This is a genomic window from Streptomyces sp. NPDC090025 (assembly GCF_044748125.1).
Taxonomy (GTDB): Bacteria; Actinomycetota; Actinomycetes; order Streptomycetales; family Streptomycetaceae; genus Streptomyces.
Genome location: NZ_JBIVFL010000002.1, coordinates 115344 through 216242, shown reverse-complemented (window position 1 = coordinate 216242; position 100899 = coordinate 115344). Strand labels below are relative to the sequence as shown.

Annotated in this window: 72 protein-coding genes, 1 pseudogene and 1 riboswitch (1 of these 74 cut by a window edge); of the genes and pseudogenes, 27 read left to right on the top strand and 46 right to left on the bottom strand. The window is 71.4% G+C overall.

Going from position 1 to position 100899, the window contains the following annotated elements; all coding sequences use genetic code 11:
* Positions 1 to 155: 155 nt before the first annotated feature.
* The 3 genes from ACIPXM_RS06950 to ACIPXM_RS06940 all read right to left on the bottom strand — a co-directional run bounded on the left by ACIPXM_RS06950 (position 156) and on the right by ACIPXM_RS06940 (position 3962).
* Entirely contained in the window at positions 156 to 2123 is a 1968-nt protein-coding gene (locus ACIPXM_RS06950; RefSeq protein ID WP_401652810.1) for an AMP-binding protein, read from the bottom strand.
* Complete coding sequence (locus tag ACIPXM_RS06945; protein ID WP_401652808.1) at positions 2120 to 2914, bottom strand: class I SAM-dependent methyltransferase; 795 nt, start codon at positions 2912 to 2914, stop codon at positions 2120 to 2122. The genes ACIPXM_RS06950 and ACIPXM_RS06945 overlap by 4 nt, the downstream gene beginning before the upstream one ends.
* A 97-nt stretch (positions 2915 to 3011) precedes the next feature.
* Complete coding sequence (locus ACIPXM_RS06940; protein ID WP_401652806.1) at positions 3012 to 3962, bottom strand: helix-turn-helix domain-containing protein; 951 nt, start codon at positions 3960 to 3962, stop codon at positions 3012 to 3014.
* A 470-nt stretch (positions 3963 to 4432) separates the two neighbouring features.
* Here ACIPXM_RS06940 and ACIPXM_RS06935 point away from each other — a divergent pair, with 470 nt between their 5' ends.
* The gene (locus tag ACIPXM_RS06935; protein ID WP_401652804.1) at positions 4433 to 5389 is read left to right on the top strand and encodes a pyridoxamine 5'-phosphate oxidase family protein; all 957 of its coding nucleotides are present in this window, start codon (positions 4433 to 4435) and stop codon (positions 5387 to 5389) included.
* An 82-nt stretch (positions 5390 to 5471) separates the two neighbouring features.
* Here ACIPXM_RS06935 and ACIPXM_RS06930 read toward each other — a convergent pair.
* Both ACIPXM_RS06930 and ACIPXM_RS06925 read right to left on the bottom strand, forming a co-directional pair.
* A pseudogene (locus ACIPXM_RS06930) lies at positions 5472 to 6141 on the bottom strand (response regulator).
* Positions 6142 to 7458, bottom strand: a complete 1317-nt coding sequence (locus ACIPXM_RS06925) for a sensor histidine kinase (RefSeq protein WP_401652802.1) — start codon at positions 7456 to 7458, stop codon at positions 6142 to 6144.
* A gap of 314 nt (positions 7459 to 7772) precedes the next feature.
* Between ACIPXM_RS06925 and ACIPXM_RS06920 the strand changes: the two genes are divergently transcribed.
* The 3 genes from ACIPXM_RS06920 (at position 7773) to ACIPXM_RS06910 (ending at position 12255) form a co-directional block, all read left to right on the top strand.
* Positions 7773 to 9299 carry an alpha/beta hydrolase gene (locus ACIPXM_RS06920; RefSeq protein ID WP_401652800.1) on the top strand — a complete coding sequence of 509 codons (1527 nt, stop codon included), beginning with the start codon at positions 7773 to 7775 and terminating at the stop codon, positions 9297 to 9299.
* Between the two features lie 139 nt (positions 9300 to 9438).
* On the top strand, positions 9439 to 11304 hold the full coding sequence (locus tag ACIPXM_RS06915) for a serine/threonine-protein kinase (protein WP_401652798.1): 1866 nt from the start codon (positions 9439 to 9441) through the stop codon (positions 11302 to 11304).
* 90 nt (positions 11305 to 11394) lie between these two features.
* Positions 11395 to 12255, top strand: coding sequence for an NAD(P)H-binding protein (locus tag ACIPXM_RS06910; RefSeq protein ID WP_401652796.1), 861 nt, complete (start codon positions 11395 to 11397; stop codon positions 12253 to 12255).
* Between the two features lie 92 nt (positions 12256 to 12347).
* On the opposite strand, the gene ACIPXM_RS06905 is transcribed toward ACIPXM_RS06910, so the two are convergent.
* From ACIPXM_RS06905 to ACIPXM_RS06890, 4 genes are all read right to left on the bottom strand, one after another.
* Entirely contained in the window at positions 12348 to 13580 is a 1233-nt protein-coding gene (locus ACIPXM_RS06905; protein ID WP_401652794.1) for a TIGR02679 family protein, read from the bottom strand.
* Positions 13577 to 17626, bottom strand: a complete 4050-nt coding sequence (locus ACIPXM_RS06900; protein ID WP_401652792.1) for a TIGR02680 family protein — start codon at positions 17624 to 17626, stop codon at positions 13577 to 13579. The genes ACIPXM_RS06905 and ACIPXM_RS06900 overlap by 4 nt, the downstream gene beginning before the upstream one ends.
* 83 nt (positions 17627 to 17709) lie before the next feature.
* Positions 17710 to 18957 (bottom strand): TIGR02678 family protein, encoded by a 1248-nt coding sequence (locus ACIPXM_RS06895; protein WP_401652790.1) that lies wholly within the window; start codon positions 18955 to 18957, stop codon positions 17710 to 17712.
* Complete coding sequence (locus ACIPXM_RS06890; protein WP_401652788.1) at positions 18954 to 20516, bottom strand: TIGR02677 family protein; 1563 nt, start codon at positions 20514 to 20516, stop codon at positions 18954 to 18956. The genes ACIPXM_RS06895 and ACIPXM_RS06890 overlap by 4 nt, the downstream gene beginning before the upstream one ends.
* A 262-nt stretch (positions 20517 to 20778) precedes the next feature.
* On the opposite strand from ACIPXM_RS06890, the gene pglW reads away from it, so the two are divergent.
* Positions 20779 to 25425, top strand: a complete 4647-nt coding sequence (pglW, locus tag ACIPXM_RS06885) for a BREX system serine/threonine kinase PglW (RefSeq protein ID WP_401652787.1) — start codon at positions 20779 to 20781, stop codon at positions 25423 to 25425.
* The gene (pglX, locus tag ACIPXM_RS06880; RefSeq protein ID WP_401652785.1) at positions 25422 to 29027 is read left to right on the top strand and encodes a BREX-2 system adenine-specific DNA-methyltransferase PglX; all 3606 of its coding nucleotides are present in this window, start codon (positions 25422 to 25424) and stop codon (positions 29025 to 29027) included. Before pglW ends, pglX begins: the two co-directional genes overlap by 4 nt.
* Before the next feature lie 69 nt (positions 29028 to 29096).
* On the opposite strand, the gene ACIPXM_RS06875 is transcribed toward pglX, so the two are convergent.
* Both ACIPXM_RS06875 and ACIPXM_RS06870 read right to left on the bottom strand, forming a co-directional pair.
* Positions 29097 to 29306: a DUF397 domain-containing protein gene (locus ACIPXM_RS06875; protein WP_401652783.1), complete on the bottom strand. Its 210-nt coding sequence runs from the start codon at positions 29304 to 29306 to the stop codon at positions 29097 to 29099.
* Positions 29288 to 30130 (bottom strand): helix-turn-helix domain-containing protein, encoded by an 843-nt coding sequence (locus tag ACIPXM_RS06870; RefSeq protein WP_401652781.1) that lies wholly within the window; start codon positions 30128 to 30130, stop codon positions 29288 to 29290. Before ACIPXM_RS06870 ends, ACIPXM_RS06875 begins: the two co-directional genes overlap by 19 nt.
* A gap of 208 nt (positions 30131 to 30338) precedes the next feature.
* Here ACIPXM_RS06870 and ACIPXM_RS06865 point away from each other — a divergent pair, with 208 nt between their 5' ends.
* The 4 genes from ACIPXM_RS06865 (at position 30339) to pglZ (ending at position 37802) form a co-directional block, all read left to right on the top strand.
* A complete protein-coding gene (locus ACIPXM_RS06865) occupies positions 30339 to 30569 on the top strand; it encodes a hypothetical protein (protein ID WP_376595282.1) in 231 nt (76 codons plus the stop codon).
* A complete protein-coding gene (locus ACIPXM_RS06860; RefSeq protein WP_401652780.1) occupies positions 30566 to 30808 on the top strand; it encodes a hypothetical protein in 243 nt (80 codons plus the stop codon). The genes ACIPXM_RS06865 and ACIPXM_RS06860 overlap by 4 nt, the downstream gene beginning before the upstream one ends.
* 206 nt (positions 30809 to 31014) lie before the next feature.
* Entirely contained in the window at positions 31015 to 34911 is a 3897-nt protein-coding gene (locus ACIPXM_RS06855; protein ID WP_401652778.1) for a phage resistance protein, read from the top strand.
* Positions 34908 to 37802, top strand: coding sequence for a BREX-2 system phosphatase PglZ (pglZ, locus tag ACIPXM_RS06850; protein WP_401652776.1), 2895 nt, complete (start codon positions 34908 to 34910; stop codon positions 37800 to 37802). The genes ACIPXM_RS06855 and pglZ overlap by 4 nt, the downstream gene beginning before the upstream one ends.
* Positions 37803 to 37811: 9 nt before the next feature.
* Here pglZ and ACIPXM_RS06845 read toward each other — a convergent pair whose 3' ends face one another.
* Both ACIPXM_RS06845 and ACIPXM_RS06840 read right to left on the bottom strand, forming a co-directional pair.
* On the bottom strand, positions 37812 to 38858 hold the full coding sequence (locus ACIPXM_RS06845) for a CBS domain-containing protein (protein ID WP_401652774.1): 1047 nt from the start codon (positions 38856 to 38858) through the stop codon (positions 37812 to 37814).
* Positions 38855 to 40678 (bottom strand): DUF262 domain-containing protein, encoded by a 1824-nt coding sequence (locus ACIPXM_RS06840; protein ID WP_401652772.1) that lies wholly within the window; start codon positions 40676 to 40678, stop codon positions 38855 to 38857. The genes ACIPXM_RS06845 and ACIPXM_RS06840 overlap by 4 nt, the downstream gene beginning before the upstream one ends.
* A gap of 149 nt (positions 40679 to 40827) precedes the next feature.
* Here ACIPXM_RS06840 and brxD point away from each other — a divergent pair, with 149 nt between their 5' ends.
* The 4 genes from brxD to ACIPXM_RS06820 all read left to right on the top strand — a co-directional run bounded on the left by brxD (position 40828) and on the right by ACIPXM_RS06820 (position 46531).
* The gene (brxD, locus tag ACIPXM_RS06835; protein ID WP_401652770.1) at positions 40828 to 42162 is read left to right on the top strand and encodes a BREX system ATP-binding protein BrxD; all 1335 of its coding nucleotides are present in this window, start codon (positions 40828 to 40830) and stop codon (positions 42160 to 42162) included.
* A complete protein-coding gene (locus ACIPXM_RS06830) occupies positions 42162 to 44369 on the top strand; it encodes a DEAD/DEAH box helicase (protein ID WP_401652768.1) in 2208 nt (735 codons plus the stop codon). The genes brxD and ACIPXM_RS06830 overlap by 1 nt, the downstream gene beginning before the upstream one ends.
* A 146-nt stretch (positions 44370 to 44515) precedes the next feature.
* Positions 44516 to 46387 carry a DNA/RNA helicase domain-containing protein gene (locus ACIPXM_RS06825; RefSeq protein ID WP_401653652.1) on the top strand — a complete coding sequence of 624 codons (1872 nt, stop codon included), beginning with the start codon at positions 44516 to 44518 and terminating at the stop codon, positions 46385 to 46387.
* Between the two features lie 48 nt (positions 46388 to 46435).
* Positions 46436 to 46531: a DUF6408 family protein gene (locus ACIPXM_RS06820; RefSeq protein WP_401653650.1), complete on the top strand. Its 96-nt coding sequence runs from the start codon at positions 46436 to 46438 to the stop codon at positions 46529 to 46531.
* Between the two features lie 52 nt (positions 46532 to 46583).
* On the opposite strand, the gene ACIPXM_RS06815 is transcribed toward ACIPXM_RS06820, so the two are convergent.
* The 3 genes from ACIPXM_RS06815 to ACIPXM_RS06805 form a co-directional block, all read right to left on the bottom strand.
* Positions 46584 to 48692 carry a DUF2075 domain-containing protein gene (locus ACIPXM_RS06815; protein WP_401653648.1) on the bottom strand — a complete coding sequence of 703 codons (2109 nt, stop codon included), beginning with the start codon at positions 48690 to 48692 and terminating at the stop codon, positions 46584 to 46586.
* 455 nt (positions 48693 to 49147) lie between these two features.
* Positions 49148 to 50467: a class I SAM-dependent RNA methyltransferase gene (locus tag ACIPXM_RS06810; RefSeq protein ID WP_401652767.1), complete on the bottom strand. Its 1320-nt coding sequence runs from the start codon at positions 50465 to 50467 to the stop codon at positions 49148 to 49150.
* A 184-nt stretch (positions 50468 to 50651) separates the two neighbouring features.
* Complete coding sequence (locus ACIPXM_RS06805) at positions 50652 to 52706, bottom strand: APC family permease (RefSeq protein ID WP_401652765.1); 2055 nt, start codon at positions 52704 to 52706, stop codon at positions 50652 to 50654.
* 276 nt (positions 52707 to 52982) lie between these two features.
* On the opposite strand from ACIPXM_RS06805, the gene ACIPXM_RS06800 reads away from it, so the two are divergent.
* Both ACIPXM_RS06800 and ACIPXM_RS06795 read left to right on the top strand, forming a co-directional pair.
* Entirely contained in the window at positions 52983 to 53651 is a 669-nt protein-coding gene (locus ACIPXM_RS06800; RefSeq protein WP_399830857.1) for a potassium channel family protein, read from the top strand.
* Positions 53651 to 54328, top strand: coding sequence for a potassium channel family protein (locus tag ACIPXM_RS06795; protein WP_401652763.1), 678 nt, complete (start codon positions 53651 to 53653; stop codon positions 54326 to 54328). Before ACIPXM_RS06800 ends, ACIPXM_RS06795 begins: the two co-directional genes overlap by 1 nt.
* 100 nt (positions 54329 to 54428) lie before the next feature.
* Here ACIPXM_RS06795 and ACIPXM_RS06790 read toward each other — a convergent pair whose 3' ends face one another.
* From ACIPXM_RS06790 to ACIPXM_RS06755, 8 genes are all read right to left on the bottom strand, one after another.
* Positions 54429 to 55193: a DUF3159 domain-containing protein gene (locus tag ACIPXM_RS06790; RefSeq protein WP_401652761.1), complete on the bottom strand. Its 765-nt coding sequence runs from the start codon at positions 55191 to 55193 to the stop codon at positions 54429 to 54431.
* 4 nt (positions 55194 to 55197) lie between these two features.
* Positions 55198 to 55596: an OB-fold nucleic acid binding domain-containing protein gene (locus ACIPXM_RS06785; protein ID WP_401652760.1), complete on the bottom strand. Its 399-nt coding sequence runs from the start codon at positions 55594 to 55596 to the stop codon at positions 55198 to 55200.
* A gap of 115 nt (positions 55597 to 55711) precedes the next feature.
* Positions 55712 to 56395 carry a response regulator gene (locus ACIPXM_RS06780; protein ID WP_401652758.1) on the bottom strand — a complete coding sequence of 228 codons (684 nt, stop codon included), beginning with the start codon at positions 56393 to 56395 and terminating at the stop codon, positions 55712 to 55714.
* Between the two features lie 181 nt (positions 56396 to 56576).
* Positions 56577 to 59135: an ATP-binding protein gene (locus ACIPXM_RS06775; RefSeq protein ID WP_401652756.1), complete on the bottom strand. Its 2559-nt coding sequence runs from the start codon at positions 59133 to 59135 to the stop codon at positions 56577 to 56579.
* A gap of 176 nt (positions 59136 to 59311) precedes the next feature.
* A complete protein-coding gene (locus tag ACIPXM_RS06770; RefSeq protein WP_401652754.1) occupies positions 59312 to 60040 on the bottom strand; it encodes an ABC transporter ATP-binding protein in 729 nt (242 codons plus the stop codon).
* A gap of 197 nt (positions 60041 to 60237) precedes the next feature.
* Positions 60238 to 61008, bottom strand: coding sequence for a DUF3710 domain-containing protein (locus ACIPXM_RS06765; RefSeq protein WP_401652752.1), 771 nt, complete (start codon positions 61006 to 61008; stop codon positions 60238 to 60240).
* A gap of 1 nt (position 61009) precedes the next feature.
* Positions 61010 to 61534 carry a dUTP diphosphatase gene (gene dut / locus ACIPXM_RS06760; RefSeq protein ID WP_401652750.1) on the bottom strand — a complete coding sequence of 175 codons (525 nt, stop codon included), beginning with the start codon at positions 61532 to 61534 and terminating at the stop codon, positions 61010 to 61012.
* Positions 61534 to 62118: a PaaI family thioesterase gene (locus ACIPXM_RS06755; protein WP_401652748.1), complete on the bottom strand. Its 585-nt coding sequence runs from the start codon at positions 62116 to 62118 to the stop codon at positions 61534 to 61536. Before ACIPXM_RS06755 ends, dut begins: the two co-directional genes overlap by 1 nt.
* A gap of 57 nt (positions 62119 to 62175) precedes the next feature.
* Between ACIPXM_RS06755 and ACIPXM_RS06750 the strand changes: the two genes are divergently transcribed.
* The gene (locus ACIPXM_RS06750; protein WP_401652746.1) at positions 62176 to 62652 is read left to right on the top strand and encodes a DUF3093 domain-containing protein; all 477 of its coding nucleotides are present in this window, start codon (positions 62176 to 62178) and stop codon (positions 62650 to 62652) included.
* 42 nt (positions 62653 to 62694) lie between these two features.
* Here the strand turns inward: ACIPXM_RS06750 and ACIPXM_RS06745 are convergent, their stop codons facing one another.
* The 4 genes from ACIPXM_RS06745 to ACIPXM_RS06730 form a co-directional block, all read right to left on the bottom strand.
* Positions 62695 to 63810: a hypothetical protein gene (locus ACIPXM_RS06745; RefSeq protein ID WP_401652744.1), complete on the bottom strand. Its 1116-nt coding sequence runs from the start codon at positions 63808 to 63810 to the stop codon at positions 62695 to 62697.
* A 12-nt stretch (positions 63811 to 63822) separates the two neighbouring features.
* Positions 63823 to 64119 (bottom strand): DUF4193 domain-containing protein, encoded by a 297-nt coding sequence (locus ACIPXM_RS06740; protein WP_003955561.1) that lies wholly within the window; start codon positions 64117 to 64119, stop codon positions 63823 to 63825.
* Between the two features lie 397 nt (positions 64120 to 64516).
* Positions 64517 to 65752 (bottom strand): sensor histidine kinase, encoded by a 1236-nt coding sequence (locus ACIPXM_RS06735; RefSeq protein WP_401652742.1) that lies wholly within the window; start codon positions 65750 to 65752, stop codon positions 64517 to 64519.
* 4 nt (positions 65753 to 65756) lie between these two features.
* A complete protein-coding gene (locus tag ACIPXM_RS06730; RefSeq protein ID WP_401652740.1) occupies positions 65757 to 66410 on the bottom strand; it encodes a response regulator transcription factor in 654 nt (217 codons plus the stop codon).
* Between the two features lie 450 nt (positions 66411 to 66860).
* On the opposite strand from ACIPXM_RS06730, the gene ACIPXM_RS06725 reads away from it, so the two are divergent.
* Positions 66861 to 67034, top strand: coding sequence for a hypothetical protein (locus ACIPXM_RS06725; protein ID WP_401652738.1), 174 nt, complete (start codon positions 66861 to 66863; stop codon positions 67032 to 67034).
* A gap of 84 nt (positions 67035 to 67118) precedes the next feature.
* Here the strand turns inward: ACIPXM_RS06725 and ACIPXM_RS06720 are convergent, their stop codons facing one another.
* Both ACIPXM_RS06720 and ACIPXM_RS06715 read right to left on the bottom strand, forming a co-directional pair.
* Positions 67119 to 68009, bottom strand: coding sequence for an inositol monophosphatase family protein (locus ACIPXM_RS06720; RefSeq protein ID WP_401652736.1), 891 nt, complete (start codon positions 68007 to 68009; stop codon positions 67119 to 67121).
* Between the two features lie 13 nt (positions 68010 to 68022).
* On the bottom strand, positions 68023 to 69150 hold the full coding sequence (locus ACIPXM_RS06715) for a ferrochelatase (RefSeq protein WP_401652734.1): 1128 nt from the start codon (positions 69148 to 69150) through the stop codon (positions 68023 to 68025).
* A gap of 194 nt (positions 69151 to 69344) precedes the next feature.
* On the opposite strand from ACIPXM_RS06715, the gene ACIPXM_RS06710 reads away from it, so the two are divergent.
* Positions 69345 to 70628, top strand: coding sequence for an MFS transporter (locus ACIPXM_RS06710; RefSeq protein WP_401652732.1), 1284 nt, complete (start codon positions 69345 to 69347; stop codon positions 70626 to 70628).
* Between the two features lie 28 nt (positions 70629 to 70656).
* A complete protein-coding gene (locus ACIPXM_RS06705; RefSeq protein ID WP_401652730.1) occupies positions 70657 to 71907 on the top strand; it encodes a D-arabinono-1,4-lactone oxidase in 1251 nt (416 codons plus the stop codon).
* A 31-nt stretch (positions 71908 to 71938) separates the two neighbouring features.
* Here the strand turns inward: ACIPXM_RS06705 and ACIPXM_RS06700 are convergent, their stop codons facing one another.
* Complete coding sequence (locus ACIPXM_RS06700) at positions 71939 to 72808, bottom strand: hypothetical protein (protein ID WP_401652728.1); 870 nt, start codon at positions 72806 to 72808, stop codon at positions 71939 to 71941.
* A gap of 453 nt (positions 72809 to 73261) precedes the next feature.
* Between ACIPXM_RS06700 and sepH the strand changes: the two genes are divergently transcribed.
* Positions 73262 to 74323, top strand: coding sequence for a septation protein SepH (gene sepH, locus ACIPXM_RS06695; protein WP_401652726.1), 1062 nt, complete (start codon positions 73262 to 73264; stop codon positions 74321 to 74323).
* Positions 74324 to 74429: 106 nt separating this feature from the next.
* Here sepH and ACIPXM_RS06690 read toward each other — a convergent pair whose 3' ends face one another.
* Positions 74430 to 75266, bottom strand: a complete 837-nt coding sequence (locus ACIPXM_RS06690; protein ID WP_401652724.1) for a sulfurtransferase — start codon at positions 75264 to 75266, stop codon at positions 74430 to 74432.
* A 237-nt stretch (positions 75267 to 75503) separates the two neighbouring features.
* On the opposite strand from ACIPXM_RS06690, the gene ACIPXM_RS06685 reads away from it, so the two are divergent.
* The gene (locus ACIPXM_RS06685; RefSeq protein WP_401652722.1) at positions 75504 to 76283 is read left to right on the top strand and encodes a VOC family protein; all 780 of its coding nucleotides are present in this window, start codon (positions 75504 to 75506) and stop codon (positions 76281 to 76283) included.
* Between the two features lie 31 nt (positions 76284 to 76314).
* Here the strand turns inward: ACIPXM_RS06685 and ACIPXM_RS06680 are convergent, their stop codons facing one another.
* From ACIPXM_RS06680 to ACIPXM_RS06665, 4 genes are all read right to left on the bottom strand, one after another.
* Positions 76315 to 77613, bottom strand: coding sequence for a polysialyltransferase family glycosyltransferase (locus tag ACIPXM_RS06680; RefSeq protein ID WP_401652720.1), 1299 nt, complete (start codon positions 77611 to 77613; stop codon positions 76315 to 76317).
* A 3-nt stretch (positions 77614 to 77616) separates the two neighbouring features.
* Positions 77617 to 78582, bottom strand: a complete 966-nt coding sequence (locus tag ACIPXM_RS06675; protein WP_401652718.1) for a glycosyltransferase family 2 protein — start codon at positions 78580 to 78582, stop codon at positions 77617 to 77619.
* A 97-nt stretch (positions 78583 to 78679) separates the two neighbouring features.
* Positions 78680 to 81460, bottom strand: a complete 2781-nt coding sequence (locus tag ACIPXM_RS06670) for a YfhO family protein (protein WP_401652717.1) — start codon at positions 81458 to 81460, stop codon at positions 78680 to 78682.
* 135 nt (positions 81461 to 81595) lie between these two features.
* The gene (locus tag ACIPXM_RS06665; protein WP_401652715.1) at positions 81596 to 82579 is read right to left on the bottom strand and encodes an MBL fold metallo-hydrolase; all 984 of its coding nucleotides are present in this window, start codon (positions 82577 to 82579) and stop codon (positions 81596 to 81598) included.
* 156 nt (positions 82580 to 82735) lie between these two features.
* Between ACIPXM_RS06665 and ACIPXM_RS06660 the strand changes: the two genes are divergently transcribed.
* On the top strand, positions 82736 to 83416 hold the full coding sequence (locus ACIPXM_RS06660; protein WP_401652714.1) for a TetR/AcrR family transcriptional regulator: 681 nt from the start codon (positions 82736 to 82738) through the stop codon (positions 83414 to 83416).
* Between the two features lie 97 nt (positions 83417 to 83513).
* Here ACIPXM_RS06660 and ACIPXM_RS06655 read toward each other — a convergent pair whose 3' ends face one another.
* A complete protein-coding gene (locus ACIPXM_RS06655) occupies positions 83514 to 84716 on the bottom strand; it encodes a hypothetical protein (RefSeq protein ID WP_401652712.1) in 1203 nt (400 codons plus the stop codon).
* A gap of 509 nt (positions 84717 to 85225) precedes the next feature.
* Here ACIPXM_RS06655 and ACIPXM_RS06650 point away from each other — a divergent pair.
* Entirely contained in the window at positions 85226 to 86221 is a 996-nt protein-coding gene (locus tag ACIPXM_RS06650; protein ID WP_401652710.1) for a GlxA family transcriptional regulator, read from the top strand.
* Between the two features lie 31 nt (positions 86222 to 86252).
* On the opposite strand, the gene ACIPXM_RS06645 is transcribed toward ACIPXM_RS06650, so the two are convergent.
* The 4 genes from ACIPXM_RS06645 to ACIPXM_RS06630 all read right to left on the bottom strand — a co-directional run bounded on the left by ACIPXM_RS06645 (position 86253) and on the right by ACIPXM_RS06630 (position 91866).
* Entirely contained in the window at positions 86253 to 86900 is a 648-nt protein-coding gene (locus tag ACIPXM_RS06645) for a thymidine kinase (protein WP_362479078.1), read from the bottom strand.
* 108 nt (positions 86901 to 87008) lie between these two features.
* Complete coding sequence (locus ACIPXM_RS06640; RefSeq protein WP_401652708.1) at positions 87009 to 88214, bottom strand: alkaline phosphatase family protein; 1206 nt, start codon at positions 88212 to 88214, stop codon at positions 87009 to 87011.
* Positions 88214 to 88807 (bottom strand): DUF5998 family protein, encoded by a 594-nt coding sequence (locus ACIPXM_RS06635; RefSeq protein ID WP_401652707.1) that lies wholly within the window; start codon positions 88805 to 88807, stop codon positions 88214 to 88216. The genes ACIPXM_RS06640 and ACIPXM_RS06635 overlap by 1 nt, the downstream gene beginning before the upstream one ends.
* Before the next feature lie 80 nt (positions 88808 to 88887).
* Entirely contained in the window at positions 88888 to 91866 is a 2979-nt protein-coding gene (locus ACIPXM_RS06630) for a GNAT family N-acetyltransferase (protein WP_401652705.1), read from the bottom strand.
* A gap of 174 nt (positions 91867 to 92040) precedes the next feature.
* Between ACIPXM_RS06630 and ACIPXM_RS06625 the strand changes: the two genes are divergently transcribed.
* On the top strand, positions 92041 to 92322 hold the full coding sequence (locus ACIPXM_RS06625) for an HPr family phosphocarrier protein (protein WP_401652703.1): 282 nt from the start codon (positions 92041 to 92043) through the stop codon (positions 92320 to 92322).
* A 217-nt stretch (positions 92323 to 92539) separates the two neighbouring features.
* On the opposite strand, the gene ACIPXM_RS06620 is transcribed toward ACIPXM_RS06625, so the two are convergent.
* The 4 genes from ACIPXM_RS06620 to ACIPXM_RS06605 form a co-directional block, all read right to left on the bottom strand.
* Positions 92540 to 93241 (bottom strand): GntR family transcriptional regulator, encoded by a 702-nt coding sequence (locus ACIPXM_RS06620; protein ID WP_401652701.1) that lies wholly within the window; start codon positions 93239 to 93241, stop codon positions 92540 to 92542.
* Positions 93242 to 93390: 149 nt separating this feature from the next.
* Entirely contained in the window at positions 93391 to 94161 is a 771-nt protein-coding gene (locus tag ACIPXM_RS06615) for a M23 family metallopeptidase (protein ID WP_401652699.1), read from the bottom strand.
* A gap of 12 nt (positions 94162 to 94173) precedes the next feature.
* Positions 94174 to 94336: riboswitch (cyclic di-AMP (ydaO/yuaA leader) on the bottom strand.
* A gap of 224 nt (positions 94337 to 94560) precedes the next feature.
* Positions 94561 to 95928, bottom strand: coding sequence for a M16 family metallopeptidase (locus ACIPXM_RS06610; RefSeq protein ID WP_401652698.1), 1368 nt, complete (start codon positions 95926 to 95928; stop codon positions 94561 to 94563).
* 26 nt (positions 95929 to 95954) lie between these two features.
* A complete protein-coding gene (locus ACIPXM_RS06605) occupies positions 95955 to 97301 on the bottom strand; it encodes a M16 family metallopeptidase (RefSeq protein WP_401652696.1) in 1347 nt (448 codons plus the stop codon).
* Between the two features lie 185 nt (positions 97302 to 97486).
* Here ACIPXM_RS06605 and ACIPXM_RS06600 point away from each other — a divergent pair, with 185 nt between their 5' ends.
* Positions 97487 to 99946, top strand: a complete 2460-nt coding sequence (locus ACIPXM_RS06600; protein ID WP_401652694.1) for a DNA topoisomerase (ATP-hydrolyzing) subunit A — start codon at positions 97487 to 97489, stop codon at positions 99944 to 99946.
* A gap of 81 nt (positions 99947 to 100027) precedes the next feature.
* Here the strand turns inward: ACIPXM_RS06600 and ACIPXM_RS06595 are convergent, their stop codons facing one another.
* On the bottom strand, positions 100028 to 100726 hold the full coding sequence (locus tag ACIPXM_RS06595; RefSeq protein ID WP_401652692.1) for a TetR/AcrR family transcriptional regulator: 699 nt from the start codon (positions 100724 to 100726) through the stop codon (positions 100028 to 100030).
* A 95-nt stretch (positions 100727 to 100821) separates the two neighbouring features.
* Between ACIPXM_RS06595 and ACIPXM_RS06590 the strand changes: the two genes are divergently transcribed.
* A protein-coding gene (locus ACIPXM_RS06590; RefSeq protein WP_401652690.1) for an FAD-dependent oxidoreductase crosses the window boundary here: on the top strand, positions 100822 to 100899 show its 5' end (the start). 1473 nt of this gene lie beyond the right edge of the window; 78 of the gene's 1551 nt are visible here — the first part of the coding sequence; the start codon lies at positions 100822 to 100824; its stop codon lies beyond the right edge, outside the window.

The following is a 100899-nucleotide window of genomic DNA, read 5'->3' as shown; positions in this document are numbered from 1 at the left end:
GGGCCCGGCCCGGGGGCCCCCCCCGGGGGTGGTGGCGGGGGGCGGGGCGCGGCCGGGGGGCGGGGGGGGCCCCGGCCCCCCCGGGGGGGGGCCCGGGGGGGGGGGGCCCCGCCCCCCCCCCCCGCCCCCACCGCCCGTGCGCCCACGACCTGGGGTCAGGAACGCGCCCCAGCTCCTTGGGCCGCCGCCCGCCGTTCCTGGAACCACTCCCCCAGTCGCGCCCGGCGGAGCTTGCCGATGCCGGTCTTCGGCACGTCCTCCTTGGAGACCACGACGACGTGCACCCGGTCGACGCCGAACGCCTCCGTCACCCGGCGGCGCACCCGCTCCACCGCCTCGGACTCGGACTCGGACTCGGACTCGGTCGCGCCGTCGCGCGGGTGGAAGAAGACGGCGAGCTCCTCGGCCGGCCCGTCCGAGCCGTCCGCACCCGGCGTCCCGGCCGTGGTCGCGGTCACGGTCACGGCGCAGGCGACGGTGTACGAGGGGGCGACACAGTCGAGTTCCTCCACCCGGGCCTCGATCTCGTGGCCGTGGTAGGTGACGCCGCCGAGCTGGATGACGTCGTCGGCGCGGCCGGTCACGGTGAGGATGCCGTCCTTGACGTAGGCCAGGTCGCCGGACTTGAACCAGCCGTCGGCGGTGAACGACTGCCGGTTCTGCTCGTCGTTGCGGTAGTAGCCGCCGGTCACGCTGGCGCCGGTGACCTGGAGCTGCCCGGTGACGCCGGGCGGCACCAGCTCGCCCTGCGCGTCGACCACCCGCAGGGCCGTGCCGGGCTGCGGCCGGCCGACCGGGACGTACCGCTCGTCCCCGGCGTTGACGGCGGAGAACTCGCAGTCGGCCACCCCGGCGGACGTCTCCGACATGCCCCAGCCCGGGTACATGGCGTCCGAAGGCAGCCCGAAGGGCGCGAGGACCTCAAGGAACCGGCGGACGACACCGCTGCGGACGGCCTCGCCGCCGTTCATGATGTACCGCACGCAGGAGAGGTCCCAGGACCGGCCCGCGCACCGGTCCGCCTGGTCGTTGATGAGCCCGAAGGCGAAGTTCGGCGCCCAGGTGGTGTCCGAGCGGTGCCGGTCCATCGCGGCGAGCCAGCGCAGCGGGTCCTCCAGGATCCACGCGAACCGGGCGTGCACCTGGTGACAGCCGAGGTACACGTCCCGTACGTGGAACATGACCAGGCCGCCCACATGGTCCATGGGCATCCAGTTGAACGTGCGGGTGCGGTCGCTCAGCCCGTTCGACCGGACGGTGGCCGCGGTGCGGCTCAGCACATTGCGATGGGTGAGCACCACGGCCTTGGGCACCCCGGTGCTGCCCGAGGTGAGCAGCCGTACCGCCGGTTCGTCGGTGGCGGCGTGGTGCCGGTTCCGGTCGGGGGCGTACGTGAGGAGGTCGCGGGTGGTGCCGACCCAGGCGTCCCGCCAGCGCGGGTCGGCGGTGGCCGCCGGGTCCAGCTCCTGTCCGGCGCCGGTCACGACCCGGGGCGCGCCGTAGCCGGTCCACACCCGCAGCAGCAGGCCGGGCGCCGCCGCGCGCTGTTCGGCGGTGGCACCGGCGTTGACCGGCATCGGGACGAAGCCGCCGAGGACGCAGGCCCAGAAGGCGGTGAGCAGCTCGGGGTCGTCGGCGACCTGGAGGACGACGGTCTCGCCGGGCCGGACGCCCGCGGCGCGCAGGCCCGCGAGCATCCGGCAGGCGTCGTCGAGCAGCCGCTGGTACGACCTGCCGTGCTCGGAGCCCTGCTCGGAGCCCTGCTCGGAGCCCTGCTCGGAGCCGTACTCGGAGCCGTGCTTGGAGCCGTGCTCGGCACCGTCGGCGGAGCTGTCGGCGGGGCCGTCGGGGGCGATGAAGCGGAGGCGCTCCTCGGCGCCGTGGCGGGCCGCGGCCCGGACGAGCGCGGAGCCGAGGTCGGGAACCTCGGCGACCACGGCGGGTCCGCCGTCGAGGTAGGAGATGTCCTGGAAGTTCCGGGAGCTCCGGAAGTCCCGGAGGTTCCGGAGGTCCCAGAGGTTCCGGGCGTCGGGGGCGGTGCGGGTGCCCTCGGTGTCGCGACCGCCCTCGAAGTCGGGGACGCCGGGGGCGTCGGGGGTGTCGGGGGTGTCGGGGGTCGTCATGCGTGATCAGCCTCCTCGGCGGCGGTCGCCACGATCACCAGCGGGCCGCGCCCGTGGAAGGGGACCGGCTCCTTGCGGAAGCCGCCGTACTCCGCCCGGACGCGCAGCCCGGCCTCGGTGAGCAGTTCGCGCACCTCGGGTCCGGTGAGGACGGCCTGGTCGTAGAAGTTGTCGTAGAGGGCCACCCGGCCGTCGCGCTCGCGGACGAGCAGGGTCTCCTCGCTCCGCCAATTCGCCGCGTGCGGGTTGACCGACTGGCGGGCGAGGCGGGTGATGAGTATGCCGTCGGGACCGCGGTGATGGGCCACCGTATGCGGCTGGAAACCCTCCACGAAGTTCAGCAAATGCCCGAACTCCAGGACAACATGACCGCCGGGGAGCAGCAACTCCCGCATCTTGCGCAAGAGTTGGCGCAAGTCGGCGCGCGGCAGATAGTTCAGCGTCATGAAGACGCTGTAGACGAGGTCGAAGCGCTCGTCGGTGGTGAAGGTCTCGGCCCGCTCGTGCGCGTAGCCGACGCCGGTACCGTCGGTACCGCCGGGCATGCGCGCACCGGTGGCCGCGGCCGTGTCGCGGGCGTATCGGATGAAGCGCTCGCTCTGGTCGATCCCGAGGCCGGAGAAGCCGCGCGCGCCGAGTTCCCTGAGGTTGGTTCCGGTCCCGCAGCCGATATCCAGAACACGGCCGCCGGCCGGTACCAGGGCGGACAGGAATTCGGTTTCCGCGTGGATGTCGCGGAAATCGCCACGCATGATCTCGTAGTACTTTCCGGGGAAATCAAAGCTGGTCAATGCATTACCCTTCCCTTAGTGTGCGAAAAATACCTGGACGAACCAGACCGACCGAGTGGGAGTCGACGGGACCACTCGGCGAGGCCATTCGACGATGTCATTCAGCGAGGGCGAGTCCGCGGATCTTGCGGAACTCGCGGGGCGTGACCCCGTACCGGTCCCGGAAGAGACGGCTGAAATGCGAGGCGCCGAAGAATCCGGACCTTTCGCCGATGGCCGCGATGGACAGGTGGTCGAAACGCGAGTCGGCCAGCTCGGAACGACAGCGGGCCAGCCTTTCGTCCCTGATCCAGCGGGCCGGACTCGTATCGCGCTCATGGAATATCTTCTGGAGATAGCGGAGCGAGACGTTGTGCCGCTGCGCCACGACCGAGGGGCTGAGCCCGGGGTCGGCGAGCCGTTCCCGTATGTACGCCTGGACGCTGAGCATCAGCGTCGGCCGGCCGATGCCCGACTCCTCGGCCATCGAGCGCAGCCGCTCCGCGAAGAGCGCCGCCGCGAACCCTGCCATGCTGCCGCCCAGCAGGTCGATGCCGGTGTCGACGGATTCGCCGTGCTGCTCGAGACCGACCAGGAGGTTGGACAGGAGCGCCCCGAGCCCGTGCGACCCGGGCCACACCCGGGCGGTGAGCATCGTGGTGTCCTTGGCCGTGAGCCCCATCAGGCGGCGCGGCACCATGAGGGTCACGACCCGGAAGCGTTCCGGCATGATGACCTTGTAGGGGCGGGAGCTGTCGTAGCAGACGAGCTGCGCCCCGCGGGCCGTCGCGTGTTTTCCGTCCTGGAACACTAATAACTCGCCGACGAGTGGTCGACAGATGCTCAGATATGCCTCCTTGTGTGTTTCCAGGAGCCTTTCGGGTCTGATCATTTCACGCGGACCGCCCTCGACGAGAAGCGTGCGCACTTCACCGAATCGATTGCTCACGATCGTTCCGTGCGGCTCTTCGTCGTGGTCTCGGACGATCTGCACACAGTCACGGGACTGCCCGGTCGCGTTGAATCGGATAATGGGCTGTCTTTCGACCCGAACACCGACACGCGTCATCGATCAAACCCCCGTCCGCCGAGGACTCGGGGGATTTTCCGCACAATGCCGCCGCACCTCACGGCAGCCGTCCCCATGGTGGGTCCGTTTTCCCCCTGCATCCGATAGCCGACATTGGAACATACCCGGATGCTGGTTTCTATGGACCACTCAAGCCCCCGGACGTCTCTCGGGACGCGCGAGGACAAGCCCTTACGCCCGGCGCTTGCTGCGCGGATGCGTCGGGCGACCACCCCGGCGCCCCTCACGATCGGGCCTCGGAAAGGACGCAACTCCGTCACGGTTGGTGCGCGATTCGTCAATCGACAGGCCCGGAGCGGTGGTTGAGGCGGGGTGGACGCCGGACGGGCGGGGCCCGACGCTGTTCTCGGGCGCCGGACGGCGTGTCCGGCACGGCAAGCGGCACGGGGTTGGCAGGACAGTCGGCAGCGCGGTCGGCAGGGCGGTCGACGCGGCGGAGGGGACGAGTCATGACGGGGTCGCCGTACCACGAGGGCGAGCAGGCCGTGCAGCGGCGGGCGGGGGAAGGACATCCGGGCTGGGGCACCCCCATGTTCCGCGATGTGATCGAGCCGCCGTTCGCCCACTTCCTGGCGGGTCAGCGGATGCTCTTCCTGGGCGGCCAGGACGCGACGGGCGCGCTGTGGGCGTCGATGGTCACCGGGGACGCCGGGTTCGTGTCGCCGCTCGACCCGCACACCCTGCTGATCGCCGCCGCCCCGGTGCCCGGCGATCCGCTGGAGCACGCCTTCGACACGGGCGGGCCGGTCGGCATGGTGGCGGTGGAGCCGCGGACGACCCGCCGGGTCCGGCTCAACGGGGTCGCGCTGCGCGAGGCGGAGGGGCTGTACTTCCGGGCCGGACAGGTCCTGGGCAACTGCCCCAAGTACATCCAGCGCCGCACCCTCCTGGACCCCTCCCCCGCCACCGCCACCGCCGGCGACACCCGCCCCGCACCGGGCCGCGCCGAGACCGGCGACACCCTCAGCGCGGCCCAGCGGCACTGGATCGCGACGGCGGACACCTTCTTCATCGCCAGCCACTCCCCCGCCCACGGCGCCGACGCCTCCCACCGCGGCGGCACCCCCGGCTTCGTCACGGCGGGCCCGCGCCGCGTCTCCTGGCCGGACTACGTGGGCAACTCCTTCTACATGACGCTGGGCAACCTCCACCTCAACCCCGCCTGCGGCCTGCTCTTCCTGGACTGGGAGGCGGGCCACACCCTCCAGCTCACCGGCCGGGCGAGCGTGGACTGGGACCCGCGCCGCGCGGCGGCCTTCCCGGGCGCGCTGAAGTTCGTGGACTTCGACGTAGAGCGGGTGGTCGAGATCCGCCATGCCTCGCCGCTCCGCTGGGAGCTGACGGCGCCGTCGGTCTTCAACCCGCCGACGGAGTGGCCGAGTCGGGGTGCGCGGCAGCCGGGGTGAGTCGAGCCGGGCCGGGCCGGCTCGGCTCGGCTCGGCGCCAGGCTTCTGAACCGGCCGTCCATGGTCAAGCGGCCGCGGCCCCTCACTCCTCCGCGTCGCGGACCAGGAGCGCGATCTGCACCCGGTTCTCGACCTCGAGCTTGGCGAACAGGCTCCCGGTGTGCGCCTTGACCGTCGCGACTCCGATCCCCAGCCGCTCGGCGATCTCCGGGTTGCCGAGACCGTCCGCGATGGCCCGGGCGGTGTCGCGTTCCCGTTCCGTCAGCACGGTCAGGCGTTCCCGCGCGGCGTCGCGGGACGCGCGGCGGGCCTCGGTGGAGCGCGGCCCGGTGGCCGCGGCGATCACGCGGGCGGTGGCCGCGGGGGACAGTACGGGGTTCCCCGCCGCGACGGCGCGCACCGCGTCGAGGATCCGGGCCGGAGGACTGTCCTTGAGGACGAAGCCGAGGGCTCCGGCGCGCAGCGCGCCGAGCACCAGGTCGTCGGAGTCGAAGGTGGTGAGCATCAGGACCCGGGAGCGCACCGGCCCCATGAGGAGCTCCCTCGTCGCGCTGACTCCGTCACGGCCGGGCATCCGGATGGACGACGTCCGGCCGGTGTTGGGCCACCGCGGTGAGCGCGGAGTCCCCGTCGGCGGCTTCCGCGACGACGGTCAGGTCCGGCTCGCCGTCGATGACAAGTCGCAGTGCCAGGCGCACCAGTTGTTCGTCGTCGACGATGAGCACCCGTACCGGCTCTCGCTCCCCCACCACTCAACTCTCCTCACTGGCAATGACGTTCGGCCAGGGCAGCCGCGCGGTGAGGACGTATCCACCCTCGGGTGTCGGGTGATGGCGGAGTTCCCCGCCGACGAGGGTGACGCGTTCGGTGAGTCCGAGCAGGCCGAACCCTGATGCCGGAGGCCGAGCGGCCGACGCCGTGGCAGTCGACGCCGTGGCGGTCGACGCCGGTGAGGTGTCGACCCGCACGCGCAGTCCACAGCCGGTCGTTCCCTCGACGATGACGCGTACGGGGGCGCCCGGGGCGTGCTTGACGGCGTTGGTCAGCCCCTCCTGGACCACCCGGTAGCAGGTACCTCCGACGAGATCCGGCGGTCGCCCCGCCACCATCGTGGTGAACGTGACGTCGAGTCCGGACGCGCGGGCGTCGGCCACCAGGTCCGGGACGCGGTCGAACAAGGGCTGAATCGCCTCCGGTTGACCCCGACCCGGATCCGAATCCGAATCCGGGTCCGGGTCCCTCAGGCCACCCGGGTCACCCGACTCCCCCGGATCGCCCGGATCGCCCGGTTCGGCGCGAAGCACCCCGAGCACGTCCCGCAGTTCCTCAAGCGCCTGCCGGGAGCCGTCGGCGATGCCACGGATCAAGGTGCGGTTCTCCGCCGGGGTGAGGTCCCCCCGGTGGTCCAGCGCTCCGGCCTGGAGGGCCACCAGGGAGATCCGGTGCGCGAGCACGTCGTGCATGTCCCGGGCGATACGGTTCCGTTCAAGGGCCCGCACCCGCGCCGCGTGTGCGGCCCGTTCCCGTTCCGCGCTCTCCGCCCGCTCCCGCAGCGACCGCACCTCGACGCGCCGGGCGCCGACGACCGCGCCCATCGCCACGCCGACGGCCACCGCGGTGCCCGCGCTCAGTGCCGTGAGGGCGAGTGTGCGCCACATCGAGCCGGGCGGACCCGTGACCGGGTAGATCAAGAAGGTGAAGGGCGAGGCGGCGACGAGGGCGAGCGCGGCGACCGCGGTCCACGCCGGACGGCGCCGGGCGGAGACCGAGCACAGGGCCAGCAGCGCGGCGCCGGTGGCGAGTGCCGACGCGCTCGACGCGACGGCGACCGCCACCGCGACGGCGAGCGGGAACCGGCGCCGCCACAGAAGCGCCGTCAGAGCGCCGAGAGCCACCAGCGGATCCCCGGTGACGAACCACGCGCACGAGCCGGTCGCGCACCCCGGAGGCAGCGCCGCCCCGGTGGCGAGCCAGAACGGGATGCCAAGCGCCGCGGCCGCCACCAGCCGCCAGCTCCGCTGCCGGCTCTGCCGCCACCCCCGGGGCCGTGGCACGACGTCCTCGTCCATCCGGCCATTGTGGCGAACCGGCGCGGTCGGTGCGGCGGACGTGGGCGGGTTCCCGCCTCCGCCCCTGGTCGTACGGCACCTTCGACTCCGGTCGAAGACGACTGGAGCCGCCGGACCGATGTGCCGATGACAGCGGGTGAACAGACTCGTGTACGTCAGCCCGTCAGCCCGTCACCCGGTCAGTCCATCAGCGCGCCAGCCCGCCAGCGCCGACCCATCCACCCGCCAGGCCGTCCGCCCGCCCCCGGGCCGCTCCGGCGCGCGACCCCGTCCACCCCGAATCCACCCCGACGGACCCCCAGAGAGGACCCCAGATGCGACGCAAGATCCTTTCCCTCGCCCTCGCCGCCACCGCCGCCACGACCCTCACAGCGGTCGCGACGGTCGTCACGCCGAGCGCGTCGAGCGCGTCGAGCGCGTCGACGGCGGCGACCCGGACCGCCCCGGCAGCGACGACACCGGACTCCCTGCGCTGGACCCCCTGTCCGCCACAGGCAGCCGGTTCGCGGAGCTCCGTCGCGTCCCGACTGGAGTGCGCGACGCTCGGCGTCCCGCTGGACCATCGCGATCCGGGCGGCCGGCAGATCGAGATCGCGGTCTCCCGGCTGGCGAGCGAGAACCCTGCGAAACGCCGTGGTGTGCTGCTGACGAACCCGGGCGGTCCCGGCGCCTCCGGGCTCGACTACCCGGCCCAGCTCGCTGCCGCCGGGCTGCCGAAGGACGTCCTCGACGCGTACGACGTGATCGGCTTCGACCCGCGCGGGGTCGGCCGCAGCACACCGGTGACCTGCGATCTGACACCGCAGCAGCAGGCCCGCGGCAACTTCCCGCCGTACGCGCACACCGCCGCCGACGTCGCCCGGGAGGCACCGAACGCGCGGGCCGTCGCCGAACGGTGCGCCGCCTCCCGGACCGCGTGGATGCTGCCGTACATCACCACCGCGAACACCGCGCGCGACATGGACCGGCTCCGGGCGGCCCTGGGCGAGACGAGGATCTCGTACCTCGGCGCCTCCTACGGCAGTTATCTCGGCGCGGTCTACACGACGTTGTTCCCCCGGCAGAGCGATCGCGTCGTGCTCGACAGCAACATGGGCCCCGGTGGCTACGACCTGGCGGCCTTCCGGCTGCTCGGACGCGGCATGGAGGACCGGTTCCCGGACTTCGCGGCGTACGCGGCGGCGCACCCCGAGTACCAACTGGGCAGCACACCGCGCCAGGTGACCGCGAAGTTCTTCGAGCTCGCGAAGCGGCTGGACGCGGAGCCGGTCGGCGGCATCGACGGGACGCTGTTCCGCGGGGTGACGTTCGACCGCCTGTACGTCGAGGGCCTGCTGCCCCAACTGGCCAAGGACTGGCAGGCGTTGGACAAGGGCGAACCGCTGCCCGCGCCGCCGTCGATCCCGGAGAACTTCCTGGCCGCTCATTTCTATCTGAGCTGCGGTGACTCCCGCTGGCCCGGCGCGGTCGCGGACTACCAGCGCAATGCCGCCGCCGACCGGCTGAAGTACCCGCTCCTGGGCGGGATCACCGGCAACATCAAGCCCTGCGCGTACTGGCCGGACAGCCGGGTCGAGCCGCCGGTGCGGATCGGCGACCGAGGCCCGTCGAACGTCCTGATGGTGCAGAACGAACGCGACCCGGGCACTCCCCTGGTCGGCGCACTGAAGCTCCGGCGGGCGCTCGGCGACCGGGCCACGCTGGTCACCGTCGACCAAGGCGGGCACGGCGTCTACCCGTTCGGCCGCAACACGTGCGCGAAGAGCACGGTGACCGCGTTCCTGGCCGACGGGCGGCGCCCGGCCCACGACCGCGCGTGCGCGGCGGAGTCGCACAGGTGACGGGCACGGACGCCCTCCCCGACTCGGACTCGGACTCGGACTCGGACTCGAACTCCGACTCGGGCTCGGCCGAAAGCGAGCGTTCCGGATCAGGAACCAGCCACATGTCCGGTACGGCGATGAGCCATGCTCAACCCGCTTGTCCTTCCCTCAGTATCGTCCTCGCATGAACCTGTTGAGCCCGGACGATCCACCGGCGCTGGGGCCCTACCGCCTCCTCGGGGTGCTCGGAGAAGGAGGTATGGGCCGCGTGTACCTCGCGCGGTCCGCAGGGGGGCGGACCGTCGCCGTGAAGGTCGTACGGGCCGAGTTCGCCGGACAGGACGACTTCCTGCGGCGGTTCGCGCGGGAGGTCGACGCCGCACGGCGGGTGCGCAGCCCCTGGACCGCGCCGGTCCTGGACTTCGACATAAGCGCAGCGACGCCCTGGGTCGCGACCGGCTATGTACCGGGTCCCGACCTGCGGGCCGTGGTCGCCGACGACCACGGCCCGCTGCCGGAACACACCCTGCTCACCCTGGCGAACCGGCTCGCGCTCGCGCTGGAGGCCGTGCACGGGGCCGGTCTGGTGCACCGGGACCTGAAGCCGTCCAACGTCCTGATCACCGTCGACGGCCCCCGGCTGATCGACTTCGGCATCGCCCGCGCCCCGGGCGCCGTGTCCGACGACGCCTTCCGCACCCGCACCGGCATCGTCGTCGGCTCGCCCGCCTTCATGTCCCCCGAACAGGCGCGGGGCCTCGAAGTCGGCCCGCCGAGCGACGTGTTCAGCCTCGGTTCCGTCCTCGCGTACGCGGCGACCGGACGGCCCCCGTTCGGCGGCCACGCCATGGGGGCGCACGCGCAGCTGCTCCGGGTGATCGAGGAGGAACCGGACCTGGCGGGCGTGCCGGACGGCCTGCTCCCGCTCGTACGCCAGTGCCTGGAGAAGGAGCCCGGACGTCGGCCCGCACCGCACGAGGTCGTGGCCCGCACCGCCGCCGGGGAGGAGGTGCGGCCGTGGCTGCCGGGCGTGGTGCTCGAACAACTGGGAAGGCACGCGGCGCAGTTGCTGGACCTGGACGCGCAGGAACGGGCACCGGACGTACCCGATGCGCCCGTGCCCACGCGACCGGACGTTCCGGCGGTGGCCCTGGCAGAGGAGCCGACCGACGCGCGGCCGGACACCCCGCCCGCGCAGCGAGTTTCCCGGCGATCCCGACCACTCCTCGCCGCGATGGCCGTCGTCGGGGTGCTGGCCCTCACCGTCGGCGGGGTGGTGGCAGCGAACGCCTGGCGTGAGAGGGCCACGGACGCGGGTGGGAGCGGCGGGAAGGACGGAAGCGCGGGGAAACCGGTGACCGTACCCGACGCCTTCCTCGGGGCGTGGGAGGGCGTGCCGCTGAGCGACACGCGCGTCCGTGTCGAGTTCAAGAAGGACGAGCAGGGCCGCACGGTCGCCAGGTCGTTCTTCCTCACCGGCGCCTCGCTCTGCGTGGTGAACAAGGAACCGAGGAAGGCGTCCACGGGCTCGGTCGCCCTGGGGGACGCCCGGAGCGAGAACCCCTTCGCCAGCGGCTCCTGCGCCTTCCTGCCGTCGTACACACTGAAGACCCGCAAGGACGGAAGGCTCGACTTCGCCACCGACGACGGGACGTACAAGGCCGTTCTCTTCAAGGCCAGGGCGGGCGATGCTCCGGTGCCCGAGAAGTACCTGGGGCAGTGGGTGCCCAAGGGCGCGGAGAAGAACCCGACGGCCCAGGTCACCCTCGCGCAGGCGAAGACCGGGGACGTCTTCGTGACGGGCTGGGACAAGTCCGCGGGGAAGCACTGCGCCTGGAAGGAGATCCTGGTGTTCGTGAGCGACACCGGGCTCGTCTCACGGCCGGTGCAGCGACGCGGCTCGACGGATCCCTGCGGTCTGGCGCCCACCGGTGCCCGCGAGTACGTCCTCTCCGGCTCCGGCGTCCTGACGCTGGGGCACGGTGCGCGGACGTGGGAGTTCGTCCGCCGACCCGACAGGTGACGCACCCATGTCCTTCGGGGCGCTCGCCACACCCGATCGGCCCCGGGTCGTGAGGGATTTTCCTCGCGGCCGGGACCGTTGACTACTGCCATGACCGATCAGATGCCCGCTGCCACGAGCAACGACACCGTCCTCGTCCTCGGCGCCACCGGCAAGACCGGCCGACGCGTCGCCGCCCGCCTGCGCCTGCGCGGCACCCCGGTGCGCGCCGCCTCCCGCTCCGGCCGGACCCGGTTCGACTGGTCCGACCCCGGCGGCTGGGACGCGGCCCTGCGGGGCGTCGCCGCCGTGTACGTGGTGCCGCCGCCGGTGCCCGGCCCGATGCACGAGTTCGTCGTACGGGCCGGGGCCGCCGGTGTCCGGCACCTGGTGCTGCTGTCCGGGCGCGGCGCCGACTCCTGGGGCGATTCGACGTTCGGCCTGGAGATGCGCTCGGCCGAGGAGGCCGTGCGCGGCTCGGCGCTTGGCTGGACCATCCTGCGGTCGTCGAACTTCGACCAGAACTTCGACGAGGACCTCTTCCACGCCCCGCTGGTCGCGGGCGAGCTGGCCCTTCCGGCCGGTGCGGTCCCCGAACCGTTCATCGACGTCGAGGACGTGGCCGACGTGGCGGACACGGTCCTCGCCGACCCCGCACCCCACACGGGCCTGATCCACGAACTGACCGGCCCCCGCGCCCTGACCTTCGCCGAGGCCGTCGACCTGATCGCCCGCGCATCCGGGCGCCCCCTCACCTACCGGCAGATCTCACCGGCCGACTACGTCGGCACCCTGACCGCGACGGGCTGGCCCGAGCCCGCCGCCCGCCACGTCGCCGAGATGTTCACCCTCCTGGACAGCGGCCTGCTCGCCGAGCCCACGCCCACCGTCGCCACCCTCCTCGGCCGCCCACCCCGCACCTTCGAGGAGTACGCACTCCGAACCGCGGCGAACGGAACCTGGCACCGCTGAACCCGCCCGCAGCCCGCCGTCGACCGTCGGCATGAGGCTGAAGCGGCTACTTCGCCGGCTCCAGAATCGCCACGCATTCCACATGGCGCGTCCTACCCGAGGTCCGCCAGCAACGAGTCCAGAACAGCCTCCTCCTCTATCCGCACGCCGTGTTCAGCGAGCGCAGCCGTCAGATCCGGATCCCAGGGCGACAGGGCCGCCGTCCCGGTCAAAGGCGAGGGAGCAGGGCTTCCAGCGGCTACCGCCGCACGGTATTCGTCGGCCGTGTAGCGCCACGGCTGCCACGGCACGTGCCGGTGCAGCGTTGTGGCGATGCGCAGGCCGCCCCAGTCGAAGTCGCCGTGGTAGCGGAGGGCGACACCGCGCTCGTGGAGGTGTGCCAGGAGGGTCAGGGCGGCAGCCGAGGGCTGGCCCTGGAGGCAGACCAGCGGGAGGGCGTCCGGGCCGTAGGTGTCGGCCGCGGCCGACAGAACGGCGGGATTCTCACAGACGTGGACCACCGACGGCGCGGTCCGGGGCGGACGGAGGGCGAGCTGGCGAAGGGTGAGCACGCACGGTTCCCCCACATCGGCCATCCAGTCCAGAGCGGGGGTCCCACGGAGATTGAGGGTGAGGACCGTGGAGGAGACGTCGTCACGGAGCAGGCCGGCGGAGGCCCAGGCGGCCCGCCGCCAGGCAGCGCCCGCCCCGTCCGGATGTCCGGTGAGGGCACGGATGCCGGAGAGGCAGAGCGTCGCCTGGGGTGTCCCGTCGTCCAGTGCGTGAGCGCTGCCCAGGATGTCCGCGGCGAACACGGACAGGGAGCGCGGCGGCTCGGCCGGCAGCTCCCGCAGGACGCGAGCCACCTGTTCGAGCAGCGGTCGGGCGGCCTCGAGCGTACGGGCGAGACGCCGCACAAGGCCGTCCTCGCGTACCCGGCCGGCCCATTCCGCGAGGGTCGGAACCTCACCGGCGAGCGCGGTGAGCGGAGCATAGGCCTCGTCCCAGACCTGGTCCTCGGTCCGGCGGGCCTCTTCGAGAGGGACGACGGGCCCGATGAGTGTCGTCACGGCCGCCCTCAGGCCCTCAGGGCTGATTCCCGATCTGACCAGTACGGCGTCCACGGCGTCGAGCCGGACCGTCAGTGCCCTGCCGCCACCCGGAGACCGGCCCAGCAGCCGCTCGGCCGCGGCCCGTTGGGCCGGGGTCGGCGCGGCCAGGGAAACGGGTCCAGTGAGGGACTGTCCGCGCTCAAGGCGGCGTCGTACGCGCTCCAGCAGCCAGGCCAGATCGGGCCCGCCGAGGAGGCGGCGCAATCGGGCTTCGTCGATCGGAGTCCCGTTCACGTCCACAGGGGCTCCGGGTCCGGCATGCGCACCGGGTCCTCGTGACGGGTACGAGCCGTGCCGTCCCATTCCCAGCGGGTGACCAGAACGGCGGCCACCTCGTCGACGCGGGACAACTGAGCGATGGCGATGCCCGGTACCTGCGGATAGCAGGCCCATTCCCGTTCGCTGGTCATGACCACGTCCAGGTCGAAGGCGTGCAGGAGGCCGAGGCACTTGGCGCGCGAGTCGTCGTCGACGCCTGCGAAGGCCTCGTCCAGGGTGACGAGTCGTGGCGCGTACGGGCTGGCCGCGCTCGCGTAGTGCGAGGAGGCCGCGGCGAACAGGGGTACGGAGACCGCCAGGACGCGTTCGCCGCCGGAAGCGGGACCGGTGGCGGGTACCCAGCGACCGTGCTGCTGCCGCTCGACGGCGAACTCGTGCCAGGAGCGGTAGTCGAGGGCCGCCGTGAGGTGTTCCAGCCAGCTGCCGGCCGCGTCCTCGGTCTGCTGACGGGCGATCTGCGTCTGCAGGAACTCCCCCACCGCGGCCCGGTCCTCGGGAGCCCAGGCGTCGGCGGTCTGGAGCAGTCGTCCACGGGCCTGGGCGAGGCCGACAGGCGCCTTGCGGGAGGCCCGCCACACCAGGCGCAGGGTCATGCCGGTGGAGGTGGGACGGTCCTCCAGTTCGGCGTTCATGGCGAGGACTTGCCGCTCGGCGGTGGTGATCAGTTCCTGAAGGGTGCCCGCGACCTCGGTGATGAGGTGGGTTTCGAGGATCTGGCGTTCGTTCGCGGAGAGGATGCGGGTGAGTTCGCCGACCTCGACCGCCAGTGCATCGGCGAGTTCGGGTACGGCGCGCTCGCGGCCCTGGTAGACGATGTCGACGATCATCCCGTCCTCGACCATCCGGACCGAGGCGGTATGGCCGTGCCGGGACAGCGCGTCCTGCAGGGTTTTGAGCTCTTCGCTCAGACGCCGCTGTACGCGCTCCCAAGCACCGTCCGAGTCATCCGTCGTCGACAGCTCCGCTTCGAGGGAACGGGCGAGGGCGATGGCCGGAGTGGCCGCCCACGGGCCGTCTGCGGTTCCCGGCACGGCGAGTTCGGGAAGCGCGACCGTGATCAGCCCGGTGGCGGTGAAGCGCTGGAGGGCGGCGACGGCCTCGGAGCGCGCGGAGGCAGCCTCGGTGATGGCCTTCTCCAGCTGTTCGATCCGGCCTTCGGTCCGATTGGCCTGCCGGTCCGCCTCCGTGCGGCGGTCCTGGGCCAACCGCTGGTCGACGGCGCAGCCGCGCAATGCCTCCGCGGTCTCCGCCAGCCGCCGTTCCAGCTCGGCCACGGCCGCACCCACGGTCGAGCGCAGCGTGGTGAGTCGCTCGTCCGCGGCTGCCGCCTCGCGCGCGGCATCCTCTGCACGCAGGACGAGTTCGGCGGTGCGCTCGCCTGCCCGGCCGGCTTCCTCATGCTCCTCCTGCGTCTGCCGTGCCGCTTCGGTTCGCTCGCGCAGGGCGGGCCAGAGCGCGGCCACGACGGCCGCGAGATCGACGAGGGCCTGCCGTACGACAGCCAGCGCCGCCCGGTCCGGGGGCAGCCCGAGGTCAGCGGCGGCCTCCTGGAGCTCGGCGCTCGCCAGCTCCGATTGCTCGGCTGCGGCCTGCGCTTCGGCGGCCCGTGCTTCACGACGGGACCTGGCCCGGCGCGCGGTGTCGGCGGCAGCCGCCGCGCGGGCGTGCGCCCGGGTCAGCGGCCCGTCGTCGGGCACCGCGGCCAGTTCGACGTCGAGCATACGGCGACGGGTATCCAGAGCCTGCGCGTGCACGCCCTCGGATGCCACCTCCCCCTGGAGAAGGGAGAGTTCGGCGCGCAGGGTGGTGATACGGGTGCGCCGCGCGGCTTCCCGGGCGCCCTCGCCGATGTACTCGGCCGCAGGCTTGGCCCACCGGCCGATGAGGACGCCTACGCGGTAGCGTCCGTCCGGAGCGGCCCACGTGTCGCCCGCCGACCCGGTCTCGGTGTCCCCGCCGACCGCGCCCAGGCCGATCGCCGAGAGCAGCCGGCCCACCGTCTCCTCGCCCACGTCGGACGCCTGGGCATCACCGCGGTCAACGGCCGGGCGCAACACGTCGGCGAGCGACGGCCCGTCGACCGGAGCCGTACCCGCGTCGAGGAGTACGTCATGGCCGTCCGCCGCCGCCAGAGCCGCGCCGTCGGGGCGCACCCACGCGTCCAGCAGCCCCGCCGCCTCCAGGGCCGCCTCCAGACCGGCGCGCTCCCGGTCCGTGACGTCGTCGCGGAAGTCGATCAGCCGCCACAGTGGGGCGCCGGGTGCCTGATCCCGCAGACCGGGGTCCCGGGTGTACGGGGCCAGCGGTCCACGGCGGCCGCCCGCCTCCAGCTCGGCGAGCTCCTGTTCCGCGTCTTGGGAACGGGCCGCCAGTACTGCTCTGCGCTGCGCTGATTGCGCCGTCTGGTCGGCGAGTAGCGTTGCCGTGGCGCTGTGTGCGTCCGATCCGTGCCGGCGTGCCGGGTAGGGCCCGTCCTGGTGCCGGGTCCACTCCTGGAGCTCGTCCAGCAGTCCGACCGGATCGGCGTAAACGAGCTCTTCGCACCGGCCCGCGTGCTCACGCACGGCATCCACCAAGGCCCGGCCCTCGGCCGCCACGGTCTCGTCGGCCGCGTCTTGTTCCTCGGCGGCGTGGGCCAGGTCGGATTCCGTCTCGTCGAGCCGCAGTGCGGCGGCCCGGCGCTCGGCCACCGCGTCCTCCGCCCGGTCCGCGAGCTCCTCGACGTGCGCGAGGGCGCGGTGCCGTCGGTCGGTCGCCTCGGTCACGGCGGCGCGCAGTTCGGCCACCGTCAGCCCCTCGTCCCCGGGCAGGTCCAGCCGTGCTGTCTCTGCAGTCTCGCGCGCGAGGCGCAGTGTGTCCTTGACCAGGTTCCCGGCGGTCTGAAGCCGGTTCTCCGCCGCCGCGAGGCGACCGAGTGCCCGGGTGTGCAGCAGCGCGGCCTCCTCCTGGTCGGCGCGGGCACGTGCGCTGTCCTGCCCGCACCGCTCCAACGCCTTCGCGGCCCGCTCCAATTCACGTGCGCTGCGCATCTCCGGACCCTCGCGCAGGGCCGCGTCGACGGCCTCCAGCCGGGTCTGCGTCTCGGTGAGCGCGGCGATCCGCTCGTCGGCCGCCGCCCGCTCCTCCTCCGCCGCGGACTTCTCCGCCTGTGCCTCGGCAAGGTCGCGCAGCAGTTGCTCGTACTTCGAGTGCTCGCTGCGCGGAAGGCGTGCGCGGCGGCGGGAGGCGATGCGTGCGTAGCGCCGGTAGTGGTCGAGGAACGCGGAAGCCGCGCGCTCGGCCGCGCCGGCGGCCCGTAGTTCCTCCTTCTCCTCGTCCAGGGAGCGGAATGCCTCGGCCACATCCGCGATGACGGCCTGGTCCATGGGCGGGAGCGCTTCGGTGAGGGCGCGGGAGAGGGCGGCTTCGTTGGGGCGTTTGGACAGTTGGGGCTGGCGCAGCTGGATGAGCAGGTCCACGAGGGCGCCGTAGCGCTGTTCCCCCAGCCCGAAGAGCGCCTCGTCGACGGCTCGGCGATAGGTCTTGGCCTGGTCGTAGACCATCCCGTGGCCCGCGACCGCCTCGATGAGCCGGTCCCGGGACAACACCGTGCCGGTGGTGTCGAGGAGGCTGAGCGCCTCCTCCGGCCTCTTCCGCTCCGCTCCGGCCGGCGCGTGGTCGATCCGCTGGGTGGTCACCGCCCACCAGTGCCGGGCGATACCGCGCCCGCTGACGGCCTTGAGCCCGCAGGCGAGCGTACGGAACTGCTCCTCACCGCTCACTTCGTCGCGGCGGCCGAACTCCACCCAGGTGTAGCCGAGCCGTTCGGAGCGCGGGTGCTCTCCGCCGAGCAGCAGGTTCCACTCCATCCTCTTCCCGGCGTCTCCGTCGGGTTCCACCCGGCGCGCGCTCAGGTCCCCGTCGAGGAGGAAGGGCAGGGTCAGGGCGAGCACCTTGGACTTGCCGGTGCCGTTGTTTCCCCGCAGCAGCAGCCGCCCGTCGCGGAAGTGGAATTCCTCCACGTCGTAATGGAAGAGATCGACAAGACCGATCCGCAGGGGCTGCCAGCGGGCGCGCGCGGGGGCCGGGAGTACGGCACGGGGGGTCAACGCTGGTGGGCCTTTCGCTGTCCGGGCACCTGAGCGGTGCCGACTGTGCGGGGTTCGAGTACGACGGTCTCGCCGACCGCGTACCGGGCGAGCGCCGGGCGTGGCATCACCCCATCAGGGGTACGGGAGACCAGACCGAGAGCGGCGAGCCGGCTGACGGCCTGCTCCACGAGCTCTCCCTCGGCTCCCGGTTCACGGGCCGACTTGGCCCAGAAGCCTCCGTGCTCGCCGGCCAGTCCGACGACGCGACGCTCGAGGTCTGCCGTGGAGACGACCGCACCTTCGGCTCCCGTGAGGTACTCGGCGAGCAACAGGGTGACGTGACCGTGAGTGCCGGATTCCGGCATACGGACGTCGGTGAGGTCGTCGTCGGGGTCGACCATGGCGATGCCTTCGGCCCTGACCTCGGCCACCAGGCCCGTCATTTCGGTGATGCGAGCGGTGAGGAACCCGCGCTGGCGGGTGAGATAGCCCAGCTCGGCGTCGGTCAGTTCGTCGTAGTAGAGCACGGGGTCGTCCAGCAGTCGGCGGGTCAGCGAGCGGCGCATCGCGCGGAACCGGAGCTCGTCACTGTCGAGGGCCGTTTCGGCGGTGAGCCCGACGAGTCGCTCGTCCAACGTGGCGGCTCGGATGGTGGACGGGCCGCGGCGGGTCGCGAGCAGCCCGGCGAGCACCCTCCGTTCGACGTCGTACAGGACGTCTCCGGCGCCGCTGACGTACGCCTCTTCGTCGCCGGCGACGCGCCGTAGTACTCCGAGGCTGAGCAGAAGGCGTACGACGGCGGCGAGGTCGAGGCGCTCGTCGCGGCGGTCCAGGGTGAACTGGATGCCCGTCGCGGCCAGCTGCGGATCAGCGGCGTCGAGGACGACCTCATCGGCGAGGCGGCCGAGCGCGATCTGCGCCTCGCCGCGTTCGAGGGCGGCGAGGGCGAGGCAGAGCAGGACGTACCTGCGGCGGGTGAAGGGGGCGGCGCTGCGTGTGGCCTCGCGGGCGGGGTGGGTGGCGTCGGCGAGGTGGGCCGGGATCTTGCCCAGCCGGGCGGTCTCGGCGTCGACCTGGAGGGACCAGCCGGTGTTGCGGTCGAACCACTCGCGCAGGTCGGAGGCGTGTCGCCGGACGAGACGGAACTCGTCGGCGTACGCGCCACCGGCGAGCAGCAGAGGCTGCTTCAGCAGAGTCCGGGCGGCCTTGCGCAGTTCCGCGGCATGCTGCCCGTCCAGCACCTCGGCGTGCGGAGTGCTCACGGTCCGTCGTCTCCTTCCGCCAGATCGATGATCTCGATGGTGTGGTCAGGGCCGCGGAAGATGCCGCCCGGCGTGCGGACCTCGGCCGCGGAGCCGTCGGCCAAGGCAGTGAGCCGGATCTCCATGGACCCGTCGTTGCTGGTGGCCACCGTGTGCGTCATGCCGGGCCGCCAGGTGGCCAGGGCGTCCCCGAGCAGCTGGAGGAAGAGCCGGAAGCTGACGGGGTCGAGCTCGCCGAGCCCGGAAAGCCGGGTGATGCCGTCGGTGACCAGCCGGGCCCGCGCGGCCGCGATCTCCGCAGCCTGTTTGACGGCCACCTCGGCGAGCCTGCGGCGCGCTTCCTGCCGGTCCTCCACCTTGCGGGGCTTGCCGCGCCGCTCGTAGCTGCCGGTACGGCGCAGCTGCGGGCTGATGCGCAGCGGCTCGGCGTCGGCCCATGAGGTGGATGCGGGATCGGGCCGTGCGACGCGGGCGGCCAGCGTCTCGGCGTCCACCGTGAGATGCCGGGCCGGGTACAGCCCGAAGGCGGTGCGCCACAGCCGGTGCCGGGCGTCGTCGTCGGGGGCCTCGGCGAACCAGCGGGCGAGCGTACGGAAGTCGGCGGACCGGTCGGACCGACCGGCTCGGCGCTCGTTCAGCGACCGCACGACGGCCAGCAGCTGGGGTACGGCCCCGAGCGCCCGGCCGCGCAGCAGCCGGGCCTGCGACTCCCGGCCGTCCCGGCTGAGGAACCAGGCCGCCAGCCCGGTCCACCGGTCGGCCCACCGCTGGTACGCGGCCTGCTCGGCGTACCTGGCTTCCTGCGGCGTGGCGTCGGCGGCCTCGCGGGCGGCGGCAGCGCGCAGCAGGAGGTCGATCCTCCCGCCCTCCTCCAGCTCCAGGATCAGCCGGGCGATGCGGCCGCCGAGGGTGATGAGGTCCTGGATGAACCGCTCCAGGTACTGGATGAGCTGGTCCTTGTAGGCGAGGAAGACCTCCTCCCCCACGTCGTGGAGGTCGATGGTCCGCTGCAGGGAGCCCATGAAGGCCCGGGCGTTGTCGGCCAGCGCCCCGAACCGGCTGGCGAGCCCGTCCAGAGCGAGATGCGTCTTGGCCGGATCCGGCTCCTCCTCGGCTGCCAGTACGAGGAGGGCGCGGAGCTGGGTGACGATGTCGTGCAGTGCGACGGCCTGGAGCGCACCCCGTCGACCGAGCGCCTCGTCGTAGGCGGACAGGGCCTCCTCGGCCGCTTCGCCCTCCCGGGTGAGCTGGTAGATGAACCGCTTCCGGTAGAAGTCCTCGACGGCGGTGACCCGCCCGGTGTCCGGGTCGGCGCGCAGGTTCCCCCACTCGACCAGCTTGTCCAGCGCGCCGACGACGCCTTCCAGCTCACTGGGCCGCACGGCGGCGGGCAGCCCGGCGTACGCGTCCTCGGGGCGCAGGTGTACGGCGAACCGCTCCTTGGCGACGAGGAAGGCGCGCATGACCGAGCGGTAGAGCAGGACGTTCGGGGCGGTGAGATGCGCGAAGGGCCCGTACCCGTCCGGCGGGCCCTCCGCCAGGGGAGAAGTCATGTCCATCGCCTGCCATCCTTCCGGACCGTTCTCCGTGATCGGCAGAGACTTAAGTACTTGACCGATTCACACCGACCTTGATCGCGTCTGCTTCTCTCGCTCCTGCCCTGTACCCGCGGCATCCGCAAGCCCTTGTCGCGCTGCCCGCTTCGTCTCAGGCACCCTGGACATCAGGGCCCCCCGTTAGGATCTCCGGGGAGCTTTGTCCACCGCCGGACGGCCGAGCCGGTCAGCTCTTCAGCACACAGCGACCAAGCGGAGGCGGCACATGCGGGAAGGCCGGTGGACCACGGTCACCGAGTCCGAGTACGACCACGAGCACCGCGGCCTCGAGGCCATCCGCACGAAGCTGCCGGATGCCGACCCCTGGCGAGCCTGGTCGAACTTCACCTTCACCGCGAACACCGGGCACGTCCGCGAGATCGATCTCCTCGTGGTAGCCCCTGGCGGGGTCTGCATGATCGAGCTGAAGAACTGGCACGGCTCCGTGACCAGCGAGAACGGCACCTGGGTCCAGACCGCGCCCAACGGTCGTCGCGTCCTGCACGGCAACCCGCTGCACCTCGTCAACAGGAAGGCCAAGGAGCTCGCCGGGCTGCTCGGCCAGAACGGCAAGCGCGTCTGGGTCGCCGAAGCGGTCTGCTTCACGGACAACGGCCTGCGCATCCGACTGCCGGCCCATGACCAGAACGGCGTCTACACCGTTTCCGAACTGGTCGCGATGCTGCAGCAGCCCCCACGCGACGAGCGCCGACGCATCACCGCCGTCGACTCCCGCGAGATCAAGGCCGCCCTCGAGCGGGTCGGTGTCCGCCCCAGCGATGCCAAGTACAAGGTCGGCCCGTACGAGCTGAAGCGGAAGGCATTCGACTCCGGCGAGACGTGGGCCGATTACCTCGCCGAGCACACCGAGCTGCCCGAGGTCGCCCGCGTCCGCATCTACCTGCGCGAACGCGGTTCGGACACCTCGATCCGGCAGTCCGTGGAGAACGCCGCCCGGCGCGAGGCCGCGGTCCTGCGCCGCTTCCGCCACCCCGGAGTCGTCCAGCTCAAGCAGTACGACCCGTCCGGGCACTCCTCCGGCCCTGCCCTGATCTTCGACTACCACCCGCAGACCCTGCGTCTGGACGAGTACCTCCTCCAGTACGGGGAGAAGCTCGACATCCTCGGCCGCATGGCGCTCGTCCGCCAGCTCGCCGAGACGATGCGCTCCGCGCACTCCAGTCGCATCCACCACCGGGCGCTGGCCGCCCGCTCCGTCCACGTGCTGCCGCGAAACCGGGGCCGCGAGGGTCAGGCCGTCGGCGAGGACGCAGCCTGGCTCTCCCCGCACCTGCAGATCTCCGACTGGCAGATCGCCACCCAGCGCAGCGGCACGGGCGGCTCCGGAGAGGGGATGACCCGGTTCGCGCCGACCGCGCTGTCCGCGATGCACCTGGCGGAGGGCTCCGACCCGTACCTCGCGCCCGAGCTCACCGCCCTCAACGCCGATCCGGTCTACCTTGACGTCTACGGCCTCGGCGTCCTCACCTACCTCCTCGTGACGGGCAAGGCACCGGCCGCGAGCCAGGCGGAGCTGCTCACGCGCCTCGAAGCCGGTGAGGGACTGCGTCCCAGCTCGTTGGTCGACGGCCTTTCCGAGGACATCGACGACCTGGTCCAGGCGGCCACCGCCTACCGGCCCGGCCAGCGCCTCTCCAGCATCGACGAGTTCCTCGAGATGCTGGAACTCGTCGAGGACTCCCTCACGGCCCCCGCCGCGCCCCCGGTCCCGGAAGCCCCCGAGAAGGACCCGCTCGAAGCCGTCGCCGGCGATGTTCTGGGGGGCCGCTGGCAGGTCCGCCGCCGCCTGGGCACCGGCTCGACCAGCCGCGCCTACCTCGTGTACGACCAGGACCACGTGGCGCGCAAGACGCGCCCGCTCGCCGTCCTCAAGGTGGCGCTCTCCGACAGCCGGGGCGAGATCCTCGCCCACGAGGCCGAGGTCATGGGGCGCCTGCGCGCCGACTCCCGCGTCATCCGGCTCGTGGAGCCGGAACCGCTGAAGATCGCCGACCGCACCGTCCTCGTCCTGGAGTACGTGGGCGACGAGCGGGAGGAGACCGGCGAGGGCGAGGAATCCGGGACCCCCCGTACCCGCCGCCGCGAGGAGACGGTCGCCCGCCAGCTGCGCGAGAGCGGACGGCTCCAGATCGACCAGCTGGAGGCGTACGGCGACTACCTCTTCGGCGCCGTGGACTTCCTGGAGGGCGAGAGCGTCTGGCACCGCGACATCAAGCCGGACAACATCGCCATCCGCATCCGCCCGAACCGCACCCGCGAGCTCGTCCTCATCGACTTCTCCCTGGCCGGATACCCGGCGAAGGACTACGAGGCCGGGACCGAGGGCTACCTCGACCCGTTCATCGGGACGCTGACCCGGACCGCCTACGACTCACACGCCGAGCGGTACGCGGTCGCGGTCACCCTGCACCAGATGGCCTCGGGCGAGCTGCCCAGATGGGGCGACGGCTCGGTACTGCCCCGGATGACCGACCCGAAGAAGCACCCACACCCGATCATCGCGAAGGACGCCTTCGAGCCCGGGGTGCGCGACGGCCTGGTCGCCTTCTTCGAGAAGGCCCTCCACCGGGACGCCGCCCAGCGATTCCCCGAGCTGAAGCCGATGCGGGACGCCTGGAAGAAGATCTTCCTGGACGCCACCCAGACCATCCCCTCCAGCCACCGCTCCCGCCACCCGGAGCCCTCCGAGACTCCGTCCCTCGACACCGACCAGGCCACCATCGCGGACGCCGAGCCGCTCACCGCGGAGCAGCAGCGCGAGCAGCTGGCGGCGGAGGTCACCCGCGACACCCACCTGTCGGCCGCCGGCCTCACCCCTGCCGCCGAGGCGTTCCTGTACGGGCTGGGCGTCACGACGGTCGGGGAGCTCCTCGACTACAGCCGGCGCAAGCTCCTCAACGCACCCGGTCTGGGTGCGAAGACCCGCGGCGAGGTCCAGCGTCGCCAGCGCGAGTGGGGCGACCGGCTGCGCGAGACTCCGATCTCGCCCCTCACCCCGAGGGGCCGGGCCGAGGCCAAGGAGGAACTGGCCCAGCTGTCCGCCACCGAGTCGGCGCTGCTCGGCACCCTGGCCATGAGGGACGGCGCGAGCGGCCTCACCGGCTCCGCGCTGCGGACGGTCAGTCTGGACACGCTGGCCACGATCTTCGTCCCGGAGCTCAACAACAACCGTTCGAACCACAACAAGGTCGAGACGGTACGCCTGCTCCTGCGCCTGCCCGACGCACAGGGCGAGCTCCCCGACATCGGCGTCTGGCCCAAGCAGAAGGACGTCGCGGACGCGCTCGGCCTGTCGGCCGGCCGAATCCCGCAGCTCCTCAAGGAGGAGCGCAAGCGCTGGAAGAAGCACCCGGCGGTGCAGGCCCTGCGCGGCGAGATCATCGATCTTCTCTCCGACCTGGGCCGGGTCGCCTCGGCCGCCGAGATCGCCGACGCCCTCGCCGTGCGGCGCGGTACGCAGCTGTCCGAGCGCGAGCAGCGGCGCGCGCTGGCACTGGCCGCCGTACGGGCCGTGGTGGAGGTGGAGCAACTGGATCCTGAGGAAGCCGAGTTCCAGCACCAGCCCAACCGCAAGGCCACCGAGGAGGCGCTGGGCGCGGGTCTGCTCGCCCTCGACGTCCGCAAGGTCGACGCCCCGGACACCCCGACGGCGCCGGGCCTGCTCGACTACGCGACCCGCCTGGGGAAGACGGCCGACCGCCTGGCCAAGCTCGAAACCCTGCCGACGGCGACCACGGTACTGACCGAGCTCGGCTCCCTCACCCCGCCGCCGGGTTCGGTGGAGTGGGACGAACGCCGCCTGGTGGAGCTGGCAGCCGCCGCTTCCCTCAACGCGGCGGCGACCCCTCGCCTGGAGATCTACCGGCGCGACCTGCCGCTGGTACGCGCCCTGCGGCTGACCCAGGCCGGTCTGGTCCGGCTCATTCCCGGTGTACCGGAGTCCCGCCAGCCGGGCGTGACGGGCGAGGACATCCACGAGCGCGTCCGCGCCCGCTTCCCCGAGCTGGTCCTTCCCGACGCCCGCGGCGGCTACTCCCACGACCTCCCGACGGCCGGCCCCCTGACGAAGGCCCTGCGGGACGCGGGCTTCGACCTCACTCTGTCCACCCGCGAGGACACCAAGACCCTGCGCTACCTCCCGACGCGGATGGACAGCGCGTCCAGCTACCTGACCACGGGTGCGTGGCGGCAGGCCACGGACGTGGGTGCGGTGACGCGGTACGCGGACGACCCCGCGCTGGCGGGTGCGGTCCGCGCGCAGGAACGCCTTGTCGCCTCGGCCCGCCGCGACGGCTACCGAGTCCTGACCGTGCACCACCACCGCCCGGAGGAAGCGGTACGGGCGCTGGGCGCGGCACCCATCGGCGCCCAGGCCGTATCGGTGACGGCACTCTTCCTGGAGGCGATGCACGCGCTGGCCCCGGAGGGGTCGAAGCCGACGTGGGAGACCCTGCTGAAGGCGGACGTGGCGGAGGCGGGCTCGCGGGGCGCGGTGAAGTTCGCGGAGTACGCGCGGACGGCGTGGGGTGCGGTGGAGCCGCAGGTCCGCAGCCTCCTTGACCCCTCCGCCGGCTCCGGCCCGGTCCTCCTGACGGAGGCAGCGGTCTTCGCCCGCTACGACGCGATGGGTGTGCTGGACCGCCTGGCGGAAGCGGCCCGCCAGGGCGGCCGGGGCCTGTGGCTACTGGTACCGCAGGGCGACCCGTCCAGGGAGCCGAAGCTGAGCCAGGTAGCGGTGGCGTACCAGGCGGGCCTGGGCGAATGGATCGAACTTCCGGACTCGTGGGTCAAGGACGCGAGGACGAGCAGCAGGACAGCAGTGACGGACGGAACCGAAGGAGACACCAAGTGATCGACCGCAAGGCCCTGTTGAACGACCTGAAGCAGCAGGTCAAAGCGGTCGAGACGGACCTCGGCAAGCAGGTCAAGGCCGTGGCCGAAGTGGGCACCCGCCTGCGCACCGAGTACGACCAGGCCCGCAAGCTCGGTCGTACGGCGGCGACGTGGAACTCCTGGCTGGACGAGCGTGTCACCCAGGTCGCGGTGGCCTGGGTCCTGGGCACGGTCTTCGTCCGCTTCTGCGAGGACAACGAACTGATCCCGGAGCCGTACCTGACGGCACCGGACGCGGACCGCCGCGACCTGGCCCTGGCCCGGTACGAGGAGTACGTGGCGAAGGACTCGGACCCGACGTTCCGCGGCTGGCTGGAGCGCGCGTTCGAGGAGCTGGGGGCTGGCCAGGCGGGCCGGTTGTTGTTCGACCGCAAGCACAACCCGCTGTTCCAGATCCCGCTGTCGCACGATGGGGCGCGGGAACTGATCGCGTTCTGGCGCGAGCGAGATGAAGCGGGTGTGCTGGTCCACGACTTCACGGACAAGCTGAACGAGGACGGCACGGAGGGCTGGGACACCCGGTTCTTGGGCGACCTGTACCAGGACCTGAGTGAGGCTGCGCGTAAGACGTACGCGCTGCTCCAGACCCCGGAGTTCGTGGAGGAGTTCATCCTCGACCGGACGATGGACCCGGCGGTGCGGGAGTTCGGCTATGAGGGCCTGAAGATGATCGACCCGACGTGTGGGTCGGGGCACTTTGTGTTGGGCGCGTTCCGGCGGTTGGTTCGGCTGTGGGGTGAGGGGCAGCCTGGTAAGGACGTGCACGAGCGGGTGCGGGCGGCGCTGGATTCGGTGCATGGGGTGGACCTGAACCCGTTCGCGGTGGCTGTGGCTCGATTTCGGCTCCTAGTCTCCGCAATGGCGGCGAGTGGCGTTCGGACAATTCCGGAAGCCGCGAAATATGAATGGCCGGTACACCTGGCAGTCGGTGACTCTCTGATCAAGCACCGACATCAGCAGGGCAACCTATTCGAGGAAGTCGAATCCGAAGGTACGGACGAGCTCGCCGAGTTCAAGTACGTCACCGAGGACGTACACGAGCACCCTGAAATCCTTCACCAGGGGCGTTACCACGTGGTCGTGGGAAACCCGCCATACATCACGGTGAAAGACAAGAAGCTTAACGACCTGTACCGAGACCTGTATGACGCTTGCACAGGAACATATGCCCTATCAGTGCCATTTGCGCAAAGATTCTTCGAGCTGGCCAAGGCAGGAGACCCGGAGAGCGGGATCGGCTACGGAATGGTGGGCCAGATCACAGCAAATTCCTTCATGAAACGAGAATTTGGAAAGCGACTCATCGAGACATACTTCGGCCACGAGGTAGAGCTATCCGAGGTCATCGATACGTCGGCTGCATACATTCCCGGGCATGGCACGCCGACGATCATCCTTGTGGGTAAGCGGCGTGGCGGCACTGGCCGCTCAGAAACCATTCGCACCGTCCGAAGCGTCCGAGGCGAGCCTGCAGAACCGGATCACGGTGAGGATGGGCTGGTCTGGAATGCAATCGTTGAGCAGGTCGACTCTCCAGGCTCAGTCAGCGAATGGGTTTCTGTGGATAACTTGGATCGCGTCCGGTATTTCGCCAACCAGCCCTGGATTCTGGCCGACGGCGGCCTTGAGCTCAACGAGCAAATTGCAGCATCCAGTGTCCATTCACTGGCCAGCGTGACCGACGTCATCGGCCGAACGACACACACTGGCTTGGACCCGGCTTACTTCATGCCAGCGTCAGCAGCATCATCGAAAGGCATTTCCGTTCACTGTGTTCCAGCGGTTCTGGGCGATGGGGTCCGCGATTACTCGCTCGAGGCACCGGAATCCACCTATCTCCCTTACGACAGCCAAGGGGACCCCCGCGATCCCAGCCAAGGCGAGCTCGTCTTTCTCTGGCCCAACAGAACCGCCCTGCGCCAGAGAATTGATTTCGGCCACACGCCTGAACAGCGTGGACTACGCTGGTTTGACCACAGCATGTTTTTCCCGAAACGCTATCGCACTCGCCTCTCCATCCCCTTCGCATTCGTAGCCACGCACAATCATTTTGTGCTGGATCGAGGCGGAAAGGTGTTCAACCGTTCCGCTCCTGTAATCAAGCTGCGCGACGGGGCAAGCGAGGAGGAACATCTGCAGCTGTTGGGAATTCTCAACAGCTCCACTGCTGGATTCTGGCTCAAAATGGTCAGCCACGACAAGGGTAGCCAGTCAGGGACAGGCGGTTTCATGCATGACGAGTGGGAGAGATTCTACGAGTTCACCGGCACCAAGCTCCAAGAGTTCCCCCTACCCTCCACTTACCCCACCTCTCTTGCGACCACCCTCGACTCTCTAGCCCAGCAGCTCTCCGCCACCAGCCCCTCTGCACTTGCCACGCACAGCACACCTACTGCCTCCAACCTCCGGGAAGCCAGGACCCGCTGGGAGTCCATCCGTTCCCGCATGATCACTGTTCAGGAAGACTTGGATTGGCAGGTCTACTACCTGTACGGCCTGCACTCGGAGGACTTGCGCGCACCTGATTGTGCTGAACTAACGGAAGTTGCCCTCGGCGAGCGCGCTTTCGAGATCGTTCTTGCCCGTGAGGTTTCAGCTGGAACCAGCGAAACGGTCTGGTTCGACCGCCACAACTCCAGCCCGAACACCGAGATCCCTTCCACCTGGCCTGCCCCCTACCGTGAGGTCGTCCAAAGACGAATCGAGGCCATCGAGTCGAACCGCGCCATCGGCATGGTTGAGCGGCCGGAGTACAAGCGCCGCTGGGCCACCGACGGGTGGGACGCGCTCCAGACGAAGGCGCTCCGGTCTTGGCTCCTTGACCGAATCGAAGGCCACGACCATTGGTTCGACGAGAACGGAATGCCCGTCCTCGTCAGTCTCTCGCGGCTCACCGATGTGCTGTCCCGTGACGAAGAATTCGTCTCGGTCACCAAGATCTACGCGCCCCGCAAGGAACTGTCCGCTGTCGTCGCCGAGCTGCTGGCCGACGAGCACGTGCCCTTTCTCCCCGCCCTGCGCTACAAGCCCTCCGGGCTGACGAAGCGCGAGGACTGGGAGCATGTCTGGGCCCTCCAGCGGCAGGAGGACGCCGCCTCGGATGAGCCGGCCAAGCGAAAGATCCGAGAAACGATCCCAGTCCCACCTAAGTACGCGTCGGCGGACTTCCTGCGGCCCTCCTACTGGAAAGCACGCGGAAGGCTGGACGTGCCCAAGGAGCGGTTCATCTCGTATGGGCAGACCAACACCCCCACGCCCGACCTCTACGGCTGGGCCGGTTGGGACCACCGGGAGCAGGCGTACGCCCTCGACGCGTACATCGCCTCCCACGAGGCGCTGACCTCCGAGGAACTGACCCCGTTCCTTGCCGGGCTGCTGGAACTCCAGCCCTGGCTTGAGCAGTGGCACGACGAGTTCGACGTTAACTTCGGCGCCTCACCAGCCGCGTTCTTCCGGGGCGACCGGCAGATGGTGCAGGGCGAACACGGCCTGACCGACGACGACCTGCGCGCCTGGCGCCCGGCCGCCGCCCCCCGAGGACGAAGCACGACCAAGAAGTAGGGGCACCGAGAACGCCGACGGCCTCCGAGAACCAAGGGTTCTCGGAGGCCGTCGGCTTGTGGACGCCTATCAGCGGGACAGTTGGTGGCCCTTGACGGCGGTGACGAAGGCCGACCAGCCACCCGCCGGAAACACGAGCACCGGACCGTAGAGGTCCTTGCTGTCCCGCACGGGGACGATGGCAGTGAGGTCGTCGCAGACCTCGACGCACGCGCCGCCGTCCTGATTGCTGTAGCTGCTCTTGCGCCAGGTCGCGGCGGTCAGGTCGATGGATCGCACGGCACTTCCTCCAACATGCGCAGGACGAATTTCCGCGACTCGGCCGGAGAAAGCGCCAGGTCACGCGTCGCATCGTACGCACGTTGCATGCGCTCCACCGCGGCGTTCTCCTCGATGAGTTCGCCTCCATAGCCGTGCTCAGTGTATGCCACCGTACGCCCGTCCGGCAGGCGCAGAAACCAGACGTCGGTCGTCGACAAACCGTGCAACCCGGCGCTCTGCAGGAGCACCTGAACTGTCACGTTCGGCCGCTCAGCCACCTCAGCCAGGTACGAAAGCTGTTCCCTCCACGCCTTCGCATCCCGAAGGGCCGTACGCAACGCCGCCTCCGACAGGATCGTCCGGAATGGCGGCGCTCCCTCCCCCTCCAGCAGTTCCCGCCGCCCAAGTCGCGCTTCCACCTGCTGCGTCAGCCCGTCCCCCGTGAACCCACCCGCAGCCAGCAACTCCGCCGCGTACCCCCGCGTCTGCAACAACCCCGGCAACACACTCACCGCAAAGTGCCACAGGCTCACCGCCTCGGCCTCCAGCGTCATGTACCGCCGGTACCGCTCCTTGAACTGCGTCTTGTCCCCGCGCGCCAGCTCCCACAACACCAGCAGCATCCCCGACGTCCCGTAGTGCTGGTCCAGCGCCTGCACCACCTCCGGCCCGCCCAGGGTCTCGCCCTTCTCCATCTTCCCGAAGAGCGACCAGTCCCACCCCAGCCGATCCCCCAGCTGCCGCAGGCTCGCCCCGCTCCCCGCGCGCAGCTGTCGCAGCTCCTCCGTGAAGCGCTGCCGCGGCTCCTGGCTCCGACCCGTCACCACCCGACGTGGCGGCATCGCGGCTCCTCCCCTGATCTCCGTTGATCTCCGTGGATCTCCGTGGAAGGTGTGGAACTACCGCTGTGGGCCGAGGAACCCGACCCCGTCCACAGTCTCGCCAGCCTCCGGCGGGATCCATGCTCGTAGTGCCCGGGCTACGCACCGTAATCCACACCACACCCTCCGGTCCGGGAAATCAGCGCACCCCCAGCCGAAGGAGTTCGCCATGCCCACCTCCCGCCCCACCACCCCCAACCAGCGCAAGATCAAGGAAGCCCTGGACGCCCGCGACGCCCTCGCCGCCGCTCTCACCCGGGCCGGCATCCAGCTGCCCGCCATGGACGTCCGTACCCCCTGGGCCGACGAGTCCCGCTACGCCCTCGTCCACCTCGGGATCTGCTCGGCGCCCGTGGCGCACGCCCTCGCGGAAGTGATCACGAAGGGCGCCTCCCGGTGACGGCCGAACCCCACCCCTGCCGCCCCGCCATCGGTGAGACCGTCCGCGACACCCACCACAACCGCCTCGGCATCGTCACCGGCCGCCTCGGTCCGTATCTCCGGCTCCGCCCTCTCACCGGCGGCCGGGAATGGGACGCGGCCCCGGAAGACACCGAGCCCCTCAGCTCACCCGAAGCCCTCCGCGCCCGTCTCGCGGAGGTGAACGCCCGGAGCCGCAAGCCCCGCCCGAGCGGTTGAGCCGGCTGCCCGCCGGCGCGGCCCGTCGTTGTCAGTGCCGGGTGCCATCCTGATGCGTGGGAGCTTTCCCGGTCCCTGGGAGATTTCCGGCCATCAGCCCCGTAACCAGCGATGATGTCGGACAATGTCCCGAGGAACTTGTCCCGGTACCGGCACGGACAGCGACAGCGACGGCGACAGCCGTCAGAAGGTGAGCGAGACGCGCGATGGCTCAGCAGCCGCCCCTCCTCCGCGATGTGATCAACATCAAGGAGTCGATCTCCACGTCCGACTTCGTCCTTCAGCTCTCCGAGGCCACCACCCCCGAGGGTGCCGAGCTCGCGCTCAAGGACTACGTCGTCACGGAACGGCTGCTGGAGAACTTCGACGAGGCCCTCGGCCTCATCAAGGCATCTCTCGACGGGCACACCTCCAAGGCCGCGTACCTCCACGGTTCCTTCGGTTCCGGTAAGTCGCACTTCATGGCCGTGCTGCACGCCCTGCTCAGCGGCAGCCCGGCCGCCCACGGCCGCTCCGACTTCGACGCCGTCCTGACCAAGCACGAGTGGCTGACCACCGACGGCAAGAAGTTCCTGCTCGTGCCGTACCACATGCTCGGCGCGAAGGCCCTGGAGCAGCGGGTCCTCGGCACGTACGTGAGCCACGTCAAGAAGCTCCACCCCGAGGCGCCGACCCCCCGGGTCTACCGCACCGACTCCCTCTTCGCCGACATCCATGCCATGCGCGAGCGGATGGGCGACGAGGCCGTCTTCAAGGGGCTCGGCGCGGTCGGCGGGGAGGCGGACGAGGACGACGAGTGGGGCGAGTCCTTCGCCTGGACCCCGGCCCTCCTCGACACCGCGCTCGCCGCCGAGGAGGTCCACGAGGCCGGGTACGCACTCAACCTCGTCACCCCCTCCACCCCCGTGGAGCTGCGCGCCCGCCTGGTCCAGGACGCCAGCACCAACCTCCTGCCCGGCTTCACCCAGAACGCGCACGAGAACGAGCACGGCTTCATCTCGCTCGACGCCGGCCTGTCCGTCATCGCCGAGCACGCGAAGTCCCTCGGGTACGACGGCCTGATCCTCTTCCTCGACGAGCTGATCCTGTGGCTGGCCACCCTCATCCACGACCAGAAGTTCGTGGGCCGCGAGGCCGGCAAGATCACCAACTTCGTGGAGGGCGCCGACGCCCGCCGGGCCATCCCGATCGTGTCCTTCATCGCCCGCCAGCGCGACCTGCGCGAGCTGGTCGGCGAGGAGCTGTCCGGGGCAGCCGAGTCCTCCATCCAGGACACCCTCAACCAGGCGTCCGGCCGGTTCGACAAGATCACCCTGGAGGACCGCAACCTCCCCCAGGTCGCCCACGCCCGCCTCCTCCAGCCCAAGGACACCGAGGCCGCCGCGCTCATCACGGCCGAGTTCGAGAAGACCCGTAAGGTCCGCCAGGAGGTGTGGGACACCCTCCTCGGCTCCGACCGCGGGGCCGACGGCGTCGGCGCCGACGAGGAGAGCTTCCGGCTCACCTACCCCTTCTCGCCCGCCTTCATGGACACCCTCGTCCACGTCTCCTCCGCGCTTCAGCGCAACCGCACCGGCATGAAGCTGATGGGCCAGCTCCTCGCCGACCACCGCCACGAGCTGCGCCTGGGCGACCTCATCCCGGTCGGCGACCTGTATCCGCTGATCACGGCGGGCGGCGACAAGCCGTTCACCGACAGCCTCAAGGTCGTCTTCGAGGCGGCGGACAAGCTGTACCGGACCAAGCTGCGCCCGTTCCTCCTCGCCACGTACAACGTGTCGGAGGAGGACATCGAGCAGTACACCCACCGCCCCGACAGCATCACCGACGCGGCCCTGCGCGGCCGGGTGAAGACCTTCGTCGGTGACAACCGGATCATCGGCACCCTCCTGCTCTCCGCGCTCGCTCCGAGCGTGCCGGCCCTCGCCGACCTGACGATCCGCAGGCTGTCCGCGCTCAACTACGGCTCGGTCGTCGCCCCGATCCCCGGCCGCGAGTACGGCATCCTGAAGAACAAGGTCGCCGACTGGGCCGGCCGGTTCCCGGAGATCAAGGAGACCGGCACCGACACCAACCCGGGCGTCCGCCTGGAGCTCTCCGGCGTCGACGTCGACTCGGTCATCGCGAACGCCAACGTCAACAACAACCCGGGCAACCGCCTCGCCCTCGCCAAGCGACTGCTCGCCGAGGAACTCGACGTCAGCCACGGCCAGTTGGTCGAAGAGCTGCAGTTCGTCTGGCGCGGTACGAACCGCTCCGTCGAGGTCATCTTCGGGAACATGGCGGACGAGGACGAGCTGCCCGACCACGACCTGATGCCCCGCGAGGACGGCCTTTGGCGCATCGCCGTCGACCTCCCCTTCGACGACGGCGAGTACGGCCCCGTCGAGGACGCCAACCGCATCCGGCGCCTGCGCGAGAAGCAGCAGGGCGAGCGGTCGCGCACCGTCGCCTGGCTGCCCACCCACCTCTCCAGCCAGCGGTACGGGGACTTCTGCCGCCTCGTCGTCATCGACAAGGCCCTCGCCGACGACCAGCGCTTCGACAGCCAGTACGCCGGCCATCTGAACGCCGACAACCGCGCCCGCGCCAAGGGGCTCCTGGAGACCCAGCGCGAGTCCCTGCTCAAGACCGTGAAGGCGGCCTTCAAGCAGGCGTACGGACTCGCGGAGAAGAAGCCCACGGACGTGGAGCTGGGCTTCGGCGACCACCTGGAATCGCTGCGCGAGGTCGATGGGCTCACCCTCTCCTTCGGCCAGTCGCTGCGCGACGGCATCCGACACATCGCGGGCAAGCTGCTGGCGACGCAGTTCCCGGACCACCCGGACTTCGACCCCGACCAGACCGGCACGGTCGTCAAGGCCGCCGACGCCAAGAAGGTCTTCACGCACGTCCGTGCCGCGGCCGAGGCGCGCGACGGCCGCACCGAGGTTCCGGCCGGCGACCGGGCGCTGATGAAGCGGATCGCGGGGCCGCTGCGTCTCGGGCAGCAGAAGGAGGCGTACTTCGAGCTGTCCCCGTACTGGGCCGACCACTTCCGCCAGCTTGCCCGCGAGAACGGCGCCACGGGCGATCTCACCCTGATCACGCTCACCGACTGGACCGACAAGCCGGCACCGCGCGGGCTGCCGGACTTCCTCGGGCGGCTCGTCGTGGCGGCCTTCGCCGAGATGGACGACCGGGTCTGGGTGCGCGAAGGCATGCCGCTCGACCCTGCTCCCGAGCTGGCGCAGATCAAGGACCGCGACGCCCTGCGCAGCCAGCCGCTGCCCTCCACCGAGGACTGGGAGTCCGCCAGGCAGCGCTTCGCGGCAGTCTTCGGGCAGCCGGCGCCCACCCTGCTGCGCGGACGCATCGTCAACCAGTTCGCCCGGCAGATCACCGAGCAGGCCCGCGGATTCCAGGAGGCCGCTGCCGAGCTGGCCGAGCGGCTGGCCGAGCACGCCGGTTTCCTGCACCTCGACCAGACCGCCGAGACCGGGCGCCTCGCACTCGCCCGGCGGGCCGTGGAGCTGCTCAAGGCCCTGACCGGCACGGCCGGCCAGGGAGCGGCCGGAGCGAAGAAGACGGTGGAGGCCCTCGCCCGGTTCGACCTCGGCGCGATGACCGCCGAACAGTACGGGACCTCCATCAAGCAGGCCCGGAAGGTGGCCGAAACGCTCGCCGCAACCTCCTGGAGCACTCTGGAGCTGGCCACGGCCGAGGGCCCCGAGGGCGAGGCGCTCCTCGACTCCCTGCGCAATGTCGCCCGCAGCGACCAGCAACGGACGGACAAGCTGGAGGAAGCCCTCGCCCGCACCCAGCGCGAGGTGCTGGCGCTGCTCAAGCGGAACCGCGCGGTCTCCCCGCCGCCGGTTGCTCCGAGCCCCGGCCCTCAGGGCCCCGCCGATGTTCCGCTGGACACGAAGACCAGCGATCCGCGGATCCCCTACGAAGGGTCTCCGACCGAGCCGTCCACCCCTGCGCGGAAGCACCGCACCAGCGGGGTGCGTACGACGACGGCCTCGCACGCGGTGGCCGAGCTCCAGGCGGAGCTGGCCGAGCTGGCCGCCGCCGAGCCCGGCGTCACCGTGGAGATCACGTGGCGGGTGGTCGGCCGATGAGCGTCACCTCCCCCGCCGTCGCCGTACGCCTGAACCTCGCGACCGTCACCCAGTACCTGTCGTCCCAGAGCTCCCTCACCGCGTCCCTGAACGGCAACGGCCGGCGTCGTGCCGTGCTGTTGCGCTCGGCTCCGCAGTGGGAGGGCCCAGCTCAGCCTGCCTGGGGCGACGGGTTGACGGCTCGCATCGCAGCCGCGCCCTCACCACTGGCCGTGCACGAGCTGCTGCTGGGCCATCTCGACGGCACGGTGCCCGGACCGGCCGTACTCGTCGTTCTCACCGACCGCGAGCAGAACGAGCTGGATCCCGCCATCCTGGCGCGCGCGCACAAGAAGCGCGTCGACACCGTCGACAGCTGGGACGTGGTCCGCGACGCGTTCCGCGCCCAGCAGGTCGATCCGCGTCTCAAGGATGCCAACTGGGCCGCTGAGGCACTGTTGGACGCCACCCCGCCGAAGGGCGGCTGGCCGCCCGTCGCCGGCGGCATGCTCTCCCGGCGCACCGCCCTCACCTCCCTCGCCCTGCGCAGGTTGCGGCTGGGCCGGTACGACAGCGAGGCGGAGTCCTCGGGCCGGGCCCCGGCGGGCGACACCCTGGACCCGCAGACGTTGTTCGGCTGGTCCCTGACCTCCGGCGGACCCGAACTCCTGCTGGAGCTCCGCCGTCCGGAGCGGGAGGGGCTGTCCGCGTTCCTCGGCGAGGAGGACCAGGCGGGTCACGCCGGACGGGCGCTCCTCGCGCTGGTCGAGGCTGATCACGGCCCGGACGCGGTGGCCTTCGGGCTCGTCTGCGCCTCGCTGTGGGTGCACTGCGAGCCGGACGCCGCCGTCTACCGGGCTCGTGGGCGGGCCGAACGGTGGTTGGGCGAGCAGCCCCTCGCTCAGGGGGAGGAGCTCGACCTCGTCGTGTCGCGGTTCGGAATCGCCGCCGAGGAGTACGTCGCCGCGCTGCTGACCTCCGCGTCCCGCACCGGCGGCGACGCGGAGGCGGTGCGTGAGGCCCGTCGACTCAGTGACACCGTCCTGGACCGGGCCTCCGTTCTGGTCCGCCAGTTCGGCGCGGAGGACGCCGCCAAGGCCAGTGCGCTGCTGGCCGCGGGCCTCGAAGCGCGGTTCGCGGCAGTGGGTCGGGCTCTGTCTGCCGGGGAGCCCAAGGCCGTCGCGGACGCCGTACACATGCTGGGCGAGCACAGTCAGGCCGACGGGCCGGAGGCACGGGCCCGGGTGGAACGGGCCCGGATGGGTCGGCGGCTGGCCCAGTGGTTGGCCGGTGACCCGGCCGTCACCTCGGACACGGTGGCCGATGCCCTGCAACGGCACATCACCGAAACCGGGTGGGTGGACCGGGCGCTCGAGCACATCGAGGCGGGCGGCGACCCGGACCCCGTCCTGAAATCGGCGTACGACACGCTCGGCCGTCAGGTGCGCCGCAAGCGCCACGAGATCGACGGTGACTTCGCTCGTACCTTGGCCGGATGGACCGCTGCCGGTACCCGACCCGGCACGATGCTGACCGTGGAGACCTTCCTCGACCGCGTGGTGAAGCCGGTCGTACGGGGCGGGTCCGACCGCCGCGTGCTCCTGCTGGTCCTGGACGGGATGAGCGCCGCGATCGCCAGTGAGCTGGGCGAGGAACTGCGGGCCTCATGGGCCGAGTTCGATCCGCTGGACGAAGGTGCACCCCGTCGTCGCGCGATGGCCGCGGCTCTGCCCACGCTGACGGCCGTCTGCCGGACGTCCCTGTTCGCGGGCCGACTGCTGAAGGGCACACAGGCGGAGGAGAAGAAGCTGTTCCCGGCCCACGCCTTCTGGGGTGGGGAACCTGCCGCGGTCTTCCACAAGGACGATCTGCGCGCCGACGGCTCAGGGGACACGTTCGGTCCGGCACTCACGGAGGCCCTCGCTGACGGGCGCACGCACGTCGCGGTCGTACTGAACACCATCGACGACCGGCTCGCGAAGGAGCAGAAGCTCGGTGACGGGGCCTGGCACCTCGACGAGATAGGGCGGCTTCGTGATCTGCTGCGGGTTGCCGCGGCTCAGGGCATGGCGGTGATCCTCACCAGCGACCATGGCCATGTCGTGGACCGGCGCGGGATCAAGGTGGATGCCAGTGCCCCGGACTCCGCCCGCCACCGCTCCCCCGGCGGCCCCCTGGGAGACACGGAAGTGGCCCTGTCGGGACCCCGCGTGGTCTGGCCCGAGCCGGGCGGCTCGATCGTCGCCCTCTGGGACGCCGACTCCCGCTACACCTCGCTCAAGGCCGGCTACCACGGCGGCGCGGCGCTGCGTGAGTTCACCATCCCCGTACTCGCTTTCCTGCCGTTCGGCGCCACTCCGCCCGGCGGCTGGCGAGAGCTGGGTGATCAGCGTCCGGCATGGTGGTTGCTCGACGGGCACATCCCCCTCCAGAACGCTGTTCCGGTCTCGGCGTCGGCTGCTGCCCGTCCTGAGAAGCAGAACCGGCACAAGCCGACGAAGGCGCAGGCCGAACTGGCCCAGACGCACGATTCCCTCTTCGACGTCGCTCTGGTTCCGGCGGCCGAACACGAGGGCGCCCTGGTCACACCCGTGCTGGTCGCGCCGGACGATGCGCTGATCACGGCACTGCTCGCGTCCGAGGCGTTCCAGGACCAGGTCGGGCTACTGGCCCGCAAGCCGCCCCTGGACAAGCTGGAGAAGGCGATCCGGGCACTCCTTGAGGCCGGAGGCACTCTGCCCGTGACGGCCGTGGCACAGCGCGTCGACTACCCGGCCACCCGCGCGGACGGCTTCGCCGCGGTGCTGCGGCAGCTCCTCAACTACGACGGAGTGCAGGTCCTGCAGACCCTGCCGGACGGACGGACACTCCGTCTCGACAGGAGTCTGCTGCAGCTGCAGTTCGGGGTGTGAAGCGGTGGCTCAGCCGACGTAGTCCCGCAGCAGGGTCGTGAAGGCCGTCAGCTCCCGCATCGACTCGAGGGGCAAAGGCTCCGCATCGAAATGGGCGATGCGGTTCCGCACGTCCTTCACACGCTGCAGATGACGGACGAACTGGCCGCGGTCCAGGGATTCGCACTGGAGCGCGGCCCAGTTGAGGTCCGCCTGTTGCGCCATGGTCTGCTTCTTCTGCTCCCCGTCGAGGAGATAGACGTAGTCGGCGAACATCAGATCCTCGACCCTTCCGGAGCGGTGCTCGGCCTTCTTGTTCGTCTGAACCGCCTTGATCGCTTCTTCGGTGAGCTTGGCACCCAGCCACCGGCGCAGGAGCGATTCGATCTCGCCGAGCAGGAAGAACGGGCGCGCGGCGCTCTCGAAGCGGTGGACCACATGGGCCTGGGTCACGATGCCGGACAGGCTTCCGTCCTCGCCTCGGACCAGAAGGTAGCCGTGCTCCGAGAGCATGGGCAGGCACGCGAAGAACTCCTGCCGCGCGTCCGCCACCGGCAGCGACTCCTGCTGCATGGCGTTCTCCAGGCTGCTCTCCTTGCCCACCTCGTACATGAGGGCCAGGGAACGCCAGGTGATCACTCCGTGCAGGGTCGTCATGCCCGTCGTGACGGGGATCTGGGCGTACCCGCGTTGACGCATCAGGTACGTCGCTTGAGAGAGCTCCGAAGTGATGGACACGCATCGCACTCCGCCGCGCGCGGAGGGCAGGTCACCGATCCGGAGTCGCTGCGGCAGCGCGGCCGACGGAAGCGGATCCCTCTCTGCATCGTCCGCGTCGTCGGGCTCGGGCGTGACCTGCGCGGCAGTGGCGAAGGCAACGATCTGGACCCGCTCGCCCGGAGCGCAGTTGGCGAAGTCCGGCAGAGTGGCGAGCCCGGCGTCGGTCAGTGCTTGCGCGATGTCGTGCACGTTCCACGGCCGGCGCACCCGCACGTCGAACAGGTCCAGCAGTTCCCGGAGGGGGATCTCTGTGCCCTTGAGCGCGAGAAGGTCTTCGGTGCTCGGCTTCCGGCTCACTTGACCGCCTTGCCGTCGGTCATGTCGCGCAGGATCGTCCGCTTGCCCATGGCTGCGTACACCATGTCCTCGAGCTGCTTGGCCCGTGCCGTGTAGAACGCCTCGTAGTCGTTCGTCCTCAGGAAGTACGGATCGATCAGATGCGTCGCGATCACGTCGTCGAACCACTCTCGGCGCATGTCGGAGGCAGCGGCGAGTGAGTCGAGATAGGTACCGGGTGCGCCGGTGAGGGCCTGGGCCGCGCGCAGAGACAGCGGTGTCTTGTTGACGATGGAGTTGGCTGGGGAGGTCTTGGCCCCGTCGTACTGCCGGCGCACCCAGGCGCGGGGGAAGATGTGCCGGACGTCTACGCCGTACTCGTCCATCAGGCTGGGCTTCAGCGGCGTCTCCGTGTAGTGCCAGTCCACAGCGCCCTGTTTGATGAGCAGTGCATAGATTCCCTTGTAGGCGGCACTGTTCCGGGTGGTGAGCGTGTCCAGCCGCTCCGGGAAGAAGTAGGCGTCGGTGACGGTCTCCGGGGCGGGCCCCTCACGCCGGACCCAGGCCACCAGCTGCTCGACGTCCCGCGTGAAGCGGGTCTCGGTGGAGCCGCCGTACATCTCACCGAGTACGCCGCACCAGTACCACTGCGTGATCATGTCTTCCGCACCGAGCGTGTCGGTCGCCTCCCCGAGGATGGCCCTGACCGCGGCGAGCGGCACCAGCTGGGTGCGGTAGGGCAGCTCGGCAGCGCGCACGATGCACTGCCTCTCGAGGAAGGCACCCGCCCAAGCGAACGCCTTGGCGAGCCGCGGAGCGAGCGACTCGAAGTCGGCCAGGGGGAGCTCAAGGAGGTCACGGCGTTTGCAGGAGACGCCGGTGCCCTGCCCGTCCTGCTTCCGGGACCACGTACGCACCAGTGCCACGGCCTGCAGGAAGTCGCTGCTGCTCAGTCCGTCGTCGATGCCCGCCTCGAGCCGTCCGAACACGGGATGCCGGCCGGCCAGATCCTCCTTGATCGCCCGCCAGACCTGCGGCAGCTGGTAGTAGTCGCCGGTCCGCTCGCGGTAGGCCCGGTCTCCGGCGTAGGTCGCCGTCAGGAGCTCGAAGACGTTGAGGGGCACACCCCCCGTGTTGACTCGCTCGAAGACGGCGCACACGGCATCCATGGAAGTCGAGGCGGCCAGTTTGATCATGGGCACCTGGAAGGAACGCACGGGCTCGAGGACCTGCTCCTCGAAGCGGCTCCACCGGTCGAAATGGCCGTCGTCCATTCCCTCGTACGCTCGCCGCCAGGCATTCACCTTCGCGGTGTCGAAGACGATGCTGAGGGGGAAGAGTCCCGCAGCGCACTCGCCTTCGGCGGTGGTCAGGTCATGAACGACGTTCCGGGCGAAATTGGACCGCTGGACCTTGTCCTCCGGCACGGACACGATGGCCTCGTCGCGATCCGCGGGCGAGCCGATGGCGTTCTTGATGTCCACGTAGTACCAGCGCCTGACAGAATTGCCACGCGCATCAGTGGTCTCGACGGGACTGTCCTGGAACAGAGCTTGGAACAGTGAAGTGAGACGCTGCTGTCCGTCGAGGAGCAGCAGGCCAGGTGCCACGTCCTCCGCCACCTGGGCGCCGGTGAGGGCTCGGGCGCGGAAGGGTGAGTCGCCCCCTGTCTCCAGCGTCATCACCACGCCCAGGGGGTAGTCGAGCGTCACCGTCGCGACAATGGCGCGAATTCGATCGTCGTCCCACTTCCAGTCCCGCTGGAAGTCCGGGAGTTGAAGAGACCCTGACGCCACATCTGCCAGGAGCGTCTTGAGTTTCACATTGTCGAGTCCGGCCACGTGCCTGTTCCCCACCCTTGCAGTGCTGCGCTTTCTTCACGCGAGCGGCGATTAGACCAATCACATGACATGGAGGTCAATGAGATCGGCCGCACCAGTAGTCGACTTCGGCCAACCCCCCGGCGCCACTGGAATGGGACACTGGTCACGTGAGTACCGCTGCTTCCTCCCGTCCCTCCCCGGCCAGTGCGGCGCGTCGCCGTGCGGTGATCGACGCCCTGCGTCGCGGCGCCGTCCCCGAAAGCGGGCTCGACCTCCTGGCCACCGGCCTGGACCGGTTCGAGGCAGCACTCGATGCCGAGCTCGACACGGTCGCCTCCGGTTCGTCGGTGTTCAAGGCCGTCCGAGGTGAGTACGGGTCGGGCAAGACCTTCTTCACCCGGTGGCTGGGTGAACGGGCCAAGCGGAGGGGCTTCGCGTTGGCGGAGATCCAGATCTCCGAGACGGAGACCCCCCTCCACAAGCTCGAGACCGTCTACCGGCGCCTCACCGAGCGGCTGGCCACCGCAAGCTTCCCCCCGAGCGCACTCCGGCCGGTCGTGGACGCGTGGTTCTACACGCTGGAAGAGGACGCCCTCGCGGACGGCGCTGAGGAGGAAGCTCTCCCGCAGGCGGTGGAGAAGCTTCTGACAGCACGATTGACCGAGGTGTCCCGGCATGCACCGTCGTTCGCCACGGCACTGCGCGGCTACAAGTCAGCGCTCGCCGGGGGTGACGAGGCGACAGCAGCAGCCGTCCTGGCGTGGCTGGGCGGCCAGCCCCACGTGGCAGCGGCCGCCCGACGCTCCGCCGGAGTCCGTGGCGACCTCGATCACTTCGGGGCCTTCGGCTTCCTGCAAGGGCTCCTGACCGTACTGCGCGACTCCGGGCACAACGGCCTGTTCGTCGTCCTGGACGAGGTCGAGACCCTCCAGCGCGTGCGTTCGGATGCGCGGGACAAGGCGTTGAACGCCCTTCGACAGCTCATCGACGAGGTGCACTCCGGTCGGTTCCCCGGACTCTATCTGCTGATCACCGGAACACCGGCGTTCTACGACGGTCAGCAGGGGGTTCAGCGGCTCGCCCCTCTCGCCCAGCGCCTCGCCACCGATTTCACCACGGACCCGCGCTTCGACAACCCACGTGCGGTGCAGGTGCGGCTGCCGGGCTTCACACAGGAGTCGCTGGTCGGCCTGGGAGTGACCATTCGAGACCTCTACACGGAAGGTGCCGCTTCGCCGGAACGCGTGAAGTCACTCGTCGACGACGCGTACGTCGCCGACCTCGCCCGCGCGGTGGGCGGTGCCCTCGGGGGGAAGGCAGGTGTGGCGCCGCGACTGTTCCTCAAGAAGCTGGTCGGTGACGTCCTTGACCGTGTCGACCAGTTCGAGGACTTCGACCCCCGTCAACACTACCGACTGACCGTGACGAGCAACGAGCTCACGGACGTGGAGCGCAATCACGCGGCATCCGGCTCGGCCGACGACATCGACCTGGACGTGTGATGACTGGAGACGACGCGGGTGGGTCCGCCCATGCCGACGCCCACCGAGTAGGCACAGACCCCGTCGACCGACTCGACCCCGTCATCCTCCACCATGTCGTGAACACGCTCGGCTGGCCCGACCTCCGGCCTCTGCAACGGGCCTCGATCGACCCACTCATGGACGGCGAGGACGCCGTGCTGCTCGCGCCCACCGCGGGCGGCAAAACCGAGGCAGCATGCCTGCCCATCCTGTCTGCCATGTCCCACGAGCACTGGTCCGGAACGTCCGTTCTCTACCTGTGCCCGCTCAAAGCACTCCTCAACAACCTGGTCGTCCGCGTCGACTCCTACGCCCAGTGGCTCGGCCGCCGAGCCGAGCTGTGGCACGGAGACACCAAGGAGTCTCAGCGCCGGCGCATCCGTACGGACACCCCCGACATCCTCCTCACCACCCCTGAGTCCCTCGAGGCCATGCTCATCGGGGTCAAGACCGACCACGCGCACCTCCTGGGCGGTGTCCGAGCAGTCGTGGTGGACGAGGTGCACGCGTTCGCGGGCGACGACCGAGGCTGGCATCTGCTCGCGGTTCTGGAACGTCTGGAGCAGGTCACGGGACACCCCATCCAGCGGATCGGCCTCTCTGCAACCGTCGGGAACCCTCAACAGCTCCTCACCTGGCTCCAAGGTTCCGGTGCAGGCAAACGCCCGGGACGGGTCGTAGCCCCCGACCTCACCCTCACCCCGGCTGCCGCCCCAACTGCCGCCCCCACGACCGGGAACCTCCGGCCGCCCGGCGAGGTGGAACTGGACTACGTAGGGTCGCTCGACAACGCGTCCAAGCTGATCGCCGCCTTGCACCGCGGAGAGAAGCGGCTGGTGTTCTGCGAGTCCAGACGACAGGTGGAGGAGCTCGGAGCCGCCCTGCGCGCGCGCGAAGTGACGGTGTTCCTCTCGCACGCCTCGCTCTCGGCCGAAGAAAGAGCCCGGTCGGAACAGGCCTTCGCGGAGGCGCGGGACTGCGTCATCGTCTCCACCTCCACACTGGAACTGGGCATCGACGTCGGCGACCTGGACCGCGTCATCCAGATCGACTCGCCCCGCACCGTGGCATCCTTCCTCCAGCGCATCGGCCGTACCGGAAGGCGCTCGGGAACCACTCGCAACTGTCTCTTCCTCGCCACCGGGAAGGACACCCTGCTGCAAGCCGCCGGCCTCCTGCTGCTCTGGGGCCGGGGCTGGGTCGAACCGGTAACACCGCCTCCAGAACCTCGCCACCTCGTGGCGCAGCAGCTGCTCGCCGCCACGCTCCAGCAGCACCGCATCGGTGACCAGACCTGGCAAGCGATGTGGAACGGGCTGGCTCCGTTCGACCGGTCAGCGGCTCCCATCCTGCGACACCTGGTGAACGAAGGGTTCCTCGATGAGGACGCGAGCATGCTCTTCATCGGTCCCGAGGCGGAGCGGCGCTTCGGCCGGCGTCACTTCATCGAATTGACCGCTTCCTTCACCGCTCCCCCGCAGTTCACGGTTCTGTCCGGGCGTACCGAGATCGGGCAGACGGACCCTTCCGTGCTGACGGAGGAGCGGCCTGGCCCGCGCCGATTGCTGCTCGGCGGACGCAGCTGGCAAGTGACGTTCATCGACTGGGCGCGCAAGCGGGCCTTTGTCGAGCCGACCGATGGTGGCGGCGTCGCCAAATGGACGGGCGGGTCGCTCGCCGGTCTCTCGTACGCCTTGACCCGCTCGATGCGCGAGGTACTTCTCGGAGCAGACCCCCTGGTTTCTCTCACCCGCCGGGCCGAGGCGTGCCTGACCGAGTGGCGTGAGGAGGATGCTCCACAGATCACGGACGCTGACGGCTCCCTGATCACCAGGCTGGGAACGGATGTGCGTTGGTGGACGTGGGCCGGCTACCGAGCGAACGCGACACTGGCCGCCACCCTTCCCTCGATCAGTGACCCCGTCCAACGACCGACGGACTGCTACGTGCGGCTGAGGGAAGACCTGACACCCGACATGTGGCGAATGGCGCGTGCGGATGCCGATGGCGGGAACGCGCTGGTGTTGCCTGATGTCGATCACCGAGCCGTCCACGGACTGAAGTTCTCAGCAGCGCTCCCCCAGCGTCTCGCGGTGGCCACCGTTGCCGCGCGACTGGCCGACTTCGACGGCGCGCAAGCGGCCTTGCGCGACACCGTACGGTTCCACACCGCGTCCACCGATTGAAGCTTGAGGCCAGGCCCTTGATCCACTGTCTGTTCTAGAATGGCCACGACAGACTCAGCGGCCCGACAGGCTTCCGCTCCGCATCCGTGGAACCAGGACATGCCCCCACCCGCACGAGCTACTTCGTGCTGCCTGGGGGCATTCTCTTGCTGTTCCGTGAGTCTGCGGCGTCACTGGCCACCCGCACCCACGTCGAGGGCCGGTTGGCGCGGCTCCTGACGGAGAACTTCCTGCACCAGCACCGTCACAGGCCCCAGCCGGCGGAGGTTCGGGCTTGGGAGCGCAGCATCCCGGCACTCACCAATGTGCTCGTGGAAGCTGGGCTCGGCGAGGTCGAGATGCTGCTGGAATACGGGCTGCCACTGACCAGCAAGCGCGCTGACGTGATACTGGCCGGCGTCCATCCGTCCACCGGCGAGGCGTCGTACGTGGTGGTCGAACTGAAGCAGTGGAGTGAGGCCCACCCCGAGCCGGAGGATCCGCTGCTCTGCCGTATCGACGCCTACGACCATCCGATCCTCAACCCGATCGAGCAGGTCCGCGGCTACTGCGACTACCTGGTCTCGTTCAACGGGGCCCTGGAGAACGATCCGAAGTCGATCGTCGGCGTGGCATACCTGCACAACGCGACGGAGTCCAAAGTGGCGGGCCTGCGCCATGTCGCAGAAGACGATCGCGGCCGGATGTTCACCGGCGATCAGCGCGGCGCCTTCCTGAGCTACCTGCGTTCGCGCCTGGCGGCGAAGCCCGGTGCAGATGCAGCCGATGCCTTGCTGCAGGCCAAGGTCCGGCCGTCGAGGCAGCTGATGGCCGTCGCTGCCGAAGAAGTACGCGACCGGGAACAGTTCGTCCTGCTCGATGAACAGCGGCTCGCCTACGAGACGGTCATGGCAGCAGTGCGGCGGGCGCGGCAGGCCGATCGCAAACAGGTCGTCGTGGTGACCGGGGGCCCCGGCTCCGGCAAGAGCGTGATCGCCCTGTCTCTCTTGGGAGACCTCTACCGGCGCGGGGTGCCCGCCTTGCACGCCACCGGCTCGCAATCGTTCACCAAGACGATGCGCAAGATCGCCGGCACCCGCAAGCCCGAAGTGCAGCGGCTCTTCCGCTATTTCAACAGCTTCATGGAGGCTGAGCCCAACGATCTCGACGTCCTTGTCTGTGACGAGGCGCACCGCTTGCGCAAGACCTCCGCCAACCGCTACACGAAGGCGACACTCCGCACGGGCCGACCACAGGTGGCGGAACTGATGGCGGCGGCTCGGGTCCCGGTCTTCCTGCTGGACCAGCACCAAGTGGTCCGACCGGGCGAGATGGGGACGGAGGAGCAGATTCGGGAAGCAGCCGCCGCATTGGGGCTCGCATGCACCGTGGTGAAGTTGGACAGTCAGTTCCGATGTGGTGGCAGCGACGCGTACATGCAGTGGGTCGTCGACCTTCTGGGGCTCGAAGGTCAAGATCCCACCGTGTGGGAGCCGGACGACAAGGTGCATTTGATGACCGTCGACACCCCGCAGGAGCTCGAAGACTTCCTGACCGCTCAACGGGCGCAGGGCTACGGCGCCCGCATGTCCGCGGGCTACTGCTGGAAGTGGACGACGAAGATCACTTCCAGTATGAAGGCGCTGCCCACCGACGTGGTCATCGGTGACTGGGCGAGGCCGTGGAACCTCTACGGTGACCGAGCCCTGCTCGGCGCACCGCCGGCGCCGCTGTGGGCCACCGCCCCCGAGGGGTTCGGGCAGGTCGGATGCGTGTACACCGCGCAGGGCTTCGAGTACGACTGGTCGGGTGTCATCATGGGCCCGGACCTGGTGTGGCGGACCGACCGCTGGGTGGTGGACCGCACAGCGTCGAAGGATCCCTCGTTCACGAAGGCGACGTCGGACGACGACGTGGATCGCCTCGTGCGCAATACCTACAAGGTGCTTCTCACCCGGGGCATGATCGGGACGGTCGTCTACTCGACGGATCCCGAGACCCGCGAGAAGCTCCGCACGCTGATCCCTCCGACGCCTTGAGCACCAACCGCCTTCGAGGCGCCGCGGAAATCAGGGTGCTCTCGGCCGCTGGAGCACTGCGAAATCCTGATCGACATCGCTGTCGGAGTCGTCTCCAGCCTTCTGATGACGGCGCTGACCGCGGTGGCAGACCTGCTCTTCTGAGCAGGTTCGTGGCGGGCCCGGAGAGCCCGCCACTCCACGTTCTGTTCAGCTGTCAGAACAGTCGGAGATCGGGTCCTGACTTCCCTCGCTTGCGCTTGCCTCTCCCGTTGGCACGTGGCAGGTGCGGTGTGCGCGCCTCCTTCGGAAGGTTCAGCCAGGTCGGTCGAAGTCCGTGGATCTCCACCTGCCCCACCAGTTCCTTCAGATATCTGCGGGTCTCATCGTCCGTGGAGTACAACACCGTGGCGCGGCTCGCTCGGGTGAACAGCACGTGGTACGCCTGTCGGACCAGCCGCGCGAAATCGTCGTCGTGCACGCTGGACGGGCTGACCTTCGGATCGAGCGAACCGGGAACATCAACCCTCTTGATGTCCGAATCCGGGCCTTCCTTCCGCTCCTTTCCACGCCGGAACACCCACTGATCGCCACGACGCACCATGTCGTCCCCCATGATCACCCCGCACCAGTCCCATTCCAGACCCTGCGCCGTATAGACGCAGCCGATCTGGCCGAGGCCCTTCGGGTGGACCGACCAGATGTCCGAGGGCGGCACCCCGTCCGCGCAATAGCTCTCGCTCTTCGCGTTCCATGGCCGGTGCCAGTCCCCGATGCGGACATCGGTCTCCAGGCGCTTCTCCTCACCCGTGGGCTCGGACCAGGGCCAGCAGTAGCCCGCGACCATGCGCGCGGATGCGCCGGCCCCGGCTTCCGTCAGAATGATTCGTTCGAGCTCCTCCGGGGTCTCCGCCACCTCAACGTGCATCAGACCATCGGGTCTCCAGAGCTCCGGCTCCTTGTCCGCCAGGCCCAGCACTTCGCGCACCCAGTTGATGTACGAGCCGCTGCCGCCACAGCGGAACTGCTCACGCAGTCCGTATTCCAGCAGGTCAGCACCGCGACGCGCGGCCGCATCCGTGATCAGCTCGACGGTTCCGACCTCCTTCGGACGCACTGACTGGGCTTCGTCCAGGAAGAACACCGTCAGGCGCGAGGCGTCGAGGAGCTCGTCCACCTGCGGCCCCTGCCCCCATACCTCCCGCTGTTCCGGTGTCCAGAACCGGTTCGTCGAGCGGTCCCGCAGTCGATGCGCTTCGTCGCAGATCAGCACGTCCACCGGGGGCAGCGTGGTGTCCACGAAGTTGCTGAAGTAGGTGAAGGTCTCCCTGAACTCCTTGTCCCCGTAGCCGACATGTTCCTGAATCGCCGCATTGAAGGCCCTGCTCCCGCTGGCGTATTTCACGGTGCGCCCCTGTGCCTCGAGTTGCGCCTTGACCTGCAGACCGATGGCGCTCTTTCCGGTACCGGCGCCACCTGTGACCAGGAAGACCACCCTCCTCCCGTCGGGGAGCAGCGCGGGTTGCTGCGGGTCTGACAGAACCTTGGACGCCGCGTCGAGAATCTGGTCCGCGACCATCTTCTGGCGCCCGCGGAGGACAAAGACGGTGTCGTCACCTCGGGACCAGTTCATCGCGTCGAGAAGAGGTGTGTTGCGCAGCCCCATGGACGCCAGCATCGTCACGGCCTCGGCCGCACCGCCCCGCGGATCGAAGCTCGCCTTGAGGTCTTCGAGGAACTGGGCCCGCCGATCAGCCGTGTACACGCGCGCGTATGCGCCCGTGGGCGCATCCACCCCGAGCAGCGGACGCACGGAGTCGTCCGTGGCGTTGTGCAGGTAGGCAAAACCCCCGCACTCGAATTCGCTGTTCTTGAAAGGCCCCCTGTCGCTCGTGAAGGCCTCGTAGTACTCACGCAACTGCAATGCGGGATGCTTCTTCGCGCCCAGGCCCGGCACATGGACCCAATCCGCCGTTGCCCGTTCGATCCTGGTCACGGTCGACCAACGTTTCAATTCGACAAGCTGCACGGAGGGTCGGTGCTCGTGAGGATGGCGGCCGACCAGCACGACATCGATGAGCTGGGGTTCCGGGCGGTCGGACTCATCCATGGTGGCCGCGCACTCGACGACCATTTCCACGTTCCCGCGGTCAGCCGCGACCAGATCGTTCGCCAGGCTGATCAGACTCTCCGCCCAGGCGGAGCGCTCCGTGATCGACGCGTCCGAGCCGCGGAAGTGCCGCCAGCGCGCAGCGAGGTGCGGCACCATGTGGCGGCGCGCATGCAGGGTGAGCAGATCCTGCGCTGAGAGCTTCAGCAGGAGCATGGACACGAGGTGGTTCCCCCAGGGCACGAGTAACTCGTGCGGGTGGGGGCATGTCCTCGTGGGAAGCCCGTCGGGCCGCAATCGGTTCGGTGATCTTAGAGAAGGCTTCGGCCTTCGAGTAGCACCGCCCCGGCTCTCGGCCGGAACCATGGTCGTGGTGGCCTGATCACACCCGGCCCCACCCCGGTAGTTCCCTGCCCGGTTCGTCTCAGCCGCCCGGCCAGGGGGCGCTCGCCGGACCGCCCCGGCCGAGTGTCGGCGGACACTGCGGAAGGTGGCGACCGAATGCTCTGGGATGCTCGACGAGAGCTGGCGAGGCAGACCTGGGAGTTCTTCGGCTGATGCCGACTGAGCCCCACATCCTCGCCACGCCGACGTTCGGCCCGCGACCGCGATCACGGCTGCCAGGCGACCTCAGCGGCACCTCAGAGTGGGGCAGCCGCTGGTCATCTGCCTTACTTCGCAGGCTCCAGAATCGCCACGCACTCCACATGGTGCGTCATCGGAAACAGATCGAACACCCGCAGCGTCCGCACCCGGTACCCGCCCTCCATGAAGTACGCCAGGTCCCGCGCCAGCGCCGCCGGGTCGCACGCCACGTACGCGATGCGGCGGGCGGACAGGGTGGTCAGGCGCTGGACGGTCTGCTTGCCGGCGCCCGCGCGCGGGGGGTCCAGGACGATCAGGTCGACGTCCGTGATGCCGGTGCGCGGGAGGACGGACTCGACCTTGCCCTGTTCGATGCGGACCCGCGGGAAGTCGGCGAGGTTGTGCCGGGCGTCCTCCACCGCGCGCTTGCCGGACTCGATGCCGAGGACCGCGCCCTGCTCGCCGAGGCGGTCCGCGAGGGCGCCCGCGAAGAGGCCCACGCCGCAGTAGAGGTCGAGGGCGGTCTCGCCCTTGCGGGGCAGGAGGCCCTGCATCACGGCGCGCATCAGGGTGTCGGCGGCCTTCGGGTGGACCTGCCAGAAGCCGCCGTTGCCGACCCGGTAGGTGCGCTCGTCGGCACGCTCGCGGACGAACGGGCGGCCGTGGACGCGGTGCACGCCGCCGTCCTTCTCCTCGACCCGCAGCACCGAGACGGGCTTGTCCAGCTCGACCAGCGGCAGCCGGGCGCCCGGGCGCGGGGTCAGGATGACCTGGCGGTCCTGGGAGCCGGAGGCGGCGATCGCCTCGACCGACGCCATGCCCTCCCAGGTGCGGCTCTCGATGCCGAGCTCGCTGACGCCGGGCGCCGCGATCATGCAGTGGTCGACGACCTCGACCTCGTGCGAGCGGTGCCTGCGCAGTCCCGCACGGCCCTCGGCGTCGATCGCGTACTGCACCCGGGTCCGCCACTGCGGCACCTCGCCCGAGGGCAGCTTGTCGCCCTCGGCCGGGACCACCGTGCCGTCCCAGCCGGCCTCCTCGGGAGTGAGGCCCGCGAGCCGCTTCAGCTGCTCCGCGACGACCTCGCCCTTCAGCCGCCGCTGGGCGCCCGGCTTGGCGTGCTGCCAGTCGCAGCCGCCGCACTTGCCGGGGCCCGCGAACGGGCACGGGGCCGCGATCCGGTCCTTCGACGCGTCCAGGATCTCCACGGCGTCGGCCCGCAGGAAGCGCGAGGTCTCCTCGCCCTCCGTCACCCGGGCAAGGACCCGCTCGCCGGGCAGGGCGTGCCGGACGAAAAGGACCCGGCCCTCCTCCGTACGCGCGATGCAGTGGCCGCCGTGGGCCACCGGGCCGACCTCGACCTCGTACTCCGCCCCGACCAACGACGAAACAGGGGTGTTCTGCATGACCGGGTGCTCCAGGAGGACGGGGAGGGCTGGCGATGAGGCCGGGACAGGGCCGGGAAACGGCTGGTGGGCCGCTGTCCCGTGACAGCAGCCCACCAGTCTAGTTCCTGTCCGCCCGCCCGGCGGACACGGCGCCACGCGGCGCCGGAGGCCGCGCGCCGGGTCGGACAACCAAGCGCCCCGGTCAGCCGCTCTTGCCCGCCGGCTCCTTCGCCCCGCCCTTCTCCACCGGGCCGCGGCGCACCGAACCCGGCGCGTTCCACTCCTGGCGCTTGCGGGCCCGCTTCTTCGCGGCCTCCGAGGACCGGAGCTGGTACGGCACCGAGGTCACCATCACGCCCGGCGTGAACAGCAGGCGGCCCTTGAGGCGCAGCGCGCTCTGGTTGTGCAGCAGGTGCTCGTACCAGTGGCCGACCACGTACTCCGGGATGTAGACCTGCACGGCGTCGCGCGGGCTCTCCTGGCGCAGGTTCTTCACGTACTCGATGATCGGCCGGGTGATCTCGCGGTACGGCGAGTCGAGGATCTTCAGCGGCACGTTGATGCCGCGCCGCTCCCACTCCTCCTTCAGCGCCTTCGTCTCGGCCGCGTCGACGCTGACGGTCAGCGCCTCCAGGTCGCTCGGGTGCATCAGCTTGGCGTACGCGAGGGCGCGCAGGGTGGGCTTGTGCAGCTTGGAGACGAGCACCACCGAGCGGACCCGGGACGGGCGTACGTACTCGTCGGGGCGCTGTTCGGCGGCCGCGATCTCCGAGGCGACGGAGTCGTAGTGGCGGCGGATCGCGGTCATCGTCACGTAGAAGATCACCATGCCGAGCAGCGCGACCCAGGCGCCGTGGGTGAACTTGGTGGCGAGGACGACGACCAGGACGAGGCCGGTGAAGAAGGCGCCGAAGGTGTTGATCGCGCGGGAGCGGATCATGTGGCGGCGCTTGGCCGGATCGCGCTCGGTGCGCAGGTGGCGGTTCCAGTGCCGGACCATGCCGATCTGGCTGAGCGTGAAGGAGACGAAGACGCCGACGATGTAGAGCTGGATCAGCCGGGTCGAGTCGGCGCCGTAGATCCAGACCAGCAGGGCGGCGGCCCCGGCGAGCAGCACGATGCCGTTGGAGAAGGCGAGCCGGTCGCCGCGGGTGTGCAGCTGGCGCGGCAGGTAGCGGTCCTGGGCGAGGATCGAGCCGAGGAGCGGGAAGCCGTTGTACGCCGTGTTGGCGGCCAGGAAGAGCACCAGCGCGGTGGCGGCGGCGAGGATGATGAAGAAGAACGTTCCGTCGCCGAAGACGGCGGCCGCGACCTGCGAGATCACCGGGTCCTGGACATAGCCGGCGCCGACCGGCTTGCCGTCCTTGAGCAGGTCGTGCGCCGGGTTCTCGGCCATCCGCACCTTGGTGGCCATGGCCAGGAAGATGATGCCGCAGAACATGGTGACGGCCAGGCCGCCCATGAGCGCGAGCGTGGTGGCGGCGTTCTTCGACTTCGGCTTGCGGAAGGCGGGCACACCGTTGGAGATGGCCTCGACGCCGGTGAGTGCCGCACAGCCGGAGGAGAAGGCCCGCAGCAGCAGGAAGACCAGGGCGAATCCGGCCAGTCCGCCGTGTTCGGGTTTGATCTCGAAGTCGGCGGTGGGGGCGCGCATGGTGTCGTCGAGGACGAGACCGCGCCAGGCACCCCAGATGATCATGACGAAGACGCCGAAGACGAACACGTACGTCGGGATCGCGAAAAGGCTTCCGGACTCCTTGACACCGCGCAGGTTCATCAGGGTCAGGAGCACGATCACCGCGATGGCGGCGGGCACCTTGTGCTCCACCACGAACGGGATGGCGGAGCCGAGGTTCTCGATCCCGGACGAGATCGAGACGGCCACGGTGAGGACGTAGTCGACGAGCAGGGCGCTCGCGACGGTCAGTCCCGCCTTGGGGCCGAGGTTGGTGGTGGCGACCTCGTAGTCACCGCCGCCGCTCGGGTACGCGTGGACGTTCTGCCGGTACGAGGCGACGACCGTGAACATCAGGACCACGACCGCGAGCGCGATCCATGGGCTGAAGTGGTAGGCCGACAGGCCCGCTACGGAGAGGACGAGCAGCACCTCGCCGGGTGCGTACGCCACCGAGGACAGCGGGTCGGAGGCGAAGACGGGAAGGGCGATCCGCTTGGGGAGCAGGGTCTCGCCGAGCTTGTCGCTGCGCAGGGCCCGTCCGATGAGGATCCGTTTGGGCACGTCGGTCAGTTTGGACACAACAGAGGATCGTAAGCGTTCGAAAGTGGCCATGCCGACCATCACCGCGATCCGCACGGAATCTCCCGGCGGACCACCTCGAATGAGTCACCGCTGGGGTTGCCGCATAAGCTCGGACCGAACAGTACGGACCGGTCGGACCGGATCCGCACCAGAATCGAACCGGAACCCGCCGGGGACCGAACCGGACAGGTGGCCCCGGTGGCCGCCGAGAGAGTTGTGATCAGGGTGTTTTCGCAGGTCAGCAGGGCGATCAGGAGTGCGGGGTAAGGGGACGTGCACATCGTCATCATGGGCTGCGGGCGAGTGGGAGCCGCTCTCGCGCAGACCCTCGAACAGCAGGGTCACACCGTCGCGGTCGTGGACCAGGACCCGACGGCTTTCCGCCGCCTGGGCTCCGGCTTCGGTGGCCGCCGGGTCACCGGGGTCGGTTTCGACCAGGACACGCTCCGCGAGGCGGGTATCGAGGAGGCCGGTGCGTTCGCCGCGGTGAGCAGCGGCGACAACTCGAACATCATCGCCGCACGGGTCGCCCGCGAGATGTTCGGCATCGAGAACGTCGCCGCCCGGATCTACGACCCCCGGCGCGCCGAGGTCTACCAGCGGCTGGGTATTCCCACGGTCGCCACGGTCCGCTGGACCGCCGACCAGATGCTGCGGCGGCTGCTGCCGTCCGGCGCGGAGCCGCTGTGGCGTGACCCGAGCGGCGGTGTGCAGCTCGCCGAGGTGCACACGTCCGCCGCGTGGATCGGCCACAAGGTCAGCCGGCTCCAGGAGGAGACCGGGGTGCGCGTGGCATTTCTCACCCGGCTGGGCGAAGCGATTCTGCCGACCTCGCAGACGGTGCTGCAGGAGGGCGACCTCGTGCACGTGATGATGCGGACGGACGAGATCGACAAGGTCGAGGCGGCCTTCGCCGAGGGCCCCGAGGAGGGTGGTCACTGATGCGTGTCGCCATTGCCGGCGCGGGCGCGGTGGGCCGTTCCATCGCGGGCGAGCTGCTGGAGAACGGCCACGAGGTCCTGCTCATCGACAAGGCCCCGACCGCCATCTCGGTGGAGCGGGTGCCGCAGGCCGAGTGGCTGCTGGCCGACGCCTGTGAGATCACGTCGCTGGACGAGGCGGCGCTGCAGCGCTGCAACGTCGTCATCGCGGCGACCGGCGACGACAAGGTGAACCTGGTCGTCTCGCTGCTCGCCAAGACCGAGTACGGCGTGCCGCGGGTCGTCGCCCGGGTCAACAACCCGAAGAACGAGTGGCTGTTCAACGAGGCGTGGGGTGTGGACGTCGCCGTCTCGACGCCGCGTCTGATGTCCGCCCTGGTCGAGGAGGCGGTGAGCGTCGGCGACCTGGTCCGGCTGCTGCGCTTCAGCCACGGCGACGCCAACCTGGTGGAGCTGACGCTGCCGCCGGAGTCGGCGATCGCGGGCACCTCGGTCGGCGATGTGGCGTGGCCGGAGGACACCTCCCTGGTCACCATCATCCGCGGCACCCGGGTGCTCACGCCGAGCCCCGAGGAGACCCTGGAGGCGGGCGACGAGCTGCTGTTCGTGGCTACTCAGGCGCGCGAGGAGCAGCTGGAGGAGCTGCTCTCGGTGCGCCGGGAGACGACGGGCGACTGATCCTCGTACGCGGAGCGCGTGGACGATGGAGTGCGTACGGGAAGGGGCCCGGGACCTGTGACAGGTCCCGGGCCCCTTCCCGTACACGCTGAACGAGGGGCTACGCCTCCGGGGTCGTCCCCCGGGCGGCCTCCGCCTTGCGGGCCTTCTCGGCCTTCTCGGCCTGCTCCTCGGCCTCCATCTCGGCGAACACGTCGATCGGCGGCGGCGCCTTGGCGAGGAACACCCAGGTCAGATAGACGGAGAGCAGGAACGGCGGGATCTTCAGGGCGACCAGCACCCAGCCGAACTGCGTGGTGTCGGCCCACCAGTAGAGCGGGAAGAGGATCGCGCACTTGGCGAACAGGATCAGGCCCCAGGCCCAGCTGGCCTTCGTGTACGCCTTCTTGCGGCCGGGGTTGCGGGTCCGCCAGGAGAGGTTCTCCTTGAAGACCGGGCCCAGGATCAGGCCGATCAGCGGGACGCCCGCGAGGGCCGTGATCATGTACGCCAGGGCGAGGCCGAGGGTGTAGAGCATCCCCGGCAGGTAGAAGTCCTTGGCGTTGCCGGTCATCATCGCGAAGACGACACCGAATGCGACGCCGAAGACGCCACTGAAGGCGTGCTTCACGGTGTCGCGGCGGACCAGCCGGACGGCGACCAGGAGCAGCGAGACCGCGAGCGCGGCGATGGCCGAGAACTGCAGGTTCTTGTTGATCGTGAAGATGGTGACGAAGAGCAGTCCGGGCAGGACCGTCTCCACCATCCCGCGCACGCCGCCGAACGCCTCGAAGAGGGCGGCCTCGGTCACCGCCCGGTCGGTCTCGCCGGAGGGCGTCTCCCCGGAGGGCGGGGCGGCGGTCGTCGGCTTGTCGACTGACGTCACCGGGCTACTCCTGTCCGAGCGGTCGGAGCTCGTATTTGGGGTTGAAGAGGACCCGCCGGCCGTGGCTCATGGAGATCCGGCCGGAGGCGATCAGCTTGCGGCCCGGCTCGATGCCCACGATGGAGCGGCGGCCGAGCCAGACCACGTCCAGCGGCGCCGTGCCGTCGAACAGCTCGGCCTCCAGCGCGGGCACACCCGCCCGGGGGCGCAGGGTGACCGTCCGCAACGTACCAGTCACCTTGACGATCTGGCGGTCCGAGCACTCCGCGATGCGCGTGCAACCCGAGGCCGCGGAGTCCTCCTGGAGCTCCACCGACTCCAGCTCCTCCTGGGAGGTGGAAAGGCGGTCGAGCAGACGGCGGAACCGCCCGGCCGGCTTGTCAGTACGCGGTGCTGCACTCATACCGAAAGCGTACCGGGCAGGGCCCACGGCAGAACCGGGCAGGACCCGGAGAAGCCCCGGACCCGGCCCCGACCCGTCCCTGACCCGGCCCTGACGCCGGACCCCGGTACCGGACTCAGTGTTCGAAGCGGTAGCCCATGCCCGGTTCGGTGACGAAGTGCCGCGGGTGCGAGGGGTCCTGCTCCAGCTTGCGGCGCAGCTGGGCCATGTAGACCCGCAGGTAGTTGGTCTCGGTGCCGTAGGAGGGGCCCCAGACCTCCTGGAGCAGCTGCTTCTGGCTGACCAGGCGTCCGCTGTTGCGGACCAGGACCTCCAGGAGGTGCCACTCGGTGGGGGTGAGCCGGACGTCCTTGCCGTCCCTGTGCACCTTCTTGGCGGCGAGGTCGACGGTGAAGTCGGAGGTCTCGACCGTCACCACGCCGTCCTCGCGGCCGACCGGCTCGGCCCGCCGGACCGCGGCGCGCAGCCGGGCGAGCAGCTCGTCCATGCCGAAGGGCTTGGTGACGTAGTCGTCGGCGCCCGCGTCGAGGGCCTCCACCTTCTCGTCGGAGGTCTGCCGGGCGGAGAGCACCAGGATCGGCACCCGGGTCCAGCCGCGCAGGCCCTTGATGACCTCGACGCCGTCCATGTCGGGCAGGCCGAGGTCGAGGACGACCACGTCGGGGTGGCGCTCGGCGGCGAGCCGGAGGGCGGTGGCGCCGTCGGGCGCCGCGTCGACCTCGTACTTCCGTGCCTTGAGGTTGATCACCAGGGCGCGGACGATCTGTGGCTCGTCGTCGACCACGAGGACCCGGGTCATGGCGGGGGACCTTCCTTCTCGTCGTGAGGGCCGCGCGTGCCCGGGGTGGGTACGGGCGGGGCGGGGGTACGGGCGGGGTGTACGGGACAGGTGGGCGGACGGCGGTACGGGCGGGTGTACGGGTGCCGGGGCGGCGTCCCGGGTACGGCGGCGGGGCCACCGGCGCGGCGGGCGGCCGGGGTCAGGTGTAGCTGGGCGCGGACCGGGCGGCCGCCTCCGGGTCGGGCGGCGGTGGCGCGGCGCCCCCGGCGGTCCGCAGGGTGAGGACCATGGTGAGTCCGCCGCCGGGGGTGTCCTCGGCGGTGATGGTGCCGCCCATCGCCTCGACGAAGCCGCGGGCGACGGCGAGGCCGAGGCCCACGCCGGAGCCGCGCGGGGCGTCGCCGAAGCGCTGGAACGGTTCGAAGATGCCGTCTTTGCTCTCGTCCGGGACGCCGGGGCCGCGGTCGGTGACGCGCAGTTCGAGGCGGCTGCCGAGGACGCTGGCGGACACGGCGACCTGGGTGCCGTCGGGGCTGTACTTCACGGCGTTCTCGACGATGTTGGCGACGGCCCGCTCCAGGAGGCCGCGGTCGACCTCGACCATCGGCAGGGTCTCGGGGATGTCGAGCTCGACGCTGCCGTCGGGGACGCCACCGAGGGCCATCGGCACCACCTCGTCGAGGTCGGTGGGGCGCAGCAGCGGGGTGACGGTGCCGGTCTGCAGCCGGGACATGTCGAGCAGGTTCCCGACCAGGTGGTCGAGCCGGTCGGCGCCCTCCTCGATGCCTTCGAGGAGCAGTGCCCGGTCCTCCTCGGACCATTCGACGTCGTCGGAGCGGAGCGAGCTGACGGATGCCTTGATGCTGGCCAGCGGGGTGCGCAGGTCGTGGCTGACGGCGGCGAGCAGCGAGGTGCGGATCTTGTTGCCCTCGGCGAGCTTGCGGGCCTCCTCGGCCTCGTCGACGAGCCGCTGGCGGTCGAGGACGACGACGGCCTGGGCGGCGAACGCGCCGAGCACCCGGCGGTCCTCGGCGGGCAGCACCCGGCCGGTGAGGGCGAGTGCGAGGTGGTCGCCGACGGGGATGTCGACGTCGGCGTCCTCGGGCCGGGCCACCGGGTGGCTGCCGACGCTGGCGGCGCGGGTCCAAGGCCCGGTGCCGTCGGGGCGCTCCAGGAGTGCGACGGACTCCATCGAGAACGTCTCCCGGACCCGTTCGAGCAGGGCCTCCAGGCTGGTCTCGCCGCGCAGCACGCTGCCCGCGAGGTAGGAGAGGACCTCGGACTCGGCGCGCAGCCGGGCGGCCTGGTGGGTGCGGCGGGCGGCCAGGTCGACGACGGAGGCGACGGACATGCCGACGCCGAAGAAGACCGCGATGGCCACGATGTTCTTGGGGTCGGCGACGGTCAGCCGGTGCAGCGGCGGGGTGAAGAACCAGTTGAGCATCAGCGAGCCGAACGCCGCCGAGGCGAGCGCGGGCAGGAACCCGCCGAGCAGCGCCGCCGCCACCGTCAGGGTGAGGAACAGCAGCATGTCGTTGGCGAGGCCGAGGTCGGCGTCGACATGGGTGAGCAGCAGGGCGAGCAGCGCGGGCGCGGCGACGCCGACGAGCCAGCCGCCGACGATCCGGCCCCGGCCGAGCCGGGCGCCGCGGGCCACGGGCAGGCCGCGGCCCTTGGCGGCCTCCTCGTGGGTGACGATGTGCACGTCGAGGTCGGGGCCCGACTCGCGGGCCACGGTCTGGCCGACGCCGGGCCCGAGGACGTACTGCCAGGTCCTGCGGCGGCTGGAGCCGAGCACGATCTGGGTGGCGTTGACGCCGCGGGCGAACTCCAGGAGGGCGTGCGGCACGTCGTCGCCGACGACGTGGTGGAACGTTCCCCCCAGGTCCTCGGCGAGGGTCCGCTGGTCGGCCAGCTCCTTGGGCGAGGCCGAGGTGAGGCCGTCGCTGCGGGAGACGTACACGGCGAGCACCTCGCCGCCCGCGCCCTTCTCGGCGAGCCGGGCGGCCCTGCGGATCAGGGTGCGGCCCTCGGGGCCGCCGGTGAGTCCGACGACGATCCGCTCGCGGGCCTGCCAGGTGGAGCGGATGTTGTGCTCGCCGCGGTACTGCCGCAGGTACTCGTCGACCCGGTCGGCGGTCCACAGCAGCGCCAGCTCGCGCAGCGCCGTGAGGTTGCCGGGCCGGAAGTAGTTCGACAGGGCGGCGTCGACCTTGTCCGGCTGGTAGATGTTGCCGTGCGCCATCCGCCGCCGCAGGGCCTGCGGCGACATGTCGACCAGCTCGATCTGGTCGGCGCGGCGCACCACCTCGTCGGGCACGGTCTCCCGCTGCCGGACCCCGGTGATCGCCTCGACGACATCGCCGAGCGACTCCAGGTGCTGGATGTTGACCGTCGAGACCACGTCGATCCCAGCGGCCAGCAGCTCCTCCACGTCCTGCCAGCGCTTCGCGTGCCGCGAGCCCGGCACGTTGGTGTGGGCCAGCTCGTCCACCAGGGCGACGGCGGGACGGCGGGCCAGCACCGCGTCGACGTCCATCTCGGTGAAGACGCTCCCCCGGTACGCGATCTCGCGGCCGGGGATCCGCTCCAGGCCGTGCAGCATCACCTCGGTACGCGGGCGGCCGTGGTGCGCGACGAACGCGACGACGACGTCGGTGCCCCGCTCGACGCGCCGGTGCGCCTCGGAGAGCATCGCGTACGTCTTGCCGACGCCGGGTGCCGCCCCCAGGTAGATCCGTAGCTTGCCGCGTCCCATGCCATGACCTTACGTCCAGCTAATCGGACATTCCGCACGGGTGGCGGCCCTCCGGGGCTGTATTGACGTGATCCTGACGGCGGCCGGCTTCGGGCCGGGCGATCAGCCGGTCGCGGGCGGGCGACCGGCCGCCCACCTGCCTCCCACCTGCGGTGCCGGGCCGGCCCGGCACCGGCTCACGCCTCGACGATCTCCCCGTCGCGCAGTTCGAGCACCCGGTCCGCGAGACCGAGGAGCTGGGAGTCGTGGGTGGCGACCAGGGCCGTGCAGCCCTCGCTGCGGACCACGGCCCGCAGCAGCTGCATGACGGCGAGGCCGGTCTCGGCGTCCAGCTGGCCGGTCGGCTCGTCGGCGATCAGCAGCCGGGGCCGGTTGGCCAGGGCGCGGGCGATGGCGACCCGCTGCTGCTGTCCGCCGGAGAGCTCCCCGGGGCGCTGGGCCGCGTGGTCGGCCAGCCCGACGAGGCCGAGCAGCAGGGACACCCGCTCCTCGCGCTCCTTCGGGTCGGCGTTGCGCAGCCGCATCGGGACCCCGACGTTCTCCGCCGCGGTCAGGATGGGTATCAGGCCGAAGGACTGGAAGATGAATCCGATCCGGTCCCGGCGCAGCTCGAGAAGGCCCTCCTCGCCGAGCCCGGCGAGGTCGGTGCCGTCGATGACGATGCTGCCCCGGTCGGTGCTGTCGAGCCCGCCCACGAGGTTGAGCAGGGTGGTCTTGCCGGAGCCGGAGCGGCCCTTCAGGGCCACCAGCTCACCGCGCGGGATGTCGAAGGAGACCCCGCGCAGCGCGTGCACGGCCGCCGCCCCCGTCCCGTACGAACGGTGCAGGTCCTTCACGCGGATCATCGGCGAGTCCGTCGGATCCGCCAGGACGGCCGTGCCGGTCCCCGTGTCGCTCTCACTCATCGTGCTACCCCCCAGCCTCGAACGTGTGCGCCGCCAGTATGTGCCGGACTGCCCCGCCGGTGCCAGGTCTGTGGATAACTCGTCGGTCCCGTTACCCGTGCGTCCCGTACCTCCGGGGTACACCTCCGCGAAAGCCGGTGGGCCGCCCCCTCACGGGAGCGGCCCACCGGCCCACCGTCACACGTCCGTCCGGCCGGTCAGCGGATCTCGGAGATCTCCGGACCGCGCTGGAGCTGGCCCATGCCGCCGGAGAAGCGGGACCCGGCCTGGTCCTCCTGCTGCACGCCGTCCGGCACCATCTGGGCGTCGTTGGGCAGCTTCAGGACGATCGGGTCGCGCGGGGCCATCGGGCCCTCGCCGCGGACCACGACGGTGTCCCGGACGATCTGCTCCAGGAGCCCCGCGGCCTCGGGCTGCACCGCGCCCTGGCCGGAGATCACCCCGCGCAGGAACCAGCGCGGGCCGTCGACGCCGACGAAGCGCACCAGCTGCACGCCCCGGTTGCCGTCGGGCAGCTGCACCGGGACCTGGGCGCGCAGCTCCCAGCCCAGCGGGCCCTCGATCTCGTCGATGACGCCGCCCTGCTGGGTGATGCCGCTCGCGATCTCGTCGCGGACCTCGCCCCAGATGCCCTCCTTCTTCGGCGCGGCGAACGCCTGGAGCTGGACGGCGCTGTCGCGCACCACGACGGTGGCCGCGACGATCGCGTCGCCCGCGACCTCGACCCGCAGCTCCATGCCGTCGACACCGGGCACGAAGATGCCGCCGAGGTCCACGCGGCCCTCCTCGGGCTGGTTGACCTCGGTGATGTCCCACGGGCCGTCGGGCCGCGGGGCAGGCGGAAGGTTCACGCGACGCGGCGCGGCGGCCGCGTCGTCCGCGTCCTCGCCGTCCACGGCGTCGACGACCTGCTCGGCCTCGCCCGCTGCGTCCTCAGCGGCACGATCCTTCTTGCGACGTCCGAACACGTCACTGTCCTTCCCGGTCGGATACGACCGAAGCGTATCGATTCCCACCCGTTGTGCCGTCCACTGTCCCGTCCACGGCGGAGTGACCGCCGGTGGACCCGAAGCCCCCCTCGCCCCGCGCCGATCCGGGCAGCTCCGCGACCTCGTGGAAGCGCACCTTCTCGACCTGCTGGACGACCAGCTGGGCGATCCGGTCGAACCGCTCGAACCGCACGCTCTCGCGCGGGTCAAGATTGACCACGATCACCTTGATCTCTCCACGGTACCCGGCATCGACCGTCCCCGGGGCATTCACCAGCGCGACGCCGCAGCGGGCCGCGAGACCGGACCGCGGGTGCACGAAGGCGGCGTAGCCGTCGGGCAGGGCGATCGAGACGCCGGTGGGCAGCACGGCCCGCTCGCCGGGGGCGAGCACGGCGGCCTCGGTGGTCACCAGGTCGGCGCCCGCGTCGCCGGGGTGGCCGTAGGACGGAACCGGCACCTCCGGGTCCACGCGGTGCAGGAGTACGTCGACGGGATTGCGCATCAGGGGTTCACCTCGAAGGCGCGGGCGCGCCTCACCTGGTCGGGGTCGGACATGGCGGCCTGGATCTCCTCCGGGCGCCCGTTGTCGATGAAGTGGTCGACCTTGACCTCGATGAAGAGGGCGTCGGCGCGGACCGCGACGGGGCCTTCGGGCCCGCCGATCCGGCCGACGGCGGTCGAGTAGATCTTGCGCCCGCGCACCGCGGTCACCTCGGCCTGGAGGTGCAGCAGGGTGCCCACCGGGACCGGTCGTACGAAGTCGGTCTCCAGGCGGCCGGTCACGGCGATGACCCGCAGCAGCCAGTTCAGGGAGCCGAGCGTCTCGTCGAGCGCGGTGGCGAGCACGCCGCCGTGCGCGAGGCCGGGGGCGCCCTGGTGGTCGGGGGTGACGGTGAACTCGGCGGTGACGGTCACGCCCTCGCCGGCCCGGGCCTCCAGGTGGAGTCCGTGGGGCTGTCCGCCGCCGCACCCGAAGCAGTGCGCGTAGTGCGCGCCGAGCAGCTCGCCGGGGGCGGGCGCGTCGGGGTGGCGTACCGGCGGTATCGCGTCCGCGGGCGGGGTGAGAGCGGCAGATGTTCCAGTCACAGGCGCTGACCTTACCCGCGCGGCCGGGCGCCGGTCGCGCCGTGGCAGGCTTGGCCCATGCAGCAGCCTTCCGCTCCCTCTTCCGCGCCCAGCTTCGACGAACGTCTGACGGCGCCCCGCTCCTGGTGGCTGATCGCGGGTCTGGTCGGGCTCTCCGGCGCCCTGATCATGTTCCCGCTGGGTACGGTGCCGACGCTCGCCGGGCTGATCGCGGCGGCGGCGCTGGCCGCGGTGGGCGTCTCGTCGTACGGCTCGGCCCGGATCCGGGTGGTGGCCGGTTCGCTGGTCGCGGGCGACGCCCGGATCCCGGTGTCGGCGCTGGGGGCGCCGGAGGCGCTCGACGCGGAGGAGGCGCGCGCGTGGCGCACGTTCAAGGCGGATCCGCGCGCGTTCATGGTGATGCGCAGCTATGTGCCGACGGCGGTGCGGGTCGAGGTCACGGACCCGGCGGACCCGACGCCGTACGTCTATCTGTCCACGCGGGAGCCGGAGGCCCTGGTGGCGGCCCTGGAGTCGGCCCGTACGGCCGCGTAGCGGCCCACGGAGGCGGCCTGCGGAGGCGGGCCGCCTCTGCGCCTAGAAGCCGATCTCCTTGGGGTTCTCGGGCTGTTCCAGCGGCGGGAGCTCCGGGAGGGTGTCCCAGGGCACCGCGCGGGCCCGCAGGTCCTTGCGGACGTGCGCGGCGAGCTTCTTGGTGTCGCGCCGGTTCATCACGGCGCCGACGGCCGCGCCGACCATGAACGGGGCGAGGTTCGGCAGGTTGCGCACCATGCGCTTCATGATCTGCTGGCGCAGTTCGCGCTTCAGCTGACCGCCGAGGGCCGCGTTGACGGTGGTGGGTTTGGTGGGGTCGATGCCGCGTTCCTCGGCCCAGGCGGTGAGGTACACCGTGGTGCGCTGCGGGAGCGTGCCGGGCGGCCGCAGGCCGTAGACCTCGTACAGCTCGGCGATGAGCTTGAGCTCGACGGCGGCGACGCCGGTGATCTCGGCGGCCAGCTCCGCGGGCATCGCGGGCGGTACGGGGAGCATCGCGGCGGCGCCCACTCCGGCGCCGACGGTGGCGCTGGCGTTGGCCGCGCCGAAGACGAGTTTGTCGGCGATCTGGTCCGGTCCGAGCCCGGGGAACTGCCGACGGAGGGTCGCCAGGTCCCGTACGGGCACCCGCGGCGCGGTCTCGATGACGCGGTCCGCGAGGTAGCCGATACCGGCCTTCGCGCCCTGGCCGCCGCGCTGCACACCACGCTGTACGCCACGCCGGACGGCATCGACACGGGCGGGATCGAGCCGGATGCGGTCGAGGCTCGCACGGTCCGGTGTGATGCGGTCGAGCGTGCCGCGGTCCAGCTTGACGCGGCCGAGTCGCAGGCGCGCGGGATTGGCGACGCGCCGCAGCAGACCCTGCTCCGGTACGCCGACGGCCGGCTCCCCGGGAACGCCCTGTTGGGCGTCCTCGTGGTCCGGCCGATCCGGGGCGGGCCGCTGGGCGGCCCGTTGGTGCGCGGCGTCCGCTGCTTCGAGCGAGGCCGCGGGGCCCCGCTCGTCGTCACGTGCGCCAGTTGTGGGCAGGTGGGCGGAGTGCTCGGCGGAGGGGACGTCTGGGACGTCCTTCGCCGGGTCCGAGCCGCCCTTGTACGTCTCCGACCTCCCGGGGAGTCGGAGCCGCCGCTTCCGAGACGGTGTGTCGCCTGCCACGGTCACTCGGTCTCAGTCGCAGTCGCGGCAGATCGGCTGACCGTTCTTCTCCCGGGCCAGCTGGCTCCGGTGGTGCACGAGGAAGCAGCTCATGCAGGTGAACTCGTCCGCCTGCTTGGGCAGGACCCGGACGGCCAGCTCCTCGTTGGACAGGTCGGCGCCGGGCAGTTCGAGGCCCTCAGCGGCCTCGAACTCGTCGACGTCGACGGTAGAGGTCGACTTGTCGTTCCGGCGAGCCTTCAGTTCCTCAAGGCTGTCGGAGTCGACGTCGTCGTCGGTCTTACGTGGGGTGTCGTAATCGGTTGCCATGTCGCTCTCCCCCTCTGGGTGGTTTGCGGTGTCTCCAGCGCACGTAACGCGTGAGAGGCCGGACTTGTGCCCGACCCGAGGCGGAGATTTTGCCTCACATCAAGGTCTGTTACTCAATCGACACCCAATCCGCCCTCTCACGAGTGAGCGGCTTTGGGTGGCGAACCGGACCGTACACGGTCCGTCGGGCCTCCCTCACGGGCGCCACCCCGTGTACTTCCCGTCATTCGGACCCCCGGAAACCCGGACTTTTCCGGGGTTTCAGGGGGAATTCGCGATCACGGAGAGTGGAGGTCCGGACACCCATTCCTGTGATCGATCACACAGCACCGCTCCAGGAATGAGAACCGGAAATTCCGCGCAAAGCGAACAAAACCGGTCGGCTCCGTGCAGTGTGTCAGATCGGCAGAGTGACACGCATCACGAGGCCGCCGCCCTCGCGCGGCTCGGCGATGATACGGCCGCCGTGGGCACGCGCCACGGACCGGGCGATCGACAGGCCGAGGCCCACGCCCTTGTCGCTGCCCGTGCGCTCCTGCCGGAGCCGCCGGAATGGCTCGAAAATATTGTCGATCTCGTACGCCGGGACCACCGGCCCCGTGTTGGAGACCTCCAGGACCGCCGCGCCGTTCCTGGTCGAGGTGGTCACGTCCACCCAGCCGCCCTCCGGCACGTTGTACCGCACGGCGTTCTGCACCAGGTTCAGCGCGATCCGTTCAAGCAGCACGCCGTTGCCCGGGACCACCGCGAGCGCCCGCTCGCCGCGGAACTCGACGCCCTTGGCCTCGGCCTCGGCGTGCGCCTGATCCATCGCCCGGGAGGCGACCTCGGCGAGGTCCACGGGCTTGCGCTCGACGATCTCGTTGTCGCTGCGGGCCAGCAGCAGCAGGCCCTCGACCAGCTGCTCGCTGCGCTCGTTGGTGGCCAGCAGGGTCTTGCCGAGCTGCTGGAGCTCCACCGGCGCCGCCGGGTCCGACATCTGCACCTCCAGGAGCGTGCGGTTGATCGCCAGCGGCGTCCGCAGCTCGTGCGAGGCGTTGGCGACGAACCGCTGCTGGGCGGTGAACGCGCGGGCCAGCCGCTCCAGCATCTCGTCGAAGGTGTCCGCGAGCTCCTTCAGCTCGTCGTCCGGGCCGTCCAGCTCGATCCGCCGGGACAGATCGGTTCCGGCCACCTGGCGGGCGGTCCGGGTGATCCGGCCGAGCGGCGACAGGACCCGGCCCGCCATCGCGTAACCGAACGCGAAGGCGATGATGCTCAGGCCGAGCAGCGCGAACAGCGAGCGGCGCAGCAGGTCGTCGAGGGCGATGTCGCTCTGGTGCCGCAGACACATCGCGACGGCGTTGTTGAGCTGGTCGCCGGTGGACTTCTCGGGCAGCTGGCACCAGTCGGTGGTGGGCTGCACGGTGCCGCTGACCACCTTGAAGGGCAGCTGCAGGGCGGTGTCCCGGACGGCCTGGGCCGTGAACAGGTAGATGATCGCCAGCAGGATGATGCCGGCGATCAGGAACATGCCTCCGTAGAGCAGCGTGAGCCGTATCCGGATGGTCGGCCGCAGCAGCGGCCGGACCGGGTCGCGGGGGTCCCAGCTCGGCTTCGGTGGCGCGTTCAGCAGGGTCGAGGATGACGGCATCGGGTCAGATCCGGTATCCCGAGCCGGGGACGGTCACGATCACCGGGGGCTCCCCCAGCTTGCGGCGCAGCGTCATCACGGTGACCCGGACGACGTTGGTGAAGGGGTCGGTGTTCTCGTCCCACGCCTTCTCCAGGAGCTGCTCGGCCGACACGACCGCGCCCTCGCTGCGCATCAGGACCTCCAGGACGGCGAACTCCTTGGGCGCCAGCTGCACCTCCTTGCCGTCACGGAAGACCTCGCGGCGGTTGGGGTCCAGCTTGATCCCGGCGCGCTCCAGGACGGGCGGCAGGGGCACCGTGGTGCGGCGGCCGAGGGCCCGGACCCGGGCGGTCAGCTCGCTGAAGGCGAAGGGCTTCGGCAGATAGTCGTCGGCGCCGAGCTCCAGCCCCTCGACCCGGTCGCTGACGTCGCCCGCGGCGGTCAGCATCAGGATCCGGGTGGGCATGCCCAGCTCGACGATCTTGCGGGCGACGTCGTCGCCGTGCACCAGCGGGAGGTCCCGGTCGAGCACCACGACGTCGTAGTCGTTCACCCCGACGCGCTCCAGGGCGGCGGCGCCGTCGTACACCACGTCGACGGCCATCGCCTCCCGGCGCAGGCCGGTGGCCACCGCATCCGCGAGGAGCTGCTCGTCCTCGACGACGAGTACGCGCACGTCCGATGTCCTTTCCTGGGCCCTGGCCCCACTGACGCGGACAAGGCGGTTCTGCGCACTGACTGTGCGTGTCCATCCTGCCCCGAACGCGCGTAAACCGGCTGTAAGACGGCCGTGCGGGCGCCCCGGCGGCCGCCCCGACAAACCCCCGGCAGACCCACCGTCAGGCCCCCGGCAGGCCCCCGGCGGGCCCTCTGCGCGGCCTGTGCGCCCCCTGTGCGCGGTGGGCGAACGCCAGGTGTCCGCCGCGTCGACGAGAGAAATCACCTGATTCGCGGGCCAGTTGAGGTTTCTGTGAGGAAGGAGCTGGGGAGGACGACTGCACACCCCGCGATCACGCCCTGTAGGTGGCACGCCACCTACCGCTCTCTGTCCCCCAGAGGTAGCAGTGCGTGGTCCGCCCACCCCCGGCACTACCCGTGCCACCGACCCACCACGAGGGGGCGCACGATGGACGCTTTCACCGCAGGACTGCTGCACCGCATCAGGGCCACGAAGTCCGACCTCACGCGCGCTCGTGAGGCGGGCGACGACTTCCTCGCGGACGTCGAGCAGGCCGAGCTGGACGACCTGCACCGCCTGGCGGCCGAACACGGCGTGGAGGTCGGCGCGGCCTGCGCCTGACCTTCCCGGTCCACGACGACGGGGGCCCCGGAGCCGCTTGGCTCCGGGGCCCCCGTCGCGTCCGTACGCCGCCGTCCCGGCCGGTCAGTCGTGCCAGGCGCCGGACTCCTCCAGGAAGCCCTGGAGGGTGCCGAACAGGCCCGGGGAGGCGGCGAGCGTCAGTTCGCCCGACGCGGGCTCCCCGGCCCGGCCGCCGGTCAGCGCGCCCGCCTCCCGGGCGATCAGCACGCCCGCCGCCAGGTCCCAGGGGTTCAGCCCGCGCTCGTAGTACGCGTCAAGGCGTCCGGCGGCGACATCGCAGAGGTCGATGGCGGCGGAGCCGCCCCGGCGGATGTCACGGACCCTCGGCAGCAGCCGGTGGGCGACCTCGGCCTGGTGCGCGCGGCGGTCGGTGAGGTAGCCGAAGCCGGTGCCGACCAGGGCCTGGCCGAGCTCGGGGGACGGCCGTACGGCGAGCCGCCGCCCTGCCCCGTCCGTGGCGACCGCACCCGCGCCCCCGCCCGCGCCGCCGTCGAGCCAGGCGCCGCCGCCGCGCACGGCGTGGAAGGTCTCGCCGCGCAGCGGGACCTCGACGACGCCGACCAGGGTCTCGCCGTCCCGCTCGGCGGCGATCGAGACGGACCAGGTGGGCAGCCCGTAGAGGTAGTTCACGGTGCCGTCGAGCGGGTCGACGACCCAGCGGACGCCGCTGGTGCCTGTGCTCGACGCGCCCTCCTCGCCGAGGAAGCCGTCGTCGGGCCGGTGCTCGGCGAGGAAACCGGTGATCAGCTTCTCGGCGGCGATGTCCATCTCGGTCACCACGTCGATGGCGCTGGTCTTGGTGTGCGCCACGGCGAGGTCGTCGGGCCGCCCGTCGCGCAGCAGGACACCCGCGCGGCGGCCCGCCTCGCGGGCGAGGCCGAGCAGCTCGGCGAGCAGCGGATCGGCCGGGGCTGCGGAGGTGGTGGCGGGGGTGGGGGTGGGGTCGCTGGTCACGGCAGGGGGCTCCTTACGCGTACGGGCTGTCGGCGCCGGCCGCGGCGGGGCGCTCGGCGCGGGCCGGGCAGCAGCCGATCGGGCACAGGTCGTGGGACGGGCCGAGGGCGCCCAGGGCGCAGCGCTCGGCGCGCTCCCCACGCTCGTTGGCGGCCCGCTCGACGACCAGCTCGCGGACGGCGGCGGCGAACCTCGGGTCGGCGCCGACGGTCGCCGAACGCCTGACCGGCAGGCCCAGCTCGGCGGCCTTGGCGGTGGCCTCGGTGTCGAGGTCGTACAGGACCTCCATGTGGTCCGAGACGAAGCCGATCGGGACCATGACGGCGGCGGGGACCCCGGCGCCGTGCAGCTCCTCCAGGTGGTCGCAGATGTCGGGTTCCAGCCACGGGATGTGCGGGGCGCCGCTGCGGGACTGGTAGACGAGCTGCCAGGGGTGGGCCACGCCGGTCTCCGCGCGGACCGCGTCCACGATCTGCCGGGCCACGTCCAGGTGCTGCTTCACATAGGCGCCGCCGTCGCCGTGGTCGGCGACGGGCCCTGAGCTGTCAGCGGCGGAGTCCGGGATGGAGTGGGTGGTGAAGGCGAGGTGCGCGCCCGCCCGCACGGCCGGGTCGAGCTCGGCGAGCGAGGCGAGCACGCCCTCGACCATGGGGCGGACGAAGCCGGGGTGGTTGAAGTAGTGCCGGAGCTTGTCGACCCGGGGCAGCGGCAGCCCCTCGGCCTCCAGGGTGGCGAGGGCGTCCGCGAGGTTCTCGCGGTACTGGCGGCAGCCGGAGTACGAGGCGTAGGCGCTGGTGGCGAGGACCGCGATGTGGCGGCGGCCGTCGGTGATCATCTCGCGCAGGGTGTCGGTGAGGTACGGCGCCCAGTTGCGGTTGCCCCAGTAGACCGGCAGCCGGAGGCCGGTCCCGGCGAAGTCGGCGCGCAGGGCGTCGAGCAGCGCGCGGTTCTGGCCGTTGATGGGGCTGACGCCGTCGAAGAGGTAGTAGTGCTTGCCCACCTCTTTCAGCCGTTCCTTGGGGATGCCGCGGCCGCGGGTCACGTTCTCCAGGAACGGGACCACGTCGTCCGGGCCCTCGGGACCACCGAAGGAGAGCAGCAGCAGGGCGTCGTACGGGGCGGGATCGAGCTCGTCGGACATGGCACCGATCCTGCCACCCGGCACCGACAGCCCGTGGCGCGCCCCGACCGAAAAATGGGAGGTGACCAATTCAGTTCAACGCCGTAGGCTTTAGCTGTTAAATCGCCATCGGCTTTGTCCCGGATCTTCACTGGTGACACGTGCCGGTTCGATGCCACCTGTCGCCCGCTGTCCTGCCCCAGCCCGGAGATTCCATGCCCAGTCCCTATCGCGCGATCTTCGCGGCTCCCGGCGCCCGGGCGTTCTCGCTCGCCGGTTTCATAGGCCGGATGCCGCTGTCCATGATGGGCATCGGCATCGTCACGATGATCTCGCAGGTCACCGGGCGGTACGGGCTCGCCGGAGCGCTCTCCGCCGCGCTCGCGCTCTCCGCCGCCGTGCTCGGCCCGCTGATCTCCCGGCTCGTCGACCGCCACGGGCAGCGCCGGGTGCTGCGGCCGGCCACCCTGATCTCCCTCGTCGCCGCCGCCGGGCTGCTGCTCTGCGTGAAGTTCGAGGCGCCGGACTGGACGCTGTTCGTCTTCACCGCCTGCGTGGGCACCGTGCCCAGCCTGGGCGCCATGACCCGGGCCCGCTGGGCGGCCATCTACCGGGGCGACGGCCAGCGGCTGCACACCGCGTACTCGTGGGAGTCGATCGTCGACGAGGTGTGCTTCATCTTCGGCCCGATCCTCGCGATCGGCCTGTCGACCACCTGGTTCCCCGAGGCGGGCCCGCTGCTCGCGGGCGTCTTCCTCGCCATCGGCGTGTTCTGGCTGACCGCCCAGCGCGCCACCGAGCCCGCCCCGCACCCGCTCGGTCAGCAGTCCGGCGGCTCCGCGCTGCGCTCCCCCGGCCTGCAGGTCCTCGCCCTCGCCTTCGTCGCCACCGGCGCCATCTTCGGCTCGGTGGACGTGGTCACGGTCGCCTTCGCCGAGGAGCGCGGCCAGAAGTCCGCGGCGAGCCTGGTCCTCGCCGTCTACGCGCTCGGATCCTGTCTGGCCGGCGCGGTCTTCGGGCTGCTGCGGGTCAAGGGCGAACCCTCGGTGCGCTGGCTCATAGGCGTGGTCGCGATGGCCGTGAGTATGATCCCCCTCCTACTGGCCGGGAACTTGCCGTTGCTGGCCGTGGCGCTCTTTGTCGCGGGCCTCTCCATCGCGCCGACGATGGTGACCACCATGGCCCTCGTCGAAGCGCACGTACCGCGCACCAAGCTGACCGAAGGCATGACCTGGACAGGGACGGGTCTCGCGGTCGGAGTGGCGCTCGGCTCCTCGGCCGCCGGCTGGGTGGTCGACGCCTCAGGGGCGGAGGCGGGGTACGTGGTGCCCGTCGTCTCGGGCGCGCTCGCGGCCGTCGTGGCGGTCCTCGGTCACCGCCGGCTGCGTACGCCGGCGCCGACGCGGGAGGGGCAGCACCTTGAGCAGTTCGCGGACGACACAGCCGACGCGGGCGCGGCGGTGGGGGAACACCGGAGCGGCGAGCAGCACCTGGCATAACTGGGCGGGGAACGTCACCTCCCGCCCGGTGCGGGAGGTGAGCCCCGCCTCCGCCGAGGAGCTCGCCGACGCCGTGCGCAAGGCCGCCGAGGACGGTCTGCGGGTGAAGACGGTCGGCACCGGCCACTCCTTCACCTCGATCGCCGCCACCGACGGGGTGCTGGTCAGGCCGGGACTGCTCACCGGCATCCGGCGGATCGACCGCGAGTCGATGACCGTGACCGTGGAGTCGGGAACCCCGCTGAAGCGGCTCAACGTGGCGCTCGCCCGGGAGGGCCTGTCGCTCACGAACATGGGCGACATCATGGAGCAGACGGTCGCCGGGGCCACCTCCACCGGCACCCACGGCACCGGCCGTGACTCGGCCTCCATCGCCGCCCAGATCCGCGCCCTGGAGCTGGTGACCGCCGACGGCACCCTGCTGACCTGCTCCGCCACCGAGAACCCGGACGTGTTCGCCGCCGCCCGGATCGGTCTCGGCGCGCTCGGCGTGGTCACCGCGATCACCTTCGCCGTGGAGCCGGTCTTCCTGCTGACCGCGCGCGAGGAGCCGATGCCGTTCGACCGGGTCACCGCCGAGTTCGACGAGCTGCACGCGGAGAACGAGCACTTCGAGTTCTACTGGTTCCCGCACACCGAGAACTGCAACACCAAGCGCAACAACCGCAGCGCGGGTCCGGCCGCCCCGGTGAGCCGGGTGAGCGGCTGGATCGAGGACGAGCTGCTGTCCAACGGGGTGTTCCAGGTCGCCTGTTCGCTGGGCCGCGCGGTGCCGCCGGTGATCCCGGCGGTCGCCAAGGTCTCCAGCCGGGCGCTGTCCGCCCGGACGTACACCGACATCCCGTACAAGGTCTACACCTCGCCGCGCCGGGTCCGCTTCCTGGAGATGGAGTACGCGCTGCCGCGGGAGACCGCGATGGCGGCGCTGCGCGAGCTGAAGACGATGGTCGAACGCTCGCCCCTGAAGGTGAGCTTCCCGGTGGAGGTGCGCACCGCGCCCGCCGACGACATCGCGCTGTCCACGGCCTCGGGCCGGGAGTCCGCGTACATCGCGGTGCACCTGTACCGGGGCACCCCGCACCGGGCCTACTTCACCGCCGTGGAGCGGATCATGACGGAGCACGGCGGGCGCCCGCACTGGGGCAAGGTGCACACCCGGGACGCGGCCTATCTGGAGAAGGTCTATCCGCGATTCGGCGAGTTCACCGCGCTGCGCGACCGGCTCGACCCGGACCGGCGGTTCGCCAACGACTATCTGCGCCGGGTGCTCGGCGACTGACCTCCGGCCGCCCGGCGGCTCCGCGACCCGTCTACCCGCCGGTCTGCTCGCCGGTCTTCGCGTCCGGCTGCGTGCCGGGGGCGGAGGCCGGCGGCGGGGTGGTCGGGGGCGCGGTGGTGGGGTCGTCGGTCGGGTCGGGGGACCCGGACGGGGTGGGCGTCGGAGTGGGGGTCGGGGTGGGCGTGGGAGTGGGGGTCGGGGTGGGCGTGCCGTCCGGGTCGTCGCTCTTGCCGCCGTCGGGCGTCGGGGTCCCGGCGTCGCCGGACGGCTCGCGCTGACCGCCGCCGGGGGTGGCGCCGGTGCCGCCCTCGGGCCGCTGCCCGTCCTTGTCGCCGTCGCTCTGGCCCCCGCCGCCGCCTCGGACCACGGAGCCGAAGGTCGTGGTGCCCTGGGTGCCGCTGAGGTCCTGACCCGAGGTCACCTCGTAGACGGTGATGCCGCCCATGGCGATCAGGAAGACCACGGCCGCGCCGATCGCGGGCCGTTTCCAGCCGCGCATCCGGGCGCCGTGGGTGGTGGGCTCGCCGAACTCCTCGGTGAACGCCTGCTCGTACGGCCCGCTCACCTGGGCCGCCCCGGCCGGTCCCGCCGTGCCGGGCTGCCCGGGGCGGACGGTCCCGGCGGCGGTGACCTCACGGACCTGCTCGCCGGTGCGCTTGAACAGGTGCTGCAGGACGGGTCCGCCGCAGGTGGCGATGACGCTGATCACACCGGCGCCGAGGATGGTGCCGTAGACACCGAGGGTGGAGGCGAGCTTGGCGGCGAGCACGGCCGCGATGGCGCTCCCCGCGACCTGAGGAACACTCAGATCGAATCGTTTCTTCTCGGCCTTCTCCGAACCCTCGTCCGATATCTCCGCGGCGTGCCCGGCCGCGGTCTCCGCCTCCTGTGTGTGACGCATCTCCGACCCCTGTGTGTTCATCCGTTCCACCATGCACCCAGAAGGGACAAATGGGCGAAGGAATTGGTTCCGGTTCCGCCGGTTCTGTGAAGAGCGACACGCGACCGCGAAGATCGCGGAGACTCAACTCCCGAACCTCCCGAGAAGTTGGGCGGCGCGCCGGTCCACCCAGGTGGCCCGAATGGAGTACTGTGGCGAGCCCTGGGTCCGAGCTCCCTCGCGGGGGTCCGGGACCGACGGAAGGGGGCCGAAGGTGGCACTCGACCGGCGGCGCCACGGCACCGCACGGACGCCGACGACACTGCGTGACGGCCAGTCACTCAGAGTCGCCATCAGGTAACCGTGCCATAACGGCGTTCCAGGGTCCATGCCCGACACGCCGGGCAACTCGGCAGGGTTGTGGCAGGCTGCACCCGGGCAGGCCACACTCGACTAGCGGAAGCAGCGACGCACGTGACGTCGGCAGGCACCACCCGGGAGGTTCCCATGCCCGAACTGCGTGTCGTGGCCGTCTCGAACGACGGCACACGACTGGTGCTGAAGGCTGCTGACAACACGGAGTACACACTTCCGATCGACGAGCGGCTGCGAGCCGCCGTCCGCAACGACCGTGCACGTCTCGGCCAGATCGAGATCGAGGTGGAGAGCCACCTCCGCCCCCGGGACATCCAGGCGCGGATACGGGCCGGTGCCTCCGCCGAGGAGGTCGCACAGCTCGCGGGCATCCCGGTCGACCGGGTGCGCCGCTTCGAGGGACCGGTGCTCGCCGAGCGCGCCTTCATGGCCGAGCGGGCCCGCAAGACCCCCGTGCGGCGCCCGGGCGAGAACACCGGACCCCAGCTCGGCGAGGCGGTGCAGGAGCGGCTGCTGCTGCGCGGTGCCGACAAGGACGCCGTGCAGTGGGACTCCTGGCGCCGGGACGACGGCACCTGGGAGGTGCTGCTCGTGTACCGGGTCGCGGGCGAGGTGCACACCGCGAGCTGGACGTACGACCCGCCGCGTCGGCTGGTGCAGGCCGTGGACGACGAGGCGCGCGCGCTGATCGGCGAGACCGACGACACCCTCGCCGCCGTGCCCGAGCCCAGCTTCCCGTTCGTCCCGCGGATCGCCCGGCTGCCCCGGGACCGGCCGCTGGACCGCGCGCTCGACCGGCAGATGGAGCGGACCCCCGCTCCGGTGCCCGAGCCGGAGGAGGAGCGGGACACCCTGACCAGCCTCCTGGAGGCGGTGCCGAGCTTCCGCGGCGACATGGTGGTGCCCGAGCCGCCCGGCACGGAGCCCTCGGACGAGGTCGAGGCCGAGGAGCCGCCCGCCCCGGCGGCCTCGGCGGGCGCGGGCGCGGGCGCGGCCTACGCCGACGTGCTGATGCCGCGTTCGGTCTCGGGCCACCGGGACCGGCTGGTCGGCACCACCGACCGGCAGGCCGAGGCGGACGGCGTCCGCCCGGGCCGCCGCGCGGCGGTGCCGAGCTGGGACGAGATCGTCTTCGGCACCCGCCGCAAGAAGCAGGAGTAGCGGGAACAGCGGGACCGGCCCCCGAGCGGATCGGGGCCGGCCGTACGGGAAGGGCCCGCGCCGTGTGGACGGCGCGGGCCCTTCCCGTACGGGCTCGGGCGCGGGGTTACTGCGGGTCGGGGCCGGTCGCGACCGGCCGGGCCGGGTCGGCGGACCACTCGGACCAGGACCCGGCGTAGAGCGCGGCGTCGACACCGGCGACCGCGAGGGCCAGCACCTGGTGGGCGCCGGAGACCCCGGAGCCGCAGTAGACCGCGACCTCGGTGTCCGGGCCCGCGCCGAGCGCGGTGAAGCGGGCGGCCAGGGCCCCGGGGGCGAGCAGGAGTCCGTCCGGGCCGGTGTTCTCGGTGGTCGGGGCGGAGACGGCGCCGGGGATGTGGCCGCCGACCCGGTCGATCGGCTCGACGTCACCCCGGTAGCGCTCGGCGGCGCGGGCGTCGAGCAGCAGCCCCGAGCGGGCGAAGGAGGCGGCGCCGTCCGCGTCGAGCAGGCCGAGCCCGCCCGGCTCCGGCCGGAAGTCGCCGGGCGCGGGCGCCGGGACGTCCTTGGACAGCTCACCGCCGTCGGCGGTCCAGGCCGCGAGACCGCCGTCCAGGACCCGGACGTCCTGGTGCCCGGCCCAGCGCAGCAGCCACCAGGCGCGGGCCGCGCCCCAGCCGAGCCCGCCGTCGTAGACGACCACCGGGGTGCCGGCCGAGACCCCGGCCCTGCGCATCGCCGCGCCGAACGCGTCCGGGTCCGGCAGCGGGTGGCGGCCACCGGCACCGGGCGGTCCCGCGAGTTCGGCGTCCAGGTCCACGTACACCGCGCCGGGCAGGTGCCCGGCCTCGTACTCCGGCCGTCCGAGCGGGCCACCGAGGGACCAGCGGACGTCCAGGAGGACCGGCGGCCGGGCCCCGGCCGATTCGCTCACGAGTTCGCTCGCGGAGATGATGGGCTTCATAGGGGCCATCCTCGCGCAGCCCGCCCCCCGGCGGACGCCACCCGACCGATTCACCCGGAGCGCGCGCCCCGGCGCACGATGCCACCATCGGGACGGGACCCCGCTCCCTGACCCGGCTTGATCCGAAAGACACGGCCCAGGTGTATGGGGGGCGAAGCGCGGGCAAGCACCGGCCAGGACCCCCCGAACCGCCCGTCGGCCCCCTTGCGTACGGCCACCGGCGAGAAGAGAGCGACGATGACCGAGGCGACTCGGCGCACCCCCGGCGCACCCTGTTGGGTGAGCTTGATGGTGCATGGACTTGACGCGACCCAAGAGTTCTACGCGGCACTGTTCGGCTGGGAGTTCGAGCCGGGGCCGCAGCAGCTCGGCCCCTATGTGCGCGCGCTGCTCGACGGCCGGGAGGTGGCGGGCATCGGGCAGCTGCCGCCGGACCGCCACCTCCCGATCGCCTGGACGACCTATCTGGCCACCGACGACGCGGGCGAGACCGCGGAGGCCATCCGCTGCTGCGGCGGCACCGTCGCGGTCGGCCCGCTGGACGCGGGCGAGGCCGGGCGGCTGGCCATCTGCTCGGACCCGGCGGGCGCCGTGTTCGGCGTCTGGCAGGCCGACGTCCACCACGGCACGCTGACCGCGGGCCCGCCCGGCACCCCGGTGTGGAACGAGCTGCTCACGTACGAGACGGCCTCGGTCGCCAAGTTCTACGGCACGGTCTTCCCGTACCAGGCGGAGCCGGTGGTCTCCGCCGACTTCGACTACCTCACGCTCCAGCTCGACGGCCGCCCGGTCGCCGCCCTGCACGGGGTGGGCACCGCGCTCCCCCGGGACCGGGGCGCGCACTGGATGACGTACTTCGAGGTGGCGGACGTGGACGCGGCGGCCCGGCTCGTCACCGAGCTCGGCGGTCAGGTGCTGCGCCCGCCGCACGAGGGCGCGGCGGGCCGCCTCGCCCTGGTGACCGATCCGGAGGGCGCGGTGTTCACCCTGGTCAGATCGGCGCCCGAGCGCCCCTGAAGGCGCGCCCGCGTGGGGCGCGCGCCACGGCCTACACCCGTGCGGGCACCTTCAGGTCCAGCTCCGCCAGCCGCTCGGCGGAGAAGCAGTGCCCCACGGCCGGGTCCGCGGCGTGCTCCGCCACATAGCGGGCCGCCTCGGCGCGCAGACCCGGGTGGGCCTTCGGACGCATGCAGAAGCCGACGGCGCGGATCAGCGGCGCCAGGCTCTCCGGTGCGCCGCCGGGGACCTTCGGCGCGCTGCCGCCGGTCAGCTCGGGCACCAGGTGGTCGACGACGACGAGCGGGATCCGGTTGCTGTTCTCGTACGGGGTGAGCCGTTCGAGGACCGTTCCGGTGCCCACGCGCGCGATGGGGACGCCGTAGTAGACGGCGGCCGTCAGCATGGCGGTGGAGAAGCAGCCGACGACCAGCTCGGGGCGGCAGCGCTCGTAGAAGGTCTCGGCGAGCAGCGGGCCGTCGAGCACGGTGAGGGTGACGCCCACCCGGGCGGCCTCCTCGTGCAGCGCGGTGGAGTAGCCGGCCGGGGCCGTCGGGTGCGGCTTGAAGACGATCGAGCGGTGGCCCGCCCCGGCGGCGCCGCGCACCATGCCGAGGTGCAGTTCCTCCTCCTCCTCGACGGTGAGGATGCCGAGGGCCGCGAGGTACTGGCCGAGCAGCAGCGCGGTCGGGCCGGTGGCGGCGGCCGCGGTGAGCGCCGCGTCCTCGGCGGAGTCCTTCGACGCCTCGGCGATCTCGCCGAGCACCGCGCGGAAGGCGTCGTCGGGGACCAGCTCGGCGCCGACGCCGTACTCGGTGAGCAGCAGCGGCGTCAGGCCGGGCACCAGGTCGAGGTGGAGCACCCGGCGGATCCGGCAGGCGATCGACTGGGGCAGCTCGTCGCGGGTGGGGCCGTAGCTCATCAGGCCGTCGGCGTAGACCTCGACGGAGCTCTCGGCGAACACGGCGGCGAGCGCCTTCGCCGGGTTGACCTGGATGGACTCGACGATCACCTGGACGGGTCCGGTGCCGAGCTCCCAGGCGGTGCGGAACACCCGCTGCCAGAGCGGGGCCTCCTCGGGGCGGGGCGACCAGGAGCTGGGGTGGTGCGGGTGGACGGCCTCGTTCCAGTCGAGCACGCCGTCGAAGCGGGTGACGATCCGGTCGTAGCCGGTCATCGTCTCCATCCGGACGGCGGTCTCGGGGATCTCGGCGTTGTTGGCGACCAGCAGCAGCCGGCGGGCGTCGCCGGGGGCGCCGAACTGGCCGGCGTCGATGGCGGCGGCCACGGTGGCGGCGCCGTACAGCGTGGACACCTGGAAGATCTGGGTGGTCCGGGGGGCGTTGGCCATCGGTCAGGCCGCCTTTCCGGTGTCGCGCAGGCTCCGGAGGAGGGTGCTGCGGGTGGTGTCCATGGTGGCGAGGGTCTCGTCGAGGACCGTCTGCGGCATCCGGCGCAGCGCGTCGGTGACGTCGCGGCGCAGCCGCTTGCCGACGGCGGCCTCGTACTGGTCGGACTTGCCCATGTGGAAGGCGATCATCGCGCAGTAGGTGCGGACGGCCTTCGGCAGGAAGCGGTCGGCGTCGCGGTCGGCGGAGACCTCTTCGAGCAGCAGGTCGTAGGACGGGATGAAGTCCAGCTGCCGGTTGTCGGTGATCTGGGTGAGCGAGGTGGTGACACCGCGCCGGTAGAACACGCCGTGCAGGGAGAGCGCCGCGTAGGTGGAAGCGGCGAGGTGCAGCCGCCAGATCCACAGCCGGTCCTCGGCGGTGCGCAGCTTGGTCTCGAAGCGCGAGGCGCCGTTCTCGAACAGCCGGGCGCTGTAGACGCCGAAGGGCACGAACGGGTAGTCGACCATGGTGATCATGCTGGCCGGGGCGATGCCGTCCCGGGGGTCCATGGCGGCGTCGCGGATCTTCGCCGGGGCGTAGCGGATCTGCCGGTTCCGCGCGGTGGACAGCACATGGTCGGTGCGCGCGAAGTCGACACCGAGACGGTGGATGCCGTCGACCATGGCCCGCAGATGACCGGGGGCGTACCAGTCGTCGCCGTCCAGGAAGGTGATGTAGTCGCCGGTGGCCGCGTCGATCCCGGTGTTGCGCGCCTGGGCCACGCCGTGGTTGGTCTCGTGGCGGATCACGGTCGCCTGCGGGATGCGGCTCTTCCAGCGGTCCAGGAGGTCCGGCGTCTCGTCGGTCGAGTGGTCGTCGATCAGCAGGAACTCGGTGTCGTCGTGCGCGTTGTCGGCAAGACTGCGCAGGGTGTCGGGGGCGTAGGGCCCGACGTTGTGGAGAGGCACGACAACGGACAGTTTCGGCACTCGGAAATCACCAACTCGGTTCTCGGGATGTGCGGGGTGGTCAAGGGTGGTGCGTCAGCCGGACGGCGGTCTGCTCCGCCGGGTCCGTCGGGTCCGTTCAGACAGCGGTCTTCTCCGTCTCCTCCGGTGAACGAGCCGGACGTGCACGCGGGGTGAACACCGGCCGTCCGGCCGGTTCGCTCCCGCGCCGCCGCCGGGTCAGCAGGGCGGTGGCGAGCAGCGCGAGCAGCGCCGTCCCGCCGACCGCGGCGCCGAGCTTGACCCCCGGCGGGCGGAACGAGCAGGTCACCGAGGTGGCCTTGCCGTCGAGCGGGACGGCGAGCAGGCCGAGCCGGTTGGCCGCGGGCTTCAGCGGGTCGGTTCCGGCGGCGCACTGCCAGCCGGAGATCCGGGGCACGGCGAACACCGCGGTGCCGGTGCTGCCCGCGGGCAGGTCGGCGGTGACCGTGTGGCCGGTGGTGCGGACGGCGGTGGCGCCGGTGGCGGTCAGTTCCTGGACGGCGGCGGAGAGCCGCGCGCGGTCCAGGCAGCCGATCGGGGTGGCGGGCAGCTTGAGCCGGGGCTGGGCCTTCGGCTCGGGCGTGAGCGTGATCCGTACGGTGCCGGAGGCCGGGACGGTGCCGAGCCGCTGCATCGGGCCGAGGGTGGCGGGCTGCTTCCCGGCGAACCCGACGGCGGAGGCGGCGGTGGCGGGGCCGGACGTGGCCTTGGCGACCGGGTCGAGGGCGGCGGTGCCCTGGTACTCGGGGGCCCAGAACCAGACCTCGGAGCCGGCCGGGCAGCTCGCGGTGAGCGTGCTGGTGGCGGCGGAGGCGGCGCCCGTACGGCGCGGCGCGGCGGGGACCTCGTACACGCTCCGGCCGAGCATCCGCTCCTGCCGGACGAAGGCGGAGTCGTCGGCCCCGGCCTCGGCCCGCCCGGCGGGGTGCACGGTGACCAGCGGCGGCACCGGGGTGTCGGTGGTGGTGACGGTGGCCTCGGGGAGCCGGTCGATCTCCAGCGGGCCCTTGGGCGTCGAGCGCATCCGGGTGCCGATCGAGAAGATCGCGTCGGTGACCGGGTTGTCGAGGGAGACCGGGTGGCGGCCCTTGGCGTAGTAGCCGAAGCCGAGGGCGGCGAGCGTGGTCGAGTACGTCTCGGCGGTCAGGCTGCTGTAGTAGTCGGCGCCCTGGCCGCCCACGAGCAGCACGTCGTTGCCGCCGGGGACCTCGCCGGGGTCGGTGCGGTGCGCGGGCCAGACGTCCTTCGCGGCGACCGCGGCGGCCATGTCCTCGTGCCACGGGCCGACCCGCGGCGACCAGGAGACCTCGCTGAGCTGCTGCTCCTCGATCCGCTTGCCGGTGGCCAGGGTTTCGCCCGCCTGGGCGACGAGCAGCAGCCCGACGGCGATCACGGGCAGCAGCCGCCCGGCCGGGCGGGTGCCCGGGGTGCGGCCGAGTCCGAACGGGCCTTCGGCGCGCAGCCGCGCGGCCAGCGCGACGGCGGCGGCGAGCCCGGCGAGGCCGAACGCGGCGGCGGCGGCCGGGTAGGTCCAGCGGTCGATGTCGACGCTGGGGGCGGCGGCGCGGGCCAGGAACACGAAGGTCACGGCGCCGCCGAGCAGCGCGAGCGGCCGGGGCAGCCCACCGGCGACGGTCAGCCAGGCGGCCATCAGGAGCAGCCCGCACAGCACGAAGGTCTGGCGGTACGGGATGCCGTTCGGCGAGGCGCCCGCGTGCCAGATCAGGTGGGTGGGCTCCCACTGGAGGGAGAGCGTGACCAGCACGATCGCCAGGCACCAGACGGCCCGCACCCGGACGGCGACGGCGGTGTTGAACGGAAGCGTGAGGGCGAGCGCCAGGGCGGGGCTGCCGATGAACAGCGCGGGGGTGGCGACACTGGCCGTGGCGGGCAGGAAGCGCGCGACGACATCGGTCCAGGAGGCCGCGACGAACGGGGTCGGCGGGGTGGGGTCGGCGCCCCTGGTGCCCAGGAAGATGACGAGGACCAGGGGGGCGGCGAGTCCGATGCCGATGCCGACGGTCCGGGTGGCGCGCAGCAGCGCGCGCACGGCGGGGCGGCGCAGTGGGCCACCGGCGGTCCGGCCGGGCCGGGTGCCGGGCCGGGTGCCGGTGCCGGACCGGGTGGTCGTGGCGGGCCGGGCGTCGGCGCCGGGCCGGGCGTCGGCGCCGGGCCGGGCGTCGGCGCCGGTGTCGTCGGTGGTGAGCAGCCGGACGGCGAGGACGATCGCGGCGCCGATGGTGGCCATGTAGGCGGTGTAGAAGTTGGCGAACCAGGCGACGGCGACGACCAGCGGTCCGAGCAGCGGGCGGCGCCCCCTGCGGGCCCACTCCCCCACCAGACAGAGCAGCGGGAAGGCGACCAGGCCGTCGAGCCACATCGGCACGGTGGCGCCGTAGTTGAAGGTCCAGCCGGAGAGCGCGTACGCGGTGCCGAGGATCGCCGCCACCGGCCAGGGGCCGCGCCGCAGGGTGAGCAGCAGGGCCGCCATCGCCGCGCCCGCGGTGGCGATCTTGAGCGCGGTGATGACGTACAGGGCGAGTTCGGGGCGGTCGGCCGGGAAGGCGACCACGAGCAGGTCGAACGGGCTGCTCAGGTAGGTGCCGAAGTCACCGAGGAAGTTGGTGCCGAAACCCGACGACCAGTTGAGGAAGAGGTCGCCCTGGGCGTCGCCGAGGAGCAGCTTGCGCCAGTAGGAGTGGAACGGCAGGTACTGCTGGCCGAGGTCGACGATGTTGCGGGTCCGCGGCCCGAACGGGTAGCTGCCCGCGAGCAGTCCGGCCAGGCAGAACAGCAGGCCGGTGAGGAGCCCCGCCCCGGCCGCCGCCCGCAGTCGCGGCCGGGACGGACGGGACTCGGTCTCGGCAGCGGGTGGCACACGTCCTCCATGAATCTTCGGCGTAGACACGCATTACCGCCGAGTCGTGCGACCGCCGACCGATCAGGAGGGGATCTCCGGGCACACCGCAGGTGAACAGCCGGTGCCGCCGGAGCGGGGCCTGAATCCCGTGGGTCAGGAGAGGTTCTTCTTGCTGCCGTCGGGCGCCACGTCGACGAGCTTGTCCGCGATGCCCTGCTCCTGGAACGCCTTGACCAGCGAGGCCAGGTCCTCGGAGTAGATGTTCCAGCTGTCGGTGTGCACCGGGACCACCTGACGGGGGGCCAGGTTCTTGGCGACCAGGGCGGCGTTCTTGGAGGTCAGGGTCAGCGGGGCGTTGTCGAGGATGGCGGGGGTGCGGGCCGCACCGGCGAACAGGACGGCGGTGTCGATCGGGCCGATCTCCTTCTTGACCCGGTCGCCGACCTGCTGGGCGACCTTCACCGAGGCGTTGTCGCCGGAGATGTACGTCACGGGGACCCCGGCGCCGCTCAGCACGAAGCCGGTGACCTCGCCGTCGGCGCCCCGGTCGACGCCGTCGGGGCCGTGCAGGGCGGGCACCGCGGTGACCCGGACGGTGCCCTGGGCGGTCTTCAGCTCCTGGGACTGCCAGCTCTTCAGGCCCGTGACGTGGTCGCCGAGCCGCTTCTGGGCGCCGGGCGTGGAGAGCACCACGGGCACCTTCTTGAGGAGCTCGCGGCCGGAGTCGTCGAGGTTGTCGTCGTGCTGGTCGTGCGAGAGCAGCACGGCGTCGACGCGGCCGAGCTTGTCGGGGCCGAACGCGGGGCCGTGGAGCTTCTCCAGGCCGCTCTTGTACTTCTTCGGCGCGTCGAAGGTGGGGTCGAGCAGCAGGCGCAGCCCGCCGACCTCCAGGAGGGTGGTCGGCCCGCCGACGTGGGTGACGGCGAACGTGCCGGTGGCGGCGGTGGTCGGGGTGGCGGTCGGCGCGCCGCTCGTGCTCGGGTCGGCCGTGCCCTTGGCGGCGCCCGCACCCGGCTCGGCGCTCTTGTCGGACCCCTTGCCGGAGTCGCCGCACGCGGCGAGCACGGAGAGGCCGACGGCGACAGCGGCGACGGCCACGGCGGTACGGAGGAACGGCGAACGGGTGTTGCGGGGCATGACGGACCAGCTCTCTCGCACGGCGAACGCGGGAAGCGTCGCGACGGGGATCGACGTTTTCAACGCTAACACGACTCGTAAGCATCGTTAACGCCACTTCGGCCCGAGACCGCAGCCCCGCAGGTCCTTCCTGTTAGCACTGATATCGTGAGAGGCATGTCGACGGCACGAGAGCGCATCCTGGACGCCACCGAGGAACTGCTGGCCACCAAGGACGCGCTGGCGATCTCGACCCGCGCCATCTGCGAGCGGGCGAAGGTCGGCATGCCCGAGATCTACCGCCAGTTCGGCGACAAGCAGGGACTCCTCACCGCCGTCGCCGACAGCGGCTTCGAACGCTTCCTCGCCGACAAGCGGCGCAACCCGCTCACCGAGGACCCGGTCGCCGATCTGCGCACCGCCTGGGACAGCCATGTCGCCTTCGCGCTGCGCAACCCGCATCTGTACCGGCTGATGTTCGCGCCGACCGGCGACTCCAAGCCGCAGGCCGTCAAGGACGCCCAGGCGCTGCTGCGTTCGGCCCTGGAGCGCTGCCGGGACGCGGGCCGGCTGCGGCTGCCGCTGGAGCTCGCCGGACAGGCGATCCTCTCGGCCAACGTGGGCGTCTGCATGACGGCCCTGTCGTTCCCCGAGCTGTTCGGCACCCTGGACGTCTCGGCGGCGGTACGGGACGCGGTCGTCGGCCGGGTCACCGGCGACGAGCGCGAGGACACCCGGCTCGGCACGGCGACGGTGCTCGCCCGCGCCCTGCTCGGCACCCTGGACGGCACGGCGCCGCTGCCGGACCCGGCGCTCGACGAGCTGACCCGGGCACTCCGGGAGCGGTCCGCCGACTGACGGCGACCACGGGCGGCTGTCGGCTGCTACGGGCGACCGACGGCGGCCGCCCCGCCCGGTGACGGCCCCACACCGTCCCGGACGGGGCGGCCGTGGATCAAGCCTGCGCGCTCCTGGCGTGGAACGGGCAGGCGTCCGCCGCGGCCGGGGCCGCCACCGCGGTGGCCGTGAGGGCGCCCGCACCGGCCGCGCCGGAGTAGGCGGCGGACGAGGCGAGGCCGGGACCGGCCGTCACTCCGTCGAGCTGGTCGAGGATCTCGTCGGAGAGCAGGTCCTGCTGGCCCTTCAGGGCGTCCGCGACCTCCTGGTCGACCGGGAAGACCATCTCGGCAGCGATGTTGTCCTGCACGATGCGGGCGAGGTTGTCGAGGGCGACGAAGATCGGGTCCGACGGCGCCTCGACCGCCGGGAGGTCGATCAGGTGGGTCTTCACCTTGGCCGGGTTCATGCAGGGCTTGATGATGATCGAGTTCTGGTTGAGCACCGAGGTCGTCCACTGCGAGAGGACGACCACGTACAGGTCCTTCCAGCCCTCCTCGCCGACCTTCGCCCGCCAGGTCTTCATGATCCCCTGCACGCCCGCGATCTGGGCGTCGGCCGCGTACTTCATGTTGGTGCGGATGTCGGGGTAGACGCTGCCGGAGAAGTCCTCGAAGGACTTCATGTCGAAGGTGCGGCTGGCGAGCGACTGGTTGATGAAGCGGACGGCCGCGTCGAGCAGCCGCGAGCACGAACCGACCATCTCCAGCGGCAGGTTGGCCCGCTCCAGCTGCTGCCGCGCGGTGGTCAGGGTGGTGGCGTACGCCTGGAGCGGGGTGGTCCAGTCGGTGTTCCCCGTCCCCTTGAAGGCGACCATCTTCAGGTCGTGCGGGTCGATCCGGGAGGCGTTGGGCAGGTTGGGTATCCGGTCGCTGAGGTAGGGGGCGATCACGGAGAAGATGCCGAGCGGCACGTGGCTGATGGACTTCGCCAGCTCGAACACCTCGGAGACCGGGTTCGCGGCTTCCTGGGTGCCGTTGAGCACCAGGGTGAACTTGCCGCCCTTGGCGTCGTTCTGGACCACGATCACCGGGCTGAGCTGCTTGATCAGGTCCGACTTGAGCACCGCGTAGTTGGACCGCATGCCCTTGTTGACGTTCAGGATCGCGTCCCGCGCCTGTCTCTGGCGCGCCGCCGTGTCGAGGACGGCATCGGTCGTGCCGGTCTCCAGGGTGTCGGAGGCGACGGCGGGCGCGCCGCCGAGGAGGGTGATGGCTCCGGCCGCGGTGGCGCCGCCGATGAAACCCCTGCGCGTGGTCATGATGCTGCCTTTCAGGAAGGACGAAGGGAGGGAGGGCGCCGCGAACAGGCGGCCCGCCCGTACCGAAAGAGGGAAGAAGGAGAGATCACGCCATTCCCGGGTTACGGGCAGGGCGGAGCGGACGTCGAGAACGAGCCGGACGGGCAGGAGGCGGCCCCGCGGACGGGGCCGGGCGGTCACTCGACTGCCTGGCCGGCGATGCACGTACTTCGCGGGGCGTTCGCCGTACCGGAACCTGGTCGGGGTTCCCGGGCTGTGCCCCGTACTCGAAGGTCAGGGAGGTCCCTGACCAAGGATCAAGCGGTCGTACCCATCGAAAAGCCCCCAAAGTTTTTCCGTGTCCGCGCAGGTCCCCTCGCAGCCGCCCGCGCGGAAGGGGGGCTACGGGCAGAAACCTATGGCCCGCCCTGTTGCGTCGGCAATGTCATCTAACATGCAGATCCGGACACCGAGTTGAGGCATCGGTTTCGGACAGACGAGCCGCCCGCGGGCGGAGAGGGTGGGGACCCATGAGCAGCGTCGGACGACTGATCGTGATCGTCCTCTTCGAGGGCGTCGACCTGCTCGATGTCACGGGTCCGCCGGAGGTCTTCGCCCTGCTCAGGCGCGAGACGGAGGACCCGACGGGGTACGAGGTGGTCCTGGCCGCCGAGTCGACGGCGCCGGTCACCACCTCGGCCGGGGTACGGGTGCTGCCGGACGTCACGTTCGAGGAGGCGGCCGCGCGGAGCATCGACACCCTGCTCGTGCCGGGCGCGGTGGAGGTGGACCCGGAGGGGCGGGTGCACGCGCTGGTCGACCCGACGGTGGTGGAGTGGGTGCGCACGCTGGCGGCGCGGACCCGCCGGGTCACCTCGGTCTGCGTCGGCGCGCACATCCTGGCGGCGGCCGGGCTGCTCGACGGCAAGCGGGCCACCACCCACTGGTCGACCGCGCAGCAGCTGGCCGCCGATCACCCGGCGATCGAGGTCGACGCCGACCCGATCTTCATCCGGGACGGCGATGTCTGGACCGGGGCGGGCATCAGCTCGTGCCTGGACCTGTCACTCGCGCTGGTCGCCGACGACTACGGCGAGACGATGGCGCTGCGGGTGGCCCGCCAGCTGGTGATGTACCTGAAGCGGCCCAGCGGACAGAGCCAGTTCAGCGTGCCGCTGGAACCGGTCTCCACCACCCGCCGGGTCGAGGACCTGCGGCACTACATCACCCGCAACCTCGGCGGCCGGCTCACGCTCGCCGAGCTGGCGGCGAGCGCGCACGTCAGCGAGCGCCAGCTCACCCGGATCTTCAAGTCCGAGCTGGGCACCACACCGAGCGCCTACATCGAGTCGGCCCGGGTCGAACGGGCCAGGAACCTTCTGGAGTCGACCGACTCGACGCTCGAACGCATCACGTCGACCTGTGGTTTCGGCACCACGGACACCCTGATCCGGGCGTTTCGACGGCGGCTCGACACCACCCCGATGGAGTACCGCCGCCGGTTCCGGGCCGCCCCGGCCGAATGACGGCCCGCCGGGCGGGGCATCCGGCGGCGGCTCAGCCCTGCGGGACCGGCAGCACGTCCGGGGAGAGCGCCGCCGCGCGGGCGGACGCGGCGGTCATCCGGCGCCGGTGGTGGCGGCGGCACAGCACCTCGTAGCCCACCTGGTCCCCGGCGTTGACGTCACCGACGACGACCTGCGCGCCCTCGACGACCATCTCGCCGCCCACCGTGCGGGCGTTGTGGGTGGCCCGGGCGCCGCACCAGCACAGCGCCTCGACCTGGAGCACCTCGACCCGGTCGGCGAGCTCGACGAGCCGCTGCGAGCCGGGGAACAGCTTGGAGCGGAAGTCGGTGGTGATGCCGAAGGCGAAGACGTCGAGTTCGAGGTCGTCGACCACCCGGGCGAGCTGGTCGATCTGCTCGGGGGCGAGGAACTGGGCCTCGTCCGCGATGACGTAGTCGCAGCGCCCGCCCTTGGAGAGATGGGCGACGAGGTACGCGTAGAAGTCGAAGCCCTCGGCCGCCTCGACGGCGTCGGTGACCAGGCCGAGCCGCGAGGAGAGCTTGCCCTCGCCCGCCCGGTCGTCACGGGTGAAGATCATGCCCTGAAGGCCGCGGGCGGACCGGTTGTGCTCGATCTGAAGAGCGAGGGTGCTCTTTCCGCAGTCCATCGTTCCGGAGAAGAACACCAGCTCGGGCATGGGAGGTCGATGACCTTTCGAGACGAGATCAGAGAGTCGGGCGGGACGGGGCGGGTGGCACGGAGCCGGGACCGGGACGGAGCCGGGACCGGGACGGTCGGGGCGCGGTCAGGTGCGGACTTCGAGGAGCGGGACCAGCTGCTCCGCCGGGGTCATCGAACCGTGCATGCCCACCATGGCGGACTCGTTCGGCTCGTTGACGGAGGCGGTGATGGCCAGGTCGTCGTGGGCGGCGGCGACGACGTCGCCGATCCGGCCGTACACCCGCTCGTCGATCCGGTCGCCGAACCAGCCGAGCGCGACGGCCTCCTCGCGGCTCGCCACCCAGAAGCGGTCGCCGAGCACCTCGCGCCAGCAGGTGAGCACGTCCGACTCGGCGCCGGGGACGGCGTAGACGTGCCGGGCGCGGCCCTCGCCGCCGAGCAGCGCGACCCCGGCGCGCAGCTCCCAGTCCTCGTCGAAGTCGATCCGGTGGTCCTCGTCGAACGGGATGTCCACCATGCCGTGGTCGGCGGTGACATAGAGCGCGGAGCGCGGCGGCAGCTGCTCGGCGAGCCGCTGGACCAGCCGGTCGACGAACATCAGCTGGCCGCGCCAGGCGTCGGAGTCGATGCCGAAGCGGTGTCCTGCGCCGTCGAGCTCGCTGTAGTACGTGTAGACGAGGGCGCGGTCGCCCGCGGCGAGCTGTCCCGCCGCGAGGTCCATCCGCTCCTCGCCGGAGAGCCGCCCGTGGAAGGTGCCGCCGCTGAGCGCGATCTTGGTCAGCGGGGTGTCCTGGAAGGCGGGCGAGGAGACCTGGGCGGTGTGGATCCCGGCCTTGTGGGCGAGCCGGAAGATCGTCGGGTACGGCTGCCACGCCTGCGGCGAGGTCCACGGCTTCCAGCGCAGCTGGTTCATCAGCTCACCGGTGGCCGGGTTGCGCACGGTGTAGCCGGGCAGGCCGTGGGTGCCGGGGAACTGTCCGGTGCCGACCGAGGCGAGCGAGGTCGCGGTGGTGGCGGGGAAGCCCGCGGTCAGCGGGCGGCCGGTGCCGCCGCGCGAGCTGCCGAGCAGCGAGGTCAGGTACGGGGCCTCGGCGGGGTGGGCCTTGATCTGCTCCCAGCCGAGGCCGTCGATGAGGAAGACGCAGTTGCGGTCGGCCGGGGTCAGCTCGGCGATCCGCGGCTCGCAGCCGGGCACGCCCTGGCCCGCGACGAGCGTCGGCAGCAGGTCGGCCAGCGAGCCGTCGCCGTACGCGGGCACCGGTGCGCCGGCCGGGTCGAGCGGGACCGGGTCGTCGGGCCAGCCCTGGGTGACGGCGGTGGGCTGGGCCATCAGCGGGCGGCCGGGGTGGACGCGGTGGCCTCGGACAGCGCCTGCGCGAAGGCGAGGGTCTGCCGGACGGTGTCGGGGCCGTCGCCCGCGTCGCTGACCCGGAGGCTGAGGTCGTCGGCGGTGGAGTTGCCGGTGTAGCCGTGGTCGGCGTCGCAGTTGGGGTCGCCGCAGGCGGCCGGCTCCAGGTCGATCCGGGACACGGCGCCCCAGCCGATGGTGAGGACGACCTCGCGGGGCAGGGTGCCCGGGGTGTACGACTCGGGGTTGGCGACGACCCGGCTGACCACGATGGAGGAGATCCGGTCGAGCTTGACGGACTCGGTGGACGTCGTGGCGTACGGCGTCGGGGAACTGTCGTCGGAGGTCTGCTCGTCGGTGTGGCTGACGATGAAACGGTTGGCCGTCAGCACCAGGACGGTGACATGGCGGCGGACCTCGTTGGCGTCGAAGGTGGTCTCCTGGTGGACCACGTACGACGAGACCGGCTCGCCGCCGACGGCGGACTCCACCGCCTCGGCCACGAGGGCCGGGTAGTAGCCGCTGCGCTCGATCGCCGCGCGCAGCCCCTGGGTCGTCGTACCGGTCTTCGCCATGGACTTCATTCTACGGGGCCGCCGCGCCCCCTCCGGTCCTGTGCCGCCGCCCGCGCCGCGTCCCGTGCCGGGGTCCTCGGTCATGGCGTCGCCTCGTAGCTGGGGAGGCTGCGGGGGCCGAGGTCGGAGCGGGGCGGCGGCGGGGCGAGCCGGAGGGTGGCGCCGAGCACGGAGAGCCCGCGCTGGGCGACCACCACCGGTTCGAGGGAGACGGCCACGACCTCCGGGTGGTCGTCGACGAGCCGGGAGACGCGGAGCAGCAGTTCCTCCAGGGCGGGGGTGTCGACGGGCGCGGAGCCGCGCCAGCCGAAGAGGAGGGGGGCGGTGCGGATGGCGCGGACGAGGTCGGCGGCGTCCCGGTCGGTGGCGGGCACCAGCCGGTGGGACATGTCGCCGAGGAGTTCGGAGGCGGCTCCGGCGAGTCCGAAGGAGAGGACGGCGCCGACGCCGGGGTCGATGGCGGACCTGACGACGGTGTCGACGCCCCGGGGCACCATCGCCTGGACCACCGGCTGGAGCTCGGCGGGCTTGCCGAGGGTGTCGGTGAGCTCCGCGTAGGCGGTGCGCAGCTGTTCCTCGGTGGCCAGGTCGAGGCGGACGCCGCCGAGGTCGGGGCGGTGGCGCAGATGGGGCGCGGTGGTCTTGAGGGCGACCGGGAAGCCGAGCCGGGCGGCGGCCCGTACGGCCGTGTCGGCGTCGGGCGCGGGCAGCGTGGGCAGCACCTCGATGCCGTAGCGGCCGAGGAGCGCGCGGGTGTCGTCGGCGTCGAGGGTGACGCCGGTACGAGGGTCGGCGGCGGGGTCGCCGAGGGCGCGGGCGATCAGGGCGGCGGCGCCGGGTTCGTCGATCCGGTCGAACTCGGGGACCCGGCCGGGGTCGGCTGCCTGGCGGCGCCACTGGCCGTAGCGCACGGCCTCGGCGAGGGCGCGGACGGCGCGCTCGGCGGCGGGGTAGGCGGGGATGACGCCGGGTCCGGCGCCGGGGTCGGCGGTCCCGGGGTCGGGGGCGGTCTCGGCGGTGGCAGGGGTGGCGGGGGCGACGGTGACGGTCCGGTCGGGGGTGGTCCTGCCGGGGGTGGTCCGGTCGGGGGTGGTCCGGCCGGTGGCCGGGCGGGTGCGGGTGGCCTCGGAGAGGGCTTCGGCGAGGGCGCCCATCTCGACATGGACGACGACGACCGGCTTGGCCGGTCCCGGCCCGGCGGCGACGGCGGAGCGCAGCGCGGCGGCCAGCACCTCGCCGTCGCCGGACTCGGTGGCGCCGTTCTCGCCGACCCAGGGGATGGCGGTGACGACGACCGCGTCGCAGGCGTCGTCGGCGAGGGCGGCGGTGAGCGCGGTACGGAAGTCGGCGGGGGTGGCGCCGGTGGTGAGGTCGACCGGGCGCAGCGGGCGCAGTCCCTCGGTGAGGCAGGCGTCGTAGGTGAGCAGGCCGAGGGACTCGGAGTTGCCGAGGATGGCGACCCGGGGTCCGGTGGGCAGCGGCTGCTCGGCGAGCAGCAGTCCGGCGTCGACGAGTTCGGTGACGGTGTCGACGCGGATCACCCCGGCCTGCCGGAGCAGCGCGGAGACGGTGGCGTGCGGGACCCGGGTGACCGGAACGCGGTGGCCCGGCGGGGCGCTGCCGCTGTGCCGGGCGCCCTTGACCACGACGACGGGTTTGACGGCTGCGGTGCGGCGGGCGAGCCGGGTGAACTTGCGGGGGTTGCCGATCGACTCCAGGTAGAGGAGGACGACGTCGGTGGCCGGGTCGTCGTACCAGTGCTGGAGGAGGTCGTTGCCGGAGACGTCGGCGCGGTTGCCCGCGGAGATGAAGGAGGAGAGTCCGGCGCCGCGCCGGTGGAGTCCGGCGAGCAGGGCGATGCCGATGGCGCCCGACTGGGTGAAGAGGCCGATCCGGCCGGTGCCCGGCATCTGCGGGGCGAGCGAGGCGTTCAGCCGGACGGACGCGGCCGTGTTGATGATGCCGAACGCGTTCGGCCCGATGATCCGCATGCCGTACGAGCGGGCCTGGCGGACCAGGGCGCGCTGCCGCTCGCGGCCTTCGGGGCCGCTCTCGGCGTATCCGGCGGAGAGCACGACCAGGCCCTGGACGCCGTGGGCGCCGCAGTCGGCGACGACCTCGGGGACGCGTTCGGCGGGGACGGCGACGACGGCGAGGTCGACGGGGGCGCCGATGTCGGCGACGGAGCGGACGGCGGGCACGCCCTCCAGCCGGCGACCGCCGGATCCTTCCGCTCCTTCCGTTCCTTCCGTTCCTTCCGTTTCTTCGGCGGGGTCGCCGAGGGCGGCGTTGACCGCGTGGACGCGGCCGGTGTAGCCCGCGTCGAGGAGGTTGCGCAGCACGGTGCGGCCGACGCCGCCGGGGGTGCGGCCGACGCCGATGACGGCGACCGAGCCGGGGGCGAGGAGCCGCTGCACGGAGCGGGCCTCGGCGCGCTGTTCGCGGGCGAGCTGGACGGCGAGGGCGCGGTCGGTGGGCTCCAGGTCGAGGTGGAGGCGGACGGAGCCGTCCTCGAAGCTGCGCTTCTGGGTGTATCCGGCGTCCGTGAACACCTTGATCATCTTGTTGTTGGCGGGCAGCACCTCGGCGGCGAAGCGGCGGATGCCGCGCTCGCGGGCGACGGCCGCGATGTGTTCGAGCAGTGCGGAGGCGACGCCGCGGCCCTGATGGGCGTCCTGGACGAGGAAGGCGACCTCGGCCTCGTCGGCGGGGGCGGAGGCGGGGCGGCCGAGGTCGTTGATCCGGTCGTAGCGCACGGTGGCGATGAACTCGCCGCCGACGGTGGCGGCGAGTCCGACCCGGTCGACGAAGTCGTGGTGGGTGAAGCGGTGCACGTCCTTGGCGGAGAGCCGCGGGTAGGGTGCGAAGAAGCGGTAGTACTTCGACTCGTCGGAGACCTGCTCGTAGAAGCTGACCAGGCGGTCGGCGTCGTCGGCGGTGATCGGGCGGATCCGGGCCGTGCCGCCGTCGCGCAGGACCACGTCCGCTTCCCAGTGGTCGGGATAGGCGTGTTCCGACGCTTGTGACTGCCCGTGTGACTGCCCAGCGGCGCTCTGCATGGGGCCAGCCTACGGCCGGGGTCCGACAGCGGCACCGGTCGCGCGGGTGGTGCTCGGCATGCAAGGTAGGGAGGGCCGAACGGCCGTCCCGGAGGGGTCCAAGGTCGGCACGAGCACGTCGTCACCCGTGAGAGACTGGTCTAGACAACCGCTGAAAGTTGAAGGGCAACCACCATGGCTGAGCGCCGCGTCAACGTCGGCTGGGCCGAGGGCCTGCACGCCCGCCCCGCCTCCATCTTCGTCCGTGCCGCCACGGCCGCCGGCGTCCCCGTGACGATCGCCAAGGCCGACGGCAACCCGGTCAACGCCGCGTCCATGCTCGCGGTGCTCGGCCTGGGTGCCCAGGGCGGCGAGGAGATCGTGCTCGCTTCGGACGCCGATGGCTCCGAGGCCGCGCTCGACCGCCTGGCGAAGCTGGTCGCCGAGGGTCTCGAGGAGCTCCCCGAGACCGTCTGACCCGTCCTCCCCGACGACGGTCATGACACGGCCGTGTCCCCCGGTTCTCCGGCGGGCACGGCCGTTTCTCTTTTCCGGTCTCTTTTTCGGGCCGGAACGGAACCCGGCCCGGGGCGGGGATCCGAAATAGCGGAATTCAGCGCGCTCCGGGCACCCGAAAACACCACCCGGAATTCCCGCCTCTTTTGTATACGGGCTCCGTTATACGGGCTCCGTGTTAATTCCGGGGTCCCGCGCTGTTGACGGCATGTTGCGAAACCCTCACGCCCTTCCGGCCGGTCCGGTCCGCGCGCTCCGCCCGTTTCAGCCGGTGCAGGGCCGCCGCCCGCTCGCCGTGCAGCGCGGTGAGCGCGCGGGCCCGTTCGGCGTCCCGCCGGGCCACGGCGTCGACGATGGCGCCGTGCTCGGCCCACGCCTCGACCGGCCGGGCGGTCGGCTCGACCACGTACATCCAGGCGATCTTGTGCCGCAGCTGGGTGAGCAGCGCGCCGAGCGGCGGGCTGCCCGCGGCCTGGGCCAGGGTCTCGTGGAACCAGCCGCCGAGTGCGGCCAGATCGGCGCCGCCGCCCCTGCGGGCCCGTTCCTGGCCCAGCCTGACCAGGCCGCGCAGCACCTTGAGGTGGGCGTCGGTGCGGCGCTGGGCGGCCCGCGCGGCGCCCAGCGGTTCGAGCAGCGCGCGCATGTCGAGGAGGTCGGCGGCCTCACGCTCGGTGGGCTCGGCGACCTGCGCCCCGGCGTGCCTGCGGCTGACCACGAAGCCCTCGGACTCCAGGGTGCGCAGCGCCTCGCGGACCGGGACCCGGGAGACGCCGTAGCGGCGGGCGAGCTGCTCCTCGGTGAGTCTGGCGCCGCGCGGATACACCCCGGTGACGATGTCGTCCCGGATCGCCGTGCATACCGAGTGCGCCGGAACGCGCATGTCCGACCTCCGCTTCCGTGAAATTCCCACCGCGTTCCCGCGACTCTATTGCAGGACGCCGGAAATTCCGACGGTGCCTGGTGACAAGGAATGCAAAAAGCCCCGGCTCACGGGGAGCCGGGGCTTTCTGGTGCCTGGTGCGCGGTGGGTCAGACGTTGACGCCGCGGGCCCGGAGGTAGGAGACCGGGTTGATGTCGGAGCCGTACTCCGGGCTGGTGCGCGCCTCGAAGTGGAGGTGCGGGCCGGTGGAGTTGCCGGAGGAGCCGGAGATGCCGATCCGGTCGCCGGGGGTGACGTGCTGGCCGACCGAGACCGTGATGCCGGAGAGGTGGCCGTACTGGGTGTACGTGCCGTCGGTCATCCGGATCACGATGTTGTTGCCGTAGGCGCCGCCCCAGCCGGTCTCGACGACGGTGCCGGAGCCGACGGAGACGACGGTGCTGCCGTAGGCCGCGTGGAAGTCGATGCCGGAGTGGCTGCCGGAGGACCAGAGCGAGCCGCCGGTCTTGTAGCCGGTGGTCACGTACGAGCCGGCGACGGGGAGCTGGAAGGAGGCGAGGCGCTTGCGCTCGGCCTCGCGGGCGGCGCGCTCCTTGGCCTGGCGGAGCTCCTTGGCGCGGGCCTCGGCCTTGCGCTTGGCCTCGGCGGCGGCCTTGATCCGGGCGGCTTCCTCGGCGGCGGCCTTCTCCTGGGCGGCGACCTGGGCGTCGACGCGCTCGGTGAGGGTCTCCGCGGCGATCACCTGGGTGAGGCCGGTGTCCTCGGGAGAGGGGCGCTCGGGCTCCGCGGCGAGCGCCGGGGAGGCGAGGGTGCCGATGACGCCGGTGGTGGCCAGTGTCGCGACGCCGGCGATGCCCGCACTGCGGCGCGCCATCCGGCTCGGACCACGATGCTTCCCGGTGGCACGGGTGAACGCCATGTAGTGGCTGATCCTTTCCTTCCCTCTCGCCTACCGGGTTAGCTGACGGGTTCGGAGCAGGAAGGTCTCCTACGGGCCCCTCCGCCTGAGCGAAGGCGTCCGATTCACCCCAGGGACTGCGTGGGTCCCCGGCTCCCCAGGCTCGCGCCTGACGGGGACTCGGCGATGACTGTCCGATGCCGCGGGCGCGGCGTCGTACGACGGGCGGACAGTCGGGTTGACGCTAGGCCGATCGTGCGTCAATCACCAAACAGACACGCCTGTTTGTAAGACATGCCACAGGGCATTCAGTCACACTCATCGGCAATCCGGACAAATCACCCAAAGATGAAGGACCCTGGCGAAGTGCATCGCCAGGGTCCTTCCTTCGTACGCCGCGCGCGCGGGGCGGCGGTCCAATCAGCCGGTGACGACCGTCACTTCACCGATGCCGAGGGCCCGCACCGGCTCCGCGATCTGCGCGGCGTCGCCGACGAGCACCGTGACGAGCCGGTCCACCGGGAAGGCGTTGACGACCGCGGCGGTCGCCTCCACCGTGCCGGTGCGCGCCAGCTGCGCGTACAACCGGGCCTGGTAGTCGTCCGGGAGGTGCTGCTCGACCTGGTCGGCGAGGGTCGCGGCGACCGAGGCGGCCGTCTCGTACTTGAGCGGCGCCACCCCCACCAGGTTCTGCACGGCGACGTCCCGCTCGGCGTCCGTCAGACCCTCGGCGGCGAGGGTGCGCAGCACCTTCCACAGGTCGTCAAGTGCCGGACCGGTGTTGGGGGTGTCGACCGAGCCGCTGATGGCCAGCATCGAGGCGCCGTGGCCCTCGTCGTCGGACCGCAGCACCTGGCCGAAGGCCCGCACGCCGTACGTGTAGCCCTTCTCCTCGCGCAGCACGCGGTCGAGGCGCGAGGTGAGGGTGCCGCCGAGGCAGTACGTGCCGAGCACCTGGGCCGCCCACACGCTGTCATGGCGGTCCGCGCCGACGCGGCCGATGAGCAGCTGCGTCTGGACGGCGCCGGGCCGGTCCACGATGACGACACGGCCGGTGTCGTCGGCCGTGATCGGCGGCATCGGGCGGGGCGCGGCGGGCTTGCCGCTCCAGCCGCCCAGGGTGTCGGCGAGGACCTGGTCCAGGTCGACGCCGGTGAGGTCGCCGACCACCACGGCGGTGGCGGTGGCCGGGCGCAGGTGCGCCTCGTAGAAGGCGCGGACGGCGGCGGCGTCGATCGCCGACACCGTCTCCTCGGTGCCCTGGCGCGGCCGGGACATCCGCGCGGCGGCCGGGAAGAGCTCCTTGGAGAGCTGCTTGGCGGCGCGCCGGGCCGGGTTGGCCGACTCGTGCGGGATCTCGTCGAGCCGGTTGGCGACCAGCCGGTCGACCTCGTCGGCGGCGAACGCCGGGGCGATCAGGGCCTCGGCGAGCAGACCGAGCGCCTTCGGCAGCCGGGAGACCGGGACTTCGAGGGAGACCCGGACGCCGGGGTGGTCGGCGTGCGCGTCCAGGGTGGCGCCACAGCGCTCCAGCTCGGCCGCGAACTCCTCGGCGGAGCGCTGGTCGGTGCCCTCGGACAGTGCCCTGGCCATGATGGTGGCGACACCGTCGAGGCCCTCCGGCTCGGCGTCCAGCGGGGCGTCGAAGAAGATCTCGACGGCCACCACCTGCTGGCCGGGGCGGTCGCAGCGCAGCACGGTCAGACCGTTGTCGAGCGCGCCCCGCTCGGGCGCCGGGAAGGCCCAGGGCCTGGCGTCGCCCGGCTGCGGCTGCGGGTGGAAGGTCATGCTCGTCAAAGACGCGGCAGCGTCGGTCACTGGTCCGCCCCCTCTTCCTCGTCGCTGTCGGTCTCGTCGGCCGCGCCCGCCACCGGCTCGTAGACGAGCACGGCGCGGTTGTCCGGGCGCAGCCGCGCGGCGGCGACCTCGCGCACCTCGTCGGCCGTGATGTCGAGCACCCGGTCGACGGCGGTCAGGGCCAGCTGCGGGTCGCCGAACAGCACCGCGAAGCGGCACAGTTCGTCGGCGCGGCCCGCGACCGTGCCCAGCCGGTCCAGCCACTCGCGCTCCAACTGGGCCTGGGCGCGCTCCATCTCCTCGGCGGTCGGGCCCTCGGCGGCGAACCGGGCCAGCTCCTCGTCGACGGCCTCCTCGATCCGGGGCACCTCGACGCCGCCGGACGTCTTGACGTCCAGCCAGCCGAGCGAGGGCGCGCCGGCCAGCCGCAGCAGGCCGAAACCGGCGGCGACGGCCGTCCGGTCGCGGCGCACCAGCCGGTTGTGCAGCCGGGAGGACTCGCCGCCGCCGAGGACGGTGAGGGCGAGGTCGGCCGCGTCGCACGCGCGCGTGCCGTCGTGCGGCAGCCGGTAGGCGGCCATCAGCGCGCGGGCCGGGACCTCCTCCTCGACGACCTCGCGCAGCTGGCCGCCGATCACCTCGGGCAGCGAGCCGTCGCGCGGCTCGGGCTTGCCGTCGTGCCCGGGGATGGAGCCGAAGTACTTCTCGACCCAGGCGAGGGTCTGCTCGGGGTCGATGTCGCCGACGACCGAGAGCACCGCGTTGTTCGGCGCGTAGTACGTGCGGAAGAAGTTCCGCGCGTCCTCCAGGGTCGCCGCGTCCAGGTCGGCCATCGAGCCGATCGGGGTGTGGTGGTACGGGTGGCCCTCGGGGTACGCCAGGGCGGTCAGCCGCTCGAAGGCGGTGCCGTACGGCACGTTGTCGTAGCGCTGGCGGCGCTCGTTCTTCACGACGTCCCGCTGGTTCTCCATGGACTCGTCGTCCAGGGCGGCCAGCAGCGAACCCATCCGGTCGGCCTCCAGCCAGAGCGCGAGCTCCAGCTGGTGGGTCGGCATGGTCTCGAAGTAGTTGGTCCGCTCGAAGCTGGTGGTGCCGTTGAGCGAACCGCCCGCGCCCTGCACCAGCTCGAAGTGCCCGTTGCCGTGCACCTGCTTCGAGCCCTGGAACATCAGGTGCTCGAAGAGGTGGGCCAGGCCGGTGCGGCCCTTGACCTCGTGCCGGGAGCCGACGTCGTACCAGAGGCAGACCGCGGCGACCGGGGTCAGGTGGTCCTCCGAGAGCACCACGCGCAGGCCGTTCGCCAGCCGGTGCTCGGTCGCTGTCAGGCCGCCGGAGCCGGCCTCGGCCGCAGCCGTGTGACCCATGGGCATGTGTCCCCTTCGATCGCGTCTGGAAAAGTCCTGCCACTGTATGCAAGCGCGCCGACACCTGGCGAAGTTCCCGGCCTTCTCGGATGTCCCTCTTCCGGGTCGCGGTCGGCGTTGTCGGTGCCACGGTCCACAATGGTCCGCGTCAGATCAACCTTGTTGGTGAAGGAGCCACAGCCGCGATGGCCCGCCGCAGCACGAAGACACCACCGCCGGACGACGCGTTCGAGGAGCGGATCCTCGACATCGACGTCGTTGACGAGATGCAGGGCTCCTTCCTCGAGTACGCGTACTCGGTGATCTACTCGCGTGCGCTGCCCGACGCCCGCGACGGGATGAAGCCGGTCCAGCGCCGCATCGTGTACCAGATGAACGAGATGGGCCTGCGCCCCGACCGCGGCTTCGTCAAGTGCGCCCGCGTCGTGGGCGAGGTCATGGGCAAGCTCCACCCGCACGGCGACGCGTCGATCTACGACGCGATGGTGCGCATGGCGCAGCCGTTCTCCATGCGCGTGCCGCTGGTCGACGGCCACGGCAACTTCGGTTCGCTCGGCAACGACGACCCGCCGGCCGCCATGCGGTACACCGAGTCGCGGATGGCCCCGGCCGCGCTGATGATGACGGAGTCGATCGACGAGGACACCGTCGACTTCACCCCGAACTACGACGGCCAGGAGCGGGAGCCGGTCGCGCTCCCCGCCGCCTATCCGAACCTGCTGGTCAACGGCGCCTCCGGGATCGCCGTCGGCATGGCCACCAACATGCCGCCGCACAACCTGGGCGAGGTCGTCGCCGCCGCCCGGCATCTGATCCGGTATCCGAACGCGGACCTGGAAGCGCTGATGCGCTTCGTGCCGGGCCCCGACCTGCCGACCGGCGGCCGGATCGTCGGCCTGGCCGGCATCAAGGACGCGTACGAGACCGGCCGCGGCACCTTCAAGATCCGTGCCACCACCGCGATCGAGACGGTGACCGCCCGCCGCAAGGGCATCGTCGTCACCGAACTGCCCTTCACGGTCGGCCCCGAGAAGGTCATCTCCAAGATCAAGGACCTGGTCGGTTCGAAGAAGCTCCAGGGCATCGCCGACGTCAAGGACCTCACCGACCGCAGCCACGGCCTGCGTCTGGTCATCGAGGTGAAGAACGGCTTCGTGCCGGAGGCGGTCCTGGAGCAGCTCTACAAGCTGACGCCGATGGAGGAGTCCTTCGGCATCAACAACGTGGCCCTGGTCGACGGCCAGCCGCTCACGCTGGGCCTGAAGGAGCTCCTGGAGGTCTATCTGGACCACCGCTTCGAGGTGGTCCGGCGCCGCTCCGAGTTCCGCCGCGGCAAGAAGCGCGACCGGCTCCACCTGGTGGAGGGCCTGCTCGTCGCGCTGCTCGACATCGACGAGGTCATCCGGCTCATCCGGGAGAGCGAGAACTCCGCGGAGGCCAAGCAGCGCCTGATGGACCGGTTCTCGCTCAGCGAGATCCAGACCCAGTACATCCTGGACACCCCGCTGCGCCGGCTCACCAAGTTCGACCGGATCGAGCTGGAGACCGAGCGGGACCGGCTCAACGGCGAGATCGACGAGCTGACCGGGATCCTCGACTCCGACGCCGAGCTGCGCAAGCTGGTCTCGGCCGAGCTGGCCGCGGTCGCCAAGCAGTTCGGCACCGACCGGCGCACGGTGCTCCTGGAGTCGGCGGGCGCGCCCGCGTCCGTGGTGCCCCTGGAGGTCGCCGACGACCCGTGCCGGGTGCTGCTGTCCTCCACCGGGCTGCTGGCCCGTACGGCGGCGGCCGAGCTGCCGCCGGTCGATCCCGAGGCGCCCAGGACCAAGCACGACGTGATCGTGTCCTCGGTGGCGGCCACCCAGCGCGGCGACGTCGGCGCGGTCACCTCGGCGGGCCGGCTGCTGCGGGTCGCGGTGATCGACCTGCCGCAGCTGCCCGACACGGCCGCCGCGCCGAACCTGTCGGGCGGCGCGCCGCTCTCGGAGTTCCTCTCCCTGGAGGGCGACGAGACGGTGATCTGCCTCACCTCGCTCGACGAGTCCTCGCCCGGTCTCGCCCTCGGCACCCTGCAGGGCGTGGTCAAGCGGGTGGTCCCGGACTATCCGGCGAACAAGGACGAGCTGGAGGTCATCACCCTCAAGGACGGTGACCGGATCGTCGGCGCGAGCGAGCTGCGCACCGGCGAGGAGGATCTGGTCTTCATCACCTCCGACGCCCAGCTGCTGCGCTACCCGGCGTCCCAGGTGCGGCCGCAGGGCCGCCCGGCGGGCGGCATGGCGGGCATCAAGCTCGCCGACGGCGCCGAGGTGCTGTCGTTCTCGGCGGTGGATCCGGCCGCCGAGGCGCTGGTGTTCACGGTCGCCGGGTCGACCGGCACCCTGGACGCCTCGGCCGGGACCTCGGCCAAGCTGACCCCGTTCGACCAGTACCCGCGCAAGGGCCGGGCCACCGGCGGGGTGCGCTGCCAGCGCTTCCTGAAGGGCGAGGACGTGCTGATCCTCGCCTGGGCGGGGGAGACCCCGGTCCGGGCCGCGCGGAAGAACGGCACCCCGGTCGAGCTGCCCGTGGTGGACCCGCGCCGCGACGGCTCCGGCACGCCGCTGGCGCAGCCGGTGGAGGTCCTTGCCGGACCCACCGCCTGACCGGCGGCGACGACGGCCACAGAAGGCCGCGGAAAGCCCCCTGGACCGCGCGAGAGCGCGGGCCGGGGGGCTTCGTCGTCGCTACGGAACGGTGGGGGCGGTGGGGGCGTTTGAGGCGGTGGAGGCGGCGGGCCCGTAGGTCGCCTCGATCCCGGCGACGATCAGCCGCAGCCCCGCCTCGAAGCGCTCGTCGTAGTTCCCGAACAGCTGTGGTCCGGCCGCGGCGGCCAGCGGGTACGCGGCCAGCCGCTCGGCCCGCTCGGCGATGTCGAAGCCCTCGCGCCGCTCCCCCGGCATCGGCTCGGTGCCCTGCTCCTCGGTGACGAAACCGAGCGTGAAGAGGTACGCGGTGGTGCTGGCCCGCACCGCGTCCGGCAGCGCGAACCCGGCCGCCGTCAGCGCCCCCAGCTCGCGCTCCATGTCGACGGCGTGGTCGACGCCGGTGAACCGGGCGCCGCTGTAGACCTTGGCGCCGTCGCGGTGGCGCAGCAGCCCGGCGCGCAGTCCGCGGTTGACCACGAGGAGACGTTCCTGCCAGGGCAGGTCCGGGTCCGGCCGCCCTTCGGGTCCTGCGGTCATCCGCCGGTACATCACGGTCGCCATCTCGTCGAGCAGCGCCTGCTTGTTCTTGAAGTGCCAGTAGAGCGCGGGCGCCTGGACGTCCAGCTCCCGCGCGATCGCGCGCAGTGTGAGCCCGTCGAGGCCGTGCTCGTCGAGGAGCCGCAGCGCGGTGTCCGCGACCTGCGCCGGATCCAGCTTGCTCGTCTTCTTGCCCGTCACCGGGCCACCGTATCCCCTTGACAACTTAACAGCGTTCAGCGGATGCTCCGGAGGTCGGAACTTAACAGCGTTAAGGACTTCGGAGGAGACACATCATGAGCACGGAACCGACCACGGGCACGGAGACCGGTACGGGCGCCGGTACGGGCACGGACACGGAGGTCGTGATCGTG

Excerpts from the sequence above, each read along its gene's own strand:
- ACIPXM_RS06950 (WP_401652810.1), bottom strand. The coding sequence starts at position 2,123 with ATGACGACCCCCGACACCCCCGACACCCCCGACGCCCCCGGCGTCCCC.
- ACIPXM_RS06940 (WP_401652806.1), bottom strand. The coding sequence starts at position 3,962 with ATGACGCGTGTCGGTGTTCGGGTCGAAAGACAGCCCATTATCCGATTC.
- ACIPXM_RS06935 (WP_401652804.1), top strand. The coding sequence starts at position 4,433 with ATGACGGGGTCGCCGTACCACGAGGGCGAGCAGGCCGTGCAGCGGCGG.
- ACIPXM_RS06925 (WP_401652802.1), bottom strand. The coding sequence starts at position 7,458 with ATGGACGAGGACGTCGTGCCACGGCCCCGGGGGTGGCGGCAGAGCCGG.
- ACIPXM_RS06920 (WP_401652800.1), top strand. The coding sequence starts at position 7,773 with ATGCGACGCAAGATCCTTTCCCTCGCCCTCGCCGCCACCGCCGCCACG.
- ACIPXM_RS06910 (WP_401652796.1), top strand. The coding sequence starts at position 11,395 with ATGACCGATCAGATGCCCGCTGCCACGAGCAACGACACCGTCCTCGTC.
- ACIPXM_RS06890 (WP_401652788.1), bottom strand. The coding sequence starts at position 20,516 with ATGGACATGACTTCTCCCCTGGCGGAGGGCCCGCCGGACGGGTACGGG.
- pglW (WP_401652787.1), top strand. The coding sequence starts at position 20,779 with ATGCGGGAAGGCCGGTGGACCACGGTCACCGAGTCCGAGTACGACCAC.
- ACIPXM_RS06870 (WP_401652781.1), bottom strand. The coding sequence starts at position 30,130 with ATGCCGCCACGTCGGGTGGTGACGGGTCGGAGCCAGGAGCCGCGGCAG.
- ACIPXM_RS06865 (WP_376595282.1), top strand. The coding sequence starts at position 30,339 with ATGCCCACCTCCCGCCCCACCACCCCCAACCAGCGCAAGATCAAGGAA.
- ACIPXM_RS06855 (WP_401652778.1), top strand. The coding sequence starts at position 31,015 with ATGGCTCAGCAGCCGCCCCTCCTCCGCGATGTGATCAACATCAAGGAG.
- pglZ (WP_401652776.1), top strand. The coding sequence starts at position 34,908 with ATGAGCGTCACCTCCCCCGCCGTCGCCGTACGCCTGAACCTCGCGACC.
- ACIPXM_RS06830 (WP_401652768.1), top strand. The coding sequence starts at position 42,162 with ATGACTGGAGACGACGCGGGTGGGTCCGCCCATGCCGACGCCCACCGA.
- ACIPXM_RS06815 (WP_401653648.1), bottom strand. The coding sequence starts at position 48,692 with ATGCTCCTGCTGAAGCTCTCAGCGCAGGATCTGCTCACCCTGCATGCG.
- ACIPXM_RS06810 (WP_401652767.1), bottom strand. The coding sequence starts at position 50,467 with ATGCAGAACACCCCTGTTTCGTCGTTGGTCGGGGCGGAGTACGAGGTC.
- ACIPXM_RS06795 (WP_401652763.1), top strand. The coding sequence starts at position 53,651 with ATGCGTGTCGCCATTGCCGGCGCGGGCGCGGTGGGCCGTTCCATCGCG.
- ACIPXM_RS06785 (WP_401652760.1), bottom strand. The coding sequence starts at position 55,596 with ATGAGTGCAGCACCGCGTACTGACAAGCCGGCCGGGCGGTTCCGCCGT.
- ACIPXM_RS06780 (WP_401652758.1), bottom strand. The coding sequence starts at position 56,395 with ATGACCCGGGTCCTCGTGGTCGACGACGAGCCACAGATCGTCCGCGCC.
- ACIPXM_RS06775 (WP_401652756.1), bottom strand. The coding sequence starts at position 59,135 with ATGGGACGCGGCAAGCTACGGATCTACCTGGGGGCGGCACCCGGCGTC.
- ACIPXM_RS06770 (WP_401652754.1), bottom strand. The coding sequence starts at position 60,040 with ATGAGTGAGAGCGACACGGGGACCGGCACGGCCGTCCTGGCGGATCCG.
- dut (WP_401652750.1), bottom strand. The coding sequence starts at position 61,534 with ATGCGCAATCCCGTCGACGTACTCCTGCACCGCGTGGACCCGGAGGTG.
- ACIPXM_RS06750 (WP_401652746.1), top strand. The coding sequence starts at position 62,176 with ATGCAGCAGCCTTCCGCTCCCTCTTCCGCGCCCAGCTTCGACGAACGT.
- ACIPXM_RS06740 (WP_003955561.1), bottom strand. The coding sequence starts at position 64,119 with ATGGCAACCGATTACGACACCCCACGTAAGACCGACGACGACGTCGAC.
- ACIPXM_RS06735 (WP_401652742.1), bottom strand. The coding sequence starts at position 65,752 with ATGCCGTCATCCTCGACCCTGCTGAACGCGCCACCGAAGCCGAGCTGG.
- ACIPXM_RS06725 (WP_401652738.1), top strand. The coding sequence starts at position 66,861 with ATGGACGCTTTCACCGCAGGACTGCTGCACCGCATCAGGGCCACGAAG.
- ACIPXM_RS06715 (WP_401652734.1), bottom strand. The coding sequence starts at position 69,150 with ATGTCCGACGAGCTCGATCCCGCCCCGTACGACGCCCTGCTGCTGCTC.
- ACIPXM_RS06710 (WP_401652732.1), top strand. The coding sequence starts at position 69,345 with ATGCCCAGTCCCTATCGCGCGATCTTCGCGGCTCCCGGCGCCCGGGCG.
- ACIPXM_RS06700 (WP_401652728.1), bottom strand. The coding sequence starts at position 72,808 with ATGCGTCACACACAGGAGGCGGAGACCGCGGCCGGGCACGCCGCGGAG.
- ACIPXM_RS06690 (WP_401652724.1), bottom strand. The coding sequence starts at position 75,266 with ATGAAGCCCATCATCTCCGCGAGCGAACTCGTGAGCGAATCGGCCGGG.
- ACIPXM_RS06685 (WP_401652722.1), top strand. The coding sequence starts at position 75,504 with ATGACCGAGGCGACTCGGCGCACCCCCGGCGCACCCTGTTGGGTGAGC.
- ACIPXM_RS06680 (WP_401652720.1), bottom strand. The coding sequence starts at position 77,613 with ATGGCCAACGCCCCCCGGACCACCCAGATCTTCCAGGTGTCCACGCTG.
- ACIPXM_RS06665 (WP_401652715.1), bottom strand. The coding sequence starts at position 82,579 with ATGCCCCGCAACACCCGTTCGCCGTTCCTCCGTACCGCCGTGGCCGTC.
- ACIPXM_RS06660 (WP_401652714.1), top strand. The coding sequence starts at position 82,736 with ATGTCGACGGCACGAGAGCGCATCCTGGACGCCACCGAGGAACTGCTG.
- ACIPXM_RS06655 (WP_401652712.1), bottom strand. The coding sequence starts at position 84,716 with ATGACCACGCGCAGGGGTTTCATCGGCGGCGCCACCGCGGCCGGAGCC.
- ACIPXM_RS06650 (WP_401652710.1), top strand. The coding sequence starts at position 85,226 with ATGAGCAGCGTCGGACGACTGATCGTGATCGTCCTCTTCGAGGGCGTC.
- ACIPXM_RS06645 (WP_362479078.1), bottom strand. The coding sequence starts at position 86,900 with ATGCCCGAGCTGGTGTTCTTCTCCGGAACGATGGACTGCGGAAAGAGC.
- ACIPXM_RS06640 (WP_401652708.1), bottom strand. The coding sequence starts at position 88,214 with ATGGCCCAGCCCACCGCCGTCACCCAGGGCTGGCCCGACGACCCGGTC.
- ACIPXM_RS06635 (WP_401652707.1), bottom strand. The coding sequence starts at position 88,807 with ATGGCGAAGACCGGTACGACGACCCAGGGGCTGCGCGCGGCGATCGAG.
- ACIPXM_RS06630 (WP_401652705.1), bottom strand. The coding sequence starts at position 91,866 with ATGCAGAGCGCCGCTGGGCAGTCACACGGGCAGTCACAAGCGTCGGAA.
- ACIPXM_RS06625 (WP_401652703.1), top strand. The coding sequence starts at position 92,041 with ATGGCTGAGCGCCGCGTCAACGTCGGCTGGGCCGAGGGCCTGCACGCC.
- ACIPXM_RS06620 (WP_401652701.1), bottom strand. The coding sequence starts at position 93,241 with ATGCGCGTTCCGGCGCACTCGGTATGCACGGCGATCCGGGACGACATC.
- ACIPXM_RS06615 (WP_401652699.1), bottom strand. The coding sequence starts at position 94,161 with ATGGCGTTCACCCGTGCCACCGGGAAGCATCGTGGTCCGAGCCGGATG.
- ACIPXM_RS06610 (WP_401652698.1), bottom strand. The coding sequence starts at position 95,928 with ATGACCTTCCACCCGCAGCCGCAGCCGGGCGACGCCAGGCCCTGGGCC.
- ACIPXM_RS06605 (WP_401652696.1), bottom strand. The coding sequence starts at position 97,301 with ATGGGTCACACGGCTGCGGCCGAGGCCGGCTCCGGCGGCCTGACAGCG.
- ACIPXM_RS06600 (WP_401652694.1), top strand. The coding sequence starts at position 97,487 with ATGGCCCGCCGCAGCACGAAGACACCACCGCCGGACGACGCGTTCGAG.